This is a genomic window from Trinickia sp. (genome assembly GCF_051953405.1).
Lineage (GTDB): Bacteria > Pseudomonadota > Gammaproteobacteria > Burkholderiales > Burkholderiaceae > Trinickia.
Window position 1 is genome coordinate 57,672 of record NZ_JBQCIV010000082.1, and the last position, 104,618, is coordinate 162,289.

The following is a 104,618-nucleotide window of genomic DNA, read 5'->3' on the forward strand; positions in this document are numbered from 1 at the left end:
CCGGGCATCGCCGGTGTATCGGCGCGCCAGCGAGACCTCGTGAGTGCAGGCAGAGGTGACGAGCCCCGAGCCTGGGGTGCGGTGGCCCCGAAGCGTTGTAGCCCGGGGCTTCGCCCAAATCGTAGGGGGAGGGCAACATCGAGGCGGTTACAGCCCCTCGTATTTGCCTTCCTCGTCGACATAAAGGACGCTGACGATGAACCACCGGCCATTCGCTTTCTTCAGGTGGTATTCGTAATCGTCGGTTAATGACAGTGTGCCGACCTTCTTCGTGTGGCGTGTCTTCACGACGGATGTATCGCCCGTGGAGTCTACGCTTACGATGACTTCGTTCTCGCTGGTGTGCGTCGACTTGTTGCCGAAGGCAATGGGCTGATGTCGATGGCCCGGGATGCAAAATTTCCCCGTCAGCGTTGCGTACGCCGATTCCGCGGCGGCCATGCCGTTCCCGGAACGCGGATCTCGGTTATGCGCCTCGTTGGCATAACGATTCCACGCTTCATAGTCTGCGATAAAAGCAAGGACCAATGCTTTCGGTTCAAGCGTGTCGGCGAATTCGTCCAGCCGGAAAGGCGGCAATTCCGGCGCCGGCGCCGGCCCCTGCGGTTGCGCGGCGGCCTTTTGCTGTATCGCTCGACCCCAAATGGCTACAGTGCCTTCGAAATGGCCTGGATTCGTCGCCGAAATGCGTATTTGCGACGGGATTACGCTGTTTCCCTCGTACTCGGGGGTCGCGCTGTATTGCGTGGCTTGCCCGTTGCGCGCCATGGGGGCAACGGTGTTCGAATCGATGCGCTGTTTAAGCGCCGCGGCGAACGGCGGAACGTAGACGACGTTCGGTGGAATATCCTCGCCACCGAATTCGGACGGCAACAGCAATAGCTTCTGCAATTCGCCGCGCTTGGAAAGGGCTTCCGCTTTTGCGCGCGAGTCGACGTGCCGATAGTCGGGACCCGAGGCGGGAGCCTCTTTTCGCTTGAACCACCCGAACATGGACTGAACCCCCGAGACATTGCATTGGAGAGGATGCCGGCAGGCAATCCAATTTATCGAGAAGAAGCGGGAATGTAGCCGCCCCGCCGATTCTCACGATTCCAGTGCCAACAACGCAAACGTGGCGAGCCAATGCTCGCCCATATAATCGCCGGCCACATGCGCGAGCGCGGTCTTCAAATGCGCCTCGGCCGCGTTCTCGAGCAGCGCCTTGCGCGGGTCGCCGTCCGGCAAGGCGCCGGCCAACGAGCGCTGGCACCAAGCCCGGCTCAAGTTCAAGCCGTCGAGGTGGGCGATCTTGCCGTCGGTGCGATCCGTGACGGTAACCGGCGTAAATAGCGTGGCCGGTTCGCGCTGCGCGAGCCGGGGAAAGAAGCGGCCGAACCACAGGCTGAACGCATCGAGCGGCAGCGCGCGCCGCATCAATTCCGCCTCCATCAGCGAGGACGACAAAAAATCGTCGCCGCCAGGCTCCCATGCCTGGCAATCGGCATCGCTCTTATACCAGCGCCATGCGGTTTCTTCGATCAAGGTCGCGAACGCCGTCCGCCCCGTTGCATGCGCGAATTCCAGCGCCAACGCCAGTGCGAACGCCGTGTTGAAATGCGTCCCCACGCGCACCGGATAGCTCGCCTTCGGCAAGAATTCCGTGAATCGGTCGATGAACGCGTTGGTCAGCGGAGCGAGTGTCGCGGCCCAGCGAATGGCCTCCGGCGAACGCATCGCGTCGAGCTGGCCGGCGAGGGCGAGCAGCCACGCCCATCCATAGGGGCGTTCGAATCCCCGATTGTGAGGAAGGCTCAAATAAGCGAGTTCGCCTGCGACATTGGCGGGCGTGAAGTGCGCGTCGACGACAGTGCGGATCTCGGCCGCTTGCGGCAACTCGGGGTATCGATCGAGCAATCGCAGCACGAGCCAATATCCATGCACGCACGAATGCCAGTCGTAGCTGCCGTAGAAGATCGGGTGCAACTCGCGCGGCGAACGGACGTCTTGCGGGCCGGCAAGCGAGTGCGTGATTTTGTTGGGGTACTCGCGTGTCAGATGAGCCAGCGCCAAGGTGGCGAACTTTGACGCGATCGCGGGCGTGAGACGAGTAGTCATCGAAGCGGGCAAAGGGGGAGGCGAAAACCCCTAACGATAGCCTTGCGTTTCGCCTTCGGCAAGCGCGCCGAGAAAGCGCGCCTCAGGTCGAACGGGCCGGGGACAATGCGTCGATGCGTCAATCGCCTGTCTGCAAGCGCCGCGTCTTGCGCCGGTTGCCGGCACTGGTATCGGCATTGGCCGAATCTGCCTCGTCCGTCGGTACCGCCGATTCGTACCGCCGCATCGCTTCGCTCACATCGTCCTTCAATTGCACCAGCGCGGCGATCGCCGGAGCCGGCGGTTGCAGTGCGGTCCATAGGATGTCGACGAGCCGATCGGCTGTCACGTCGATGTCGGGGCTCCGATGCGCGAGCGTCGCATCCCACAGGACATGCTCCATCGGCCCGAACACCATCGAGCGCATCAGCCGCAGCGGCAGATCGGCGCGGATCTGCCCGGCCTGCTGTGCCTGCGCGAGCACGCGCATGAGCGGGGCCGTATAGCGGCGTTGCAGGGCCGTCAGCTCCGCGCTCAGTTCATGATGCTTCGCGCGGCCTTCCGACAACACGAGCGAACACATCCCCGTTCCGTGCACGAGCATCAACCGCAAGTGCGTGCGGACGATGAAGGCGAATTGCTGGCGCGCGCTGCCGTCCCGTGGCAAGCCTGTTTCGATGGCGGCGATGATTTCGTCGTACCAATCGGCGATAACCCGGGCGCACAACTCGCGCTTGCCCCGGAAATAGCTGAACACGGTGGCTTCCGAGACGCCGAGTCGCTGCGCGATCTCCGCGGTCGTCGCGCGTTCGTAACCTTTTTCCGAGAAGACATCGCGCCCCGCCTGGAGGATGTCCTTCACGCGTTGCTGCGATTTGCGCCCGGCCGGCTGGCGCCGCGCGCCCGCCGTTTCGGCCTTCGATTCTTCCCCGGTCTGAGTCGTATTCAATTTTGTTGCACTCGCGTGGTTGCTGCGCCGGATCTTAGCACTGACAGCCCGCGCAAGTCCGTCGTATCGAAAAAATGAGCGTTCCTCAACAAAACTATTGACGCTTACGTAAATGTGGCGTGAAATGCGCGGTGTTCGAGCGCGAATGCCGCTCGCGAGGGCCCGATCCGGCCCGAATCCGAATACCCGAATTCGAGGAGACGTTCATGAGCAATGTGCCTGGTTTGCAGTTCGCGCTCGGCGAAGACATCGACATGCTGCGCGACGCGATCGCCCATTTCGCCGCGAAGGAAATTGCGCCGCGCGCGGGCGAGATCGACCGCAACGATCAATTCCCGATGGATTTGTGGCGCAAGTTCGGCGAACTCGGCGTGCTCGGCATGACCGTATCGGAGGAATACGGCGGCGCGAACATGGGCTACACCGCGCACATGGTGGCGATGGAGGAGATCTCGCGCGCGTCGGCGTCGGTCGGCTTGTCGTACGGCGCGCACTCGAATCTGTGCGTAAACCAGATTCACCGCAACGGCACGCCCGAACAAAAGAGCAAATACCTGCCCAAGCTCGTCTCCGGCGAACACGTCGGCGCACTGGCGATGAGCGAGCCGAACGCGGGTTCCGACGTCGTCAGCATGAAGTTGCGTGCCGATAAGCGCGGCAGCCGCTACGTGTTGAACGGCACCAAGATGTGGATCACGAACGGGCCGGATTGCGACACGCTCGTCGTCTATGCGAAGACGGACGTGGAAGCGGGCGCGCGCGGCATCACGGCCTTCATCGTCGAAAAGGGCATGAAAGGATTCTCGGTCGCGCAAAAGCTCGACAAGCTGGGCATGCGCGGCTCGCACACGGGCGAACTGGTATTCGAAGACGTCGAAGTGCCCGAGGAAAATATCCTCGGCCAACTGAACGGCGGCGTGAAGGTGCTCATGAGCGGGCTCGACTACGAGCGCGCGGTGCTCGCCGGCGGCCCGACGGGCATCATGCTCGCCTGCATGGATGCCGTCGTGCCGTATATCCACGATCGCAAGCAATTCGGCCAGCCCATCGGCGAGTTCCAGCTGATTCAAGGCAAGGTTGCCGATATGTACACGACGCTGCAAGCGTGCCGCGCGTATCTGTACGCGGTGGGCCGCCAGCTCGATACGCTCGGCAAGGACCACGTGCGCCAAGTGCGCAAGGATTGCGCGGGCGTCATTCTCTATACCGCCGAAAAAGCCACGTGGATGGCGGGCGAAGCGATCCAGATCCTCGGCGGCAACGGCTACATCAACGAGTATCCGGTCGGCCGTCTGTGGCGCGATGCGAAGCTCTATGAAATCGGCGCGGGCACGAGCGAAGTGCGCCGCATGCTGATCGGCCGCGAGCTGTTCGCCGAAACGCTTTGACGGACAGGGCGAGAGCGGTGTTCGGCACCGCCACCCGCCACCTTTGAGAACGAACGCCGCGAGATGGAGCATCGAGCCCTATGCCGATCATCGAAAGCAAGTTGAACCCGCGCTCGGACGAGTTCCGAGCGAATGCCGCCGCGCTCGAAGCGCTCGTCGCCGATCTGCGCGCGAAGGTCGCCCACCTCGCCCTCGGCGGCGGACAAGCCGCGCGCGATAAGCACGTTTCCCGCGGCAAGCTGCTGCCGCGCGATCGCATTGCCCAACTGCTCGATCCGGGCACACCGTTCCTCGAGTTCTCGCAGCTCGCGGCGTTCGGGATGTACCACGATGCCGCGCCCGGTGCCGGCGTGATCACGGGTATTGGCCGTATCGCCGGGCAGGAATGCGTGATCGTCTGTAACGACGCGACGGTCAAGGGCGGCACGTACTACCCGATGACGGTCAAGAAGCACGTGCGCGCGCAAGAGATCGCGGCGGAGAACCGGCTGCCTTGCGTATATCTCGTCGATTCGGGTGGCGCCAACCTGCCGAACCAAGACGACGTGTTCCCCGATCGCGATCACTTCGGCCGTATCTTCTACAACCAAGCGAACCTGTCGGCCGCGGGCATCGCTCAGATCGCCGTCGTCATGGGCTCGTGCACGGCCGGCGGCGCTTATGTACCCGCGATGAGCGACGAATCGATTATCGTCAAGAATCAAGGCACGATCTTCTTGGGCGGCCCGCCGCTCGTGAAGGCCGCAACGGGCGAGGAAGTAAGCGCCGAAGATCTCGGCGGCGGCGACGTCCATACGCGGCTGTCCGGCGTGGCCGATCACCTGGCGCAAAACGATCCGCATGCGTTGGCGTTGGCGCGCGGTATCGTCGGCAAACTCAATCGCACGAAGCAAGTGCCGGTGGCCATGCGCGAGGTCAAACCGCCGCGTTACGATGCGCAAAGCGTGTATGGCGTCATTCCCGTCGATACGCGCAAGCCGTTCGATGTGCGCGAAGTGATTGCGCGTATCGTCGACGATTCCGAATTCGACGAATTCAAGGCGCGTTTCGGCACCACGCTCGTGACCGGCTTCGCCCATATTTGGGGACACCCGGTCGGCATCATCGCCAACAACGGCATCTTGTTCTCGGAATCGGCCGTGAAGGGCGCGCATTTCATCGAGCTGTGCTGCCAACGCAAGATTCCGCTCGTGTTTCTGCAGAACATTACGGGCTTCATGGTGGGCCGCAAGTACGAAAACGAAGGCATCGCGCGCAACGGCGCGAAGATGGTGACGGCCGTGGCCACGGCGAAGGTGCCGAAGTTCACCGTCATCATCGGCGGCTCGTTCGGTGCCGGCAATTACGGCATGTGCGGCCGTGCCTATTCGCCGCGTTTCCTCTGGATGTGGCCGAATGCGCGTATTTCGGTGATGGGCGGCGAACAGGCCGCATCGGTCATGGCCACCGTCAAGCGCGACGGGATCGAAGCGAAGGGCGGCACCTGGAGCGCCGAAGAGGAAGAGGCGTTCAAGAAGCCGATTCGCGATCAATACGAACATCAAGGCCACCCGTACTACGCGAGTGCGCGGCTGTGGGATGACGGCGTGATCGATCCGGCGCAAACGCGCGACGTGCTGGGCCTGGGGCTCTCGGCTGCGATGAATGCGCCCATCGAGGACACGCGCTTCGGCGTGTTCCGGATGTAAGGCATCGTGCTTTCAAGGGAGCCGATCACAATGTCTATGCAATACAGCATGCTGGAACTCTCGTTTGCCGGTCACGTGGCCACCGTGACGCTTAATCGGCCCGATGTGCGCAATGCGTTCAACGAGACGACGATCGCCGAGTTGACCGACGCGTTTCGCCAGTTGGAAACGCGCGACGATGTCCGCGCAATCGTGCTGGCCGCCAACGGTCCCGCGTTTTGCGCCGGCGCGGATCTGAATTGGATGAAGAAGATGGCGACGTTCTCCGACGAGGAGAACCGCGTCGACGCTCGGCGCCTGGCCGATATGCTGTCGGCCATCTATCGTTCGACGAAGCCTGTCGTCGCGCGCGTGTCGGGCGACGCTTATGCGGGCGGCGTGGGCTTGGTGGCCGCGAGCGATATCGTCGTTGCCGTGGAGAGTGCGCGCTTTTGTCTGTCGGAAGCCCGCCTCGGCCTCATCGCGGCGACGATCGCGCCGTACGTGGTGCGTGCACTCGGCGAACGGGCATCGCGCCGCTACTTCGTCACGGCCGAGCCGTTCGATTGCGCGACGGCGCAACGCGTTGGGCTCGTGCACGAAAGGGTGGCACCCGACGCGCTCGACGAGACAGTCAAAAGGATCACGGCCGCCTTGTGCGCCAACGGCCCGCACGCCGTGCGCGAATCGAAGCGTCTCGTGCAGGATGTCGCGGGCGAGACGATCGACGAAGCGCTGATCGACGATACCGCGGGCCGCATCGCCCGTATTCGTGCGAGCGAAGAGGGGCGTGAAGGCGTGGCCTCGTTCCTCGAAAAACGTGCGCCGAATTGGCGCGACTGACCGCAACCGACTGCCGCTTCATTGCGAGACTTTCCATGTTCAACAAGATCTTGATTGCGAACCGCGGCGAAATCGCTTGCCGCGTGGCGGCGACGTGTAAGCGGCTCGGCATCGCGAGCGTCGGCGTGTATTCCGATGCCGACGCCAATGCCAAGCACGTCGCGGCCTGCGACGAAGCCGTGCATATCGGCGGCGCGGCGGCGAGCGAAAGCTACCTGAGGATCGAACGGATCATCGATGCCGCCGTGCGCACGGGTGCGCAGGCCGTTCATCCGGGCTACGGATTCCTGTCGGAAAACGAAGATTTCGCGCAGGCATGCGAGGCGGCGGGGCTCGTGTTCATCGGCCCGCCGGTGTCGGCCATTGCCGAGATGGGGTCTAAGGCCGCAGCCAAGGCGCTCATGCATGCGGCCGCGGTGCCGCTCGTGCCCGGCTACCACGGCGACGAACAAGACGCGGAACTGCTTCAGCGCGAAGCCGATGCGATCGGCTATCCCGTGTTGCTCAAGGCGAGCGCGGGCGGTGGCGGCAAGGGCATGCGCGTCGTGGAAAAGAGCGAAGACTTTGCACAAGCGCTCGCTTCGTGCAAGCGCGAAGCGGCGAGCAGCTTCGGCAACGATCGCGTGCTGATCGAAAAGTACCTGACGCGCCCGCGCCACGTCGAAGTGCAGGTATTCGCCGACCGGCATGGCGGCGCGGTGTATCTGTTCGATCGCGATTGCTCGGTGCAGCGTCGTCACCAGAAGGTGCTCGAAGAGGCGCCGGCACCGGGCTTGTCCGACGACGTGCGTCGCGCGATGGGCGAAGCGGCTGTCGCGGCTGCGCGTGCCGTCTCCTATGTCGGGGCCGGTACGGTCGAATTCATCATGACCGACACCGCGTTCTACTTCATGGAGATGAACACGCGGCTGCAAGTCGAGCATCCCGTGACCGAGATGATCACGGGGCAGGATCTCGTCGAGTGGCAATTGCGGGTGGCCTCGGGCGAGCCGCTGCCGTTGCGCCAGAACGAATTGCGTATCGACGGGCATGCGATCGAAGCGCGCGTCTACGCCGAAAACCCGGCGCGCGGATTCTTGCCGTCGACGGGGACGCTCAAATATCTGCGTATGCCGGAAGGCGTCGAGTTCTCGATCGGTTCGCCCTCGCGCGCGCCGGTGCGGATCGATAGCGGCGTACGCGAAGGCGACGCGATCACGCCGTTCTACGACCCGATGATTGCGAAGCTGATCGTGCACGGCGCCAATCGCGAAGAAGCCCTGGCGCGCATGAGCCGCGCATTGCAGGCGTGCGAGGCAGTCGGTCCGCAAACGAACGTGGCGTTCCTGAAGCGCATCGTGCAAAGCAAGCCGTTCGCCACGGCCGACTTGGATACGGGCCTGATCGAACGTCATCATGCGCAGTTGTTCGCGCCGGTCGAAAGACCGTTCAAGGAAGCGCTGGCGCTCGCGTGCGGCGCGTTGTTGACGCGCGAGGGCGGCGCGGCGCATGGCGCATCGCCCTGGGATGCGCTCTCGCATTGGCGTTTGAACGGCAGCTATCGGCAAACGATCGAATGGCGCGATACCGATAACGAGGCGACGTTCAAGGTCGTTTATGCCCGCGAAGGCGAGATGCGTACGCTCGAACACGAGGGGACGGCCGAGGGGTTCGACTGGTGGCGCGGGAGCGAGCCGCATACCTTCGGGGCGCGTCTGGGCGATGCGCGCGTGACGGGGCGTGTGTTCGTCGACGGGGACCTGTTCCACGTGTTTTGCCAAGGCTCGGCGCTCGCGTTCGAATGGCAGAACCTGCTGGCGCACGCGGCCGACGCCGAACATGGCGAAGGGCGCTTGACCGCGCCGATGCCGGGCAAGGTCATCGCGGTGCTCGTCGAACCGGGCGCGATCGTCGAGAAGGGGGCGCCCTTGATCGTGATGGAAGCGATGAAGATGGAACATACGATTGGCGCGCCCGCGGCGGGCAAGGTCGCGCAAGTGCTCTTCGGCGTGGGCGATCAGGTGACCGACGGCGCCCAATTGTTGGTCATGGAAGCGCAGTGAGTCGCACCCGGTAGAGCGTAGCGCCTAGCAACTCGTTCGTAAGCACTATGTAAGCGAGTGCCGGCCGAATTTCGCTGCGGTTTCATGGGGCGATATCGCCGCCGCATCGTATTGCCGTTTGGCCTGGCCTATCCTAGAAGCGATGCAATGGCATCAATGCTTCGAAGAGGAGGGCACGATGGCTCGGTGCGAGGGTTTCGTCGGTGCGATCGGCGGCACGCCGCTCATTCGTCTCGCTCGCCTGAGCGAAGAAACGGGGTGCGAGATATTCGGTAAGGCCGAATTCATGAACCCGGGCGGGTCGGTCAAGGACCGGGCCGCGCTCTACATCGTTCGCGACGCCGAGCGTCGGGGGGTACTTAAGCCTGGCGGCACGGTCGTGGAAGGGACGGCGGGCAATACGGGCATCGGTCTCGCTCATATCTGCGCCGCTCGCGGCTATCGCTGCGTGATCGTGATTCCCGAAACGCAATCGCAGGAAAAAATGGATCTACTGCGGGTGCTCGGTGCCGACGTTCGGCCCGTGCCAGCCAAGCCTTATAAAGATCCCGACAATTACCAGAAAATTGCCGGCAGGCTGGCGGAACAAACCGAAAACGCCATTTGGTCGAATCAGTTCGATAACGTCGCCAATCGCCAGGCGCACTACGAGAGCACCGGGCCGGAGATTTGGCGCGATACCGACGGCAAGATCGATGCATTCGTTTGTGCGACGGGCACGGGCGGAACGCTTGCGGGCGTTTCTCGATATCTGAAGGAGCGTAACCCGGCGATCAAGATCCTATTGGCCGATCCCCGCGGCAGCGGGCTTTATAGCTACGTCAAGACGGGCGAAATCAAGGTGGAGGGCAATTCGATCACGGAGGGCATCGGTTCCAGCCGCGTTACGGCCAATCTCGAAGGCACCGTGATCGACGATGCCGTTCGTATCGACGATCAAACCTGCGTGGCGACGGCCTATCGGCTCTTGCGCGAGGAGGGGCTCTACGTTGGGGGATCGACAGGCATCAACGTGGCGGCCGCTGAGCGCCTGGCCCGCGAGATGGGGCCGGGGCATACGATCGTCACGTTGCTTTGCGACCGGGGCAGCCTGTATTTCGCACGGCTATTCAATCGGGCATGGTTGGCCGAGCGCGGCCTCTCGCCGGATTAGCGCTTGCCCCCTATTGCAGCGTGCCCCAGCGCTCGACGGCCGGCTCGGCCGTCGCCCATTTCCACGCCGAGCCTTGCTGGCAGGCGCTTGCCGTGAACCAGTCGGTCTTCGAATCGGGCTTGTCGCCGTCCACGAACGAGAACGCGAACTCCTTGCAGCTCGCGAGCGCCGTATCGAACGCGCGGATGACGCGCACTTCGCCGTGGCCGTTTTCGATCGGCAAAGTATGCTTGACGCGCCAAGGCTCGGATGCACCGACCGGCAACGTGCCGACGAGCGTTGCGATCGCATTTTGCTGGTCCGCATGCATGCGCAGCATGTAGCGATTGACGGCTTCGTCGGTTGCCGCTTGCACGGCAATGCCCACACCGATGCCGACCGCTGGATTGGCCGTGACGGCACCTGTCGCGACGCCGGCCACGGCACCGCTGGCCGCACCGATCGACGCGCAGCCGCTGATGGCGGCACCCGCGCCGGCGCACAGGAGGGCGGCGAGTAGCGTGCGCGCGCTCATTGCAATGCGCCCCAACGTTGCGTCGCCGGCTCGGCAGAGGCCCACTTCCAAGTGTTGCCGTCGCGGCAGACGGAGGCGACGTAGAACGCGCTGGAAGGCGGCTGATCCTTCGTCGCATCGCGGTCGACGGAGAACACGATTTCCTTACAGTCGAGCGCGCCGGTGCTGATGGTCCGGCTGACGGTCACGCGGCCGTGTTCGTTTTCCTCGATCGGCACCGAGTGCTTGGCCTCCCAAGGGGCAACGGCGCCGACCGCCAGCGGTCCGGCGGCGCTCGCGATCGAATCTTGGGTTTGCCGGTGCACGACGCGTTCGGTGTACTGCACGCCCGCTTTCGCGGCGGCCACGGCGCCCAGACCGATACCCGTCGCGACAGCCGCGTTGCGCGTTACCTTGGCGGCGACCGCGGCACCGGCGATACCGGCCCCTGCCGTCGCGCTCTCGGTGTACAACGAAGCACAGCCGCTCAAGTTGATGATAGCCGCCGCTGCGAACGCGACGAGGGCAAACCGGTGCATGGTGAATTGCATGTTTCTGCCTTTGGCTCTTTCTTTTTGCCTATTACTTATCGCTTATTACTTATTGTCTTCTCGTCGCACAGCATAAAACGCGCCGTCGAGCGAGCGCGTTCGCACGGCCGCACGGCCATGCGGCTGGCCGCGTCGTGCGCGCGTTGCCGCGGCATTTTGCAGCATTGGATTGGGGAATGGCAGAGAAAAAGTGCAAAAAATTGCAAACACGCCTTTCGATGGCGGCAATGGCGCGTAGAAATCCGACCGCGTAGATGAGTGCGCCCGACCCGTTGCTATAGGGTGCCTGCCGCCTCGCATCGATGATCGAGCAATGTTTCCGCCGATCCCGTTCCGCCATCGGTATCGAGGCTGCTGTTCAGCACCAACCAGCCCGCGTCCTTGGCGGACGCGCCGGCGCCCGTCACGAAGATCGTCTGCTCCGCCATGACGTCCGGGCTTGTGCGAGGGCCGGCGACCAGATCGAACGGATTGAAATCGAACGAGGGCCCCGGGATATGCATGATGCGATACCGCGTGCCGTCGATCGTGTCCCAGGTCCACACGTGCGGAGGATCGTTCCGATGCCGCACCAGTGCCCCGGTGGCCTTGGCTTGCACGCAGTCGATGTGGATGTGCAATTGTTCTTGCGAACGGCGCATGGCCGAGTTGATCTCGAGCCCGATTCCATCGTCGGCGAGCGGCGCGCGTTGCGCCTGCTTCAGCGCGGCCTCGACGTAGCCGCGCGCGTTCCAGGCATCGGCCCAGTAGTTCGGTGCATCCGGTGTTAGCAGCACGGGGCTCTCGACGCCCGAGATGCGCTCGGTCGGAATCAAAAGATGCTGGGCGACACCGTTTCGGTCGCGCAGCAGCGCGTAGCGTCCGGGTAGATCGACGGTGGCGCAGACGCCCGTTTTACCTGTCGTGCGAGCAGCCGGTACGCAATCGAGACTGACGATTTGCCAAAGCGCGTTGGGATCGGCGGCGGCGAGTACCGAGCATCCGGCGGCGACGAGCGCGGCGCCGAGCGCGAGAACGAATGAGCGGCGGGGACGTCTAAGCATCATCGATCGAATGCGCGCCAGTGACGAGACGCGGCCATTCTGTCATGAAACGAAAACGAACGGCGTCGAAGGACTCGACGCCGTCCCGGTGCTGCCGTGGCCGACAACGATGCGGCTGTCTCCGAGCCGCGTTAGAACACCTTCGTGATCGTCGCGAAGAACGTCGTCTGCAGCGGATTCGATACGGCGATGTTGCCCGACGAATCGGGCGCGCCCGTCGTGTAACGGTCGTAGACGTTAGTGGCGCCCCACCCCTTCGTCACGGCGCCTGTCAGGGTCCAGCCGCCGTCGAACGTCTTGGACACGGCCACCTTCGCGTCCTGCCAGTTATAGGCCGAGAAGTTCTGCACGCGTTCCCAGCCGTAGTGCAGCAGCAGAGAGAAACCGTGCGTGAGGTCGATGTTCGTATTCAAGTCCAGGTAGCCCGAGCCGCGGCTGTTCTTGCCGCTGCCGATGCCGAGCGATTGGCTGTCGTAGCCGAAATAATTCGGCGTATAGGTCAGCCAATACTTCGCGGTGAACCACTTGTACGTGAGGGCCGTGACGAACTCCCCATAGTTGTAGCTCGTTGCGGCAGCCGACATGCGCGCGCCCGGGTAGACGTAGTAGTAGATCGTGCCGGTGTAAGACAAATCGCCGATCGAGCCGCCGTATCCCCCGTACAGATCCCATTCGACCGTGCCGCCTTCGATGAATTTGCTGCTCACGCTCGAGAGCCAGGTGCCGGCGAACAGCCCGCTCGGATGCGCGTAATCGATGCCGCCTTGAATGGCCGGTTTGCCCCAGCCCTGACGGAAGCCGCGCGAGACGTACTGCGACGCGAGCGTCACGTTGGCCGTGAACGGCGAGGCAGCCGGCGCCGCGCTAGGGGCGCTAGCGGTGGCAGCGGATGCGGAATCGGCGGGCGCCGCGGGCGCGGTGGCTGCCGGGGCGCTTGCGCTGGCGGCATCGGCGGCTTGCGCGAGGGCGGCCGGCGCATGCAGCGATCCGAACAAAAGCGCCGCGCCGCCGAAAGCGGCGGACGATAGGCGTGACAGGGTCTTGCGTGGACTCATGGTGTGCTCCGTCGTCGTTGTAATCGGTCTTTTCGCTTACCCGGATTCCATTCGGGTACGGATCCGGTTGGCTGAGTATTGCCAGCCGATATGCGCGGTGCGCACGCATTTTTGGACGCGAATCTGTCGTTTCGCGACATGCCGGCCGCATGAGAGGATTGCAATCGACGCGTCGGGCCTTATGCTACGGCGCTTGGCCGGCAAACGGCCCGGCACGGCAAGGGGGCCCGTGTCGCATTTTCGCAAGCGTGCGTCGGAATTCGTCGGCTGCGAGGGGATTTTTCTGGCAACCATGTAGGCAGACTGTGCAGGCGTCGGCCTGCCGCAAGGAGACGGAAGAGATGAGTTCACCGAAGGTGATGGTGCAGGGGCTGTGCAAGGTGTTCGGCACGAACCCCAAGCAAGCGCTCGACATGCTGGCTGGCGGCGCGACGAAGGACGAGATATTCGCACGCACGGGCCAAGTCGTCGGCGTGCACGACGTTTCGTTCGACGTTCAGGAAGGCGAAATATTCGTGCTGATGGGGCTGTCGGGCTCCGGTAAATCCACGTTGATTCGCCTGATCAATCGGCTCGTCGATCCGACGGCCGGCAAGGTGCTCATCGATGGGCGCGACATTGTTGCGGCGCGGCGCCGCGAGTTGACCGCCCTGCGTCGAAAAGACATGAGCATGGTGTTTCAGTCGTTCGCGCTCATGCCGCAGCGCACCGTGCTGTCGAATGCCGCCTTCGGTCTCGAAGTCGCCGGCGTCCGGCGCAAGGAGCGCGAGGCCCGCGCGCTGACGGTGCTCGAGCAGGTGGGGCTGGCGCCGTTCGCGCACAAGCTGCCGGCCGAACTATCGGGCGGCATGCAACAGCGGGTCGGTCTCGCTCGCGCGCTGACGGTGAATCCCTCGCTCATGATCATGGACGAAGCGTTCTCGGCGCTCGATCCGCTCAAGCGCAAGGAGATGCAGAACGTGTTGCTGCAACTGCAAAAGGAGCAGCGCCGCACGATCATGTTCGTCTCGCACGATCTCGAGGAAGCGCTGCGGATCGGCAACCGTATCGCGATCATGGAAGGCGGCTGTCTCGTGCAGGTCGGTACGCCACAGGAGATCATCAGCCGCCCGGCGAACGATTACGTGCGGGCCTTCTTCGACGGCGTGGATACGAGCCGCTATCTCACGGCCGGCGATCTCATGCAGATCGATGTCGTGCCGCTCGTTCGCCAGTTCGATGCAGCCGGCGTGGCCGCATCGCTGAACGGCAGCGCCGAGTACGCCTTCGTGCTCGATGCCGCTCGCAAGATCCGCGGCTTCGTGAGCCGCGACGCGCTCGGCAATGGCTCGCCGAGCCTCGCGCAAACCGAATGCATCGCGCGCAGCGCACCGCTCGAGCAAGTGGTCTCGAGCGTCATGGCGCATGCCCGCGCGCTACCTGTCGTGGACGACGACGGCTGCTATTGCGGCTCGGTCGATCGCGCCGTCGTTCTCAAAGCCATTACCCGTACGCGAGGCTCCCATGTCTGAACTCATTCCGCTCGGCACTTGGGTCGATCAATCGGTCCACTATCTGCTCGATCACGACAGCCATGCGTTCGACGTGATCGGTCGGGCCATCGATGGGCTCGCGGGCATGGTCGAACACGGCCTGCAGGCGATCCCGATGTGGGCGATGATGGCGCTATTCATCGCCGTGGGTCTATGGCGGCTCGGTTGGCGGTTCGCGCTGTTCACGACGCTGTCGTTGCTGCTGATCTATGCCACGGGCTTTTGGGATCAAACTGTGATCACGCTCGGCTTGACCCTCTCGTCGACGCTAATCAGTCTCGTCTTCGGCATTCCGCTGGGGATCTGGACCGCCAAGGATAAGCACGTCGCGCTCGTGGTGCGCCCCGTGCTCGACTTGATGCAAACGATGCCGGCCTTCGTCTATTTGATCCCGGCCGCGATGTTGTTCGGCCTCGGGCGCGTGCCGGGGATCTTGTCGACCGTTATTTTCGCGATGCCGCCCGCCGTGCGCTTGACGAGCCTCGGCATTCGCCACGTCAATCGCGAGATTGTCGAAGCGGGGCAGGCATTCGGATGCACGCCGTGGCAACTCCTCTACAAGGTGCAGTTTCCCAATGCGCTGCCCTCGATCATGCAGGGCGTGAACCAGACGATCATGATGGCGCTCTCGATGGTGATCATCGCGTCGATGGTCGGTGCGGGCGGCCTCGGCAACGACGTTCTCGCCAGCATTCAACGGCTCGATATCGGCCTGGGCTTCGAAAGCGGGTTGTCCGTCGTGTTGCTGGCGATCATCCTAGATCGCGTGACGGAAAGCTTTGGCCGGATGCCCGGCACGGCGCCCGCGCAGCGCTTCAAAGGGCTGCGCAGTGTCATGCGGCTGCGCGGCGGTGCGCAGCAACCGATGACGCAAAGCTGACTTTAGCGAGGCACGCATGCAGCCAGCCACTGTGATGCAGCCCGCCAGTGCGACGCAGCCAGTCACTGCGATGCAGCCTGAAATCGCGGCGTCGATGCCCGTGCACTTCGGGTTCTTGACGCTGCCCAACTTCTCGATGATCGCGTTCACGAGCGCGGTCGAAGTGCTGAGGATGACGAACTACGTCAGCCGAGCCACGCACTATCGGTGGTCGGTCGTCTCGGCCGACGGCATCCCGGTGCGGGCCAGCAATGGCGTGACGGTGACGCCGACGCGCACGCTCGAAGAGGTCGGCACGCCCGACGTCCTGGTCGTGTGCGGCGGCACGCAGATCCGCTCGGCGGTGGACTCGCGCGTCAAGACGCTGCTGGCCGATCTGGGCGCGCGTGGGGTGCCGCTCGGTGCGATCTGTACCGGCGCGTATGCCCTCATGAGCGCGGGCTTGCTCGACGACTATCGCTGCACGGTGCATTGGGAGGATATGTCGTCGCTGCACGCGGAATTTCCGCGCGTGAAGTTTCGTGACGAACTCTTCGTCATCGATCGCGATCGATTGACCTGCACGGGCGGGACAGCTCCGCTCGATTTGATGCTGCATCTGGTGGGCGAGCGGCTGGGCCGCAATCTGGCGGCGCAGGTCTCGGCGCAATTCATTCTCGAACGGATCCGTAGCGCGAACGATCATCAACCGATTCCCGTGGACGCGCGGATCGGCTTCTCGCGCGCCGAGCTGATCGAGGTCGTGCGGCTGATGGAAGCAAACATCGAGGAGCCGCTTTCGCTCGAAGAATTGGCCCGGCTCGTGAGGCTATCGCAGCGGCATCTGCAACGGATGTTCAAGGTGTATTTGGACGTATCGCCCACGCATTACTACCTCTCGTTGCGCTTGCGGCGCGCGCGCGATTTGTTGCGTACGACCGATGCGTCGATCGCGTGCGTGACCTCGGTGTGCGGCTTTCAATCGCCGTGTCATTTCAGCAAGGCGTATCGCGCGCAGTTCGGCTATGCGCCGAGCCGGGAACGCCGGCAAGCCAATTGAGCGGTTAGGGGCGCTTGGTTTCAGCGTTGTAGAAGATTGTTTAGGAGTCCTTGCAATACGTCGAAGTTCCCGAAACGGCGAAGAGCCGACATAATTGTGCGATTGAGGAGAGTCTAATGAACCGACGCTTGATGAAGGCCGGCTGGGTGGCGGCCGCCGCGGCTTTACTGACGACGAGCGCCTATGCGGCGGATCCGGCCGCATGTCGAAACGTTCGCTTTGCCGATGTCGGTTGGACGGACATCGCGGCCACGACCGGGCTCGCATCGGCCGTGTTCGAGGGTTTGGGCTACAACCCGACGAAGACGATCGCATCGGTGCCGATCACGTTCGCGGGCATCAAGAGCAAGCATATCGACGTCTTTCTCGGCTATTGGTCGCCCACGATGGATCCGATGATCGATCCGTTCGTCAAGGCGAAGCAAATCGAAGTGTTGGCGGCGCCGAATCTGACCGGCGCGAAATACACGTTGGCGGTGCCGGATTATGTTTACAACGGCGGCCTCAAATCGTTTGCGGATATCCAGAAGTACGCCGATAAGCTGGGCGGCCGCATCTATGGGATCGAGCCCGGCAACGACGGTAACGCGTTGATCAAGAAGATGATCGACGGCAATCAGTTCGGTCTCGGCAAGTTCAAGCTCGTGGAGTCGAGCGAAGCGGGCATGCTGGTGCAGGTGAACAAGGCGGTTCGCGAGAAGCAGTGGATCGTGTTCCTCGGATGGGAGCCGCATCCGATGAACGTGCAAATGAAGATCGACTACCTGAGCGGCGGCGACGACGTGTTCGGGCCGAACTATGGCGAGGCGAAGGTCTTCACGGCAACGCCGCCCGATTATGCCGCGCGTTGTCCGAATGCGGCGAAGCTCGTGTCCAACTTGCATTTCACGACGGATATCGAAAACCACGTGATGGTGCCGATTATGGACAAGCAAGACCCGAACAAGGCGGCTACCGCGTGGCTGAAGAAGAACCCGCAGGTGCTCGATAAGTGGCTGGCGGGTGTGACGACGCTCGACGGCAAGGATGGCTTGACGGCGGTGAAGTCGTATATCGCAACGCATTGAGGCGATTGTCCACCCCGGGAGGGGCGGACGATGGGCGCGGCGAGGCCACGGGGCGGTTGCACCGTATCCCCGCGCGGCCTACGGTGTTTCGTGAGCGGGCGCTTCGTCCGCCGCGGGCGAATTTGCGACCTGCGAGCCTAACTGCCTGATATCCGTCACGTTCTTGTAACCCGTCATCAGAATGAAGCCTCTCCCGTCGGCCGGGTTCTGTGCGCAACTGGCCGTGATCACGGCTGCGGGGCCCGCCGGCACGATTGCGACAACCGTGCTGTCGGTCACGGGGTTGCCGTTGTCGTAGTCGATGGTCGTCTGCTCGGCTGGGACGACGGCAAAGTAGCCGTGGCCGTCCCCGTTTTTTAGCAACTGCGTGCCGCCGATAGCCAGTTTGCCGTCGGCGAGTTCCGCTATGCACGCGAGCTTCGACTGCTTGCATAGTCGAATCGACGGCAGGTTTCCACGCCCGTCGATCTTGCATAACCATTGTCCTATCGCAATGACGAACTTTCCGTCCGCCTTTGTTTGAATTAAACCGCAACGTTTGATGGGGAGTTCGATTTCGGTGGCGTATAGTTTCGCCCACACCAATGAGCCATCTGAATTTAGACGCATGGCGGAGATTTTGGCGCGAGCGACGCCAACATTGGGATCGCCATAGCCCGCGCATATAAAGCCTCCATCTTCGGTGGGCACGATGGCGTACATTGTCCTGCCGGCGTAGGTTTTATTCCATTGAACAGCCCAACGTATCTTCGCGTCTTTAGCGAATTTCACGACTTGGGTTCCGCCACTTGCGCAAGACAGTCCTACAACCGCGAAACCTCCGTCGAGCGTGGCGGTCACGGCGCAACCCAGGTAGCCGGGAATCGACCGCTCCCATGTTATCTCCAATGTGTCTGCGCTGAGCTGGGCAACCCATATGTCCGGCTCCGTGCTCGTCAGTGCCGAGCGAGCCTGGCCGACGGCGATGAGATTTCCGTCCGCAAGCTCGGTTACCCCGACCAGTTCCCGGTCGTATCGAGCGGCATAAATTTTCGACAGGCATTGCCCGTCCTCGAAGAACTTGAGTGCCAGTGCACTCTCAGTGACGCCGGCACGCAGGTCCTGTATGTGCCCGACCACCACAAGAGTGCCGTCCTTCGCCTTCAGCCCATCGCATGCCACCGGAGAGAGTTGATCGGCAGGCATGATTTGCGAGCCGGCTTCGGGAAACGTACCGCTGCTGAAGATCTGCGCCATGTTCGGATTGCTTTTTAAAGGTGGGGCGTACATAGGGTGGCTAGCGTTCGGCCGTTTCAGCAGCGAGGGTGATTCGAAGATCGGCACCCGGGAGCTACCGCAAAGACCTCTTAGAAATCTTCGCGAAAACTATGCGGTCTAGGCGCACCGTAATCAAGCCGCACCGCCCATATGCTGGGTCATGGGTGGCCGAGCGAATCTGCCTCGCACGTCTGCTGGTCTGCGTGCTCCCCAACGCGCTCTAGACAACCGTAGAGAGGTTCAACGCTATGAGCAGCAAACGTAAGTTCGTCTATCCGACGGACGAGGAAGACGCAGCGATCCGGCGCGGTATCGCTGCAGATCCGGATACACGAGAGTTAAGCGACGAGGAGTTCAAGCGGTTGCGCCCATTCGAGGAAGTCATGGCCAAGCGCCGCGCGGGTCGTCCACCCTTAGAAAGCCCCAAAGAACAGGTCAGCATCCGCTATGACGCAGATATCTTGGAGGCGTTTCGCGCCACGGGCGATGGCTGGCAAACGCGTATGAATGCTGCGCTGAGGGTATACCTGTCGGAGCATCCTCTACGGAGAGCACCCCGATAGCCGCGAGGCGCTAACGGGGGGGAAAGCGCGTTGCTCGGGCACTGACGTTGTTCGACACGGTACCGCGTTGCGTCGGCAAGCCACGGCGGTGTGCTCGGTGGACTTCATTGCACACTACCCAACCTCAAGACATCGCCCCCGACGCCAAGAAATACGCCTCGCACGCCTGCTCGTCCGCCGCATTGCCCGCGCGCTGCTCGCGAAACGCCACGGGCGGCATCCCATACTGCTTGCGGAACTCGCGCCCCAAATGCGAGGCATCGGAAAAGCCGCAACTCGATGCGATATCGGCCACGGATCGGTCGGAACTCGTCAGCAGCCAAGCCGCCGTGCGCAGCCGCACGTGCTTGGCGAACGTCTGCGGCGATTTGCCCGTCTGCGCCTTGAAAAGCCGCTCCAATTGACGCGGCGATAAGTCGAGCTTACCGGCCAATTCTTCGAGCGTCAGCGCACGCCCCAGATGCTGCTCCATCAGCAAGATCGCGCGCTTGATCTTCGGATGCGTGGCGGGCTCCAGCCCCGGTGGGTGAGGCTGCGGGGCGTTGCCGCCCTGCATCTCTCCCACGAGCAGGATACGCAGCGCCTTTTGCACCGTCGCGTGATCGAAATGCCGCAGCAAAATCGCCGCGGCCACGTCGATCGAAGCGCGCCCGCCCGAACACGTAATGCGCCGACGATCGATTACGAACAGCCGATCGGCCACCAGCATCTGCGCGTCGGCGGCCGGGAAGCGCTCGATGAAATCCCAATAGTGAAACCAACTGACGCATACGCGGTGGCCCTCGAGCACCCCCGCCCGCATGAGCGTAAACACCCCCGTACAAATACCGACCACGGTCGCGCCGTTGCTCGCCGCGCGACGAATGAACGCGAGCGTCTCGTCGTCGGCCTGCGGGCCCGAATGCAGGAGCCCGCCTACCACCACCACGTAATCGAACGGCTCGGCCTCGTCGAACGTTTCCCAAGGCGTGACTTGGATGCCGCAACTGGCCCGGACCGGTGCGAGCGTCTTGCCCACGACGCTCCAAGCACAACGCACGGGCTTGCTGAAATCGCTGTCGTCGGCCGAGAGCCGCAACATGTCGACGAAACCCGAAAACGCCGTCAGCGTGAAATTGGGCAGCAGCAAAATCCCGAAGCGAATGCGCTCTCGGGAGGGGGTGGAAACGAGCGGTGACGGATCGACGGCGTTCATGCGAGTGAGGAATGGGGGACGCAGCGGCAGGCCCGCCCAGCGTCGCCGATTGCGCCGCTCGGCGTTTGTGGTTTTCCGTCATCGATCATCGTCGAAGCGCACGCACCGGCGTGCCGCAACGGCAATTGGCGATGGCATCCCACAGCGATGCCGTTTTTGTTCTATCGGTGGATTTTACGCTTTGGTGTACTTGCGTCCATAGCGCATTCCAACTTTCGAACTCAACGCGAGGCAGTCCCCATGAACGTCAGCGTCTTCGATCTGTTCAAGATCGGCATCGGTCCGTCGAGCTCGCATACGGTCGGGCCGATGATCGCCGCATGCCGTTTCGTTTCCCATGTCGAAGACGCCAATCTGCTCGCCTATGTGCGTCGCGTCAAAGTCGAACTCTATGGCTCGCTTGGCGCCACGGGCAAGGGCCACGGCACCGATAAAGCGGTTTTGCTCGGCCTCGAAGGCCATCTCCCCGATTCCATCGACCCCGATCTGATCGAGCCGCGCTTGGCGGCGATTCGATCCGACAAATGCCTGCGTTTGATGGGCAGCACCGACATCCGTTTCGACGAAAAGGACGATCTCTCGTTCTACCGCCGGATGATGAGCGGCACGAGCGTGGTCCACCCGAACGGCATGCGTTTTCAAGCTTTCGACGAAAACGGTCAACTGCTCGTCGAGAAAGAGTATTACTCGGTGGGCGGCGGCTTCGTCGTGAACCGCGACGGCGATCGCGTGAACGGCGTTCGCGCCGGTGCCGAGGTGCCATATCCGTTCCGCACGGGCGCCGATTTGCTGCGCGCGTGCGCGGACAGCGGCCTGTCGATCGCTCGCGTCGCTTTCGAAAACGAATGCGCATCGCGTTCCCCGGCCGAAGTGCGCGAAGGCTTGCTGGCGATCTGGCGAACGATGGCCGCGTGCGTCGAGCGCGGTTGCCGCACCGAGGGCGAGCTGCCGGGGCCGATGCGCGTCAAGCGCCGGGCAGCCGAACTTTCCAAGAACCTGCGTGCGCGCTCGGAAGAATCGCTGCGCGACCCGTTGTCGATGCTCGATTGGGTCAACCTTTACGCGATGGCCGTCAACGAAGAGAACGCCGCGGGCGGACGCGTGGTGACCGCGCCGACGAACGGCGCGGCCGGTGTCATTCCCGCCGTGCTGCATTACTACGTCAAGTTCGTGCCCGGCGCGAACGACGACGGCATCGTCGATTTTCTGCTGACGGCCGCCGCGATCGGCATCATCTACAAAGAAACCGCTTCGATCTCGGGCGCCGAAGTGGGCTGCCAGGGCGAGGTGGGCGTGGCGTGCTCGATGGCCGCCGCGGCGCTCGCAGCCGTCATGGGGGGCACGCCCCGGCAGGTGGAGAACGCCGCCGAGATCGGCATGGAGCACAACCTCGGCATGACGTGCGATCCCGTCGGCGGGCTCGTGCAAATTCCCTGCATCGAGCGCAACGCGATGGGTGCGATCAAGGCGCTGAACGCATCGCGCATGGCGCTCAAAGGCGACGGCCAACACTACGTTTCGCTCGATTCGGTCATCAAGACGATGCGCGAGACGGGCGCCGATATGAAGACCAAATACAAGGAGACGTCGCGCGGCGGGTTGGCCGTGAACGTCATCGAATGCTGAATCGAGCTAACCCAAAGTCAAGGCCAATCTTTCCTTCGAGACCACCGCTATGAGCCGCTTTTCGATATTCAGTCTGGTACGCAACGGATTGTCGTACCACGAGAACTGGGAGCGTCAATGGCGCAGCCCGGAACCCAAACGCGAGTACGACGTCGTCATCGTCGGCGGTGGGGGGCATGGCCTTGCCACAGCCTATTACTTGGCGAAGGAGCACGGCGTGCGCAACATCGCCGTGCTCGAGAAAGGATGGATCGGGGGCGGCAATACGGCGCGCAACACCACGATCATTCGCTCGAATTATCTGTGGGACGAATCGGCGGCGCTGTACGAAAAAGCGATGAAGCTGTGGGAAGGGCTCTCGCAAGACGTCAACTACAACGTCATGTTCAGCCAGCGCGGCGTGATGAATCTCGCCCACACGCTGCAAGACGTGCGCGATACGATGCGGCGCGTCAACGCGAACCGGCTCAACGGCGTCGATGCCGAATTCCTCACGCCCGAGCAGATCAAGGAAATCGAGCCGACGATCAACCTCAACGCCCGTTACCCCGTGCTCGGCGCGTCGTTCCAGCGGCGCGGCGGCGTGGCCCGCCACGATGCGGTGGCCTGGGGCTTTGCGCGCGGCGCGGACGCCCACGGCGTGGACATCATCCAAAACTGCCAGGTCACCGGCATTCGCCGCGAGGGCGGCGCCGTGGTTGGCGTCGACACGGTGAAGGGATTCATCAAAGCGAAGAAAGTCGCGGTCGTGGCCGCGGGCAATACGACCACCCTGGCCGATATGGCCGGCGTGCGTCTGCCGCTCGAAAGCCATCCGCTGCAGGCGCTCGTCTCCGAGCCGATCAAGCCCGTCGTGAATACCGTGGTGATGTCCAACGCGGTGCACGCCTATATCAGTCAGTCCGACAAGGGCGATTTGGTGATCGGCGCGGGTATCGATCAATACACGGGTTTCGGCCAACGCGGCAGCTTCCACGTGATCGAGGGCACGCTGCAGGCCATCGTCGAAATGTTCCCGGTGTTCTCGCGCGTACGGATGAACCGGCAGTGGGGCGGCATCGTCGACGTTTCGCCCGACGCCTGCCCGATCATCAGCAAAACCGACGTGAAGGGCTTGTACTTCAACTGCGGATGGGGCACGGGCGGATTCAAGGCGACGCCCGGCTCGGGCTGGGTGTTCGCGCACACGATCGCGAACGATGCACCGCATCCGCTCAATGCGCCTTTCTCGCTGGACCGCTTCTACACGGGCCATCTGATCGACGAGCACGGCGCCGCTGCCGTTGCGCACTAAAACACGCTGTGTGGCCTATTGGATACCGGAGACTGACATGCTGTTGATCGAATGCCCGTGGTGCGGGCCGCGCGCCGAAAGCGAATTTTCCTGTGGCGGGGAGGCCGACATCGCTCGCCCGCTCGAGCCCGAAAAACTGAGCGACCGAGAGTGGGGCGATTACCTCTTCATGCGTAAGAATCCGCGCGGCGTGCATCGCGAGCAGTGGTTGCATACGCAAGGATGCCGTCGCTGGTTCATGGCGACGCGCGATACGGTGTCGTACGCGATCCAAAGCTACGAAACGTTCGGAGGCGCCGCGGCGCCGGGTGCGGGCGATGCGAAGGCAGCCGACGCCCGCAAGAATACGCAAGGGGGCAAGTGAAATGAGCAATCAAAAAGATCGCCTGAGCGCGGGCGGGCGGATCAATCGGGCGATTCCGCTCACGTTCACGTTCAACGGCCGCACGTATCAAGGCTATCAAGGCGACACGCTCGCCTCGGCGCTGCTCGCCAATGGCGTGCGTTTCGTGGCGCGAAGCTGGAAGTATCACCGGCCGCGTGGCGTGATGACGGCCGGCGTCGAAGAGCCGAACGCAATCGTTCAGCTCGAAAGCGGCGCCTATACCGTGCCGAACGCGCGCGCGACCGAAATCGAGTTATATCAGGGGCTCGTCGCGAGGAGCGTGAATGCGGAGCCTTCGCTCGAGAACGATCGGCTCGCGATCAACCAAAAGATCGCTCGCTTCATCCCTGCCGGGTTCTACTACAAGACCTTCATGTGGCCGCGCAAATGGTGGCCGAAGTACGAGGAGAAAATTCGCGAGGCCGCCGGTCTCGGTAAAGCACCCGACACGCGCGATGCCGATCGCTACGATAAGTGCTTCGCGCATTGCGACGTGCTCGTGGTGGGCGGCGGCCCCGCCGGGCTCGCAGCGGCCCATGCGGCCGGCAGCGCCGGTGCACGCGTGATCCTCGTCGACGATCAGCGCGAATTGGGCGGCTCTCTGCTCTCGTGCCGCGCACAGATCGACGGCAAGAGCGCCATGCAATGGGTGGAGAAGATCGAGCATGCGCTGTCGCAGATGCCGGACGTCAAGATTTTGTCGCGTAGCACGGCGTTCGGCTATCAAGACCACAACCTCGTGACCGTCGTGCAGCGCTTGACCGATCATCTGCCGGTATCGATGCGAAAGGGCACGCGCGAACTGGTTTGGAAGGTACGGGCCAAGCGCGTGATCCTGGCTACCGGCGCGCACGAGCGGCCGCTCGTGTTCGGCAACAACGATCTGCCCGGGATCATGTTGGCCTCGGCCGTGTCGACCTATATCCAGCGTTACGGCGTGCTGCCGGGACGCGAAGCGGTCGTGTTCACGAACAACGACGACGGCTACCAAAGCGCGCTCGATCTGAAGGCCTGCGGCGCGAAGGTGACCGTCGTCGATCCGCGCGCGCAGAGCGAAGGATCGTTGCCCGCCGCCGCGCGACGCCATGGTGTCGTCGTGATGAACGGTGCCGTGATCAACGAGGCGCGGGGCAAGTGGCGCGTGTCGTCGGTCGAAGTCGCATCGTTTGCGGGCGGCACGGTCGGCTCGCACGTCGCCACGTTGCCCTGCGATCTGGTGTCGATGTCGGGCGGGTGGAGCCCGGTGCTGCACCTGTTCGCGCAATCGGGCGGCAAGGCGCATTGGCACGACGAGAAAGCGTGCTTCGTCCCGGGCAAGGGCATGCAGCCCGAGGTGAGCATAGGCGCCGCGGCCGGCGAGTTCAGCTTGGCGCGCGGGCTGCGTTTGGCACTCGACGCCGGCATAGAGGCCGCGCATTCGCTGGGGTTGAAGGCGGTATCGCGGCCCGCCTCGCCCCAGGTCGCCGACATCAAGGAATCGCCCATCTTGCCGCTGTGGCTGGTTGGGACGCGCGAAACCGCCGCTCGCGGGCCGAAGCAGTTCGTCGATTTCCAAAACGACGTGTCGGCGGCGGATATCTTGCTCGCCGCTCGCGAAGGCTTCGAATCGGTCGAGCACGTCAAGCGCTACACGGCGATGGGTTTCGGCACCGATCAAGGCAAGCTCGGCAACATCAACGGCATGGCGATTCTTGCGCAGGCGCTGGGCAAGAGCATCCCGGAGACGGGCACGACGACATTCCGTCCCAACTACACGCCGGTGACCTTCGGTGCGATCGCGGGCCGCGAGATCGGCGATTTCATCGATCCGATTCGCAAGACTTGCATCCACGAGTGGCATGTCCAGCATGGCGCGTTGTTCGAGGACGTGGGCAACTGGAAGCGTCCTTGGTACTTCCCGAAGCCGGGCGAGGACTTGCACGCGGCCGTTGCGCGCGAGTGTTTGGCGGTGCGTACGAGCGTCGGCATCATGGATGCCTCCACGCTCGGCAAGATCGACGTTCAAGGTCCCGATGCGGCCAAGCTGCTGAATTGGGTTTATACGAACCCGTGGTCGAAGCTCGAAGTCGGCAAGTGCCGCTATGGGCTCATGCTCGACGAGAACGGCATGGTGTTCGACGACGGCGTGACGGTGCGCCTCGGGGAGCAGCACTATTTGATGTCGACGACATCGGGTGGGGCGGCGCGCGTGCTGACTTGGCTCGAGCGTTGGGTGCAGACGGAATGGCCCGATATGAAGGTGCGGATGACGTCCGTGACCGATCATTTCGCGACGTTCGCCGTCGTGGGCCCGAATAGCCGCAAGGTGTTGCGCAAGGTTTGCCGCGACATCGATGTATCGAACGAGGCGTTCCCGTTCATGACGTTCCGGGAAGGGACCGTGGCCGGCGTACCCGCACGCGTGATGCGGATCAGCTTCTCGGGCGAATTGGCTTACGAAGTGAACGTGCCGGCCAATGCGGGACGCGCGGTTTGGGAAGCGCTGATGGCCGCCGGCGAGGAGTTCGACATCACGCCGTACGGCACCGAAACGATGCACGTGTTGCGGGCGGAAAAGGGCTACATCATTGTCGGCCAGGATACGGACGGTTCGATGACGCCCTTCGATCTCGGCATGGGCGGGCTCGTCGCGAAGACGAAGGATTGCTTGGGCAAACGTTCGCTGACGCGCTCGGATACGGCGAAGGAAGGACGCAAGCAATTGGTCGGGCTGCTGACCGACGACCCATCGTATGTCTTGCCCGAAGGCAGCCAGATTCTCGTGCATGGCGTAAGCGGTCCGGCTGCGAATCAAGTGGCCGATCGCCCGCTGCCCATGCTCGGTCATGTCACGTCGAGCTACTACAGTCCGATTTTGAAGCGGTCGATCGCGATGGCGGTGGTCAAAGGCGGGCTCGGCAAGATGGGCGAGAAGGTATCGGTGGATCTGAACGGCAAATCGATGGCGGCGACGATCGCCAGCCCCGTTTTCTACGACGTCGAAGGAGTGCGTCAGCATGTGGAATGAGAATAGAAGCAGTGCGGCAGTGGCCGGGACGGGTGTGCTCTTCGAATCGCCGCTCGTCGGCGCTCAAGCGTTGCTCGATGCGAGCCAGGCGCAGCAATCGAAGCTGTTTCGCCTGCGCGAACGGCCGTTCCTCGAACTCGTGAACGTACGCGGCGAAGCGGGCGACGGCGCATTCATCGCCGCTGTCGAGAGCGTGATCGGGGCACGCTTGCCTGCTCAGCCCAACACCGTCGTGCAAGGCAGCGAGCACAATGCACTGTGGCTCGGTCCCGACGAATGGCTCGTGCGGTCGAACGAGGCGCGCAAGCCGGAGCTCGAAGGCAAGTTGCGCACGGCATTGGGCGCGTTGTTCGCGTCGGTGGTCGACGTAGGCAGCGGCTATACGGTCCTCGAAGCGAGCGGCGAACGTGTGCGCGACGTCATCTCGCGCGGGTGCCCGCTCGATCTGCATCCGAAACTGCTGCGGCGCGGGCAGTGCGTGCAAAGCCACTACTTCAAGGCCTCGATCGTGCTGGTGCCGATGGCCGACGATGCCTTCGATATCATCGTGCGGCGCAGCTTCGCCGATTATTTCTGCCGCATCATGCTCGACGCTGCCGCGCCGATCGTATCGTGAAGCCCGCCGAACCGTTTGCCGTCCGCGACGCGTTATGGCGTCCGACTGCGCTGCCATCCGGGCGCAGCGGGCGCGGGTGGTCGGTGTTCGTCGATGGGCTCGAAGCGCTTACGCGCGTGGGCATCCACGCGCATGAGCAGGCGGCGCCGCAGCCCGTGGTGATCGATGCCCGCCTCGTCTATCGAACGACACCCGCCGAAACGGGCGAGCATCAATGGATCGACTACGAGCAATATTGCGAGCGGTTGACGCAGTTTTTGGAAACGAAGCCGCATACGCGGCTGCTCGAGACGCTGGCGGTCGAACTGGCGGTGCTGTCGTTCGAGCAATGGGGGGCGCTCGATACCGTTACGCTCGTGCTGCACAAGCCGAAGATTCGACCGGGGACCCAGCGGATCGGCATCGAACTCGAATGGGGCCGGGGGGATTACGAGGCGTATAGCGCTCGCCAGCCTCAATAGAGCACCACTACCTGATGCCGCTCATATCCACGCCCAAATAGGGGCCCGCTTCCATCCATTCATCGTGTGCGTGCTTCGTGGTGCCGCGGGCATACCCGGATGCTTGTCTTGCCGCGCGCGGAATAGTTTCGAGCGCGCGGCACGACACATTGCTTCCCGTCTAGCACGCTAGATGCCGAGACATTCGTTTCACTTCGCCTTCGGTTTGGTCGTCGCCTTCAGCTGGCCTTGGTAGAACGGCATCCGCCGCGCGAACGATGGCCTTGGCGCACGCTCGGTGAGCATCATTCGAGCCGCTACGCTAGGCGTAACGGAGAGCGAATCGATGCTCTGCGCGCGGGACGGATCGGCCAGGCCCGCGTTCACCAGGAGGTGCGCTTCCAGCTTCAGGTTCGTCAGCCTCGGCGGGTCCTGAAGCGCGCCGCTTTGCGTGAACAACTGGCTCCACGCGTTGTCGCCGTAGTTCACGACGTAATAGTCCTGTCCGCTCGGATCGGCGAGCACGGCCCCGCAGCCGTCGAGCCGCACTTGCATCGACGTGTCCGACATCGCGATTGTCTTCCGGCTATCGAAGTTAAAGCCATAGGCGAGCGTGAGCGGGATCGTCCATTGCGTACCGGGATACGCGTTCTGATTCGGGAAGGGCTGCTGCTTGAGCGACACGACGGTTTGATCGGTTGTCAGATCGCATTGCGTCTCCATGGAGACGAGCGGGACGCCCGTTTGCCGCACGAAACTGTCGCCGATCGCATTCATCGGCTGACCGCTCGCACGCGCAAGTTCGTCCCAAAGCCGCTTAGGCGTTCCGTTGCCGAGCGCGTAGTCGGTCAAATACTGCTGAAGAGCCTTGCGCATGACCTCTTCGCCCAGGTAGCCCTCGATCATCTTCAGCACCTGGCCGCCTTTGTCGTAGACGAACGACGCCGCGTTGATGACGAAATCGTTCGACGCCCACGCGTTGAAGTTCGGTTCGACCGGGTATGAGGACGACGAAACGTCGCCCGCGATGACCTGATACTTGTTTCTGACCTGGCCTGCCCAACTGAAGCGATCCGGGAAGAACGCGATCTTCGTCTTGTTCTCGAAGAACGTCGCGAACGATTCGTTGAGCCAAACATCGTCCCACCAATCGAGCGTCACGAGATCGCCGAACCACTGGTGCGCCGCTTCGTGCGTGAGCACCGTGACGCCATAGTCCGACATCGTCGTACCGGGCGGCGGCAGGATGTCGTCGGCGAATTCGAGAATGGAACCCCAGTTCTCCATTCCGCCGAAGTTCAGGTCCTTCTCGGCTTTGAACGCGTCGTTGGCCGCTACCGTATCGAACTTCTTGAGGGGCAGGGGAATGCCCGTATAGCGATAGTAGAAATCGAGCGCCTGCTTGGTTTCCTGCATCGCCGGCTGCGCCCAGTCTTTCATGCCGGGTGGCGTGAAGATCCGTAGATGCAGCCCCTCGCCATCGGGCAACGGGCTCGAGAAATCGTCCTCGAACGTGTCGAACTGGCCGCCGCCGAAGAAGAGCAGATACGAGGGCATCGGCGGCGTCTTTTCGAAGCTCACGCGCTTGTAGCCCTGATCGACGTTGACTTCATCTTTCTCGGCAGCATTCGAGACGACCCGCCAGCTTTGCGGTACGTCGGCGCTCACCTCGTAAGTGGGCCGGAATGCCGGCTCGTCCCAACCCGGGAACCATTGCCGAGCGAGATCGGATTCGCCTTGCGTCAGGATGGCGCCGCTCGTCTGGCCGGTGGGGGATTTCAAGTCGACGCGGAACACGCCTTCGGCGGCGGAACAGCCTGGGTAGTTATCGTTGCCGCAACTGCCGCCTGTCTTCGCGACCGGATCGTCATAGGTCTTGAAATTGATGATGCCTTTCCACTCCATATGCAGCGAGTAGGTTCCCGGTGCGATCTGGCCGCTTTGGGGACGAAGCTGGTAGTAATCGCCTTCGTCTTGCGGTGTGGCGATGAGCGAAATGTTCCCGGGCTGAAGCAGCAGTGTGCCGTTGACGAAAGACAGCCGGTGCGCCGCCACCACGATCGAGTTGACGGGCTCCAGAACCTTGATCTCGACATCGGCACGGCCGTCGAATGCATTGAGCGCCGGGTTCGGCCTGAACCACAGTTGGTAGTTCACCGGCACGACGGTATCGGGCATTTCGACGGGCGGCACGGTCTTGTCGATCCCGGGGGTAGCGGCCATCGGCGCGGCAGGCGGGGTGACGGCGGGCGAGGATGACGACGACGGCGACGCGGCGGCGCCTGCGCGACCGGCTGCATTCGACGATCCACCGTCGCCGCCGCCGCAGCCGGCCAGGACAATAGCGGCTGCCAGGGAAATACCGGTCAATTTCGTATTGAATGGGAGACGCATTTTCAACCCTCGAATGGGAAGTGTTTCGTTCGGATTAAGACGAATTTCTTTTCCAGCTATCTCGAAGAAAGACAAAACGACGCCGTGCGAGCAAATGGATGCACGCGAGTGAATGGCATACGCGGTCGTGGCTCGGCAAACGCCGAATCCGCGATCTGACTGCTAGTTAGGACTACTAATCAACGTGACGAAACCGCCGGAAAACATCGAGCGAGAAAAGCCGCGATGCTAAGACATGCTCGCACCGGTCTAGGGCGATGGAAGAGAGATTAGGCGTGCGAGATATTATGTGTCAACTTGCTTTCGATATTTTATTTTTTTGTTATGGATTGTAAGTTTGATGCTACGCAAATTGGTAGGTTGGTTTTTATTTTTTTAGGTAATTGATGCCGCTAAAATCGAAATAGAGAAAGAATAACGGGATTACAGACGATTCTGTTCATCGATCGAGCACGATACAAAAAGCGTGGGCTGGGCAGTCCAACGCCTCGCTTGTCTGTGCGGGGGGCGGAAGCGCTTGAGGGCGAAGGCTACTGAACGCCCTCGAGTGCATCGTGCCGAGCGAGTGTCGGCGCGCGCGCATGGGCGTGGCGCGTCGCGCGCTTATTCGCATACATTGCGTGATCGGCCGTGTCCACCAAATCGGCGATCGACGGGTCCTTCTTGGCGTCGAACGCCGCACAGCCGACGCTGAACTTCAAATCGTAGCCGCGCTCCCCGGTGGCGTTGTAACGCGCGATGCCGTCCCGCACGCGCTCGATAATGTGCCCCTCGGCGCCATCTTGCGCGTCGACGACGAGCGCGACGAACTCATCGCCCCCTAGCCGGGCCAACACGTCGGTTTCGCGCAGCGATTCGCGCAGTACGTTGGCAAAGCCGACGATCGCGCGATCGCCTTCGGCGTGGCCGTACCCATCGTTGATTTGCTTGAAGTCGTTCAGATCGAACAAGAGTACCGAGGCGCGTGTGGGGCCCCGCTTGCAGAGTTGAAGCACGTGGCGGCCGAGCGCTTCGAAACCGCGCCGGTTCGACAGTCCAGTCAAATCGTCTGTTACGGCCAACTGCAATACTTCAAGTTCGCGCTCGGCGATGCGGCCGAGGTCGCGCAGCAAGTCGCATTCCGAGGCGTCCAGCTGGCGCGGCTTCGTATCCACGATGGAAAGCGCGCCGACGCGCCCGCCGCCTGGGAGCTGCAGCGGGCACCCGGCATAAAAGCGTATGCCGAGATCGCCCGTCACCAAGGGACTATCGAAGAATCTCGGGTCGGCTTGCGCATCCTCCACCACAAACAAATCGTCGCCGAGGATCGCATGTCCGCAAAACGACGTGTCGCGCGGCGTTTCGTCTAGCGAGAGACCGTTACACGATTTGAACCATTGCCGATCGTAATCGACGAGCGAGACTGTGGAGATCGGTACGTCGAAAAGGCGCTTAGCGAGGCGCGTCAATCGATCGAATCGCGCATCCGGCGGCGTATCGAGAATGTTCAGCGAGCGCAGCAGTGCGATACGGGAGGCTTCGTTCGACGGATGGGCTGGCTTTTGCATATCGTTCCATATCTGCTCAAGGCGCGCCCGGCTCCTCGGCGCGCCATTTTTTGTTCTTGCAGGATACGGCGCACCCGCGCGGTTCGATTGGGCGAATAGCGCGAACATCGGGCGTCGATTCGCGGCATTGCAGGGGGCGTCGGGCCGCGCGGGTACGAACGTTGCACCGTTCGAGAGTTTTCGTCGAAGGAGCAAGCAATGAAAGCAATGATCGTCTGCACGAGCGCCCTCGCACTCGCTGTTTTCGCGGGCGGGGCACAAGCGAAGGGATGCATGAAAGGCGCCGTGGTCGGCGGAGCCGTGGGCCATGTCGCCGGCAAGCATGGCGTGGCCGGCGCGGCGGCCGGCTGCGCAATCGGCCATCACGAAGCAGCGAAGAAGCAGCGGGCCGCGAGCCAAGCGGCGGCCCAGCAGTCCGGCGCATCGAGTCCGTCGGCGTCTTCCGGTTCGAAGTAACGATCGACCCACGCGGCGAATCGTCAGACTTGGAAAGCCGCTGGCGGCCTCGCGCTACGTCTGCTCGGAAGAAGGTTTATCCTTTCGCCTTTGCCGCTCGCCGAGCGGCATGCTTCGGGAGAGTGCGATGCAATACCGTAAGTTCGGCGCAACCGGGCTCAGCGTCTCGCGCGTATGCCTTGGGACGATGACGTTCGGCTTCCAAACCGACGAGGCGACATCCGCCCGCATCATGGATACGGCCGCCGATGCCGGCGTCACCTTCTTCGATACCGCGGATGTCTATCCGCTCGGCGGCGGCGAGTCGCGTGTCGGACACACCGAAGAAATCGTCGGGCGTTGGCTCAAGGGCAAACGGCATCGGTTCGTGCTCGCGACGAAGGCCGTCGGCAAAATGGGCCCGTCGCCTTGGGATCAGGGGGCTTCCCGCAAGCACTTGCTCGATGCCATCGACGCGTCGCTGCATCGGCTCGGCACCGATTACGTCGATCTGTATCAGTTGCATTCCGATGATCGCGAGACCCCGCTCGACGAAACCCTCGAAGCGCTCGACACGATCGTTCGCACGGGACGCGCGCGCTATATCGGTGTATCGAATTATCTGGCCTATCGGCTGGCCAGGGCGCTGGGCCGAGCGGATGTGCTGCGCACGGCGCGCTTCGTTTCGGTCCAACCGCGCTACAACTTGCTCTTTCGTCAGATCGAACGCGAATTGCTACCGCTCGCCGAGGAAGAGGGCCTGGCCGTCCTACCCTATAACCCGCTTGCGGGCGGCCTGCTGACCGGCAAGCATCGCCGCGAGGCGCCGCCGCCCGAGGGCCGTTTCACGGTCGGGACCGCCGGGGAAATGTACCAAGCCCGCTATTGGCACGAACGCGAGTTCGACACGATCGAAGCATTGAAGAAGCTAGCGGCCGATGCCGGCTTGGCGCTTTCGACGGCCGCTGTCGCTTGGGTCTTGGCCAATAGCACGATCGCGTCCGCCATCCTCGGGGCGAGCCGCCCCGAGCAACTGACCGATACGCTGGCCGCCGTCGATCTGGTGCTCGATCCGCAGTTTAAAGCGAGCCTCGACGAACTCACGTATGAGTATCGTTTCGGGGATGCAACCCGGTAACGTTGGCTATCTATCGTGCAGGCCACGGCTTCAATTCGCGGTGACGAACCGCGCGGTGCCGCGCTTTGGGCTTTGCGCGCCGCCGCTCGCTGCGCCGACGGGGTCGCCGCGCATGCGCTTGACGTCGTCGACGGGGCTCACCCCGAACAGCCGCTTGAATTCGCGGCTGAATTGGGAGGCGCTTTCGTACCCCACGCGGGTCGCGGCCGCACTGACGTTCAGGCCGTCGTGCACCATCAGCAGCCGCGCCTGATGCAGCCGCGTCGTCTTCACGTATTGCATCGGCGACGTTTCGGTCACGGCTTTGAACTGGGCATGAAATACGGCCAAACTCATGCCTGCTTCGCGCGCGAGCATCGGCACATCCAGTTCGCAGGCGAAATCGGTGTGAATGCGGCGCAAGGCTTTCGAAATACGGCCGAAATGATCTTGATGGGTTAGGGCGGCACGGATCAAGTCGCCTTGGGATCCGGTGAGCACACGGTAGCAAATCTCCCGAACGATCGCAGGTCCCAAGATCCGTGCGTCGTGCGGGGAGGCCAGCGATTCGAGCAGGCGCAGCACCGCATCGCTCAGTGTCGGATCGAGCGGCGTGGCGTAGACGGCGCGCGGCTCGCTTTCGTTCGGCCCGCGCGTATCGTTGAGCATCATCAAGAGTTCGGCGATCACGCCAAGATCGACGCGAATGGAAATGGCCAGCATGGGCTCTTCGGGTGTCGCCTCAGTCTCGCACTCGAACGGCAGCGGCACGGCCAGGACCAGATAGTGCTGGGCGTCGTAGATGAACGCCTGACTGCCCAGGAAGCCGCGCTTTCGGCCTTGCGCCACGATAACGATCGACGGCTCGTACATGACCGGCACGCGCGGGGTCGAGACGTTCGTCCGCATGAACTTCACGCCGTCGAGCACCGAGTACGTGAAGCCTTCGCCCGGCGCGAGCGTTGCCAGCAACTCGACCATGCGCGCTTGCGCTGGACTGACGAAACGAGAAGGCGAAGGGGAATTAGACATAGCCGACGAACGCGCAAAGTGGGAGAATCGGGCTCGAAATATAGCGCCAATTCCGCTTTTTCGCTGCTAGTTGAGAGAAAAAGGCAAACGTTCGATAGATTCAGGCATTCCGTCGTACCGTATCGCTCCCTACCATGTGGACCTGCGAAGCTCCATGTCGGAGCACGCGCATTTTGCAGGAGTGCTCATCCATGTACACGACTCACGGATACGCAGCGAAGGACGCCAGTTCCAAGCTCGCCCCGTTCGACATTCAACGCCGCGACTTGCGCGAGCACGATGTGCAAATCGAGGTGCTGTTTTGCGGCGTTTGCCACTCCGATTTGCATCAAGCGCGCAACGAGTGGCGCAATACGACTTACCCCGTGGTGCCGGGACACGAAATCGTTGGCCGTGTGACGAATGTCGGCCCCGGTGTTTCGCGTTATAAGAGCGGCGATCTGGTGGGCGTCGGCTGTCTCGTCGATTCTTGCCGTACGTGCGCGAGCTGTGCCGAAGGCCTTGAGCAATATTGCGAAAACGGCTTCGTGGGGACCTACAACGGGACCGACCGTGTGAGCGGCGAGACGACTTACGGCGGGTATTCGACCAGTGTTGTCGTAGACGAAGCGTTCGTCTTGAGCGTCCCGGAGAACCTGGATGCGGCCGGTGCCGCGCCGTTGCTGTGCGCGGGCATCACGACGTATTCGCCGCTGCGCCAGTGGGGTGCGGGGCCCGGCAAGAAAGTCGGGATCGTCGGTCTCGGCGGGCTCGGTCATATGGGCGTCAAGCTCGCACGCGCAATGGGCGCGCATGTGGTGTTGTTCACGACGTCGCCCTCGAAAGTGGAAGATGCGAAGCGTCTGGGCGCGCATGAAGTTGTGATTTCGAAAGACGCGGCGCAAATGCAAGCGCACGCGAATAGTTTCGATTTCATCCTCAATACGGTGGCCGCGCAGCACGATCTCAATCCGTTCATTGCGCTGCTCAAGCGCGATGCGACGATGACGCTGGTGGGGGCGCCCGAGCACGACCATCCGTCGCCGCAGGTGTTCAACCTGATCTTCAAGCGCCGCCGTCTCGCTGGCTCGCTAATCGGCGGTATTGCCGAAACGCAAGAGATGCTCGATTTTTGCGGCCAGCATGGCATTACGTCGGATATTGAAATCATTCCGATGCAAGAGATCAACGGGGCGTACGAGAGGATGTTGAAGAGCGATGTGAAGTATCGCTTTGTAATCGATCTCAATTCGCTTCGGCAATAGATAGCTGGGGGGGCTGAAAACGACGCGAGGTTCCAAGCAATCGATCTGTGCTTGACGGTCGTTATCTAATTAGAGAGCATTCGTATTTTTATTACAGAAGCAATGCGATGCTCACGCTCTATAAGATCGCGCTTGGCCCAGTGTTGCTGGTTCAGGCGCGTTGGCTCCGTGCTACGGCGCTCCGTTTACCCGAAGCGGTGGGGCCCCGCAGCGGCTCGGAGGGGGGCGGCGGTGCGTCTGCCGTCCCTTTACGCATTTTAGTGGTGGGCGATTCCTCCGCGGCCGGCGTGGGCGTGGATGAGCAAGCACATGCCTTGGCTCAGCCTCTTGCTCGCTTGTTGTCCGCGGTCACCGGGCGTCGCGTCGCTTGGCAGCTGATCGCCAAGTCCGGCGTCAACACCAATGAGGCGTTGGCGTTGTTGGCGGGCAGTCCCATCGAGCCGGCGGACTACGTCGTGACGGCGTTGGGTACGAACGACGTCACTTCGCAACGTAAGCCGGCTGTGTTTTTGCGCGATTACCAGGCGTTAGCCGACTATCTTTGCGAGCGCACAGGCGCAGTGGGAATGGTGGTGACTGGACTGCCGCCATTGCGCATATTGCCTGCGGCGCCGCATCCGCTGCGATGGTATTTGGGCCGTTATGCGCTTCGGCTCGATCGAGCGTTGAAACGCTGGGTCGAACGCCATTCGGCGCGCCGCTATGTTTCTCTCGACTGGGCGGCGAATCCCGTCGAGATGGCGGTGGACCGGTACCACCCAGGGCCGAAGCAGTACCGTCGATGGGCGGAGAGGGTGTGCGAGGAAATCCTTTCGTTGATTCGCGCCGCGAACGGCGGTGGGGCGGTATCGGGGTGATCGCCCGATTCATCGATCCGGTTGTTGGGGCGCTGTTGGCAGTCCTCTAGCAAGTCTGAGCCCATCTTGGGCGAAACCGTGCTGTTCATAAAAGCGATGGGCATCGCGTCGGTGTTTGCCGCTCGTCACTTCCAGCTTGACGCATCCAACCGAGACAAACCAGCGCTCGGCGTCGGCCATTAGCAAGTGGCCGACACCGCGCCCGCGATAACGTTCGTCGACCACGAGACTGGTGATGCGTCCGAGGAACCCTTCCGTGTGGAAGAGCGCAAGTGCGTGAAGGCTGATGCTGCCGATTACTTCACGCTCTAGGGCTGCGACGAGCAAGCAGTCTACGGGGCTGGGGAGTAAGACTCGAATCTTTCCTTGGATTAGCGCAGGCGTTGCTTCGTAGCCGAGCTGAACGAGCAACGACGCGATCGCGATGTGATCCGTCGGTTGCGCTCGGCGGATAGTTGCATTGAGTTGAGTCATAGGCGGAGGGCTTATTTGTCGACCGCTAGCGCAAATGCTTCGCGGCATGTTCGATGACGACTCGCTTCAATTGCGCCAACGCGGGTGGCGCATCGCGATGCCCGGTGTGCAAACATAATTCGACAGTAGGTAGCGGCGGCAGGCCGTCCTTTTCACCCAATTGCGTTAAAGACAACGGTATGCCCGCTGCTGTTCTAAGGGTGATGCCGAGGCCTGCCGCCACGCCCGACCAAAGGCTCTGGAGACTGGCCGTCGTGTATGCGAGCCGCCAAGGAATATGGGCTTTGTCGAGGGCGTCGATCCCGGCCCGGCGGAAAAAGCAGGGCGAGTTGTATAGCGCCACGTCCAACGGGCGGCCGCCGCCGATTTCGACGTCGATTCCCGCGGGTCCGATCCACGTCATCGGCAACGTCGCAAGGTGTTCCGCGTCGGGACGGCTTTCGTATCCCATGACCAGGACGAGATCGAGTTCTCCTCGGTCCAATCGCTCGAGCAGTACGCCGTTGCGTTCAACGGCAACCTCTACCCGCACGTAGGGATGTGTCTTCTTGAAGATCCCCAGTGCGACCGGAAGCCAACTCTCCGCGAAATCGCCCGGAAGGCCGAACCGCACGGCACCCTCGACTCCCGCACCACGTACCGCGCGCACGGCTTCGTCGTTTAGATCGAGAATGCGGCGCGCGTAAGAATGAATGAGCTGGCCGAATTCCGTCAGGGCGAGACCGCGCCCCTGCCGACAAAACAGGGGCTGGCCGACTTGCTCCTCCAGCTTACGCATCTGCTGGCTCACGGCTGACTGGGAACGACCGATCCGCTCGGCTGCGCGATTCAAATTCCCTAGCCGCTGCGTGATGACGAGCGTACGTAACGCAGCCATATCGAGATTCGGCAAAGACATGATTCAGATTTTCTGAAGCGAAGGTGCGGAATTATCGCATTCTTTACAGATTGGCCCGGCTATGATCTTCGGCACGCAACTCAATGACGGAAACGATATGATCGGCCAGCGAATGAAAAGCACCCTCCTCGGGGGATTGGTTTTGGCTTATGCGTTGTCGCCGAGCGTGGGCCGCGCCGATTCCTCCGCTGCACAATCGGCACTGGTTGGAACGTGGAGCTTGGTGGCTGCGGACGTCCAGCACCCGGACGGCACGCGAGCACGCGATTATGGCGCGGCGCCCCGGGGGCTGCTGCTCATCGATGCGCATGGACACTACTCTTTGCAGATTTTTAAGGCGGAGCGTCCAAAATTCGTTTCGGGCGATAAGGGAGCGGGTACACCGGACGAATATAGGGCGGCGGTTATGGGCTCCAGCACTCACTTCGGCACGATCGGCGTCGATTCGGATGGCAAGACGTTGATCTTTCATATCGAGCATGCGTCCTTTCCCAACTGGGAGGGCCAGGAGCAGAAGCGAAGCTACGAACTGAACGGTGGCGAATTGAGTTACCGCGTGGCGCCCCGGCCGAACGGCGATGTGCCGATTTCCGTCTGGCGGCGTATCGACTAGCTATCCGCTCCAGCTTCAGCCGTCCAATCCCTCGTGCGCCAACACGCGTTGGACGTGTGGCCGGGCGCGAATTGCGCCGTACCATACGCGCAGGTTGTCGAGCGAGGTCAGGTCGATGTCGGCGTGGTAGACCGACTTGATCCACCCGGCCTGTCCCCAACCGGTCAGCGCGAACAGATAAGCATCGGCCACGGTGAACGTCTCGCCCATGAGATAGCGTTTGCCGCTCAGTTGGCGATCGATCCATTCGAATCGGCTCTTAAGCTTTGGTCGTACCGTATCGACATACTTTCCGGCAGCCACGGCATACAGCAGCGGAATAAACCCTTTATGAATCTCGGAGGACAGGAAGTTCAGCCACTCCTGCAGCCGATAGCGGGCCATTGTGCCGTTGGCGGGTGCGAGACCGCTGGCCGGCCGTTGATCGGCCAAGTATTGTGCGATGACGGGCCCTTCATACATGAGCGAGCCGTCATCGAGTTCCAACAGCGGGACATAGCCGAGCGCGGCGACGTCATAAAAATCGCGACCGTCTTCGATCAAGTGCTTCCGTGGATCGACGCGGATCAATTCGGCGTCGAGTTCGGCTTCGCGCAATACGATATGGACTGCCTGAGAACAACTGCCCGGTGCGTAATAAAGCTTCATGCCCATCCTCTGCTTTTTCAATGTGGGACGCGATGTGCGTACTCGCAGCGCGTGCGACGGGCGTCGACTATCGCGCACCCGAGTTAAAAAGGGAAGAAGGCATTATTTTGTGATATAGGTACAAAATTTATACCACTGACGAAACGATTCGATGAAAAGCAATGTAAGCGGATGTTCGGTGGAAGAAGCGATGCGCCTACTGGGCGGCCGATGGCGCTTGTTGCTGGTCTCGTATCTTCTCGAAGGTCCGAAGCGCTTCAGCGAGCTGCGCCGCGACGTACCCGGCATCTCTCAGCGCATGTTGACGCTCGATCTTCGGGCGCTCGAGGAGGCGGGGCTCGTTAAACGAACCGTTTTCCCGGAGGTGCCCGTGAAGGTCGAATATCGGCTCACCGGCGATGGCCAGCGGCTCGTGCCTGTCGTGGCGGCGATGAAGGAGTTCGGGCTGTGGCTAAAGGCCCGCATGCGCGACACGGGGACGAAGGAATGCTCGCAGCGGTTGAGCGATGAGCGACCGGCAGGCCGGTAGAGTTCGCCTCGCTTGACGCACCCAGAGTCGACCGCGGGTGAAAGTGGGCGGGTGGCGTAGCTATCCGCGGTATGCCTCGATGACGAGTTACTGTGTCGCGGTATCATCTATTGCAAAATTCTGCGGGCAGGGCGTTTCGTCCGCCCGAAGCGTATGGCGCTATCATTGCCGTACCGCCCGTAGCCGGTCGTACTGCTCCGCAACAAAGATTCGGAGGATGCTGTGAACCCTCACGTCGATGCTGAAACCGCACACGCGGCGGGCGCGTTCCTGCAGCGCGTTGCTGGCCATTACGCGGTGAGTCGTGCCATTTTGTTCGGTAGCCGTGCACGTGACACGCACCGCCCGGAGAGCGACGCGGACATTGCTGTCATCTTGCCCGGCGAGCACGGCAAGCGGATACCGGTCGCGCTTGCCATGGCGGGCATCGCTTTCGATGTACTTCTCGAAACGGGCGTGTTGATTGAGGCGTTGCCGCTGTGGGAAGACGAGATGCAGCATCCCGAGTTATTCAGCAATCCCGCGTTGATCGAAAATATTCGTCGAGAGGGTATCCCACTATGAGCATGACGGTGGGCGACTACATGGGCAAGGCGGGCCGCGCGCTGGAAGAAGCACGTGTCCTACTGACCGCGGGGGGATTCGAAGGCGCGTGCAATCGCGCGTACTACGCGATGTTCGACGCCGCTCATGCTGCGCTGCTCGCGGCCAGCGTCACAGTACCTGAAGCGTCCCCTAAGACGCATCGCAGCTTAATCGCGTTGTTCGGCTTGCATCTAGTAAAGGCTGGCGCGATCGAGCCAGACCTGGGAAGCGCACTCAACAAAGTCGAGAGGCTACGGAAGCTTGCCGATTACACGGGCGAGATCGTGGCCGAAGAGGATGCCCGTTGGGCGGTTAGCCAAGCCGGCGAGTTCGTTGACAAAATACGCCAGTGGGTGCCGGCGGCATAGCTCGACATAAATGGCACACGGTCTAGCACGACACGCGGCATTTTGAAACAAGCTGTCACCCAGGTCACTTCGCCTCATCGAACGCAGCAACATATTCGCGCGCGGCGCCGCTACCTTCGCCGTCTCGCCCCAACGCCTCGAGCGCCAGGCCCTTCGTCTCGATGCCCATCGCGGCCACCGCGACGGCCGCCAGCGCGAACGAGCACGCTCCGAGCGTGAACACGCCGCCCTGCCCGAACGTGGGCAGCACCACGCCCACCACATAAGGTCCGATTAGCGAGCCGATTCGTCCGATTGCCGAGGCGAAACCCGATCCCGTCGCCCGCGCCCCCGTGCCGTACAGCTCCGGCGTGTAGGTGTAAAGCGCGGCCCACATTCCGAACAGGAAGAACTGCATGGCAAGCCCAGCGCAAATGACGAGCGCCACACTGCCGCCATGCAACGCGGTTTGCCCGTAGACATACGCCATGACTGCTCCTCCCACGAGCGAGGTGACGCAAGTCGGCTTACGTCCCCAGCGCTCGACCAACCAGGCTGCACAGAGAAAGCCAGGGATTCCCGCCAGCGAGATCCACACGGTGTAGAGGACCGACTTGGCGACCGCGAGGCCCGACTGCTGCATCAACGCCCCAAGCCAAGAGGTCAGCCCGTAAAAGCCGAGCAGTGCAAAGAACCACAGGATCCACACCATGATCGTGCGGGTGCGATAAACGCCGCTCCAAATCTCGCCGAACGCACTGCGCGTGCTCGGCGGCACGGCTGGCGGATCGAACGCAATCGCCGGCGCCGGCAAAGCCGAGATCCCGCAAGCGCGCATGACTTTCGCCTCGATTACCGTGAGCACCGCTTGCGCTTCGCTCAGGCGACCGCGGTGCTCGAGCCACCGTGGCGATTCGGGCACGACGCGCCGCACGATCAGCACGAATACCGCCGGTATCGCAAGCAAAGCGAACACGGTGCGCCAACCGAAACTCGGTAGGACGAAGTACGACACGACACCGGCCGTGATGAATCCGAGCGGCCAGAAGCCGTCCATCAATGCGATCAGGCGGCCGCGCGAGGCAGTCGGCACAAATTCCGACAGCAACGCTTGCGCAACGGGAAACTCCATGCCCATCCCGATACCGAGAATGACGCGATAGACGATCAAAGCCTCCACGCTATGCGCTGTCGAGCACAGATACGAGGCCACGCCCCACAACACCATGCTCCACTGAAACACGGGGCGCCGCCCAAATCGATCGGCGAGCAAGCCGGCGACCGCGGCGCCCCCCACCATGCCGAAGAAGCTTGCACTCGCCACGAGCCCAGCCGTTGCCGTCGTCAAGCCGAATTCGCTCTTGATCGACCCGAGCACGAACGTCATCGTGCCCAGATCGACCGAGTCGAAAAAAAACGCTAGGGCAATGACGACGAACAACCAGCGGTGATACGAGGAGAACGGCAAGCGCTCGAGGCGCGCAGCGGCGCTGGCGCGAAACGGCGTCGAAGAAGCGGCTTTCGGCATGGCGGTGGCTCGTCGATAAGCTTAGCTGTTGATCGGCGCCGCCGCTGACGGCGAGCGCATAGCAGGCGCGCCGCCCGGCGCGACTGCCTGCGGTCCCAGCCGCGCCGGCGCGCCGTTCGCCACGTAATACGGCACGTCCACGCGCGGCAACGGCGCGCGCCCTCGGATGCGGTCGGCGATCTTCTCTGCCAGCATGATCGTTGGCGCGTTCAGATTGCCCGTGGTGATGCGCGGCATGATCGACGCATCCACGACGCGCAAGCCCTCGATACCGTGCACGCGGCCTTCGGTATCGACCACCGACATCTCGTCGTATCCCATCGCACACGAGCACGATGGGTGATAAGCCGTCTCCGCGCGCGCGCGAACAAACGCGTCGAGTTCGGCATCGGTTTTGAGTTCGGCGCCGGGACTGAGCTCGCGGCCGCGGTATCGGTCGAGCGCACGTTGCGCGATGATCTCCCGCGTGATGCGAATCCCGTCGCGAAATTCGCGCCAATCGAGCGGATCGGCCATGTAGTTGAACAAGATGCTCGGATGGGCGCGCGGATCGCGCGAGCGCAGCTTGATTCGGCCGCGGCTCGGCGAGCGCATCGAGCCCATATGCGCCTGGAAACCGTGCATCTCGATCGCGTTCGATCCGTTGTAGTTGATCGCGATCGGCAAGAAATGGTATTGAATGTTCGGCCAGGGATCGTCGTCGCGAGTACGAATGAAGCCGCCCGCTTCGAATTGATTGCTCGCGCCTATCCCCGTGCCGTTCACGAGCCACTCCAATCCGATCGCCGGCTGGTTGTACCACTTCAGCGCGGGATAGAGCGAAACCGGCTCCTTGCACTCGTACTGCATGTACATCTCGAGATGGTCTTGCAAGTTGCGGCCCACGCCTGGTAGATCGAGCACGATAGGGACATCGAGTTCATGCAGCCATTCGCCGGGACCGACACCGGAACGCTGCAGCAGTTGGGGCGAGGCGATCGCCCCCGAACAGACGAGCACTTCGCGCCGGGCATGAGCCGAGATCGGCGCGTTGCGGTGAAGATAGGCGACGCCCGTCGCACGCTTACCCGAGAACAGAATGCGATCGGTCTGCGCGTGCGTGACGATCGTCAGGTTCGGCCGCTGCCGCGCTTGATCGAGATAGCCGCGAGCCGTGCTCGCACGCCGGCCCTGCGCCGTGACGGTGCGGTCCATCGGGCCGAAGCCTTCTTGCCGATAACCGTTCAAATCGTCCGTGCGCGGATAGCCCGCCTGCACCCCGGCTTCTACCATCGCGCCGAATAGCGGATTGTTGCCCGGCTTACTGGTCGTGACGTGCACGGGGCCATCGCCGCCGTGATAGGCATTCGGACCGATGTCGCGTGTTTCGGCCTTCTTGAAGTAGGGCAGACAGTCGAGGTAGCTCCAATTCTCGAGCCCCTTGTTGCCGGCCCAACCGTCGTAATCGAGCGCGTTGCCCCGGATGTAGCACATCCCGTTGATCAGCGACGATCCGCCCAACCCCTTGCCGCGACCGCATTCCATGCGCCGGTTGTTCATGTAAGGCTCCGGCTCGGTTTCGTACGCCCAGTTGTAGCGCCGGCCTTGGAGCGGATAGGCGAGGGCGGCCGGCATCTGCGTGCGGAAGTCGAACCGATAGTCCGGGCCGCCGGCTTCGAGCAGCAGCACGGTAACATCCGAATCTTCGGTCAACCGCGTGGCCAATACGTTGCCCGCGGACCCCGCACCGACGATGATGTAGTCGTATTCCTTGGCACTCACGAACGCTCTCCTTCGTCCTTCAGAACACGGGCCGGTAGGGGCCGAGTTCGACCTGAACCGATTTGATCTGCGTGTAATGCTCGAGCGTGGCAATGCCGTTTTCACGGCCGACGCCCGATTGCTTGTATCCGCCCACAGGCATTTCCGCCGGCGATTCGCCCCAGGTATTGATCCAGCAAATGCCTGCCTCCAACCGATGGATCGTGCGATGCGCGCGGGAGAGATTCTCCGTGACGACGCCCGCGGCCAATCCGTAGTGGGTTGCATTGGCCCTGGCGATGACTTCGTCCTCGTCGTCGAACGCGAGCAGACTCATCACCGGCCCAAAAATTTCCTCGCGAACGATCCGCATGTCGTCGCGACAATCGGCGAACACCGTGGGCGCCACATATTGGCCGAGCGCGAAGGCGCCATCGGCGATGCGCGTACCGCCCGCGACGAGCCGCGCCCCTTCGCGCTTGCCGCTTTCGATGTAGCCGAGCACCTTATCGAGTTGGGCCGCGCTGGCCAGAGGGCCGAAGTTCGTGTTCGGATCGGACGGCGGGCCCACGCGAATCCGTGCCACGCGCAAGGCGACGAGCGCCTCGAAGCGCTGCATGACGGAGCGATGGACGAAGACTCGCGTGCCGTTCGTGCAGACTTGGCCCGCGCTGAAGAAGTTGGCGGTGACGGCGATGTCGGCCGCGCGTTCGAGATCGGCATCGTCGAATACGATCAGCGGCGACTTGCCGCCCAGCTCCATCGTCACTTCCTTGAGCGACGAGGCGCCCGCCATCGACATGACTTTCTTGCCTGTCTCCACGCCACCGGTGAACGAGACCTTGGCGACCCCGGGATGCTCCGCGAGCATGGCGCCTACCAAGCCGTTTCCTTGAACGACGTTGAATACGCCCGGCGGGACGCCGGCTTCGGTGTAGATCTCCGCCAGTTTCAGCGCGGAGAGCGGTGTGATTTCGCTCGGCTTGAAGATCATCGCGTTGCCGGCTGCGAGCGCGGGCGCCGATTTCCAGCATGCGATCTGAATCGGGTAGTTCCACGCGCCGATCCCCACGCACACGCCCAACGGCTCGCGGCGCGTATAGACGAACGAATCGTCGCGCAGGGGGATTTGCCGCCCTTCGATCGTCGGGGCGAGGCCCGCGTAATATTCGATGACGTCCGCACCCGTCACGATGTCCACCGCGCGCGTTTCGGCAATCGGCTTGCCGGTGTCGCGCATTTCGAGTTCGGCCAATTCGTCGTTGCGTGCGCGCAGCAATTCGACGGCACGGCGCAAGATGCGCGAGCGCGTCATCGCTGTGCACGCCGCCCACTCGCGCTGCCCCTCGCGAGCCGACGCCACGGCGCGCTCGACATCGTCGCGGCTCGCCTGTCCAAGCGTCGCTAAACACTCGCCCGTCGCGGGATCGAAGCTGGCGAAGGTTTCGCCCGAGGTCGCCTCGACGTAGGTTCCCCCGATGTAAAGACGCTGCGGACCGTAGACGCAGGACTGGCTCATCGGCACTCTCCAGGAAGCTTGTCAGTCAATCGAAGGCTCCAACGATAGGCGTTTTGCGCCCGCCCATCAATCGATTAGGGGGGGATCGCCCCTGTCGTGTCGGGTTCTAGCAAGCGCGTGTCGCGTTTTGTACGATCGCGGCAGCCCGTTGCGGACTACGCTGCAAGCGGCGGCGGAAGGAGTGCGCGTGTCGCGTCGCGCGTTCCCCGCAACAGGGATCGCCACTCGGCGATCGAGACGAAAGGAGACGCATACGATGAGCAGCAACCGAGGTGTCGTGTATCAAGGCACGGGCAAGGTGGGGGTGGAGTCGATCGACTATCCGAAGATGGTCGATCCGAGCGGCCGCTCGATCCAGCACGGCGTGATTCTGAAAGTCGTCAGCACGAATATTTGCGGCTCCGATCAGCACATGGTGCGCGGCCGCACGACGGCACCCGAAGGGCTCGTGCTGGGCCATGAAATCACGGGCGAAGTGATCGAAATCGGCCGCGACGTCGAAACGCTCAATATCGGCGATCTCGTATCCGTGCCGTTCAATGTCGCATGCGGCCGGTGTCCGATGTGCAAGGAACAACATACGGGCGTGTGCCTGAATGTCAACGGCTCGCGTGCAGGCGGCGCGTACGGCTACGTCGATATGGGCGGATGGATCGGCGGGCAAGCGGAATACGTGCTCGTGCCTTACGCCGATTTCAATTTGCTGAAGTTTCCGGACCGCGATCAGGCGCTCGCGAAGATCCGCGATCTGACCTGTTTGTCGGACATTTTGCCGACGGGCTATCACGGCGCGGTCACCGCGGGCGTGAAGCCGGGCGCAACCGTCTACATCGCGGGCGCAGGCCCCGTCGGGATGGCGGCCGCGGCCTCGGCGCGCTTGCTCGGTGCGGCCGTGACGATCGTCGGCGACATGAACGAGGAGCGCCTCGCCCATGCGAAGGCGATGGGCTTCGAGACGGTCAACTTGTCGCTCGATGCGTCGCTCGGCGAGCAGATCGCGCAGATTCTCGGTAAGCCGGAGATCGATTGCGCCGTCGATTGCGTGGGCTTCGAAGCGCACGGGCACGGCAATGCCCACACTCAAGAGGCGCCCGCTACGGTGTTGAACTCGTTGATGGAAATTACTCGGCCGGCCGGTGCGATCGGTATCCCGGGGCTTTATGTGACCGACGATCCGGGTTCGTCCGATGCGGCTGCGCGGCGCGGCAGTCTCAGCCTGCGGTTGGGCCTAGGCTGGGCCAAGTCGCATTCGTTCCATACGGGTCAAACGCCGGTGATGAAGTACAACCGCAACTTGATGCAGGCCATCTTGTGGGACCGCTTGCCGATCGCCAAGATCGTGAACGTGACCGTCATTTCGCTCGATCAGGCGCCAGAAGGGTATCGCGCGTTCGACGGCGGCGCCCCGCGCAAGTTCGTCATCGATCCGCACGGTATGCTCAAGGCCGCTTAACGGCAGCGGGGGGCAGTCCGTCTAACGATGGATGTTCCCCGAATAGCGGGCCCGCCGCGAAACGTCTCGCGTTCGCGACGGGCGATCGAGCAGCCAAACGCTGGCCAGGTTGACTAGCAAACCGAGCACGGCGATCGGAATCGCTTGGTTGAAGCGAATCGGCACCGGAGAGAGGAATCCGAGCGAGTGTTGGGCATTCGGATGGCCGACCGCGTGTCTAGGCGCGTGGCGTCGTTGGCTGGAGCGACGTCGTACGCGCGAAGCGGACCGCCGGTTAAGTCCGATTCATCGCACGCGCCAACTGTTCGATCGAGGCATCGATCTCGGCTTCATCGATACATCCGAATCCGAAGGCAATACCGGTTGCTGCCGCCGTTTCCGGTTCGATCAGGAAGTCGCTTAGCGGTTGCGCGCCGGGCGCGTAGCGTTCGACGAGCGAGGCGATACGTTTCGCTTGGCGGCGATCGCGATATCGCACCGATAAATGGATTCCGGCGCTCGGCGCGCTCGCCGCCAGCCATTCGCTCAGATCGCGTTCGATCGCCGTCAACAGCGTGTCGCGGCGCCGTTCATAGCGCTTTCGCATCCGGCGGGTGTATCGCGCAAGATGGCCGTCCAGGATGAAGCGAGCGAGCGCCTCCTGCACGGCGACGTTACCCCCGTTGTCGGCGCTTTGTTTCGCGGCTGCCAGCGCGCCCGCGAGCCACGGCGGCGCCACCACGTAACCGAGCCTCAGTGCCGGAAACAAGCTTTTCGAAAACGTGCCGACGTAGATGACTTTCGCTTCGCGATCGAGCATTTGCAACGCGTCGAGCGGCTGGGTCCCGTACCGGAACTCGCCGTCGTAGTCGTCTTCGATCACCACGGCGCCGTGTCGTTGCGCGAAATCGAGCAAGGCTCGCCGACGCGCTAGCGACATCGCCACGCCCGTCGGAAATTGATGCGAAGGGGTCACGCAGACGATCCGCACGTCGGTGGGTAACTGTTCGACGATGAGCCCTTCGTCATCTACCGCAATCGGCACCAGTTGCGCACCGGCCGACGCCATGGCGGCACGCAGCGGCGGATAGCCTGGGTTCTCGATGGCGACTTTCGTGTGTCCTCGCGCAACGAGCACGCGCGCGAGCAAGTCGAACGCCTGCTGCGCGCCCGATGTCACGATCACGTCTTGCTCGCCGCAGACGACGGCACGCGCGTAGGACACGTGCTGGGCAATCGCCGCGCGCAGCAACGGCTGCCCCTCGGCGGGCGGATAGCCGAAGGCGTCGGGAAGCGAGGTGTTGCTCGCGCGCAGCAGCAGCCTGCGCCACACATCCGAAGGAAACCAGCGGTGATCGGGCACGCCCAACGCGAAGCCGCGCGTGGCCGAGGGCCGTGCAGGCACCGTGCTCGGTGCGGCCTTGCGTACGGGAACCATTGGCGGCGGGCTCGAAAGCCGCGGCGTACGTTTGCGTCCGCCCGCGCTCCCTGGCCCGCCTAAATCGGCGACTTCGGCCGCCGCACCAGGCCGCGTCACGATGAAACCCTCCGCCATCAACAAATCGTAGGCGGCGATGACGCTGTTGCGCGCGATGCCATACGCCTGCGCGACGCGCCTTGTCGACGGCAGTCGTGCCCCGGCGGCCAATCGTCGCTCGATGATGGCCGCGCGCAATTGCTGATGGAGCCGTTGCACGCGGCGCTCGGGGCCGCGCTTGCCGAGATCGATCGGGAACGCGAAAACTGGTTCCATAAATTGGCATAGCACTGGCTCAAAATAGGCGCCAGTGTAACGCTAAAGTTCGGTTCGAACGGCCCCATCGTCGCCGTGTACCGGAGCCACCAGCCATGAGTCAAGTCGAGTCGCAGTTGCCCACATCGCCGATCCCCTATCTTCCGGCGCGCATCGCCCGTGCGCAGGACATGCCTTGGATTCCCGAGTCGCCCGTCAAATGGTGGAAGCCCTTGCGATTCTTCTCCGACGGTAGCGGCTTCGTCGAGTTGATGCGGATGAGTCCGGGCGCGATCATGCCGTTGCATCGGCACACCGGCGCGATCCATGCGTTCAACCTCGAAGGCGAGCGCGTGTTGTGCACAGGCGAGCGCATCGGCCCTGGACAGTACGTCTACGAGCCGCCGAGCAATACCGATTGGTGGAAGGTGGTGGGCGACGTACCGTTGGTGGTCATGGTTGTCGTCCATGGGGAAGTCGAATTCATCGGTGCCGACGGGAGTGTGCGCAATCGAGTGGGCGCCTCGACTCAACTCGCCGCCTATCGCGAATATTGCGAAGCGAACGGCTTACCGGTGCTCGATTTGATCGACTAGCGGAGAACGGCCTGCGGCGCGCAGACGATTCGCGCCGCGGCATCCGATTGCCTATGCGCCTGCTTAGGCGCGCGCACGTGCCTGCTCGGCGCGGTAAAGCGCGAATTCCTCCTCGAATGCCCTCGCTGCGGCCGGGCGCGCCGATACCCGCTTCAGCAAACCGAGGACGGCCGGCCATGGCGAAAGATCGGTATCGCAATAGCGCGCCCAATTGAGCACGACGGCCAAGTAAATATCGGCGACGCTGAAGTGCTCGAGCAGCCACTCGCGTGGAGACAAATGCTGTTGCAGCGCTTGCATGCGCAGCGCAACGTGCTCGCGTGCATACCGCTTCACTTCGTCGCCGGCGTTTCGGTCCAGTAGCGGCACGAAGGTACCTTTGTGCAGTTCGGTGCCGATGAATCCCAGCCACTGGTGCAGGCGCGCACGCTCGAGCCCGTCGACGGGCGCAAGTTTGGCGGCGGGAAATCGATCTGCGACATAGGGCAAGATCGCGCCGTTTTCGTAAAGCAGCGCGCCCTCGTCGGTGCGTAACACCGGCACTTGCCCGAGCGGATTGATGCCGAAAAAGTCGCTGCCGTCCGACAACCGCTTGTTCTGGGTGTCCACCTGCACGTACCGCGCGTCGTAGCCGGCTTCGTAGAACGCGATGCGCGTGGCCAGCGAGCAGGCCATCGGCGAAAAGTACAGTTCCATCTATTCGTCCCCTCGTTGATTGGTTTTTGTACTATAGTGAACAAAAATTCGAGCGGTCAAGCATTTTTATTCGACATGGTACAAAAAAAGACGGAAAGCGAACGGGCCGAGCCCAAGCGCGGACGCGGACGTCCGCGTGCCTACGATGCGGCGGATGCGCTCGCGCGGGCGCGCGATACGTTCTGGCAAGGCGGCTACAGCGCGACGACGCTCGACGATTTGAGTGCGGCGATGGGGATGAATCGGCCGAGCTTGTATGGCGCGTTCGGCGATAAGCATGCGCTGTATCTGGCGACGCTCGAGCGTTACATCGAAGTCAGTCGAGCCGCGATGGATGACGCGTTAAGCGGGCCGCTGCCGCTTGCGCAGGCACTGCTGCGCATCTATGAGCTTGCGTTGGCGCTCTACTATCGGCCTGGCGGGCCGGCCACGGGCTGCTTCTTGACGGGCACCGCGGTGGTCGAGGCGCTGAGCGACGAAGCGGTCCGGCAAATCCTCGCGGATGGGCTGCGGGTTTTCGATCGTTCGTTCGAGGCCAGGCTCGTTCGCGCGCAGCGCAGCGGCGAACTGGCCGCCGACGCCGATCCCGCATCGCTGGCGCGCATCGCGTCGGCCATCTTGCATTCCTTAGCCATCCGTTCGCGCGCGGGCGACGCGCGCTCGTCGCTACGCGCGACAGCCGAGGCGGGGGTCGCATTGATCTGCGGCCACCGAGCCGCCGCGGCTAAGCCATGAGCGGGCAGGGCTAGAACGCCCGGACCGCTGCGGCGCCGGCTTCGGCCACCAGCGCGTCTTCGTGGGACTGCATGCCCGAGACGCCGATCGCGCCGATCACCTTGCCGTCTGCGATGAGGGGCAGCCCGCCGTCGAGCGGCGTGAGGTTCGTCATGCCGAGCAGGCGCAGATGCAATCCGCCTTGAGCGAGCGCATCCTCGAAGCGTTTGGTGGGCCGCCGGAAACGCACGGCGGTTTCGGCCTTTTGACGCGCAACTTCAATGCTGCCGAGTTGCGCCTGATCGAGCCGATGCTGCAAGACGAGGTGGCCGGCGCTATCGACGATGGCGATGACCATGGGCCAGTCGTATCGCTGCGCCTCGTCCTGCGCGGCCTGCGCGACGCGTTGCGCTTGTTCGAAGGTAATGGGGGCGCCGTAGCGCGGTGCGGTGGGAGCGGCTGCGTTGTCGTTCATGCGGTTCTCGCGAAAGAGTCGAAATCGGCGGCTTGCCGTGGATAGAATGTACCGTCGGTGCCGGGCGCCGAGTAGCCGTCCGAGCCGGTAGGCATTCTTCCGGTTAGCGAGAGAATCTTGGAATCTTGGATGAAGATCAATGAAGACTACGAGGTGCTGTTAGCCGTTGCCGATCACGGCAGCCTGACGGCGGCGGCGGCGAGCTTGGGGCGATCGCTGCAATCGGTCAGCCGAGCGCTGGCGTCGATGGAGCGGCACCTGAACGTGACGCTGTTCAACAGAACGACGCGGCGTGTCTACCCGACGGCTGCCTGTGTGGCATTCGTCGACCGTATTCGTCCGGCGGTGCGCGAGATCGCCGCGGCCAGGGAAACGCTTGCCGATCAAGGGCAGCAATTGCGCGGCGCGATACGCTTGGCTGCGCCCACTGCGTTCGGCACGCGATACGCGGTGCCGGCCGTGGCGGAATTCTTGCGCTTGCATCGTGGCGTGAGCGTGGAACTCGTGCTGTCGGAGCGGCATGTCGACTTAGCCGGGGATGCGATCGACCTGTCGCTTCGGCTTGGTACGCTCGCGCCGTCGGACCTGAAAGCGAAGCGCGTCGGTACGCTGCGGCGGGTCGTTTTCGGCGCGCCGAGTTACTTTGCTGCGCACGGCTATCCCCGTGCGCCGTCCGATCTCGCGAGCCACGAATGCCTGCTGCGCAAGAGTGCGCAGGAAGAGCTCTGGTCGTTCGGCCCCGACGGGGAGGCGGTGACCGTCGGGGGGCGGTTTCGCTCGAGCCATGCCGAGGCTTGCAACATGGCGGCAGTGGCGGGGCTCGGCATCGCGCGCGCACCGCTGTGGCAAGTGCGGGAGGATGTCGACGCGGGCAGCGTCGAAGTCGTATTGACCGAATTCGAGCCGGAGCCCGCGCCGATTCACCTCGTATGGACGAGCGGCCGCACACTGCCGAAGCGCGTCCGTGCCCTCGTCGATTTTCTCGCGGCCCGACTCGGCGACGAGCTGGGTTGAAAGGGGGGCGGCTCGGCTATCTCGTCGTACCCGATGGGCTCGTGCGACGGTTCGCGAACGCCGTTCACGCGTCGATTGCGCAATGCGCGGCTGCTTGCGGGACTGTGAAGCGATCGTGAAGCGGCGAACCGGTCGGATCAAATGTGCAACGCGGGGGCCGAGGGAACGGTGGACGCGGAGCGTGCGAGCGGCGCGACCTGCTTGCGGCGTTCGCGGGTCGGCGCGGTGCCGAATGCGTCGCGATAACTCTTGCTGAAGTGGCACGCCGACTGAAAACCGCACGCCATCGTGATGTGCATGATGGACATATCCGTTTGCAGCAGCAGCTCGCGCGCGCGGCGCAACCGCAACGTGAGGTAGTAATGCGTGGGCGTCATGCCGAGGTGTTCGCGGAATAGCCGCTGGAGCTGTCTTTGCGACATATTCGCGAGCCGGGCAAGCTCCTCGCGCGAGAGCGGCTCTTCGATATTGTTCTCCATCAACGCAATCACTTCGAACAGCGATTTGTTCGCCGAGCCAAGGCGGGCGACGAGCGGCATGCGCTGCTGCGCGCTCGTATCGCGAACATGCTCGACGATGAATTGCTCGGCGATTTGCGTCACGCGCGGTGTACCGATTCGCGGTGCGATCAGATGCAGCATCATGTCGAGCGGTGCGACGCCGCCCGTGCAGGTGATGCGGTCGCGATCGACCACGAACAGCTCTTTCAAGAAGCGCGTGCCGGGGAACTCTTCCTTGAGCGCCGACATGTTCTCCCAGTGGATGGCGCAGGCGTAACCGTCGAGCAAGCCCGCGCGCGCGAGCGCATAGGTGCCCGTGCAGAGACTGCCGAGCGCGACGCCGGAGCGCGCGAAGCGGCGCAATTCCGACAGATGCGCATGGGTGGTGCAATGCTGCACGTCCACGCCGCCGCATACGAACATGACGTCGGGCATTTGCTCGAGCGACGAGACGGGAGCGGTTTCGACGGCCAAGCCGTTGCTGGCCATGACGGCGCCGCCGTCGGGGCTCACGACCGACCAACGGTACAGCGTCTGGCCGCTCAGATAGTTCGCCATCCTAAGCACTTCGACTGCGTTCGAAAACGCGATCATCGTGAAGTTCGGCAACATCATGAACGCGAAGTTCGATAGCGATGCAGTCCGGTCGGGCGACATGGGATGTTCCTTCGAATCCGATCTAGTGCGGGGCCGGCTTTTCGCCGAGCCCGGCCTGTTCATTGTGGATTCCAGGGCAACAAGCATGCCATACGGCTTAACCCTATAGCGGGCGGGGATGGTAATTTGTATTGCACTGCACTCGTGCGGGTACGCCCATTCGTTGAGCTTTTCAGCGTCATTTAGGTGCTCGTATGGTGCGGTGCAATATGTGCTTGCGGACGGCGGTGCCGGGGCTGTCTGCCGCCCGAGCAGGTCGCGCGCGGTCGCATCGCCGCCGTTCATCCGACTTGTCCAAAACGGACGCGCGTGTCGGAAAAGGTAAAGAACGCGTCTGAATTCGTCAATCCGCAAAAAGGGCGAACGACAAGAATAGAGCCGTCGCCTACGAACGCCGGCGGCGCAAAGGCAAAGCACTGCGCCGCGCCCTTACTACGGATACGCCATGTCGAATACAGAGCCGTTTTTCACGCAGACGCTTGCCGATCGCGACGCCCCCGTGCGCGCCGCGGTGCTTCGAGAACTCGAGCGGCAGCAGTCGCAGGTGGAATTGATCGCATCGGAAAACATCGTCTCGCGCGCCGTGCTCGAGGCGCAGGGTTCGGTGCTGACCAATAAGTATGCGGAAGGCTACCCGGGCAAGCGGTATTACGGCGGATGCGAGTTCGTCGACGAAGTCGAAGCACTCGCCATCGAACGCGTGAAGCGGCTCTTCGGCGCACAATTCGCCAACGTCCAACCGCATTCGGGCGCGCAGGCCAACGGTTCGGTCATGCTCGCCCTCGCCAAGCCCGGCGATACGGTGCTCGGGATGTCGCTCGATGCGGGCGGGCACCTGACGCACGGCGCGAAGCCGGCCCTGTCGGGTAAGTGGTTCAACGCCGTCCAATACGGCGTGAACCGCGAGACGATGCTCATCGATTACGACCGGATCGAAGCGCTCGCGCAAGAGCATCGCCCGAGCCTCATCATCGCCGGCTTCTCGGCCTATCCGCGCGCCCTCGATTTCGCGCGCTTCCGTGCCATCGCCGATAGCGTCGGCGCGAAGCTGATGGTGGACATGGCGCACATCGCCGGGATTATCGCCGCGGGCCGTCACGCCAACCCGATCGAACACGCGCATGTCGTCACCTCCACCACGCACAAGACGCTGCGCGGTCCGCGCGGCGGCTTTGTGCTGACGAATGACGAAGAGATCGCGAAGAAGATCAACTCGGCCGTGTTCCCCGGCCTTCAAGGCGGCCCGCTCATGCACGTGATCGCGGGCAAGGCGGTGGCGTTCGGCGAAGCCCTGGAAGACGGCTTCAAGCGCTATATCGATCGCGTGCTCGCCAACGCTCAGGCACTCGGCACCGTGCTGCGCGAGGGCGGCGTCGATCTCGTGACGGGCGGCACCGACAATCATCTGTTGCTCGTGGATCTGCGCCCGAAGGGCCTGAAGGGCACGCAGGTGGAAACGGCGCTCGAACGGGCCGGCATCACCTGCAACAAGAACGGCATCCCGTTCGACACGGAAAAGCCGACGGTCACGTCGGGGATCCGGTTGGGTACGCCGGCGGGGACGACCCGCGGTTTCGGCGTCGAACAATTCGAGCAGATCGGCCGCCTGATCCTCGAGGTGTTCGATGCGTTGACGCGTCATCCCGAAGGCGATGCGCAAACCGAGCAGCGTGTGCGCCGCGAGATCTTCGCGCTGTGCGAACGCTTTCCGATTTACTGATCGGACCGCCCGATTCGCGTGGCCGCCCCTTGAACCGTCATTCATTCGACCAGCCCTAGTCCGGAGCACTCGATGTCCACACTTCACAACGACAGCATCATCATCGACGGTCTGAACATTTCCAAGTTCGAGCGCTCGGTGTTCGAAGACATGCGCAAGGGCGGCATCACGGCCGCCAATTGCACCGTCTCCGTGTGGGAAAGCTTTCCGAAGACCGTCGACAACATCGCGTCGATGAAGCAGCAAATCCGCGAGCATGACGAAATCCTCACGCTCGTGCGTACCACCGACGACATCTTTCGCGCCAAGCGCGAGAACAAGACGGGCGTGATCCTCGGTTTTCAAAACGCGCATGCGTTCGAAGACAACCTCGGCTATATCGAGGCCTTCCACGACATGGGCGTGCGGGTCGTGCAGCTTTGCTACAACACGCAAAACCTGGTCGGCACTGGATGCTACGAGCGCGACGGCGGGCTGTCCGACTTCGGCCGGGAAGTGATTTCGGAAATGAACCGGGTCGGCATCATGGTCGATCTGTCGCACGTCGGCGGCAATACATCGTCGGAGGCGATCGCGTTTTCGAAGAAGCCGGTGTGCTATTCGCATTGCCTGCCGTCGGGGCTCAAGGAACACCCGCGCAACAAGAGCGATGCGCAGCTCAAGGAGATCGCCGATGCCGGCGGCTTCGTCGGCGTCACCATGTTCGCGCCGTTCCTGAAGCGCGGGATCGACGCCACCGTCGAAGACTACATCGAGGCGATCGATTACGTCGTCAATCTGATCGGCGAGGACACGGTTGGGATCGGTACGGATTTCACGCAAGGCTACAGCGTCGACTTTTTCGATTGGCTCACGCACGACAAGGGGCGCTACCGTCGTTTGACGAATTTCGGGAAGGTCGTCAACCCCGAAGGGATTCGCACGATCGGCGAGTTTCCGAATTTGACCGCTGCGATGGAACGCGCGGGATGGAGCGAGACCCGCATTCGCAAGATCATGGGCGAGAACTGGGTGCGCGTATTCCGCGACGTCTGGGGCGCGTGAGCGCCGCACCGTATTTGATTTCGAACGAGGAACCCTTCGATGCAACCGCAACTTCCGATCGACGTCGATCCCGCCACCGGCGTATGGACCACCGACGCACTGGCGATGCTCTATGTGCCGCGCCATTTCTTTACGAACAACCACGTCGCCGTCGAGGAAGCGCTCGGGCGCGAAGCCTACGCCGAGATTCTGTATCGCGCCGGCTACAAATCGGCCTATCACTGGTGCGATAAGGAGGCGAAACAGCACGGGCTCGTCGGCATGGCGGTGTTCGAGCATTACTTGAAGCGCTTGTCGCAGCGCGGCTGGGGGCTGTTCGCGATCGCCGAGGCCGATCCCGCGCGTGCGCAGGCGCGCATCGAACTGCGCCACTCCTCGTTCGTGCTCGCTCAGCCCGACAAGCACGGCAAGCTTTGCTACATGTTCGCGGGCTGGTTCGCGGGCGCGATGGATTGGGTCAACGATACCGATACGAGCGGCCGCGCCGGCCCTCGCTCGCAATCGAAGGAAACGCAATGCGCGGGCGAAGGCCATGCGCACTGCGTGTTCGAAGTCTCGCCGCTCGTCACCTGACGCGCGGCGCGAGGCACACGGCAATACCGCTATACGGTTCGTCAAAGAATACGCTCGAGGTCGATCGACATGCGCTACCCCCATCTGTTTAAACCGATGACGCTGAACAAGCTCACGCTGCGTAACCGCATCGTCAGCACGGCGCATGCGGAAGTCTATGCGGAGCCGGGCGGATTGCCCGGTGACCGTTATATCCGCTACTACGAGGAAAAAGCGAAGGGCGGCGTTGGCTTGGCGGTGTGCGGCGGATCGAGCCCGGTATCGATCGATAGCCCCCAAGGCTGGTGGAAATCGGTGAATTTGTCGACCGATCGCGTGATCGATCCGCTGAGCCGGCTGGCCGAAGCGATGCATCGCCACGGCGCGAAGATCATGATTCAGGCGACGCACATGGGTCGCCGTTCGGCCTTTCACGGCGAGCATTGGCCGCATCTGATGACGCCCTCGGGCGTGCGCGAACCGGTTCACCGCGGGAATGCGAAGATCATCGAAGTCGAGGAGATCCGCCGCATCATCGGCGATTTCGCTGCCGCGGCCAAACGCGTTCAGCAAGCGGGCATGGACGGCATCGAAATCTCGGCCGCTCACCAGCATCTGATCGACCAGTTCTGGAGCCCGCGCACCAATTTCCGGACCGACGAATGGGGCGGCTCGCTGGCCAATCGTCTGCGTTTCGGCGTCGAAGTGTTGACGGCGGTGCGCGAAGCCGTGGGTCCCGATTTCGTGGTCGGACTGCGGATGTGCGGCGACGAGTTCCACGAGGACGGGCTCGATCACGAGCAGTTGAAGGAGATCGCGCAGGCGATGTCGGAGACAGGGCTCATCGACTACCTCGGCGTGATCGGCTCTGGTGCCGATACGCACAACACGCTGGCCAACTGCATGCCGCCGATGGCGCTGCCGCCGGAGCCGTTCGTCCATTTGGCGGCCGGCATCAAGTCGGTCGTGAAGCTTCCCGTCATGCATGCGCAGAGCATCCGCGATGCGGGGCAGGCCGAGCGCTTGCTGGCCTCGGGAATGATCGATCTCGTCGGCATGACGCGTGCCCAGATCGCCGATCCGCACATGGTCATCAAGATCCGCGACGGGCGCGAGGACGAAATCAAGCAATGCGTTGGGGCGAACTACTGTATCGATCGTCAATACAACGGCCTGGACGTGCTGTGCGTGCAGAACGCGGCCACCTCGCGCGAAGCGACGATGCCGCACGTGATCGAAAAATCGCGCGGGCCGAAACGCAAGGTGGTGGTGGTCGGTGCGGGGCCCGCGGGGCTCGAGGCGGCGCGCGTCGCGCGATCGCGCGGTCACGACGTCGTCCTGTTCGAAAAGAACACGGAAGTCGGCGGCCAGATCCTCCTCGCTTCGAAGGCGCCGCAACGCGAGCAGATGGCGGGCATCGTGCGCTGGTTCGATATGGAAACCAAGCGGCTGGGCGTCGATCGGCGTCTCGGCGTGCAAGCCGATGCGAAAACGATCATGGCCGAGAAGCCGGACATCATCGTGCTGGCGACGGGCGGGCGCGCCTTCTCGGATCAGGTGCCCGGATGGGGCGTCGCCGAAGGGCTGGCCGTCAGCTCGTGGGACATTCTCTCCGGCCGGGTCGAGCCGAAGCGCAACGTGCTCGTCTATGACGGCGTCAGTACGCACGCCGGCGCGGGCGTGGCCGATTTCATCTCGAGCCGCGGCTCGAACGTCGAGATCGTGACGCCCGACGTCAAAGTGGCCGACGATTGCGGCGGAACGACGTTCCCGATTTTCTATCGGCGCCTGTATGCGCAAGGTGTCGTCCACACGCCGAATTACTGGCTAGACCGCGTGTACGAGGAAGACGGCAAGACGATTGCCGTGCTGCGCAACGAATACACGGAGGAGCAGGAAGAGCGCGCCGTCGATCAAGTCGTGATCGAAAACGGGAGTACGCCTAACGATTCGCTGTATTGGTCGCTCAAACCGGAATCGGTCAATCGCGGACAAATCGACGTGCACAAACTGTTCGCGGCCGAGCCGCAGCCGTGCTTGTCGGAAGAGTTGGGCAACGGCAGATTCCTTCTGTTCCGCGTCGGGGATTGCATTTCGATGCACAACATCCACGGCGCGATCTACGACTCGTTGCGGCTTTGCAAGGACTTCTAATCATGAGCCCGGCATTTCTCATCACGGTGCTGCTGTGGCTGTCGGTTGCGGGGCTGGCGTTCGCCGTGCTCAAGCGCGCCGCGTATTGGCGATTGGGGCGCGCCACGGCGCCGGGCGCATTCGGCATCGGCCACCTGTTCGCCATCCCTAAGCGCTATTTCGTCGACCTGCACCACGTCGTCGCGCGCGACCCCTATATCGCCAAGACGCACGTTGCGACCGCGGGCGGGGCCATCGCCGCGCTCGCACTCGTCTTCGTCAACTACGGCCTTGCACTCTACTCGCCGTGGCTCGACAAGCTGATCTTTCTCGCGGCGCTCGCGATGCTGATCGGCGCCGTCTTCGTCTGGCGGCGTCGCCACGCGAAGAACGTGCCAGCACGGCTCTCGCGTGGTCCTTGGAATGCCCTGCCGTGGTTGTTGGGGTCGTTTGCGCTGGGCCTGGTGCTATTCACGCTCGTGCCGGCCGCGGCCATGTCGCGCGCGTTTGCCGTGATCTGCGCGGTGCTGATCGGCATCGGCGCGTTCGCGATGACGATGGGGGCGGCGAAGGGCGGGCCGATGAAGCACGCCATCGCCGGGCTGCTGCATCTGGCGTTCCACCCGCGGCAGGAACGCTTTGCCGCCACGCGCGACGCTTACACGGGCAGCGGCGACGGCGTTCCTCCCACCGCGCTCAAGGTGCCGGACCTCGCGCAAGCCGACTACGGCGTCGCGAAGCCGGTCGAGTTCCGCTGGAACCAGTTGCTGAGCTTCGATGCCTGCGTGCAATGCGGCAAATGCGAAGCGGCGTGTCCCGCCTTCGCGGCCGGGCAGCCGCTCAATCCGAAGAAGCTGATCCAGGATCTCGTCGTCGGCATGGTGGGCGGCACCGATGCGGCCTATGCGGGGAGCCCGACGCCGGGCATCGTCGTCGGGCGGCACGGCGGCGGCCCGAACGGACCGATCGTTTCGGGATTGATCGAGTCGGACACGATCTGGTCGTGCACGACGTGCCGTGCCTGCGTTCAGGAGTGTCCGATGTTGATCGAGCATGTCGATGCGATTGTCGACATGCGGCGCAATCGAACGCTGACGGAAGGCGACCTGCCGGGCAAGGCGCCCGAAGTGCTCGCCAACCTGCGCGAAACCGGTAGTGCGGGCGGCTACGACATCGGGGCTCGCTACGACTGGGCCGTCGATTTGAACGCTCGCGTGGCGCAGCCGGGCGTCCCGGTCGATGTGCTGCTCGTCGCGGGAGAGGGCGCGTTCGACATGCGCTACCAACGCACGCTGCGGGCGCTCGTCAAGGTGTTGAATCGAGCGGGCGTGGACTTCGCCGTACTCGGCGGCGAGGAAGCCGACACGGGAGACGTCGCTCGCCGCCTCGGCGACGAAGCGACCTTCCAACGCATGGCGAAGCGCATGATCGCGACGCTCGGTGCATTGAGCTTCAAGCGGATCGTGACGGCGGATCCTCACGTCATGCATAGCTTGCGCAACGAATATCGTGCGTTCGGCGCGCGTTACGAGGTTCAGCATCACACGAGCCTCGTCGCCGAACTCGTCGACAGCGGCCGGCTTTCGCCGAAGGCTTCGGCCGCGTTGGCCGACAAACGCATCACCTATCACGATCCGTGCTACCTCGGCCGGTATAACGGCGAAACCGAGGCGCCGCGGCGCGTGCTGAAATCGATCGGCATCAAGGTGGTGGAGATGGAGCGCCATGGTATGCGCGGACGGTGCTGCGGGGGCGGCGGCGGGGCGCCGCTGACCGATATCCCCGGCAAAGCACGGATTCCCGACATTCGCATGGGCGACGCGCGTGCCATCGGCGCGGACGTGGTCGCGGTCGGATGCCCGAACTGCACGGCCATGCTCGAAGGGGTGGTCGGGCCTCGGCCGGAGGTGCTGGATGTTGCCGAACTCGTCGCCGCCGCGCTGGAGTGATAAGCCATGAACACCGTCAAACGAATCGATCCGCGCCGGCCGTTCGTCATCGCCGCATCGGGCCTGCGACGCATCACGCTCGGCGAAGCGCGCACGGCCGATGCAAGCGACGCGCTGAGCATCGGAGCGCCGCGGGCGGCGCATGCCCCGGCGCCTAAACCGAAGCGCGTGTGCGAGGCGGGCAAGCGCCGCTTGCTGGTTGTGGCCCATAGCGACCGTGGGGCGCTCGACGAGCACGCGCGGCAAGCAGTGGCCGCCGCCGCGATCGTCGCCGACACGCAAACGGAAGTCGTGTTGCTGGTATTGGGCGAATTGACCGACGATGCGGCCGCGCTCGGCGCCGACAAGGTCGTCGAATGGCCGGCCCTTGCCAGGCCCGCATTCGCCCCCGATCGAGCGGTTGCGGCAATCGGCGATTGCGTCGCGGCCTTTGCGCCCGCGCACATCTTGATGCCCGACAACGCGACCGGCGATGGAGACTTGGGCCGCCGCTATGCCGCGCAAGCGAAGGCGAGCATCGCCACGCACGTCGTCGAAATCGACGCGCAGCACGTCGGTTGCTACGCGAATGGGGGCCGCTCGTTCGCCACCCGCACGTGGCCCGACGTGATCTTGCTCGATCCCGAGGCCGTCTCCGCGAAGCTGCCGTTCGTCGGCGCTGGCGAGCGTCTCGCGCCGCCCGCCAGCGGTACGGTAACCGAATTCGCGCAATCGGGCCGCTATGCCGACCGCGGCACGAATCAACTCGACGCGGCGCAGGTTGCGCTCGAGGAGGCCGACTTCATTATCTCGGCCGGCAACGGCGTGACCGACATCGCCGGCTTCGAGACCTTGGCCCGGGCGTTGGGGGCCGCGGTCGGCGCCAGCCGCGTCGCCGTCGACAACGGTCACTTCACGCGCGACAAGCAAGTGGGCGCGACCGGAAAAACCGTCAACGCCAGCGTCTATATCGCGTTCGGGATCTCGGGTGCCGTGCAGCATTTGCAGGGCATCAAAGACTGCCGGCACGTGATTGCGGTCAATCTGGATGCGGCGGCGCCGATTGCCAAGCGCGCGAACTTGACGCTGATCGCCGACGCGCAGGCGACGATGGCCGCGTTGACGCAGGCCGTCGAGCAAGCGAAGCAAGTGCGCGCCGCACCGATCGTCGCGGGCGCGGGAACCAACCTTCGTGAGGGCGTGGCAGCATGAAAGCACAAGTAAAGCTGGATCGAATCGCCGTACTCGTGTCGGTCGGGCGCCATCGCGTGAGCGGCGTCTCGTGCTACAGCCGCAACGACGCCTCGGCGCTCGAAATCGCGCGGGCGCTCGCACGGGCGCACGGCGCGCAACTCGAGGTGCTGCACGCGGGCGACCCCGCGAATCTCGCCCTGACGGATTACTTGGCGCTCGGTGCGCCGCGGGTCGACGTCTTGGCATGCGGCGATGGCGACGATGCGGCGGCGCTGCTCGCCGAACGTCTGCGCGGCATACCGCTCGTGCTGACGGGCACGCGCGCCGAGGGCGCGTACGACACCGGCATGCTGCCGTACCGGCTGGCCGATGCGCTCGGCTACACGCTGGTCGATTCCGCGCTGGATCTGACGCTGGAAGGCGACCGGCTCGCGGTGACGCAGTTCTTGCCGAAGGGATTTCGCCGCAGCGTCGATGCGGCTTTGCCGACGGTGGTGGCCATCCATCCGCAAGCGGCCGCCATCCCGCGCTATGCCTATGCGCGCGCGTGCGCCGGCACCGTCGAACCGCACCGGGTCGAATCGGCTCGCGAGCCCAGCGCCGATGCATGGCAAATCGCGGCCGTGGAGCGTAAGCCGATCAAGCTCGCAGCCGCCGAGAAGCGCTCCGGGCATGCCCGGATGCTGACGGCGACGACCACCGAAAGCCGTGGCGGAAACGTCGTAATTGAAGGGACTTCAGTCGAAAAAGCACAAGCCATCCTAGGGTATTTGCGCGAGCATCGACTCATCGATTACTGAATGGCAAGCGTTGCAGCCGCCCCCGGCGGGCGATGCGAGCAATAAGCACTCGACTCGTATAGCACCTAAGCACGTCAAGCACGTAAAAGTACCTGAAAGTACGCTAAGCATTCGGAGCAGACATGACCGTATCCGCAGACATTCGCGCGCTCATCGAACGGCGCAAAGAGGGCTACAGCCTGGAGGCGCCGTTTTACCACAGCGAGGACATCTTCGCGCTCGATATGGAAGCGATTTTCCGCAAGCACTGGATTCACGTTGCGGTCGAGCCCGATATTCCCGAACCGGGCGATTACGTCACCGTCGAGCTGGCGGGCGAATCGGTTTTGATCGTCCGCGACGACGACATGTCGGTTCGCGCATTCCACAACGTATGCCGCCACCGGGGCGCTCGGCTGTGCAACGAAGCGCGCGGCACCGTCGGTAATATCGTCTGTCCCTATCACAGCTGGACCTACAACCTGAGCGGCGCGTTGATGTTCGCCGAACATATGGGCGAAAAGTTCGATCGCTGCAAGCACAGCCTGAAGAGCGTGCACGTCGAAAGCCTGGGGGGATTGATTTTCATCTGCCTGGCCGAGGAGCCGCCGGTCGACTTTGCGACGATGCGCGCGGCGATGGAGCCGTATGTCCTGCCGCACGATCTGCCCAGCTGCAAGATCGCGGCGCAGGTGGACATCATCGAAGAAGGCAATTGGAAGCTGACGATGGAGAACAATCGCGAGTGCTATCACTGCGTCGCGAACCATCCCGAGCTGACGATTTCGCTCTACGAATACGGCTTCGGCTATCAGCCGTCGCCTGCCAATGCCGAAGGGATGGCCGCTTTCGAACGCACGTGCGTCGAACGCGCGGCGCAATGGGAGGCGCTGAGCCTGCCGTCGGTCGAAATCGACCGGCTGAGCGACGTCACGGGCTTCCGAACCCAGCGCCTGCCGCTCGATCGCGACGGCGAATCGCAGACGCTCGACGCAAAGGTGGCGTCGAAGAAGCTGCTTGGCGAATTCCAACGTGCCGATCTCGGCGGGCTCTCGTTTTGGACCCAACCGAATTCGTGGCATCACTTCATGAGCGATCACATCGTGACGTTCTCGGTGATCCCGCTCTCCGCCGGCAAGACGCTCGTCCGCACGAAATGGCTTGTGCACAAAGATGCCGTGGAAGGCGTCGATTACGACGTGGAAAACTTGACGGCCGTGTGGAACGCCACGAATGCGCAAGATCGCGCGCTCGTCGAATTCTCGCAGCGCGGCTCGGGCAGCAGCGCCTACGAACCGGGGCCGTATTCGCCCTTTACGGAAGGGCTCGTGGAGAAGTTCTGCGATTGGTACATTCGGCGTCTGGGCGCGCACGTCCAAGCCTAGCCGATAGACGAGGCACAACATGATGCGAGACGCGCAAACATTCGAGCCGCAAGACGCACGCCTTACGCGACCCGCATTCTGGCGGGCGCTGGGCGCGCCGTGGACGAGCGACGTCGAGGAAACGCTGGTTTGCTGCCAGGTTCGGCAGGAAACGCACGACGTGAAGAGCTTCTTCTTCATGTCGAAGGAAGGGCGGACGTTCTCGTTCGAGCCAGGGCAATTCATTACGCTCGAACTCGAGATCGACGGCGAGACGATCAATCGCTGCTATACGATCTCGTCGGCGCCGACTCGGCCCCATACGATCTCGATTACGGTCAAGCGCGTGCCGGGAGGCAAGGTATCGAATTGGCTGCACGACACGCTGCGTGCGGGCGATTCGGTGCGCGTGCTCGGGCCGGCAGGCGAATTCACGTGTGCGCGGCATGCGGCCGGAAAGTATCTATTTTTATCCGCGGGCTCGGGCATTACGCCGCTGATGTCGATGAGCCGGTCGCACCACGAATTGGGCGAGGACCGCGACATCGTTTTCGTGCATAGCGCCCGCACGCCCGACGACATCATCTTCGCGCGCGAACTCGATCTCATTGCGTCGAATCAGCAGCACTTTCGCACCTCGTTCGTTTGCGAGCGGCAAGGCAGCCGGACGAATTGGCCGGGGATCACCGGCTTTCTGACGCTGCCGCTGCTGCGATTGATCGCGCCGGATTTCATGGAACGCGAGATCTTTACTTGCGGTCCTGCACCGTATATGAAAGCAGTACGGGCGATGCTCGACGAAGCGGGTTTCGATCGAACGCATTATCACGAGGAGAGCTTCTCGTTCGATGCGCTGCCGGCGGCCGAGCAAGCCGCGGCTTCGGAGGGCGCCGCCGCGCCGGTACAAGATGCGCCGGCGCAGGGCGAGACGAAGTTCTCGGTCACCTTTACGAAGATGCGTCGCGATATCGAATGCGGCGGGCACGAGCATGTGCTCGATGCGGCCAAACGTGCGGGCGTCCGTCTGCCGTCGTCATGCACGCAGGGCATGTGCGGTACATGTAAGGTCAAGCTGGTTTCGGGGCAGGTTCAGATGAGCCACAATGGCGGCATCCGTCAGCGCGAAATCGATCAAGGGATGGTGTTGCTTTGCTGCAGCAAGCCGCTCAGCGATCTAGTGGTTGAAAAATAACGGTGGACGCTCGTCGTTCGTGGACAAGCGCATGTCGGAAAGCGCACTCCAAGACGATTTTTGGCTACCGAATCTAAAGTTTGTAACACCCGCGCCGCGGATGGACGACCAGGAGATGTGACCATGAAGCTTTTTAAACAGTTAATGCTGACAGCCGCGTTGGGCGCGGCGCTTGCTGCCACCGTTCCGGCGCTTGCCGACGGCAAGCCGACGATCAAAATCGGCTATGTCGAAGGCTGGGACGACAGTGTGGCGACCTCGAACGTCGCGGCACAAGTGATCGAAACGAAGCTGGGCTATCCCGTCAAACTCGTGCCGGTGGCCGCCGGCGTGATGTGGGGCGGCGTGGCGCGCGGCGATCTGGACGCGACGCTCTCGGCCTGGCTCCCGGCGACGCATGGCGCGTACTGGGCACAGTACAAATCGAAGGTCGAGGACGTCGGCGCCAACTTCAACGATGCGAAGATCGGGCTCGTGGTGCCGAGCGACGCCAAGGTGACGTCGATTGCCGATCTCGAAGCGCAGAAGGCCGCTTTCGACGGACGGATCGTGGGGATCGATGCGGGCGCGGGCGTGATGAAGAAGGCCGACGATGCGATCAAGGCGTACAACCTCAGCTACCAGTTGATGCCGAGTTCGGGCAGTGCGATGACGGCCGAACTCGCGCGCGATATTCATGCGAACAAGCCGATCGTGGTCACGGGTTGGGCGCCGCATTGGATGTTCGCGAAATGGAAACTCAAGTTCTTGGACGACCCGAAGCAGGTGTTCGGCGGGGCCGAGCATGTCGACAACGTGATCAACCCGGAACTCGAGAAAAAGGCGCCGCAAGTGGTCGCGTTCTTGAAGAAGTTCCAGTGGAAGCCGGGTGAAATCGATAGCGTGATGCTCGCCGCCGAGAACGGCACGAAGCCCGAGGCAGCCGCGAAGGAGTGGGTGTCGGCGCATCCGAATCGGGTTTCGGAGTGGACGGTCGACGCGAAGTAATGCATCGCGGGCATTGCCCGCATTGAGTGTCCCATCCGGGGCGCGCGGCCGAGACGGCCGTTGCGCCCCGTCTTTTTTTTCTACTGCAGCACGACCGTGCGCTCGCCGTTGATGAACACTCGGCGTTCGATGAACGCCTTCACGGCTCGCGCGAGCGTGATGCATTCGACATCGCGTCCGACGGCCAGCAGCCGTTCGGGGCTATGCGAGTGATCCACGCGCTCGACGGTTTGCTCGATGATGGGCCCTTCGTCGAGGTCGTCGGTCACGAAATGCGCCGTAGCGCCAATCAGTTTCACGCCGCGCGCGTGGGCTTGATGATACGGTTTCGCCCCTTTGAACCCGGGCAGGAAGGAGTGGTGAATGTTGATCGCACGTCCTGCGAGCTTGCGGCTCGTTTCTTCCGAAAGAATTTGCATGTAGCGCGCGAGCACCATCAATTGGGCGCCGGTCGTCTCGAACAAGTCGAGTAGGCGTGCCTCCTGGCGGGCTTTCGTGTCCGGCGTGAGCGGCAGGTAATGGAACGGCAGGCCGTGCTGCACGGCCATCGGCTCGAGCGTCGTGTGGTTCGATGCGATGCCGACGATGTCCATCTTCATTTCGCCCATGCGCCAGCGAAACAACAAGTCGGCGAGGCAATGCTCCAGCTTCGATACCATGAGCAGCACCTTCGGCCGCACGTTGGCATCGTGAATGGCCCACGTCATGTCGAAACCGGCGGCGATCGGGGCGAATTCCGATTTGAGGCCGTCGAGATCGAGCGAGGCGGCGTGGCCGTGTAGCGAATCGTGCGCTTGGGTCCCATGGAAAACGCAGCGCATGAAAAAGCGTTCGCTCAGATCGTCGTCGAAAACGGTAAGTTCGTCGATATATCCGCCATGCTTGTCGAGCAGGGCGACGACGGCCGCGACTTGCCCCGCGGCGCTAGGACAGGCCAGCGTGAGGACGAATTGGTGAGAACGATCGGGAGTCGACATAGCAGTAAGTCCTGGTCTCCAATAAAACGCGCATGGCTCGTACGAATACCCCATGACGCGGCATACCCAAGTAGACCAAACCACATTGCCGGCCGATAGAACCGAATCGCCTTGCCGATGGTATCCGCCCGTCAGAGCGCGTCGGGCGGGAGCCGGAATCGCGCGACGGCTTGATCGAGGCGGCGGCTCTGGTCTTCGAGCGAAGCGGCCGCCGCCGAGGCTTCTTCGGCCAAAGCGGCATTGCGTTGCATCGCTTGCTCCATGTGCGCGACCGACGCGTTCACTTGCTCTATGCCGATCGATTGCTGCTCGGAGGCGAGACTGATCTCGGCGATGATCGTGCGAACGCGGGCCACCGCATCCGCCAATTCGGCCATCGTCGCGCCGGCTTCGCCCACCAGCGCGCTGCCGCCGTCGACGCGTTGCGTGGAGTCGCCGATCAGCGTTTTGATTTCCTTCGCCGCGGACGCCGAGCGCTGCGCGAGATTGCGCACCTCGGCGGCCACCACGGCGAACCCGCGGCCGTTCTCTCCGGCGCGCGCCGCTTCCACGGCGGCGTGCAGCGCAAGGATGTTGGTCTGGAACGCGATGCCTTCGATGACGCCGACAATGCCGGCAATATGCGTCGAACTCGTCGAGATGGCGCTCATCGTATCGACGACGCGCGCCATTGCCGCGCCGCCTTTGAGCGCGATGTCCGCGGCGTTCGATGCATAGGTGCGGGCATTGCGCGCGTTATCGCTCGTTTGGCGCACGGTGGCGGTCAACTGCTCGATGCTGGCGGCCGCCTCTTGCAACGACGCGGCTTGCTGCTCGGTGCGATCGGACAATTCCATATTTCCATGCGCGATCGTGCGAGCGTCGCCGACGATCGATTCCGTGCTCGTGCGAACTTGGCTGACCGTACTGGCCAGTCCGCTTTGCATCTGATTGAGCCGGTTCAATAAATGGCCCATTTCATTCGCCCGCGCAACCGTGGCACTGTGCGTCAAGTCCCCTTGCGCAATGCGATTGAAATGGTCGACGGCCGCATTGACCGGAGCGACGATTGCACGAGACAGCGTACGTTGCGTCACGAAGCCGATGACGAGCGCGAATGCCCCGGCGGCGCCGAGTATCCAGAGCGCACGGTGAAAACGTGTGTCGGCTGCGTCGAAACGCGCCTTTTCCCGGTCCACCTGCAGGTTTTCGAGGGCAGCGATCGCGTCTTGATAGGCGGAGAACAGGGCGGGCGGCGCTTCGCGCTGGGTCGAGAGGAAATCGACCTGATCGTCGTCGTCCAATTGCGAGAGGGCCTTTTGTATCGTTTGCTTCAACAGCGTCTGCCGCGCGTCGATCAGCGTATCGAGCAGCTTCTTTTCGTCGGCGTCCGGTGTGTGCAATTGTCGATAGGCGGCCAATTCGTCATTGCTCTGAGCCAACAATTGGTGCAAGCGTACGATTTGCGCCTTTGCCGGTTGACCGGCGCTGATCAATTGCTCGACTTCGCTCAGTCCGCCTCGCAGGACGAGCAACCGTTCGGAACTCGTTTTCAGATGAAGCAGCGACGCCGTGTCGTCGCGGTACATGGCGCCGAGCGCGGCGTTGCCCGCCGATAGCATGGCGATCGCGCCGGCAATGACGAGCATGAGCAAGGCCGTGTAGCCGGCAATGGCGGCGGCGAGGCCGCCGCGAATCGAGAGCGAAGTTGGCATGGCGATATTCGCGTGCGGTGCACCCGATCGGCGGGCGGGCGTCGAAGGCTGTCCGACGGACAGCCTGCGGCGGCGGCGCGGCGCACAATGCCCACGCTCACCGCATGAATATCGGCAGCGCTAGGAGATCGCAGTTGCCAGAAGGCGACGCGCGCCTGAACAATTGCGACAACGGCGACGGACAGGGGCGTGCGTACTGCGCGCTGAATTAGACATGGAAGCGAATAATGTGCAACTACCGAGAATCGTAGGGATGCCGCGACAGCTAAATAGAGTTATTCCTCGACAGCTCGACGAAACGCATCCACGGAGATCATCGCTGCGGCATTGGCCGGCGCCGGACGTTCCGCGGGGCGAAATACCGCATCGCCTCGGCGAATTGCCCGGCGCGATACGATACAGGTCCCCGATGAATTCGCCGAGCGGCGGCGCCAGCGCTGTTCCCCATAATGGCAACGGCCCGGCTCTACCCAACGGATGATTAGCGTGGTGTCGGATTGTTCTAGAATTTCGATTTGGACGCGGCTAACGTCTATAGCGTGAGACTTTTTGGTCCTCATAGCAGCTCCTGGACTCGAGCTTTCTAAATGTATTCGGGTCCGGCCAGGATCGCTATCGTTATCTCCGTAGAAACACAATTCTCCAAATCGAAATAATCGAGTTGCGGTTACGTCAATTTGCACAAATCAGTACGCATTTTTGCACTAGGGTGTGGTAGCGGCGCAGCGCCGCGCCTTAAAAGCGTGCCGGCCGGTAGGGCGTCGGGTCCGTGAACGGCGTTTGCCCGGTCATCATTTCGGCTAACAGCCGGCCCGTGACGGGGCCGAGCGTGAGGCCGTGATGCGCATGGCCGAACGCGAACCACAGGCCGCGATGTTGCGACGCTTGGCCGATCACCGGCCGCATGTCGGGCGTGCAAGGGCGCAGCCCAAGCCAAGGCTGCGCATCGAGACGCTGACCCAAGCCGAAGGCGGCGCGCGCGTGGGCCTCGGCGCGGGCAAGCTGGATACCCGTTGGCGGCGCTCCGCGGGCGGCGAGTTCGACACCGGTGGTCAAACGCAAGCCGCGCTGCATGGGCGCGATGACATAGCCTTGCTCTCGATCGAGGATCGGGCACCCCAGCGTCGCCGCGCGCGTCGCCTCGTAGTGCATGTGATAGCCGCGTTTGGCGCGCAACGGGATGCGGTAGCCGAGCGGCGCGAAAACGGTGTCCGACCATGGGCCGAGCGCCACGACGAGTTCGCGTGCGCTGATCGTGCCGCCCTCCGTTCGGACGGTCCATGCGTCGCTTTCGGCGTGTGCCGTCGCGGCATCTCCGGTCAAAATCGTTCCACCGCCGGCTTCGAACAGGGCGGCATACGCTTTGGTCAACGCGCCGGGGTTCGTCACGCTTTTAGGGTCGCGCCAATGCAGGCCGCCGCAAAACGCCTCCGATAGCGAGGGCTCGCGTTGGTGCAGCGCCGCGCGATCGAGCGTGTCGAGGTGCAGATCGTGCGCGGCCGCTAACGCATTCGCCTGTTGGGCAGCCGCGGAAAACGCGCCCGGCGTCCGAAATGCTTCGATCCATCCGCTGCCGCGAACGAGCGTAGCGGCGTTCGCGCCTACGCGCGCCAGCAACGCATCGTGTTCGTCCACGCATCGTTGGATCAGCGGGAGCATGTCGCGCGCAGCCACGGCGAGACGGCTAGGCGACGATTCGTGCCAATAGCGCGCCAGCCAAGGCGCGAACGAGGGTAGCGCCTTGACGTCCCAGTACAGATCGGTCGACCGATTGCGGGCGTAACGCAGCAACGTGCCGAGGCTGCGCGGGAAGGCGTAGGGGACCACCGCCGATCGTTCGATGAGCCCGGCGTTGCCGAAGCTCGTTCCCTCTCCCGGCGCGCGCCTATCGACCAGTGCGACACGTCGCGACCGGTCTTGCAGGTGAATGGCACACGACACGCCGACAATGCCCGCCCCGAGCACGATGACATCGAAATCCATGGAATGCTCCAATTCCGCCGCGCCGCGCAACCTCAGACGAGCCGATCGGCCAGCAAGTGCCTTGCCCGTTCGTTGTCGCTCGTGGCCATCGTGACGATGCAGCTTTCGGCTTCGCGGCTGACCGTACGCATCATCCGAATATCGAGGTCCGCCGCGGCCAACTCGCTCGCGACACGCGCCAGCGCGCCGGGCATGTTCTCCACTTGCAACGTCAGGACCTCGTCCGACATGACTTGGCAGCCGGCGCGCGTCAGCACGGTCATGGCCGACGAGAGATCGTCGACGTCGATATGCAGGATCGCGTTCGTGCCGACGGCGCGGCCGTCCATTGCCGCCACGTTGATGCCGTGCGAGGCGAGTAGCCCGGAAAGTTCGGCGATCAAACCCGTGCGGTCCGTGGTGATCACGGTAAGAGAATTCATGCGCAGCCCTGCTTTTGAATTGAATGGGATGTCGTGGCCATACCGGGCTCGCCGGCGCTGGCGCGTTCGGCAATCATATCGTCCACTAGCGCATCGATTTGCGTGCGCGTGACGTTGGGCATCACGATCAGATGCGATTGTTCGCCCTGGGTGGCGAGCTGCCAGCGTGCCTTCAGTGCATCGCTAACCTTCGGAAAGACGACGGTGAGCGCCTGCGGATTGCGCCAAGCGGCGATGCCCGCGTCCGTCATGCGCTTGAGCGCGTAGGCGGCGAGTTCGAGCGCCGACCGTGCACGCTCGCGCAGTCCTTCGACCCCGAGCGACTTGATCCGATACCACAGCACGAGCGGCGTGAAGCCGTTGCGCGAGCCGGTGATCGTGGTGTCGAGCGAGCCGATGTAGCCGATCGAACGCGCGATCCGCTCGACGTGGCGCTTGCGCGCGATCACGACGCCGCAGGGAATCGGCGAGCCGAAGAATTTGTGTCCGCTGATCGAAACCGAGTCGGCCCCATCGGCGAAATCGAAGGCCGGCCGCGGATCGAGAAACGGCGCGAAGCCGCCGCACAGGGCGGCATCCGAATGGATGTAGTGCTCGCGAATCGCAAAGCGGTTGAGCAGCCCCTTGATGGTGCCGATGTCGTCGCGCGCCTCGGTCATCGTCGTGCCGATGTTGGCGAAGATGATGGCCGGCTTGTCGCGATTGATGCGCAGCGTCTCCGCAAGATCCTCGTAATCCATTTCGCCGTTGGCTTGGCTGCGGATCGTGATCGAGCGCAACCCGAGGAAATGAATGTTCTTCGCCACCGAGTAATGCGTGTCCTCGGAAAAGTAGACGATTCCGCGCGGCAACAGCTCGCGGGCCAAATACAGCCCGTAAAGATTGCCCTCGGTGCCGCCGTTGGTGACATAGCCCCAGACGTCGCCGGGCGGCGCGCGCAGAAGATCCGCGACGAAGCCGACGACTTCGCGTTCGAGTTCGCGCGTCCCCACCGCGAAGGTCGAATCGACGAACGGATCGCCAAGATTGTTCAGAGGAAAGCGCAGAAAGCGTTCGAGCGGCCCCGTCTCGAAATCTTTCGAGACCGGATAGCCGAGGAAGCGTTCCGTGGCCTGCTCGAGCGACTGGTAGAGCGCGTCGAGGCGACGGAGGTCATGTTCGGTAAGCATGATGCGGACACTTCGAGTCGTTGGAAAGGCACCGCATGCGGCATCGGTCTGTTGCCGATGCACCAGCATGGAGCGCGTGCATTCTAACGCCAAGCGGGGCCGGAAAAGAAATTTCAGGCTGCTGCTTAAGCCTCGGCCTCGGGCGCGGCGATGACCAGATCGGTATGGGCCACGGCCACGCAAGGCAAAATCCAGCCCTCGGCCTTTTCCTCCCGAGAAAGGCCCGGCCACTCGATCCGGTAGGATACGCTGCCGCTTACCAGACGGCACATGCACGTACGGCAAGTGCCGTTGCGGCAGGAGCGCGGGAGCTTGATGCGGGCGGCCGAGGCCGCCTCGAGCAACGAGAGCGACGAAGGCGATTCGAAAGTGTACCCCTGCGGCTCGATGCGGACGATGGGGGACGCGGGCCGTGAAGTCATTTTGTACGCAACGAAGAGGAGGGGATGTGCAATGCAGCATGTCCGAGCTTACCGCAAGCCTGCGATTTCTAGCGCCCGTGCCGTAACCCTCAGTCGTTAGGCGGGCGCGGTCGGCAATCGACGAACGGGCTTAAATACCGTTCGGACTCCTATTGATCGTCGTCTGCAAGAGCGGCCCATTTCATCATAGGGAAGAGGCCCGAACGCCGATCCGCAAGGAAAACTTGCTCGCCGCCGCAAACATCCTAAAGTAAATGCAATCGGCGAAGAGGCGTGCTTCTCGCCGGTCAGCCCCGCGCTTCCAGCAAGAAGGAAGCACTCCCATTCGGCGCGGTCCGCGGTGTGTTTTCGTCACGGCAAAGGCGAATCCCATGCAGATCAGTTTTCCCCACGAAGCGCCCGAGTATTCGGGGCGCGAGCTGAAAGTCGCCTTTCCCGCTCTCGTGAACGGCGAGCGGATCTGGTGCAGCATTACGGCGGAAGCGCTCGAGGATCACTTCGGCGCGGCGTCGCCGAGGCTCGAGGATATGGTCGGTGCGTTCGACGCGCATCGTCAGCGGATCGAAGCCGCCACGCGCAGGCTGCTGGCCGAGACGAGCGCTCAGTGCGTCACGCTGCGCAGCGGGTATGTGAGATTCTTCGAAGCGAACGCGCGCGCCTAGCGCGTTTGCCTCGGGGCATGCTGCCCGCGCAAATAAAAAGCCGCCGCATCGCGGCGGCGGCTCGATGGGCCGTGTCCGCTCGGACGCGGCGTCATGCGTCATCCCCCGCCTAGATAGAAGAAGCGGAACAGGAAGACCGCGGCGATGATCCAGACGATCGGCTTCACTTGCCGCGCCCGGCCCGTGAGGAGCTTCAGGCCCGCGTAGGTGATGAAGCCGAACGCCACGCCGTTGGCGATCGAATAGGTGAACGGCATCAAGAGGGCCGTCAACACGGCCGGCACGACTTCGGTCGCATCGTCCCACGGCAGGTCGGCCAGTTCCCGCAGCATCAAGCACGATACGTAGAGCAGCGCGGGCGCGGTGGCGTACGCCGGGACGACGCCGGCCAACGGCGCGACGAACAGGCACGCCAGAAACAGGACGGCGACGGTGATCGCCGTGACGCCCGTGCGGCCGCCGGCCTGCACCCCCGAAGCGCTCTCGATGTAAGCGGTGGTGGAAGACGTGCCGAGCAGCGAGCCCGCGACGATGGCCGTGCTGTCGGCGAGCAGCGCCTTATTCAAGCGGTTCATCTTCCCTTCGACGAGTAGCCCCGCCCGGTTGGCCACACCCATCAGCGTACCGGTGGCATCGAACAGCTCGACGAGAAAGAACACGAGAATGACGTTGAGTACGCCCGTGGAAAGCGCGGCCCGGATGTCGAGGTGAAAGAGCGTCGGCGCAATGGAAGGCGGTGCGGAGAAGATGCCGTGAAATTGGTTTCCGCCGAAAAAGAACGACAGGACGGTGACGCCGAGAATCCCGATCAGGATGGCGCCGCGCACGCGCAGCACATCGAGTGTCACGATGGCGAAGAAGCCGATGGCCGCGAGCGCGACGTCGGGCTTGCGCAGATCGCCGAGCGTGACGAGCGTGGCCGGGTTGCCGACGATGATGCCCGCGGTCTTCAGCGAGATGATCGCGAGAAAGAGCCCGATGCCGCCGGTAATGGCGGCGCGGATCGAGCGGGGTATCCCATTCACGATCAATCCGCGTATGCCGAGCAGCGTGACGACCATGAACAAACAGCCCGAGATGAAGACGGCGCCGAGCGCGGCTTCCCAGGTGAAGCCCATGCCTTTGACGACCGTATAGGCAAAATAGGCATTGAGCCCCATGCCGGGCGCGCATGCAATCGGGTAGTTCGCGTACAGGCCCATGATCAGCGTGGCAATGGCGGCCACGAGACACGTTGCCACGAACACGGCCGCCTTCGGCATGCCCGCGTCGCCGAGGATCGCGGGATTGACGAAGATGATGTAGGCCATCGTCAGAAACGTGGTGAGGCCGGCCAGTATTTCCGTGCGTAGGTTCGTCCCGGCTTCGCCGAAACCGAAATAGCGCTTGGCCGATTCCGAAAGCGGAAGGGCTTTGACTTGATTCATGAGGTGGCGTCTCCTATCGAACGCGGCGGCGGGCCGCGCTTCGCGAGCCTTTCCGCAGACAAGCCGCACAGTGTAATAGCGACCCCGCGCCTGCGCTAGCGCAGCGCAAGTTTCGGGCAGGTCGGGAAGCGGCGGGCGGCTCAGCGTCGATCGAGCAGCGTGCTCAGCAAGTCGATGGGGAGCGGGAACACGATCGTGGAATTCTTATCGGCGGCGATCGTCGTCAGCGTCTGCAGGTAGCGCAATTGCATCGCCTGCGGCTCCTGCGCGAGCGTCTGCGCGGCTTGCAGCAGCTTTTGCGAGGCTTGCAGTTCGCCGTCCGCGTGGATGACCTTGGCGCGCCGCTCCCGTTCGGCTTCCGCTTGCCGCGCAATGGCGCGGATCATCGTCTCGTTGATGTCGACGTGCTTGATCTCGACGTTCGACACCTTGATGCCCCATGCATCGGTTTGGGCGTCGAGCGTTTTTTGAATGTCGGCGTTCAGTTGTTCGCGCTCGGCCAGCAGGGCGTCGAGTTCGTGCTTGCCGAGCGCGGCGCGCAGCGTGGTTTGAGAAAGCTGGCTGGTCGCCTCCAGAAAACGGGCCACCTGGATGACGGCTTTTTCGGGATCGACGACGCGGAAGTAGACGACGGCGCTGACTTTGACCGAGACGTTATCGCGCGTGATGACGTCTTGCGGCGGCACGTCGAAGACGATCGTCCGCAGGTCCATCCGCACCGCTTGCTGCACGATCGGCATGATGAGCACGAGGCCGGGGCCTTTTACCTTCCAGAAACGCCCGAGCAGGAAGACGACGCCGCGTTCGTATTCCCGAAAGATGCGAATCGAGGAAGCGATGAAGACGATGACGATCAAAACCAAGATCGTGCCGAAGCTGAAGGTGAAGCCGATCATGGGGACACTCCTTTTTGTTGTGCTTGTTCCGCCGACACGACGTCGAGCGTCAGGCCGCGCCGGCCCGTGACGCGAATGCGCGTGCCGGCCGCCAACGGTGCGCTGGCGCACACGCGCCAGCGCTCGCCGTGCACGCGCGCCCAACCGGTGCTGGCTGCACCTTGCGCGTCGGCGGCGGTGGGGGCGAGCGCCGTATCGATAATCTCGCCGACGCTGCCGACGAGCGCTTCGCCGCCCGAGACGACGGGCCGGCGTCGCGCCCGGTAGGCGAAACTCGAGACGAAGAAGACGAAGACGGCGCCCACCGCGGAGATCGCGGCGATCGTCGTCAGCGGGATGCCGTAGCCCGGCTGGTCGGTATCGATCAGCATCAGCGCACCGGCGGCGAACGCGACGATGCCGCCGAACCCGAGCGTGCCGAACGTCGGCAGGAAGGCCTCGGCGATCAGAAAGGCGATGCCGAGAAAGATCAGTGCCAGGCCCGTATAGCTGATCGGCAGCAGTTGTAGCGCGAACAGACCGATCAGGAGACAAATCGCGCCGGCCACGCCGGGCAGCACGAAGCCGGGGTTGGCGAACTCGAAGAACAGGCCGTACATGCCGATCGTCAGCAAGATCAGGGCGACGTTCGGATCGGTCACCACGGCCAAGACATGGCTGCGCCAATCGGGTTCGAGTGTCACGATTCGGGCGCTCGCGGTTCTGAGCGGGTGTGCGCCGGTTGCCGTCTCGACGGTGCGGCCATCGAGCTGGGTCATCAAATCCGGCAAGTCCCGGGCGGTGAGATCGACGACGTGCTCTGCGAGCGCTTCGCTGGCCGAGAGGCTGACGGCCTCCCGTACGGCACGTTCGGCCCAGGCCGCGTTACGCCCTCGCAACTGAGCCAGGCCGCGGATGTACGCGGCTGCATCGTCGATTTGCTTGCGCGTTTCGGTCGATTGCGTATCGGTGGCCAGTGCCGGTGCGGAGGCCGGCTTATCGCGGTCGGTCGTCCGCTTGGCGGCGGGGGCGGGGGCCGGCTCGGGCGAGCCGATACCGGGCCCGCCGAGTTGAATCGGCGTGGCCGCGCCGAGATTGGTGCCGGGCGCCATGGCAGCGACATGGCAGGCATAGACGATATACGTGCCGGCACTCGCGGCGCGCGCGCCGCCGGGCGCGATGAAGGCGGCGACGGGCACGGGCGAGGCGAGGATCGCCTTGATAATCTGCCGCATCGACGTATCGAGCCCGCCGGGGGTGTCGAGTTCGATGACGGCCAGTTGCGCTTGCTCTTTTGCGGCGCGGGCGAGCGAGCGTGTAATGAAATCCGCGCTCGCCGGACCGATTGCGCCCACGACGGGAATGACGACGACCTCGCCGGTTGGTGCGGTCTCGGTCCCGGTGGGACGAGCCGCGAGCGGATGAAGCGTGAGGAACGCGGCCGCAAAGGCGCCAAGCCATAGGCGCAGCCACGCGGGCGGGCGCGCTTGGCGAATCGACGCAATTCGCGGCAACGGATGGATTTTCATCGTTTTCGACGCATGCAAGTGCGTCGCCGCCGGCGGAAAAGCCGCCCTGACACTCAAAGATTAGGACGATTTAGAGCGATTCGCTAAATGCAAGACGCACGATTCCGCGGGGGGCTACGACGTCTCGGGCGGCGAGGTGAGTCCGTGCCCTTGCTTTTCCTTTTGCCTTACCATAAAGTAAGGAATATTGGGGGGTATTACCATGACAGCAGCAACTATCACTTCGAAGGGCCAGGTCACCATTCCGGTAGACGTGCGCAGTCAGCTTGGTCTCAAGTCCGGCGACCGAATCGAATTCAGCTTCAACGAGGCGACGGGCCGGTATGAGCTCTATCCGGCCACGCGCTCGCTCGCGTCACTGAAAGGCATCGTGAAGAAGCCGGCGAAACCGGTGTCGATCGAAGACATGAACCGGGCCATCGCCGAGCAGGGGGCATCCGCGCGATGATCGGATTGGATACGAACGTGTTGGTCCGCTATTTCGCGCAGGACGACGCCGTGCAGTCGAAGAAGGCGACGGCGCTGATGGAATCGCTGTCGGCCGAACGGCCGGGGTACGTTTCGCAGGCCGCGCTGATCGAAGTCGTATGGGTGCTCGGTCGCTGTTACGGCGTTGAGCGCGAGCAGATGAAAGACATCATCGATTCGATGATCGGCACGAAGGAATTGGTTCTTGAAGCTGCCGACACGGTTCGAAAGGCGCTTCGTGTTTTCGTGGCGTCTGCGAAGTCCGATTTTGCGGACTGTCTGATCGAGCGGTCGGGGTATGTAGCCGAGTGCGAGTACACCGCAACGTTCGACGTGGCGGCGTCGAAGGTCGCAGGGATGCAGTTGATTAAGTAATCACGGCACAAGCCGATAAACAGGTACCGGGAGGTCGCGCAGCGTCATCCGGCGAAGGCGTTCTTCCTCCGAGCCGGAGACGAAAACCGAGCCGAGCACGTCGATCTCGACGGCGCCATGACGCCTCTCGATGCACGGCGGCTGGCCCGTGAGAACGGCTACGAGCCGACCCACTGGATGGACGCGGCAGAAGGGCGGCCGACGATGTTCCCGATAGGCAGGAAAACATAACGATGAAAAAGGAAGAAGCGGGGTTCTATGAAAGCTAATATTGTGGCGTTTGCAGTTGTTTGCATCGTTGCCGTCAGCGGCTGCACTGTAGACCGTCCTGTGACAGCGTCCAAACGACAGGCCGAGTCCGCCGCGATGAAGGACGAAGCGGCGGTGACCAGCGCTGAAGCCCTGTTGGAGCAAGCGATCGAAGAACAAAGGCTCAAACAACTTGGTGTGCAGCCCGGGACGAAAAAGGCGGAAATCCTACTCAAATGGGACCGCGCTATCCGCAATGCCCCCGATCTCAAGGCACGATTCGCACACGGCTTTCCCCCTCCCCAGAGTGCGGCTGGGCAGTATCTCTTCGCGGATGGTCTATCGAGGATTACGCCGGCCCAGAGAGCAGAGTTTTGGTCGTTGTACGCACGAGTTGCCGCGGCGCATCTGCCCGACAACTGCTACGGGGAGAGCAATCCCGCAGCGATCACCAGCCGCCTAATGACGTTCGCCAACTTCACGGATGACGACGCTGATGAGTACATGGGTCTATCCGCGGCAATATTGCACGCAAGCGTCCGTCATGATCCAGAGCACGTACCTACATCTTCGGAGTACCAAGCCGCGACGCTCGCCCTGGGCAGATTGATGGTAACGGATATTAAAGACAAGGCTGATGCCGGCCGCTTCGCTCGCATTATGGTTAGTCCTGGCTCCGCTTCAGTGGCGGATAAATGTTGGATTACCAGGGTATCCATCCGTGCTATCGAAAAACTGCCTGCGACCGAAAAAGAAATCGCGTTGGCCAATTCGTTTCATCGGGCGGCCATGGCTGCTGCAAGCAAACTGCCCCAGCCTGCTGCACCCGCGCCAACGGTCGCACCGGCTGTGGCCAAGCAACTGTGAGCGCGGGGGAGAACCCGGGCTCACCGCCGCAAGCTTCCATGTGGTTCTCCCGCACGCGCACCAGGAAATGACGCCCGTGGTCTGCGGTTTCGAACAGCAGGCAATCCGTCTTGTTCTTTGACAAGCGTGTGTGATGTCGGCCACCCGTGGTGGCTGCTTCACCGTCGGTCAGGACGGCTTTCCGTCCGGCCCAGGCGTGACAGCTGACGAGCAGCGCCGCGACGGCGATCGCGCGGCAGCGGTCCTCGTTCGACCGAGCCGCCACTGCCCGGCAGATGGTGCATGCGCGGCTGTCACAAGTTTTAAACACACAATCACATTTGTTGTAATACTATTTGGCCACTTCAAGAGGTGGCGCGCTAGCATCACGCGCGCTAGCGGCTTCGGCGCCAGTACCCCCAATCGTTGCCTCAACGCAGGCGCATCTGGGGTTCCCAGGTCGATCAACCGGCCACCAAGTGTCCCAATATGTGGACAATTGTTAAATATCGAAAACTTCTGGGTCGCCGTATTGTAAGACTCGTACAAAACACATAGATTGCGTGCGCATATAACGGGGAAAGTGCGATGAGACTGGTTCTTGAGCCTCGCCATCTGTTCGATGGCAGCGTGGCGGCTGTTGCGGCAAAAACAACCCACTCCGCAGTCGAGCAACGGCACGATCACGCGGCCGATGCACCAGGCTCCTCTGCCCACGACACGCACGATGCCGCAGCGCATCACGGTCCGGGCGACGCCACCCATTCGAGCGGGTCGCAGCCGGGCCCGCAATCGCAAGCCGACGCCTCGCACGCCAATCCCGAGGTGCCCGCATTGGCACCGAACCCGAAGGCGACGGAAATTCTCTTCGTCGATCCGCGTGTCGCCAATTGGCAAACGCTCGCGGCCAGCGTCGACAAGAACGTCCAAGTGGTCGTCATCGATCCGAGCCGCGACGGCATCAGTCAGGTGACGGAGGCGCTGCAAGGCCGATCGGACCTTAAGTCGATCCAATTTTTGACTTATGGATCGGCGGGGCAAATCGAGTTGGGCAACGCGCCCGTCACGGCCGATGCGCTCGCCGCAGCCAAGCAACAGGTCGCGTCGTGGAGCGATCATCTCGCGTCGAACGCCGATATCGAGTTCTGGGGCTGCGATGTCGGGCAGGGCGCCAGCGGGCAGCAATTCGTCGATACGGTTCATGCGCTGACAGGGGCGCAAGTCGGCGCGTCCACCGACGCAACGGGCGCCGAATCGCTCGGCGGCAATTGGACGCTGGAGCGCACGACGGGCACGCTCGTCGTCGGTTCGCCGTTCAGCGAGTCCGCCGTCGATGCCTATCATGGCGTGCTGGATACGCCTGTTCCGAGCGTCACGTTCGTCTCGGGCACGGTGCCGCACGACGTTTTGCTCGGTGGCACGTTCACCGAAACGGTCCAGTTCCAAAACACGGCTTCGAACGCCGCCGGGTACGGGCCGTTCATCGATCTGTACGTGCCGAGCGATTCCGCCGAAAACGTCACGCTCACGAGCGCCACGTATCTCGGCACCGCCGTCACCGTCGACAAGGTCACGCTCTCGACGACTATTCCGGGGCATGCCGGCACGCTCGGTGCGCTGCATCCGCTCGCGCTCGACAGCAGTGGCAATCCGCTGTTCGTCGCCGCACCGGCCGGGTACCAGGCGGGCGATTCGATGTACGTCCTGCAACTGCCGTTCGGCAGCTATACGCCCGGGGAGCCCGCCGCCCAGATCCAGTTGTCGTTCTCGGTGGCGAACACGACCGAGCTTTCGAGCATGCACGGCGGGCAAGCGCTGAACATTTCGGCGATCGGCGGCTTCCAGTACGGCGCCGACCCGCTTAACAATCCAACCACGGATCCGTCGATCCGCGGAACGACGGGCACCGCGAGCGTGACCAATGCGAGCGACGGCCTGGTGACGGCATCCACGCAGGTCTCGCTGATCGACGTTTCCGCTACGACGAATCTGCACGAAGGCGAAACCGCGACGGGTCCCGATTTCCCGTTCGACTATGTGATCACGCTCCAGCCGGCGTCCGTCACGCAAGCGGATCCGATGCAAAACGTGACGTTCACGTTCACGCTGCCCGATCAAGTCAAATACACGGGCGGCACGATTTCGTTCACCGAGCCCGGCGGCGTGCACGGCACGGCCACGTTCAACCCTAAAGCGGGCAGTGTCGGCGGCGCGGGCGGTACCGTGACTGTCACATTCACCTCGCTCGGCACCGATGCGTCGAATACGCCGACTGTCATCAACATTCCCGTCTTCGTGCCGCAGTTCGATGCGTCGGGCGCATCGGTGCTCGGTGCGGCAGGCCAGCCGCGCACCATCGATACGACCGCAATCTACAACTACACGGGCTCGTGGACGGCGGTCACCGGATCGCTCGATCACTCGGCGGGGGCGCAGACGATCTCGGGCGATAGCTCCACGAATTCCGAATCGACCTCGTTCGTCGCGAAATCGCTCGCCATCCAAGTGACCGATGACGCGCCGGGCGGCAACATCGTGCCGGGCCAGGTGCTCGGCTATTCGATCAACTTCCAGGTTTCCGACTACTACGCGCTCAACCAACTCAATATCGCCGATTTGATCGGGGACGGCATCACGCTGCTCAGGCAGTCCGATACCGGCTATGCCACGCCGGCCCTATCGCTGACGACAGCGGGCGCCACGCACACGTATTCGTTCGGCGACGCATCGAACAACGTCGAAAAAACGATCAACGGCCAGAGCGTGGCCGAAAGCGGCTCGAACGGCTCGAACTGGAGCTATTCGCGCGACGACACGGGCTCGACGTCGAACCCGGGGGCCACTGCGTTGACCTTCGATGTGGGCCAACTCGTCGAAGCGAACCTGGGCGGTGCCGCGTTCGCGGGCGTACTGCAAGGCGGCGCGGTGAACGGCAGCGGTGGGCCCACGCAAGGGACGATCACGTTCAAGGCCAAGGTGCTCGACAAGTACACGAACGCGAACAGCGGCAACAGCGTGCGCGAAAAGGATTCGATCGCCGATATCGTCACGACTCAGGGCACGAGTGCGGCGGTGGTGACGGTCGACAACGGTACGCAGACGATTACGGGAACGAACGGAACCGTCACCGACGATTCGTCGGTGACGAACGAAGTGGCGCCTGGTCAACTCGTGCTGCAGGTGGTCGCCGTCAACGGCCAAACTGCGGACCTCACGGATATCAAGCCGGGCGATACGGTCACCTACGCGATGACCTATAAGTTGAATACGGGTGACTACGGCAACCTCGATCTGACCGCTTACTTGCCGCTGCCCGTGTTTTCGACAACGGACCCGCTCTCGAACGGCGGCAACGTCTCGACGTATTCCCAGGACAGCACCGACGCATTCCCGACGGCCGGCACCTATAAGCTCGTCAACCCGCTCTCGGGCGAGAACACGCCGACGGTAACGACGAACGGCACGGCCAACAGCCTCTCGTTCAACTTCGGCGACCGCGACGATCCGACGAACGCGCCGAATCAGACCGTCATCGTCTATTTCAGCGCCGTGGTGTCGAACAAGCCGTTCGCGAACGGCCTGCAGCTGACCACACAGGGCGGCAGTACCTACACGAACGCGGAAGGGCAAACGCTCGCGGCCGCGGCGATCAAACAGGTGCCGCTGCAAGAGCCGGAGCTGGCGACGAAGACGGGCATCGTCTCGATCGTCGGCGACGGCGGTGCCACGAAGGGCACGTACTCGGCCGATTCGTCGAATGCATCGAGCGTGACTTGGACGTCGCAGACGAACCTCACGCCGAGCGGCGGTGGCAGCAGCCCATTCGCGCCGGCGGGCACGGCCGCGGGCGCCGATCCGTTCACGGGCAACGGCGACCCCTTGACTGCCGACAATCTCAACGTGAAGGGCGGCGACGGCGGCGATCTCGCGCGCGTTGTTTCGACGGTGGAGAACCAAGGGGGATCGGCGGCATACGACGTCACGATTGCCGGCACGCTGCCGTCGGGATTCTCGACGAGCGACGTGCAGAACTTCGCGATCTACAACGCCTCGGGCCAGCAGATCGACACCAGTGTCACTGCGGCGCAGTACTTTGCCGCGGGTGGGGTGCAGCTCGCCTCGTCGATCGCCGCGCACGACAACGTCTACGTCGTCTATGACTTGAAGTTGCCGACCGCGCAGGAAACGGGCGATACGCTCACGTTCGCTGGAAACGTCGTCAATTGGGCGAGCGTAGCTGGCGGCGTCGCGAGCGGCAACGGCTTCGTGTCGGGCTCGGGCGCGTCCGCTCAGCCGATCGGCGAGAACGCGGCGGCGCTGTCCGATACCGCCATCGTGAATCTGTCGGCGCCGACGGTCACGAAGACAGTCGTTGGTGCAAGCGATACCGGCGACATCCCGCTCACGGGCGCCAATAATGTGACGCTCGGCGAAACGGTCACGTATTCGATCACGGTCACGCTGCCGCAAGGGACGACGGCAAACGGCACTAGCGATGTCACGCTCACCGATTCGCTGCCGGCCGGGATGACGTTCGGCAGCCTGAACTCGGTCACCTTCGGCAGTGGCGTCAGCTCGCCCGGAGGCCCTGCCGCCGTGACGAGCGCCGTCTCGGGCAGTACGATCACGTTCGATCTCGGCAGTTCGCTCACGAACAATCAAGTCGATGCGAACGGCACGATTACGATCGTCTATACCGCGACGGTCACGTCGACCGATGTGCCGGCCGACGGCACGGCCCGCACGAACAGCGCCGCCGTCAACTACGATTCGACGCAAACGTCGCCCGCTTCCACGGCGACGATCCACGAGGTCGATCCGAACGTCGCCGAGACGATCACGGTCAAGGACACGAACAGCGGCGCGACGATCGGCAACAACGGCATCGTGTACAGCAACGAGAACCTGACCTACACGGTCACGTTGAAGAACAACGGCGATGCGCCGGCCCAGGACTTGGCCGATCTCATCAACTTGCCGTCGGGCCTCAATTACGTGCCGGGCACTTTGACTTATCAGAGCGGCGGAACGGGTGAGACGACCTCGGATACGTCGGGGTTGGCAGTCGGCCTCACGTCGCTCGGGGTTGGCCAGACGGCCACCTTCACGTTCAAGGCGACAGTGGCCCCGAACCAAGCGGCCGGCTCGTCGATCACCGTCAGCACGCCGAACGACGGGACCTCGGGCACGTATTACTCGCTGCCGGGCACGGCGCAAGGACACAAGTACACGGACAACGCGAGCACGACCGTCAAGATCGCGCAGATCACCCCCGTGCTGTCGATCACGGGCGAGTCGAACAACACCGACACGGTTCACACGCCGTCGCAGACGAACACGCAAACCTCGGTCGCGGCAACGGTCGGCGAGATCGTGACGTTTCACGGCTACGTGCAGGTTCCGGAAGGCGCCAATCCGACGACACTGGACTTCACTCTGCCGCCGGGGCTCCAATACTTGAACGACGGCAGCGCGAAGATCGCCTTCGTCAGCCCGAACGGCGACCTGACATCGAGCGACGGCACGCTATCGGGTGTCGCGCAGTTCCAGGACGGCAATTCGAGCGGTGCCAACTACGTGAATCCGGCCACCGGCACGACGACGGCGGGCGACGTCGCCACGTTCAAGCCCACGACGCAGTTGCCGTCCAACGTCGTCACGACCACCGGCGGCAACGTCAGCATCGATCTCTCGACACTGAGCAACAACGATGGCTCGCCGATCGGCAACTACGTCATCGTCGAGTTCAATGCCGTGGTGAGCAACGTCGCGGCCAACGCGCAAGGCGCTAGTGCGATGGCCGCAACGTTGGCGGTCGGCAGCGCGACGTCGAACACCGTCAACGTGTCGGTGGAAGAGCCGAACGTCACGGTCACGAAGACGGCGACGGCAGTCGACAATTCGACGGGTACCGTCACCTATCAAGTGACGGTGAAGAACACGGGCGGTTCGACGGCGTACAACGTCGTGCTCGACGATCCGGCCGCGACGAACGAGAGCAACGTCACGTTCGTGAGCGCGACCGGCGCGGGGGTTGGTGGTGCCGGGCGAGCCGGCACGACGGCGAGCGATCTCAACTATGCGATCGGGCAGTTGGGTGCGGGCGGCACGGAGGTCATCACTTACACGGTTCAGGTCGCGCCCGGGCAGACGGTGCAGAACGATACGGCCTCCGTCGTTTGGCAGAGCTTGTCGGGGCAGCAGACATTCAACGGCTCGACGGGCGGTGCGGTCGGCTCGACCACGGGTGCCCGCGATTTCGATTCGTCGGTCGGCGCGCCGGATTCGTACCGCGCGACGGCGACGACGCAGCTCGGCACGGCGTCGGGCCGCGTGTGGCAGGACGTCGGCAACGACCCGACGACGTATGCAACCACGGGCGGCTCGGCCGACACCGGGCTCGGCGGCATCACCGTCACGGCCAAGGTCACCGAAGGGGACGGGACGGTCGTCACCGAAACGACGACGACGGCGGCCGACGGCACGTACACGTTCGGGGCGCTGCCGCAAGGCACGGTCGTTATCTCGCTGCCCGGCGCGGGCAGCAGCGGGCTGCCGGCCAATGAGACGCTCGCCTACAACGACGGCAATGCCGTGACGGGCAGCCCCGCATCGGCATCGTTCACCGCGAACGGCGACGCGCACGCGAACGTCAATTTCTCCTACCAGGCACCCGATACGACACCTTCGATCGCCGGGTGGGGCGGCAATTCGGCTTCGTACGTCGAAGGCGGCGCCCCGATACGCCTGTCGGGACCCGGGGCATCGATCACGGACACGCAGATCGACGCGCTGGGCGGCGACTACAGCAGCACGACGCTGACGCTGCAGCGGTACAACGGCAGCACGCCGGCGCCGAACGCGAGCGACGTGTTCGCCGCCGTCGGACCGCTCGCGCTCGCCGGCGGCACCGTTACCTACAACGGCTCGGCAGTCGGCACGTACACCGAGGCTGCGGGCAAGCTCTCGATCACGTTTGGCGCGGGCGCCACGGCGACGACGGTTGGCGAGGTGCTCGACAATTTGGCTTACTCGAGCACGGACACGAGCACCGTCAGCACCGGCATTCGAATCGGCGCAACGCTCGACGACCACAACGTCGCGAACGCGCAAGGTACGGGCGGCAATATGACCAGCTCGCCCGTGATCGTCACCGTGAACGAAGTGCCGGGCGCGGGCTCGTCGTCGGCCACTTTCACGGAGCCGAACGATGCGCCGGCTTCGGGGGCGGCCGTCGCCGTCGATCCGACCGTCACGGTGACGAGCGCCGATACGTTCTCCGGCGCAACGGTGCAAATCAGCGGCCACTATCGGCCGGGCGAGGACGTGCTCGTTGTGACCGGCACGCTGCCCGCGGGCGTGACGGCCAACTTCGATTCCGCCACCGGCACGATGACGCTGACGGGTACGAATCTCTCGGCCGCGACCGTGCAGAGCGCGCTGCGCGCGATCAGCTACTACGACAACAGCGACACGCCGAGCACGACGACGCGCAACGTGACGATCTCGGTCACGGACGACGTCACGCATGCGACAACGACTGCAGCCGTGTCGACGCTCGACGTGGTGGCCACCAACGACTCGCCGGTGCTGAACAGCTTGCCGGTGACGGCGACTTCGATCGAAGACAACGGCGCGCCGGCAGGGCAGGTCGGGATGCTCGTCTCGCAACTGACGGGCAACGGCAATGTGACCGATACGGACGGCGCGAACGCGCACGACGGCCAAACGCCGGGCTCGACCGGCATCGCGATCACGGGTGCCGATACGACCGAAGGCACGTGGTGGTACTCGACCGACAACGGCGCGCATTGGACCGAGTTCACGGGCCAGGGCGTCGCAGCGATCTCGCAGAGCAACGCACTGCATCTCGTCGGCGACGGCAACACACGTATTTACTTCGAGCCCGCCAAGGCCGATTGGAACGGGACAGTCAGCAATGCGTTGACGTTCCGCGCGTGGGATCAGTTCGACGGTGTCGCGAACGGAACGATTTCGGCATTGCCGAGCACCGGAACGTTCGGGCAGGGCATGAATACGGCCGCATCGGCCTATTCGTCGGCGCAGGAGACGATCCCGCTGCAAGTCGTGGCCGTCAACGATGCGCCGATTGCGTCGGGCAGCGTGACGATGCCGACGATCCCCGAGGATACGACCGCACCCGCGCCGCAAACGGTGAGTTCGCTGTTCGGCGCGCATTTCGACGATAGTGCCGATCAGCAGCAGAGCGTGACGAACTCGACGGGCTCCGTGGCCAATACGCTGGCCGGCATCGCGATCACGGGCAACGCCGCCGATCCTAGCCAAGGCGCTTGGCAGTATTCGACCGACAACGGCGCGACGTGGCACACGGTCGCTAGCAATGGGCTGTCCGACTCCAACGCGCTCGTGCTGTCTTCGTCGGCGCAGTTGCGCTTCGTGCCGACGGCGGACTTCAACGGCGCGCCGGGGCAACTGACGACGCGCCTCATCGATTCGTCGAATACGGCCGTGACGAATGCGGTGACGGGCGCCCAACTGGCCGCGGGCGACATGGCTCTTGCGAGCGTCGACGTTTCCGGCTCGCACAACGGCGGGAGCACGTCCGTCAGCGCGCAGACGGTCGCGCTCGGCATCGACATCGCGCCGGTCAACGACGCGCCGATCGCCAGCGGATCGGCCACCCTCGGCACTGTCAATCAGAGCGACCGCAATCCTTCGGGTGCCACGGTGACGACGCTGTTCGGCGGCGACTTCGACGACAGCGCGGACCAACAGCGTACCTCGGCGAATCCGACCGGATCGACGGCAAATACGTTCGCGGGCATTGCGATCGTGGGCGACTCGGCCCGTGCGAGCCAGGGGGCATGGCAGTACTCGAGCGACGGCGGCAAGACGTGGACGAACATCCCGGCCGATGGCTTGGGCGATCACAACGCGCTGGTACTGGCCGCGACCGACAGCCTGCGCTTCCTGCCGTCCGGTACGTTCAGCGGCACGCCGGGCGCCCTGGCGGTCCGGCTCATCGACAGCTCGGGCCCGAAGCCGGTGACGGATGCCACCGGGGTCGACCTGGGCGCGGTCGGCGGCACCTCGCCATACAGCGCGGCGACGCTCGCGCTGACGGCTCAGATCAAGCCGACCAACCATATCGTCCATTCGGATCCGGGCCGACCGATCCCGGACTTCGACGCGCCCAACGACTACAACAAGTGGGGCCAGCGGGTGGACCCGAGCAATCCGTTCGCCCCGCCGGAACAGCATTTCCCCGACGACGGGGCGGTGCCGCCCGCCGAAGGCCGCGGCTATCGAACGAACCTTTACAGCGAACCGATCATTCCGCAGGTGGAACTCACGGGGTCGGTAGGGAGCCGCTTCATCATCGAGCAGCAGCAGTCGGTGATTGCCGTGCCGTCGAATCTGTTCAACGACACCTATCCGAATGCAGAACTGCAATATGACGCGCACCTGCCGGGAGGGGCGCCGCTGCCGGGTTGGCTGCTGTTCGATCCACGCAACCTGACGTTCACAGGCACGCCGCCGATCGGTTCGCACGGGACGCTGGAGATCGAGATTGTCGCGCGCGATCAGTTCGGCAACCAGGCGCAGGCGACGTTCCAAATCACCGTTGGCCGCGAATCGAAGGATCTCGACCAAATGCTCGCGCATATGCATGCGGCCGCGCTCGATTCGCATCACGCGCGGCCCGCACGGCCCGCGCATGATGGCGGCCCGCGGCACGGAAAGGACGATGCGCGGCATACGGCTGCGGCAGCGCCATCGCATGCTGCCCATGCGGGACGGCCGGCGTTTTCGGCGCAGTTGCGCGAAGCAGGACCGATCGGAAAGATTTTGCAGGCCCGCCGCATGGTGCACTCCGTCGTTGGAGCGGCCGTGATGCAAGGTTCGAAGACCACGAGCTAATCGACAACACCAACAAGCGAACGCCAGAATGAAAAGCAAATTCTTTAGCCGCCGCGACGCGCGGTTGCAGGGGGCGGTGTGTTCAGCGCGCACCGTACAAGGGGAAAACGGGGACCGTCAAAATCGATGCGCACGATCGGCACTGAGCGTACGGCTGACCGGCTTGACACTGCTGTCGGCCGCGGTGCTGTCGGCCTGCGCGATCAAGCCCGAACCGATCACGCAAGCGGAGCACTTCCAGCGCGCGCAGGACGACTACAAGACGCTCTACTCGACCTACGTCCCGCTCACGCGACCCTTGACGTTGTCCGATGCGATCTCGCGTGCGTTGAAATACAACTACAACGCTCGGCTTGCGAAGACGCAGGAGACGCTGCAGGATCGGCAACTCGATCTGGCCATCGCGCAAATGCTGCCGCGTCTCGCGGCCAATGCGGGCTACACGTGGCGCAACAACGACAACGCGGCCGAAAGCGTGTCGGAACTCACAAGGCAGCAGTCGCTCGAGTACTCGTTTTCGGAGCAGCCGTCGCACGCGACGGCTTCGCTCGAACTGTCGTGGAATCTGCTCGATCTCGGCGTGAGCTATTTTCAGGCGAAGCAACAGGGCTACCGTACCTATGCCGCCGTCGAGCGTCGCCGCAAAGTCATCGACGACATCGTGAAGAGCACGCAGGAAGCGTATTGGAAGGCGGTAGCCGCCGATCGCCTGCTGCCGCGCTTGAAGCCGCTGCTGGCCGAGGCCGACAAGATGCTCGAGAACTCGCGCGAGGCAAGCCGCCAAAAGCTCGTGCCGCAATTGCAAGGTCTCGATTATCAACAGAACATGCTGTCGGTAGTCGGTCAGTTGCGCCGCATGCAGACCGATCTGAACACGGCGCGCGTTCAGCTCGCCTCGCTGATCGATGTCCCCACCGACGTGCCCATCGATTTCGCGCCGATGGACCTCGACTATGCGACGGCGGCCGCCAAGGTCGATCCGCGCAAGCTGGAAGCACTCGGGCTGGCGATGCGGCCCGAACTGCGCGAAGAAGCCTATCAGGAAAAGATCGATCAGCAGGACGTCTACAAGGAGATCGTCAAGATGATGCCGGGCGTGGGCGTGCTCGGCAGTCTCAACTACGACAGCAACCGGTATCTGTATAACCCGAACTGGGCGCAGCTCGGTGTGAACGCTACGTTCAACCTCGTCAATCTGATCGAGGGACCGAAGGCGATCTCGGCCGCGAAGGCGTCCGTGGAGGTATCGCGCCAGCGCCGGCTAGCACTGAGCGTTGCCGTTCTGACTCAAGTCAACCTCAGCTATCAGGAATATCTGGCGGCGGTGGAAGACCTCGATATCGCCAAGCAGATCAACGATGTGGAGCAACAGATTCGAGTTGCCTCGGCGAACGAAGCGAAGGCGCAAGAAGAGTCGGAGGCGGACCGCGTTCGCCGCGACCTTGCTTCGATGGTCGCGGAGTTCAGCTACGACCGCACGATCGCGCAGGTGCATACGGCGCTCACTAACCTGTACACATCGGTTGGCGTCGATCTCGTGCCGCCGACCGCCGATACGGACGACCTCGACAAGCTCAGCGAGCGCGTGAAGATGGCGATCGCCGGTTGGGAAGCGGGACAATTGCCGACCGTCGCGGTGGCGTTGCCTGCCGCATCCACGTTCGCCGCACCGGCCGGCACCGCCGCGCCCGCGGCGGCCGAAGCCAAACCGAGCGCGGCGACGACACCCGCCGCGGGACCGGTGGCGGCGGCCTCGGGAACCATCGTCGCTGCGCAATGAGCGCGGTTCGTGACTAAGCCGGAACGTTTCGGTGGATCGGAAATTCTTATGAAAGTGCATCGACAGGACCCGTCCGTGGCCGGCAAGCGCATGGCGCGTGCCGCATTGGTTGCTCTCATCGCCGGGGCGGGCGCCATAGCGACGCTTGCGGCGCAGGCATCGTCAACGTCGACATCGACGCCGCCGAACTCCCCTGCCGTGGCGGCGCCGAAGGTGGCGTTCCCATTGCCGGCGACGGCGCAGCCCCATGCGCCGGCCATGCCCTCGGCGTCGTCGGCGCCCGATATCCGCGTGCAGCTCGTGGCCGATACCCTCGCCACGATGGGCGCGCCGATGTCCGGACGGCTCACTCAGTTTCCACTGCATGACGGCGATCGATTCAAGCAGGGGCAGGTGCTTGCACGGTTCGAATGCGGCGAAAAGGAAGCGGCGCTCGCGCATGCCCGTGCCGTGCTCGAAAGCCGAAAAGCCGTGAACGAAAGCAAGCAGCGCCTGCGCGCACTCGGTACCTCGAGCCAGGTCGAGTACGAAGTGGCGGCGGCGGACGAGAAGCAAGCGGCCGCCGACTTGCAGGCGGCGCAATCGCTCGTCGCGAACTGCGCCGTCGCCGCGCCGTTCAGCGGCCGGGTATCGGCCGTCTATGCCCACAATTACCAGTACTTGCAAACGGGTGCGCCGCTGCTCGAAGTGCTCAGCGACAAAAGTCTTGAACTCGAGATGATCGTGCCTTCGATGTGGTTGTCGTGGCTCAAGCCGGGTAGCCCGCTCAAGGTCGCCATCGACGAAACGGGCAAGACCTATCCGGCGACGCTCGATCGGCTCTCGGGGAAGGTCGATCCGGTCAGCCGCTCGGTCAAGGTCTACGCGCGTATCGACAATCCGTCGGAGGCGTTGTTGCCGGGCATGAGCGGCCACGCGACCTTCACGCCGCCCGCAGGCATCGCTTTGACTGCCCGGCAATGAATTCGCCGGCCGGTGCGCTCAACTATCAGCTGTTGCGGCTCGGAGCGGTGCTCGAGCTCGAACGGCGCGCTCGCGCGGCGGCGCGAGAGGAGTTAGGTTTCCTGATCGTCAACGAGACGGCCGGCGTGGTGCCGTATCAGCAGGCCGCTTTGTGGCGAACCGATCCGAGCGATGGCGAGCGGCTCGTGCTTTCCGGCGTGGCGTCGGCCGAGCGCGGCGGGCCCTACTACCTGTGGCTCGAACGCGTGTTCGCCGCAGTAATGGGCGAGGGCACGGCCGGTGCGCAAGCCGATCCGCTGCGCGCCATCGTCCCGGCCGATTTGCCCGAGCCGCTCGCCGCCGAGTGGCTCGAATGGTTTCCTGCCCAGGCCCTGCTGTGCCCGCTCGGGTGGCGCGATCGGGCGCCTGCCGGCTACTTGCTGCTCGGCCGTGCCGATGCCTGGACCGATAGCGATCGGCAGCTCCTCGAAGCGCTCGCGGGCACGTTCGCGCAGAGCCTGTTGCTGCATCGGCAGGTGCGCAAGCCGAGTGTCGTTGCGCAATTGGCCGTACGCAAACGCGCACTGGCGGTGGCCGCCGCCGTCTTGTTGGCGATTGCGCTCTTTCCCGTGCGCGAATCGGTACTCGCGCCGGCGGAAGTCGTGCCGGTCGATCCCGCGCCCGTGCGGGCACCGTTCGACGGCGTCGTCGGTGCGCTGCGTGTCGAGCCCAACCAAGTGGTGAGGGCGGGGCAGCCGCTCGTTTCGTTCGACCAGACCCAGCTTCAGACGCGTTATGAAGTGGCTAAGAAAGCGCTCGACATGGCGCGCGAAGAGTATGCCGACACGTCGCAGCAGGCGATGAGCGACGACCGCGCGAAAGCGCGGCTCGCCATGCTGTCGAGCAAGGTCGATCAAGATCAGGCGGAACTGGCCTATGACGAAGACATGCTTCAGCGGGCGCAGATTACATCGCCCGTCGACGGCGTCGCGATCTTCGACGATAGCAGCGAATGGATCGGCAAGCCCGTCGTGCTTGGCGAACGGATCATGGTCGTGGCCTCGCCCGCGCGTACGCAGTTGCAGATCGAAGTGCCCGCAAGCTCCGTCGTCTCGTTCGCACCGGGGGCGGAGGTTGTCTTCTTCAGCAATTTGCAGCCCGATCGGCCGGCCTATGGGAAGCTGACCTTCGCCAGCTATTCGAGCACGGCCGCGGCCGACGGCGTGATGTCGTACGCGTTTCGAGCTTCGCTCGCCCAGGCGTCGATGCTGCGGCTCGGACTGAAGGGGACCGCGAAGATCTACGGGCCGCGACGCTCGCTGGTGCTCTGGCTGCTGAGGCGGCCGCTGACGGTGGTACGCGAATGGCTGTCGATCTGACCGAGATGCCGCGCGAATGCGAGGCGGAAACGGTGCGTCCCGCACCGGGCGCGGACACGAGCCCGGCCGCACCCGCGGGCCACGCGGGCCCGAACCCGCCTGTCGCCTTACCCGGGTTGAGAGAGGACCTGAAGCTGATGCCTGGGCCGGCGGCCAGCGATGGTAGCCCGACCTGGACCTTGCACGACCCGGCGCGGCATCGCTACGTGCGCATCGGTTGGCTCGAATTCGAAGTGCTGGCGCGCTGGGCGCTCGGAAACGCCGAAGCCGTGGCGCGTTCCATTTCGACGGAGACGACGATACGCGCAACGACGCAAGACGTATCGGACGTGCTGAATTTTCTTTATCGCGCCGGGCTCATCGCGCCTGCCGATGCGCGCTCGACGGAGCGGTTCGCGGCAGAGCTGGCAGCGCAGCGATTGTCGCCCGCCCGCTGGCTCTTGAAGAACTACTTGTCGATCAAGATGCGTCTGTTGAACCCCGATCGCGTTTTGTCGGCTGTGGTGCCGCGCATAGGGTGGGTATTCACCCGCGGGGCCGCGATCGCGCTCGCGTTGCTCGCGGCGCTCGGTTTCTATCTGATCAGCCGTCAATGGGATGTCTATACGCACAGCCTGCTGCATCTGTTTTCCCTGCAAGGCGCCGCACTGGTCGGGCTCGCCCTCGCATCGGCGAAGGTCGTGCACGAGATCGGGCACGGTGTCGTGGCTAAGCGCATGGGCTGTCGGGTCCCGGCGATGGGCGTCGCGTTCCTCGTGCTGTGGCCCGTCTTGTGGACGGACACGACGGATGCATGGCGTTTGACCGATCGCCGTCAGCGGCTGGCGATCGACGCGGCGGGCATGGTCGCGGAAACGACGCTTGCCGTTTTCGCGTCGCTCGCGTGGTCGATCCTGCCCGACGGCGCGCTACGGACGGGCGCGTTTCTGCTCTCGAGTTCCACTTGGCTGCTGACGATCGCGATCAACGTCAACCCGTTGATGCGTTTCGACGGCTATTTCCTCTTGTCGGATTGGCTCGAGGTGCCGAACTTGCAAGAGCGCGGTTTCGCGATCGGGCGCTGGTGGCTGCGCGAGACGTTGTTCGGGCTCGGCGATCCGCCGCCCGAGCATTTTCCGCGCAACAAGCAACGGATCCTGATTGCCTATGCGCTGGCTTGCATGGTGTATCGGTTCTCGCTGTTTCTCGGTATCGCGCTCGTTGTCTATCACAAAGCGTTCAAGGCGCTCGGGATCTTCTTGATGTGCGTCGAGATCGGCTGGTTTCTCGTGCGTCCGATCGTCGGCGAGCTGCGCGTGTGGCAGTCGCGCTTGGGAAGCGATCGCCCGAACCGGCGCGCCACGGTGACGATCGCTTGCTGCGGCGCCGCGTTCTTGCTGCTGGTCGTTCCTTGGCGCAGCGAAGTCTCGGCGCCGGCGCTGATGCGCGCCGCGAAGCAGGCGACGCTCTATGTGGCCGAGCCGGGACAGCTCGTCAGGCAATCGGGCAATGGCGTTGCCGTAACCGCCGGCCAGCCGGTATTCGAACTCCGGTCGCCGACCGTCGAATACCATAAGGCGGTCGCGCTCGCGACGCTGGCGGGCGAGCAGAGCCGGATGAAGGGGCAAGCGTTCGATCCTGAGGAGGCGGCGATGATCGGCGTCGGCGAACAGGAGCTGCAAGGCGCCATCGCTGCAGTCGATCAGGTCGCCGCCCAAGAGGCGCTGCTGACCGTGCGTGCACCGTTTTCAGGTGTGGTCACCGATGTGCCGCCGATGCGCGAGGGCGAATGGCTGCCGCGTCGCGAGCCGCTTGCGGTACTGATCGACCCATCGTCGGCCGCAGTCGAAGCATTTGTCGGCGAGGCCGACTTGCCGCGTGTGCATCCGGGTGCGCGCGCGCGATTTTTCCCGGAGAACGGCGATCCGCCGATCGATCTCGTGGTGTCGGGCGTCGAGGCGAGTTCCGCGCGCGTGCTGGATGTGGCGGAACTCGCATCCGTCAACGGCGGAGGGGTAGCGGTGCGCAAGACGGCCGACAACAAGCTCGTTCCCGAAACAGCCGTGTATCGCGCCGTGCTCGTGCCGCGCGATCGCGGCGTGAAGGCATGGCGGCGTTTGCGCGGACAAGTGAACATCGACGGCGATAGGGCGAGCCTGATCGGGCAGATCTATCGGCGCGTCGTTGCAGTGGCGATCAGCGAGAGCCAAATGTAGGCGCGCCGTTAGCGTGGGGCGGCGGCGCCGGAATGGCGCGTTAGCGCGGTATACAGCGCGTCGGCCAACTGCAATCGAGCGAGACGGGCCGCTGCAACGGTGCCGCCCATGCTGATAAAGCCAATGCGCGAGGCCATGATATTAATCGCGCAGGAATACCGATGCCAGCTCGTGCGGATCGGGTCGCCCAGTTAAAGCGCGCATCGGTGCGGCTAAAAACTGGCGCCAAATTCCAGGGCCGGCGCGATTCGAGCGAAGCGGGTACGACTGCTTACTCGTCGAACAACGCCGTATAGCGGCGCTGCATCTCCTCGGGTGTCAGCGCTTCGATCGGCGAGCCGAGCATCCATTGATGGCCGAACGGATCGCGCACCGTGCCGCTGCGTTCGCCATAGAAGTGATTGGCGAGGGGCCGGACGGCCGACGCGCCGGCCTGGATCGCGCGTTCGAACAGCGCGTCGACATCGTCGCAATGGAGGTGCAGCAGCACGCTTGTCGTGCCATCGGCCGTCGGTCCGAGCATGCCGTACTCGGGGAACTCGTCGGAAAGCATGATCGTCGCCGGGCCGATCTTGACCTCGGCGTGGCCGATGCGGCCGTTGGGTTCGGCCAGACGGAACTGCTCGACGCCGCCAAAGGCTCGTGCATAAAAATCGATCGCCGCAACGGCGTTGCTGACGCGCAAATACGGAAAAACCTCGTGGATCTGGCTCATGGGTACCTCCGGTCGATATCCAAGCGATTATCCAAGGGGGCTGGCATCCCGAGTGCTGCTCCGACGGTGATACTACGGGTTTTGCGCGGCGAGGTCGTCCACGAATTCGTTGCAGGTGGATCTGGTAGGGCGCGCGAGGCGCGGCACAGCTTCAAAGGAGATTGCCGGTTGCCGGTTCGACCACCTGCCCGCCGCCCCCCTTCACTCGGCCTCGCTCCGCACGCGATTGCGCACGAAATCGATATGGGTGTGCATCGCCGTGCGCGCCTCCTCGGGGCGAGCGTTGCAGATCGCATCGCACAGCGTCCGGTGTTGAATCAGCAACTGATCGGACGCCTCCCGATCTTCCGAGCGCAAATCGGTGCCGTTGATCGTGATGTGCTCGCGCAGCAGGCCGATCACGCTGGTATGCAGATGCAGGAACATCGTATTGTGCGAGGCGAGTGCGATGGCGTCGTGCAACTGCGCGTCCGCGCGCGCTTCGCCCTGTTTGTCGTCGCGCGCCCGCGCCTGTTCCAGTTCTCGCAACAGCGAACGGATGCGCGCGATGTCCGTGGCGTTGGCGCGCAGCGCCGCGAAATGCGCTGTCGCCCCTTCCAGCACGCGCCGAAATTCGAGGATGTCGTCGCGCAGGGCCGGATGATCGGCAACCAACTGTCCCCATGGCGAGGCGATGCCCGCGCGCAGTCGATCCGTTGCGAACACGCCGGCACCGCGCCGGCTTTGCAGCAGGCCGCGCGCCGAGAGTCTTTGAATGGCCTCGCGCACCGTGTTGCGGGATACCCCATATTGCTCCGCCAAAACGCGCTCGGCGGGTAATCGCGTACCCGCGGGCCAGGTGCCGTCGAGCAAGGCCGTTTCCATGCGCCGCATCACCGCCTCGACCCTGCCTCGCCCGCTCGTGCCTGTGGTCATACCCCTGTCTCCGTTGCTTGCGTTGAGTGCAGCGATGTCGGCTGCACTGGTCCAACCAATTTGAATTGTCTCGCATGTTTGTCCATCATGCGCCAACGATTCAAACGAACCGCGCCGTGCCCTGATCGAGTCGACGGATGCTTCGCGCGGACGCATTCTGGAGCGAGACATGAAGGAAAGGCAATATCCAGCGGCCCCGCGCGACGTGTATCTCTTCGCGACGTGTCTGGTCGATTTGTTCGTGCCGGAGGCGGGGCTCGACGCGGTGAAGCTGCTCGAACGTGAAGGGCACGTTGTGCACTTTCCTCGGGCGCAAAGCTGTTGCGGCCAGCCGGCCTACAGCAGCGGCAACCCGGAGCAGGCGCGCAAGGTCGCCCGCGCGCAACTCGACCTGTTCTCGAATCCCTGGCCCGTGATCGTGCCGTCCGGCTCGTGCGCAGGCATGATGCGGCACCATTGGCCGCGCCTGTTCGCAGACGAACCCGCGATGGCCGAGCGAGCACGCGAACTCGGCGAACGCGTCTACGAGTTGAGCGAGTTCCTGCTTCGCGTGCTGCGCATTGAATGGCCGAATGCCACCGACGCCGCGCCCGAGCGTGTCGTGCTGCACACATCGTGCGCGGCGCGACGCGAAATGGGCACGCGCGTGCATGGCGTCGAACTCGTCGACGCGCTGCCCGGCGTGACGCGCGTGGAGCACGAACGCGAATCGGAATGTTGCGGCTTCGGCGGTACGTTTTCGCTCAAACACCCGGACATATCGGGCGCAATGGTGCGCGACAAGGTGGCGTCGGCCTGTGCAACAGGCTGCGAGCGGATCGTGTCGGCGGATTGCGGATGTCTGCTGAACATTGGTCATGCAGCAAAGCGTCAAGGCGCGCCGATTCAAGTCGAACACCTGGCGAGCTTCTTGTGGCGACGGACGCAACGCACGACTTCGGATGATGGGGGTGAAGCGTGAACGCACGTGAACGGATGCTTGCCCGCTTGCGTTGCGCGGCTCCCACAATGGTTTCGCCGGAAGAGATCGATCGGATCGACGAGCGCATCGATTCGCATTACGACGGCCGCCGCGACATGTTGCCCGCTGCCGCCCGGACGACGTCGGCGCTCGTCGATGCGATGCAGGCGGCGCTGACGGCGTCTCACGCCGAAGTCTTTCGCACGACGGCACAGGCATGGCCGACGTTGATTGCACAACGGCTCGAGCAAGCGAACGTCGAGCGTCTGTTAGTGGATCCATCCAGTAAAGAAGGCGCCGCCCTAAGGCGAGCGTTGCCATCGTCGATCGAACCGCGCGCCTACGATCAAACAATCGAAGCGTGGAAGTCCGAATTGTTCGAGACGATCGACGCGGGCTTCACCGTGGCGCGCTCGGGCATCGCTTCTACCGGCACGCTAGTGCTCGTGCCCGATGCGGGGTCGCCACGCACCGCATCGCTCGTTCCGCCGCTCCATGTCGCCGTGGTCTATGCGAATTCGCTCCACGCGGATTTACACGCTGCGATGCGTGCCGAACGATGGGCGTCGAACATGCCGACGAATCTGGTCCTCGTCTCGGGACCGTCCAAGACATCGGACATTCAACAAACGCTGGCCTATGGCGCGCATGGTCCGCGCGAACTATGGGTGGCGATCGTCGAAGGCGAGGGCGATGCCAAGCCGCTTGCGAATGGAGAACAGGCATGAACGCGCGGCCAATGCACTTCGTCCCGACACAAGACTTCAAAGCGCGCGCACGCGCAGCGCTAGAGGATACGAAACTGCGAACGAGTTTTCGCGGTGCGATGGACTTCCTTCAAACGAAGCGGCGCACGCAGTTCCCAGACGAGGAGGAATTGCAGCATCTTCGCGAGCTGGGCGAAGCAGTTCGTCGACACGCGCTGTCGCGCTTACCGGAACTGCTGGAGCAGCTCGAGCGGACGCTCACGGCGCATGGTGTCCAAGTCCATTGGGCGGAAACGGCTGCCGATGCCACCGCGATCGTTCACGACATCGTGCGTTCGCACGACGCCCGCCGTGTGATCAAGGGCAAATCGATGGCGAGCGAGGAAATCGAATTGAACGATTACCTCGAAGCGCGCGGCATCGACTGTATCGAATCCGATATGGGCGAGTACATCGTGCAGCTTGCGCACGAGAAGCCCTCGCATATCGTGATGCCGGCCATTCATAAGACGAAGGCCGATATCGCGGGCCTGTTCGAGCAGCACATTCCCGACGCGCGCTATACGGAAGACGTCGATGCACTGATCCAAACGGGGCGCCGTGCACTGCGGCGCGCCTTTGCCGATGCGGATATCGGCCTATCCGGCGTCAACTTCGCCGCGGCCGATACGGGCACGCTCTGGCTCGTCGAAAACGAAGGCAACGGCCGCCTCTCGACCACAGTACCGGACGTGCACATCGCGATCATGGGTATGGAGAAGGTGGTGGCGAAGCTGTCGCACATCGTGCCGCTGTCGAGTCTGCTGACGCGCTCGGCAACCGGGCAGGCGATCACCACGTATTTCAACTTGATTACCGGACCACGCCGAGAAGGCGAGCGCGACGGACCGCGCGAAATGCATGTGGTCCTGCTGGACAACGGACGCACGCAGGCCTATGCCGACGAACAGCTGCGCGCGACGCTGCAATGCATACGCTGCGGAGCGTGCATGAATCACTGCCCCGTTTATACGCGCATCGGCGGGCATGCGTATGGGACGACTTATCCGGGCCCGATCGGCAAGATCATTTCGCCCCACCTGCTCGGCCTCGAAGAAACCGCCGACCTTCCGACCGCATCGACCTTATGCGGCGCCTGCGCGCAAGTGTGCCCGGTGCGTATTCCGATTCCCGAATTGCTGATCAGGCTTCGCACCGAAGCGAACCGGGATCCGAATGAGGTGGTGGCGCATCCGCTGCGCGGGCAAGGCGCGAAATTCAGCCGGGAAGAACGATTCGTCTGGCGTTTTTGGAGCGGCGCGTTCGCGCACCCGCGCGCTTATCGAATGTTGCGCTGGGTCGCGACGCGCCTGCGCGGCTTTGCGCCGAAGAACCAGATGGGCTGGACCGACCACCGTGAACCGCTTCAGCCCGCCGCGCGCAGCCTGCATGACTTGATGGCCGAGCGCGGTCAACCCGAGTAGGCGAATGTAGGAAGGGCCGTCTGTGCCGCGAGAAGCAGCGAGCCGGCGGCCCCGGTCATCCGCGATGCTAGCCGTTCACACCTTCTTGACGAATTCGGACTTCAGGCTCATTGCGCCGAAGCCGTCGATCTTGCAATCGATATCGTGGTCGCTGTCCACGAGCCGGATGTTCTTTACCTTAGTGCCCATCTTGATTACGCCGCCCGAACCCTTGAGTTTCAGGTCCTTGATGACGGTCACGGTATCGCCGTCCGCCAACACGTTTCCCGCCGAATCGCGATAAACCTTAGCAGCCGTTTCGGTCGGAGCGGTGGCGCCGGCCGACCATTCGTGCGCACATTCCGGGCACACGTAGAGGCTCCCGTCTTCGTAGGTGAACTCGGAACCGCATTTCGGGCAGGGAGGCAATGTACTCATGAATTAATCCTTGGTGCCCGGCAAAGGCAATGAAAGCGAGGGAGTATACGGGGTCCCATCTTCGATCGACGCCACGGCGCCGCGTATACGCTCGGCAATGTGCTCGTCGAGCGGCGTGTACACGATCATGCTCAGATCGGGCCGGCCATCGACGGCGAACGCCGAGTACTCCATTTCGATGGACCCGAATTCAGGATGCCGCAATCGCTTGACGTTCTCGCCATCGCCGTGGCCGAACACCTGGTTTTCGCGCCACATGCGGTCGAACTCGGGGCTGGTGCGGCACAGCTCGTCCACCAGATCGGCCACTTCGGACGCCAGCCCTGCACGAGCGACGTCGGCGCGAAATGTGCCGACAACGAACCGCGCGACGCTTTCCCAATTGAACTGTCTCGAGCGAACGGATGGGTTGCCGAACAGAAAGCGCAAGATGTTTCGCTGGCCCGGGGGCAGTGCGCCGTAATCGGTGAGTACGACGGTTGCGGCGCGATTCCAAGCGACCACGTCCCAGGTCGCCGTCTTGATGATGGAGGGGCAGGTGCGAAGCGAATCGAGCACGCGCTGCAACCGCGGGTTCACGCCGGCGGGCGGCTGATAGCGTACTTCGGGCGGCCGCCCGAGGGCGAGCATGAAAAGATGTTCGCGCTCGATGCTGGTGAGCATCAGCGCCTCGCAGATGCGCTCGAGCACCGCGGCCGAAGGCGCGCCGCCCCGGCCTTGTTCGAGCCAGGTGTACCACGTCGCACTGATATTCGCGCGCTGAGCCACTTCTTCTCGGCGCAGGCCGGGCGTGCGCCTGCGGCCTGCAAAGCCAAAGCTGGCCGGATCGAGCCGCGTGCGGCGGCTGCGTAGAAAATCGCCAAGGGTTTCGGCAGCGTTCATGGCGAAGGTTAGCCTGTTAGCGGTTTTACCGGGATAAATTCACTACTTCAATAGCATATCGAATGATCGCATAGTGCGCGGGTGTCTATATGGGAGAGTTGACTATGCGGATTTTCGTAACGGGGGCAACGGGGTTTATCGGCTCGGCTCTGGTGCCTGAACTAATCGGCGCGGGACATCGCGTCATCGGCATGACGCGATCGGATGCGGGCGCACACGCGTTGACCGCTGCGGGCGCGGAGGTACACCGCGGCGTACTCGAAGACCCCGATAGCCTGCGCGCCGGAGCCGAAAAGGCGGACGCCGTCATTCATCTTGCATTCGACCACGATTTCTCGAACTTCGTGGCGAACTGCGAGAAGGACACGCGCGCGATCGCCGCGCTGGGATCGGCGCTGGCCGGTTCGGATCGCCCGCTCCTGATCACGTCGGGTACGGGAGCCGGCAGCCGCGGTAATGGCGAGCCGGCCACCGAGGACGTTTTCAATCTCGATCATCCGAACCCGCGTCTCGCATCCGAGATCGCTGGCCAGGCACTGCTGGAGGCGGGCGTGAATGTGTCGGTCGTGCGCTTGCCGCAAGTCCACAACCCGTTCAGGCAGGGTCTCATTACCCCTCTGATCCAAATCGTCCGCGAGAAGGGCGTGTCCGCCTATGTGGAAGACGGCGATAACCGCTGGCCTGCGGGGCATCTGTCGGATGTCGTGCGCTTGTACCGCCTGGCAATCGAAAAGGGCGAACGCGGCGCGCGTTATCACGCGGTGGGCGAAGAGGGCGTGAGCACGCGCGAGATTGCCGAGGCGCTGGGGCGCGGCCTGAAAGTGCCGGTGATGTCGATCACGCGCGAACAGGCGTCGGGGTACTTCGGATGGCTGGCGTTGTTCGCTGCGCTCGATATCCCCGCATCGAGTGCGCAGACGCGCGCGCGGTTGGCCTGGCAACCGACAGGCCCGACGCTGATCGCCGATCTGGACGAAGCGCGCTACTAGCGCACGGTCACCGTCATTGCGGGTTTGCGCTGGCCAGCAGCAGGGCCGAGCGCAAGCCCGGAATGCGACAAATGCTATATCGAAGGGGTGAGTTCGACTTACACGATGTACGCGCCCTTGACCCCGACGATGCACGGCAACGCCTACACCGTCGACGTGAAGACCGACGCTTTCTTGCCGGGGCGACGCGGTTGGAAGTTTTCAGGGCTGCTGGTCTACACGAACGGCCAGACATTGAAAGACAGGGGTTCGGTCGAATCGGCCGAACTGCTGGTGGCGGCCTTCGATGAAAAGAGCCTTCCGAATTGGGCCGGCATGATTCACGCGACGGGAAACCGCTTGGACGTCTCGTGCGAGACCGCGACGGATCCGATCGAACATCCGAACGATAAGGCCTATCTGGAATGTGTCGATACGGTCTCGAAACGCGTTGTGCGACTCACGCTTCGCGACAGCGATCTGCACAGCGTCGAACTCAACATTCATCGCGCGACTCGATCGAACTGAGGAACCGAGGCGCAGGCAACCTGCGCCTCGCCGTATCAAAAGATCGACCGCCCGGAATGCGTCGTCAACCATTCGAGCGCTAGCGTACCGGCAAGCGAGTTGCCGTTTGCATCGAGTCCCGGCGACCAGACGCACACGGCCATCTCTCCAGGCAGCACGGCCACGACCCCGCCGCCCACGCCGCTCTTCGCCGGCAAGCCCACGCGATAGACGAAGTCCCCCGCGGCATCGTAAGTGCCGCAGGTCAGCATCAACGCCGAAAGGCGCTTGGCCGAGCTGACGTCCAGAATGCGCTCGTTCGATACGGGCGCCACGCCGCCGTTGGCAAGAAACAGCGCGGCCGTTGCGAGTTCGACGCAATTCATTTCGATGGCGCATTGGCGGCAGTATGCCTCGATGACTGCATCAACCGGCATTTGCATATTGCCGAAGCTCGCCATGAAATGCGCCATCGCGCGGTTGCGCTCGGCGTGCTGGAGTTCCGATGTCGCGACGCGTTGGTTGTAGTCGAGGTCGGCGACGCCCGTGAGCCTACGCATGAATTGAACGAGGGCCGTCTCTGCGCCGACGAAGCGGCGGCACAATACGTCGGTCACGACCAGTGCGCCTGCATTGATGAACGGATTGCGGGGCTTGCCGCGCTCGCTTTCGAGTTGCACGAGCGAGTTGAACGCCGTGCCGGAGGGTTCTCGGCCGACGCGCTCCCACAATGCATCGCCGAGCAGCTGGAACGCCAGTGTGCAGGCAAAGAGTTTCGAAATGCTCTGGATCGAGAAGCGCTGTTTCGCATCGCCGACCGAGAATACTTGGCCGTCGAGCGTGACGACCGCCATCCCGAACCGCTCCGGCGGCACCTTCGCGAGTTCCGGAATATAGTCCGCTACGCGGCCGGCGGCGCGCCACGGCTCGATGTCGCGGTAGATCTGTTCGAGAATTGCGTGATAGTTCTGGTCGGTCATTGGCGATGCTTCTTAGTAGCCATGGAATCGGCCCGCGATCATACCGCACCGGCATGACCGTACCGCTCGCTGCGGCGAGGCCGTGCCTCCCCTGTATCGTTCGGCATTGCTGAAGTGCTTTGGAGAAGTCGTTCCAAATAACGCTTGCACTGCATCTGGAAGCCGCCTAGAATGCGCCCTCTCGTTCAGTCAGAGCGACTGAACGAAGGGAAGCGGGGCCTTGTGGAGTGCGGTTTTTCGCTAGGTCATCGTCGACGGTTCGATAGCTAGCAGAAGCCAAGCGACGCTAAAAAAACTGTTGACGCGATGCAAGAAGTTCTGCATAATCTCGTTTCTCTGCTGCTGACGCAGCAACGCAAGACGGGCGGTGCTAGAGGGGAAGTTGCTCTGGTGCTGCTGGCGGTTAAGCGACGCGATCTTTAAAAATTT

90 protein-coding genes and 1 pseudogene are annotated in these 104,618 nt (G+C 63.3%); 52 read left to right on the forward strand and 39 right to left on the reverse strand.

Features of this window, described 5'->3' with window-relative positions:
* Nucleotides 1–147: 147 nt before the first annotated feature.
* The 3 genes from ACTHN9_RS13910 to ACTHN9_RS13920 all read right to left on the reverse strand — a co-directional run bounded on the left by ACTHN9_RS13910 (nt 148) and on the right by ACTHN9_RS13920 (nt 3,025).
* Nucleotides 148–891: a hypothetical protein gene (locus tag ACTHN9_RS13910; protein WP_440537344.1), complete on the reverse strand. Its 744-nt coding sequence runs from the start codon at nt 889–891 to the stop codon at nt 148–150.
* A gap of 195 nt (nt 892–1,086) precedes the next feature.
* Nucleotides 1,087–2,097 carry a DUF2891 domain-containing protein gene (locus ACTHN9_RS13915; RefSeq protein ID WP_440537345.1) on the reverse strand — a complete coding sequence of 337 codons (1,011 nt, stop codon included), beginning with the start codon at nt 2,095–2,097 and terminating at the stop codon, nt 1,087–1,089.
* Between the two features lie 118 nt (nt 2,098–2,215).
* Complete coding sequence (locus ACTHN9_RS13920; protein ID WP_440537346.1) at nt 2,216–3,025, reverse strand: TetR/AcrR family transcriptional regulator; 810 nt, start codon at nt 3,023–3,025, stop codon at nt 2,216–2,218.
* 206 nt (nt 3,026–3,231) lie between these two features.
* On the opposite strand from ACTHN9_RS13920, the gene ACTHN9_RS13925 reads away from it, so the two are divergent.
* From ACTHN9_RS13925 to ACTHN9_RS13945, 5 genes are all read left to right on the forward strand, one after another.
* Entirely contained in the window at nt 3,232–4,413 is a 1,182-nt protein-coding gene (locus ACTHN9_RS13925) for an isovaleryl-CoA dehydrogenase (protein ID WP_440537347.1), read from the forward strand.
* Between the two features lie 80 nt (nt 4,414–4,493).
* Nucleotides 4,494–6,101 carry a carboxyl transferase domain-containing protein gene (locus ACTHN9_RS13930; protein ID WP_440537348.1) on the forward strand — a complete coding sequence of 536 codons (1,608 nt, stop codon included), beginning with the start codon at nt 4,494–4,496 and terminating at the stop codon, nt 6,099–6,101.
* Between the two features lie 36 nt (nt 6,102–6,137).
* Nucleotides 6,138–6,923 (forward strand): enoyl-CoA hydratase/isomerase family protein, encoded by a 786-nt coding sequence (locus ACTHN9_RS13935; RefSeq protein WP_440537433.1) that lies wholly within the window; start codon nt 6,138–6,140, stop codon nt 6,921–6,923.
* A 35-nt stretch (nt 6,924–6,958) separates the two neighbouring features.
* The gene (locus ACTHN9_RS13940; RefSeq protein WP_440537349.1) at nt 6,959–8,965 is read left to right on the forward strand and encodes an acetyl/propionyl/methylcrotonyl-CoA carboxylase subunit alpha; all 2,007 of its coding nucleotides are present in this window, start codon (nt 6,959–6,961) and stop codon (nt 8,963–8,965) included.
* Between the two features lie 178 nt (nt 8,966–9,143).
* Nucleotides 9,144–10,118, forward strand: a complete 975-nt coding sequence (locus ACTHN9_RS13945) for a cysteine synthase A (protein WP_440537350.1) — start codon at nt 9,144–9,146, stop codon at nt 10,116–10,118.
* A 10-nt stretch (nt 10,119–10,128) separates the two neighbouring features.
* Here the strand turns inward: ACTHN9_RS13945 and ACTHN9_RS13950 are convergent, their stop codons facing one another.
* The 4 genes from ACTHN9_RS13950 to ACTHN9_RS13965 form a co-directional block, all read right to left on the reverse strand.
* Nucleotides 10,129–10,632, reverse strand: a complete 504-nt coding sequence (locus ACTHN9_RS13950; RefSeq protein WP_440537351.1) for a hypothetical protein — start codon at nt 10,630–10,632, stop codon at nt 10,129–10,131.
* Nucleotides 10,629–11,162, reverse strand: a complete 534-nt coding sequence (locus ACTHN9_RS13955; protein ID WP_440537352.1) for a hypothetical protein — start codon at nt 11,160–11,162, stop codon at nt 10,629–10,631. The genes ACTHN9_RS13950 and ACTHN9_RS13955 overlap by 4 nt, the downstream gene beginning before the upstream one ends.
* Before the next feature lie 275 nt (nt 11,163–11,437).
* Nucleotides 11,438–12,205, reverse strand: coding sequence for a CDP-diacylglycerol diphosphatase (locus ACTHN9_RS13960; RefSeq protein ID WP_440537353.1), 768 nt, complete (start codon nt 12,203–12,205; stop codon nt 11,438–11,440).
* 131 nt (nt 12,206–12,336) lie between these two features.
* Entirely contained in the window at nt 12,337–13,260 is a 924-nt protein-coding gene (locus ACTHN9_RS13965) for a TorF family putative porin (RefSeq protein WP_440537354.1), read from the reverse strand.
* A gap of 230 nt (nt 13,261–13,490) precedes the next feature.
* Between ACTHN9_RS13965 and ACTHN9_RS13970 the strand changes: the two are divergent.
* The 4 genes and pseudogenes from ACTHN9_RS13970 to ACTHN9_RS13985 all read left to right on the forward strand — a co-directional run.
* Nucleotides 13,491–14,771 (forward strand): annotated as a pseudogene (locus tag ACTHN9_RS13970) (quaternary amine ABC transporter ATP-binding protein); the annotation flags it as partial.
* Nucleotides 14,764–15,672 (forward strand): choline ABC transporter permease subunit, encoded by a 909-nt coding sequence (gene choW, locus ACTHN9_RS13975; protein WP_440537355.1) that lies wholly within the window; start codon nt 14,764–14,766, stop codon nt 15,670–15,672. The pseudogene ACTHN9_RS13970 and the gene choW, both read left to right, overlap by 8 nt.
* 16 nt (nt 15,673–15,688) lie before the next feature.
* The gene (locus tag ACTHN9_RS13980) at nt 15,689–16,711 is read left to right on the forward strand and encodes a GlxA family transcriptional regulator (RefSeq protein ID WP_440537356.1); all 1,023 of its coding nucleotides are present in this window, start codon (nt 15,689–15,691) and stop codon (nt 16,709–16,711) included.
* A gap of 131 nt (nt 16,712–16,842) precedes the next feature.
* On the forward strand, nt 16,843–17,778 hold the full coding sequence (locus ACTHN9_RS13985; protein WP_440537434.1) for a choline ABC transporter substrate-binding protein: 936 nt from the start codon (nt 16,843–16,845) through the stop codon (nt 17,776–17,778).
* Nucleotides 17,779–17,856: 78 nt separating this feature from the next.
* On the opposite strand, the gene ACTHN9_RS13990 is transcribed toward ACTHN9_RS13985, so the two are convergent.
* A complete protein-coding gene (locus tag ACTHN9_RS13990; protein WP_440537357.1) occupies nt 17,857–19,047 on the reverse strand; it encodes a hypothetical protein in 1,191 nt (396 codons plus the stop codon).
* A 236-nt stretch (nt 19,048–19,283) separates the two neighbouring features.
* On the opposite strand from ACTHN9_RS13990, the gene ACTHN9_RS13995 reads away from it, so the two are divergent.
* Nucleotides 19,284–19,598 (forward strand): BrnA antitoxin family protein, encoded by a 315-nt coding sequence (locus tag ACTHN9_RS13995; protein WP_440537358.1) that lies wholly within the window; start codon nt 19,284–19,286, stop codon nt 19,596–19,598.
* Between the two features lie 124 nt (nt 19,599–19,722).
* Here ACTHN9_RS13995 and ACTHN9_RS14000 read toward each other — a convergent pair whose 3' ends face one another.
* Nucleotides 19,723–20,793, reverse strand: coding sequence for a GlxA family transcriptional regulator (locus tag ACTHN9_RS14000; protein WP_440537359.1), 1,071 nt, complete (start codon nt 20,791–20,793; stop codon nt 19,723–19,725).
* Between the two features lie 240 nt (nt 20,794–21,033).
* Here ACTHN9_RS14000 and ACTHN9_RS14005 point away from each other — a divergent pair, with 240 nt between their 5' ends.
* Genes ACTHN9_RS14005 through ACTHN9_RS14030 form a run of 6 tightly spaced genes read left to right on the forward strand, consistent with a single transcriptional unit; the run spans nt 21,034 to nt 28,182 of the window.
* On the forward strand, nt 21,034–22,419 hold the full coding sequence (locus ACTHN9_RS14005; RefSeq protein WP_440537360.1) for an L-serine ammonia-lyase: 1,386 nt from the start codon (nt 21,034–21,036) through the stop codon (nt 22,417–22,419).
* A gap of 49 nt (nt 22,420–22,468) precedes the next feature.
* Nucleotides 22,469–23,713 (forward strand): sarcosine oxidase subunit beta family protein, encoded by a 1,245-nt coding sequence (locus ACTHN9_RS14010; RefSeq protein ID WP_440537361.1) that lies wholly within the window; start codon nt 22,469–22,471, stop codon nt 23,711–23,713.
* Nucleotides 23,714–23,750: 37 nt separating this feature from the next.
* A complete protein-coding gene (locus ACTHN9_RS14015) occupies nt 23,751–24,077 on the forward strand; it encodes a sarcosine oxidase subunit delta (protein WP_440537362.1) in 327 nt (108 codons plus the stop codon).
* Nucleotide 24,078: 1 nt separating this feature from the next.
* On the forward strand, nt 24,079–27,105 hold the full coding sequence (locus tag ACTHN9_RS14020) for a sarcosine oxidase subunit alpha family protein (RefSeq protein WP_440537363.1): 3,027 nt from the start codon (nt 24,079–24,081) through the stop codon (nt 27,103–27,105).
* A complete protein-coding gene (locus tag ACTHN9_RS14025; RefSeq protein WP_440537364.1) occupies nt 27,095–27,721 on the forward strand; it encodes a sarcosine oxidase subunit gamma in 627 nt (208 codons plus the stop codon). The genes ACTHN9_RS14020 and ACTHN9_RS14025 overlap by 11 nt, the downstream gene beginning before the upstream one ends.
* Nucleotides 27,718–28,182: a dihydroneopterin aldolase gene (locus ACTHN9_RS14030; protein ID WP_440537365.1), complete on the forward strand. Its 465-nt coding sequence runs from the start codon at nt 27,718–27,720 to the stop codon at nt 28,180–28,182. Before ACTHN9_RS14025 ends, ACTHN9_RS14030 begins: the two co-directional genes overlap by 4 nt.
* Before the next feature lie 189 nt (nt 28,183–28,371).
* Here the strand turns inward: ACTHN9_RS14030 and ACTHN9_RS14035 are convergent, their stop codons facing one another.
* Nucleotides 28,372–30,555, reverse strand: a complete 2,184-nt coding sequence (locus tag ACTHN9_RS14035; protein ID WP_440537366.1) for a M1 family metallopeptidase — start codon at nt 30,553–30,555, stop codon at nt 28,372–28,374.
* A 530-nt stretch (nt 30,556–31,085) separates the two neighbouring features.
* Complete coding sequence (locus ACTHN9_RS14040) at nt 31,086–32,102, reverse strand: sensor domain-containing diguanylate cyclase (RefSeq protein ID WP_440537367.1); 1,017 nt, start codon at nt 32,100–32,102, stop codon at nt 31,086–31,088.
* 198 nt (nt 32,103–32,300) lie between these two features.
* Between ACTHN9_RS14040 and ACTHN9_RS14045 the strand changes: the two genes are divergently transcribed.
* Both ACTHN9_RS14045 and ACTHN9_RS14050 read left to right on the forward strand, forming a co-directional pair.
* Nucleotides 32,301–32,558, forward strand: a complete 258-nt coding sequence (locus tag ACTHN9_RS14045; protein ID WP_440537368.1) for a hypothetical protein — start codon at nt 32,301–32,303, stop codon at nt 32,556–32,558.
* 127 nt (nt 32,559–32,685) lie between these two features.
* A complete protein-coding gene (locus tag ACTHN9_RS14050) occupies nt 32,686–33,675 on the forward strand; it encodes an aldo/keto reductase (protein WP_440537369.1) in 990 nt (329 codons plus the stop codon).
* A 30-nt stretch (nt 33,676–33,705) separates the two neighbouring features.
* Here the strand turns inward: ACTHN9_RS14050 and ACTHN9_RS14055 are convergent, their stop codons facing one another.
* Nucleotides 33,706–34,686: an AraC family transcriptional regulator gene (locus ACTHN9_RS14055; protein ID WP_440537370.1), complete on the reverse strand. Its 981-nt coding sequence runs from the start codon at nt 34,684–34,686 to the stop codon at nt 33,706–33,708.
* Between the two features lie 191 nt (nt 34,687–34,877).
* On the opposite strand from ACTHN9_RS14055, the gene ACTHN9_RS14060 reads away from it, so the two are divergent.
* Both ACTHN9_RS14060 and ACTHN9_RS14065 read left to right on the forward strand, forming a co-directional pair.
* Nucleotides 34,878–35,930, forward strand: coding sequence for an NAD(P)-dependent alcohol dehydrogenase (locus ACTHN9_RS14060; RefSeq protein ID WP_440537371.1), 1,053 nt, complete (start codon nt 34,878–34,880; stop codon nt 35,928–35,930).
* A 263-nt stretch (nt 35,931–36,193) separates the two neighbouring features.
* Nucleotides 36,194–36,787, forward strand: a complete 594-nt coding sequence (locus ACTHN9_RS14065; RefSeq protein WP_440537372.1) for an SGNH/GDSL hydrolase family protein — start codon at nt 36,194–36,196, stop codon at nt 36,785–36,787.
* Nucleotides 36,788–36,796: 9 nt separating this feature from the next.
* Here ACTHN9_RS14065 and ACTHN9_RS14070 read toward each other — a convergent pair whose 3' ends face one another.
* Both ACTHN9_RS14070 and ACTHN9_RS14075 read right to left on the reverse strand, forming a co-directional pair.
* Nucleotides 36,797–37,261 (reverse strand): GNAT family N-acetyltransferase, encoded by a 465-nt coding sequence (locus tag ACTHN9_RS14070; RefSeq protein ID WP_440537373.1) that lies wholly within the window; start codon nt 37,259–37,261, stop codon nt 36,797–36,799.
* Nucleotides 37,262–37,286: 25 nt separating this feature from the next.
* On the reverse strand, nt 37,287–38,159 hold the full coding sequence (locus ACTHN9_RS14075; protein ID WP_440537374.1) for a LysR substrate-binding domain-containing protein: 873 nt from the start codon (nt 38,157–38,159) through the stop codon (nt 37,287–37,289).
* A 61-nt stretch (nt 38,160–38,220) separates the two neighbouring features.
* On the opposite strand from ACTHN9_RS14075, the gene ACTHN9_RS14080 reads away from it, so the two are divergent.
* Nucleotides 38,221–38,772, forward strand: coding sequence for a lipocalin-like domain-containing protein (locus ACTHN9_RS14080; RefSeq protein WP_440537375.1), 552 nt, complete (start codon nt 38,221–38,223; stop codon nt 38,770–38,772).
* 15 nt (nt 38,773–38,787) lie between these two features.
* Here ACTHN9_RS14080 and ACTHN9_RS14085 read toward each other — a convergent pair whose 3' ends face one another.
* The gene (locus ACTHN9_RS14085) at nt 38,788–39,420 is read right to left on the reverse strand and encodes a glutathione binding-like protein (protein ID WP_440537376.1); all 633 of its coding nucleotides are present in this window, start codon (nt 39,418–39,420) and stop codon (nt 38,788–38,790) included.
* Nucleotides 39,421–39,571: 151 nt separating this feature from the next.
* Between ACTHN9_RS14085 and ACTHN9_RS14090 the strand changes: the two genes are divergently transcribed.
* From ACTHN9_RS14090 to ACTHN9_RS14100, 3 genes are all read left to right on the forward strand, one after another.
* Entirely contained in the window at nt 39,572–39,949 is a 378-nt protein-coding gene (locus ACTHN9_RS14090) for a winged helix-turn-helix transcriptional regulator (RefSeq protein ID WP_440537377.1), read from the forward strand.
* 222 nt (nt 39,950–40,171) lie between these two features.
* The gene (locus ACTHN9_RS14095) at nt 40,172–40,513 is read left to right on the forward strand and encodes a nucleotidyltransferase domain-containing protein (RefSeq protein ID WP_440537378.1); all 342 of its coding nucleotides are present in this window, start codon (nt 40,172–40,174) and stop codon (nt 40,511–40,513) included.
* Complete coding sequence (locus tag ACTHN9_RS14100; protein WP_440537379.1) at nt 40,510–40,902, forward strand: HEPN domain-containing protein; 393 nt, start codon at nt 40,510–40,512, stop codon at nt 40,900–40,902. The genes ACTHN9_RS14095 and ACTHN9_RS14100 overlap by 4 nt, the downstream gene beginning before the upstream one ends.
* 64 nt (nt 40,903–40,966) lie before the next feature.
* On the opposite strand, the gene ACTHN9_RS14105 is transcribed toward ACTHN9_RS14100, so the two are convergent.
* Genes ACTHN9_RS14105 through betB form a run of 3 tightly spaced genes read right to left on the reverse strand, consistent with a single transcriptional unit; the run spans nt 40,967 to nt 45,668 of the window.
* On the reverse strand, nt 40,967–42,409 hold the full coding sequence (locus tag ACTHN9_RS14105) for an MFS transporter (protein ID WP_440537380.1): 1,443 nt from the start codon (nt 42,407–42,409) through the stop codon (nt 40,967–40,969).
* Between the two features lie 21 nt (nt 42,410–42,430).
* Nucleotides 42,431–44,170, reverse strand: coding sequence for a choline dehydrogenase (gene betA / locus ACTHN9_RS14110; protein ID WP_440537381.1), 1,740 nt, complete (start codon nt 44,168–44,170; stop codon nt 42,431–42,433).
* 19 nt (nt 44,171–44,189) lie between these two features.
* The gene (betB, locus tag ACTHN9_RS14115; protein ID WP_440537382.1) at nt 44,190–45,668 is read right to left on the reverse strand and encodes a betaine-aldehyde dehydrogenase; all 1,479 of its coding nucleotides are present in this window, start codon (nt 45,666–45,668) and stop codon (nt 44,190–44,192) included.
* Nucleotides 45,669–45,924: 256 nt separating this feature from the next.
* Between betB and fdhA the strand changes: the two genes are divergently transcribed.
* Nucleotides 45,925–47,121: a formaldehyde dehydrogenase, glutathione-independent gene (gene fdhA, locus ACTHN9_RS14120; protein ID WP_440537383.1), complete on the forward strand. Its 1,197-nt coding sequence runs from the start codon at nt 45,925–45,927 to the stop codon at nt 47,119–47,121.
* A gap of 274 nt (nt 47,122–47,395) precedes the next feature.
* Here the strand turns inward: fdhA and pdxR are convergent, their stop codons facing one another.
* Entirely contained in the window at nt 47,396–48,853 is a 1,458-nt protein-coding gene (gene pdxR / locus ACTHN9_RS14125) for a MocR-like pyridoxine biosynthesis transcription factor PdxR (protein ID WP_440537384.1), read from the reverse strand.
* 95 nt (nt 48,854–48,948) lie between these two features.
* Here pdxR and ACTHN9_RS14130 point away from each other — a divergent pair, with 95 nt between their 5' ends.
* A complete protein-coding gene (locus ACTHN9_RS14130; RefSeq protein ID WP_440537385.1) occupies nt 48,949–49,428 on the forward strand; it encodes a cupin domain-containing protein in 480 nt (159 codons plus the stop codon).
* A 63-nt stretch (nt 49,429–49,491) separates the two neighbouring features.
* Here the strand turns inward: ACTHN9_RS14130 and ACTHN9_RS14135 are convergent, their stop codons facing one another.
* Complete coding sequence (locus ACTHN9_RS14135; protein ID WP_440537386.1) at nt 49,492–50,124, reverse strand: glutathione S-transferase C-terminal domain-containing protein; 633 nt, start codon at nt 50,122–50,124, stop codon at nt 49,492–49,494.
* Between the two features lie 75 nt (nt 50,125–50,199).
* Between ACTHN9_RS14135 and ACTHN9_RS14140 the strand changes: the two genes are divergently transcribed.
* Entirely contained in the window at nt 50,200–50,859 is a 660-nt protein-coding gene (locus ACTHN9_RS14140) for a TetR/AcrR family transcriptional regulator (protein WP_440537387.1), read from the forward strand.
* 10 nt (nt 50,860–50,869) lie between these two features.
* Here ACTHN9_RS14140 and ACTHN9_RS14145 read toward each other — a convergent pair whose 3' ends face one another.
* Nucleotides 50,870–51,313 carry a GlcG/HbpS family heme-binding protein gene (locus tag ACTHN9_RS14145; RefSeq protein ID WP_440537388.1) on the reverse strand — a complete coding sequence of 148 codons (444 nt, stop codon included), beginning with the start codon at nt 51,311–51,313 and terminating at the stop codon, nt 50,870–50,872.
* Nucleotides 51,314–51,442: 129 nt separating this feature from the next.
* Between ACTHN9_RS14145 and ACTHN9_RS14150 the strand changes: the two genes are divergently transcribed.
* The gene (locus ACTHN9_RS14150) at nt 51,443–52,327 is read left to right on the forward strand and encodes a LysR family transcriptional regulator (protein ID WP_440537389.1); all 885 of its coding nucleotides are present in this window, start codon (nt 51,443–51,445) and stop codon (nt 52,325–52,327) included.
* 137 nt (nt 52,328–52,464) lie between these two features.
* Here ACTHN9_RS14150 and ACTHN9_RS14155 read toward each other — a convergent pair whose 3' ends face one another.
* Nucleotides 52,465–53,484 carry a GlxA family transcriptional regulator gene (locus ACTHN9_RS14155; protein ID WP_440537390.1) on the reverse strand — a complete coding sequence of 340 codons (1,020 nt, stop codon included), beginning with the start codon at nt 53,482–53,484 and terminating at the stop codon, nt 52,465–52,467.
* A 445-nt stretch (nt 53,485–53,929) separates the two neighbouring features.
* Here ACTHN9_RS14155 and ACTHN9_RS14160 point away from each other — a divergent pair, with 445 nt between their 5' ends.
* The 10 genes from ACTHN9_RS14160 (at nt 53,930) to ACTHN9_RS14205 (ending at nt 66,377) form a co-directional block, all read left to right on the forward strand.
* Nucleotides 53,930–55,204 carry a serine hydroxymethyltransferase gene (locus ACTHN9_RS14160; protein WP_440537391.1) on the forward strand — a complete coding sequence of 425 codons (1,275 nt, stop codon included), beginning with the start codon at nt 53,930–53,932 and terminating at the stop codon, nt 55,202–55,204.
* A gap of 72 nt (nt 55,205–55,276) precedes the next feature.
* The gene (locus ACTHN9_RS14165) at nt 55,277–56,248 is read left to right on the forward strand and encodes a dipeptidase (protein ID WP_440537392.1); all 972 of its coding nucleotides are present in this window, start codon (nt 55,277–55,279) and stop codon (nt 56,246–56,248) included.
* 39 nt (nt 56,249–56,287) lie between these two features.
* Nucleotides 56,288–56,821 (forward strand): DUF5943 domain-containing protein, encoded by a 534-nt coding sequence (locus ACTHN9_RS14170; protein WP_440537393.1) that lies wholly within the window; start codon nt 56,288–56,290, stop codon nt 56,819–56,821.
* Nucleotides 56,822–56,890: 69 nt separating this feature from the next.
* On the forward strand, nt 56,891–58,954 hold the full coding sequence (locus tag ACTHN9_RS14175) for an oxidoreductase (RefSeq protein WP_440537394.1): 2,064 nt from the start codon (nt 56,891–56,893) through the stop codon (nt 58,952–58,954).
* A 2-nt stretch (nt 58,955–58,956) separates the two neighbouring features.
* Nucleotides 58,957–60,882 (forward strand): (Fe-S)-binding protein, encoded by a 1,926-nt coding sequence (locus tag ACTHN9_RS14180; protein WP_440537395.1) that lies wholly within the window; start codon nt 58,957–58,959, stop codon nt 60,880–60,882.
* A 6-nt stretch (nt 60,883–60,888) separates the two neighbouring features.
* A complete protein-coding gene (locus tag ACTHN9_RS14185) occupies nt 60,889–62,073 on the forward strand; it encodes an electron transfer flavoprotein subunit alpha/FixB family protein (RefSeq protein ID WP_440537396.1) in 1,185 nt (394 codons plus the stop codon).
* The gene (locus ACTHN9_RS14190) at nt 62,070–62,855 is read left to right on the forward strand and encodes an electron transfer flavoprotein subunit beta/FixA family protein (protein WP_440537397.1); all 786 of its coding nucleotides are present in this window, start codon (nt 62,070–62,072) and stop codon (nt 62,853–62,855) included. The genes ACTHN9_RS14185 and ACTHN9_RS14190 overlap by 4 nt, the downstream gene beginning before the upstream one ends.
* 122 nt (nt 62,856–62,977) lie before the next feature.
* On the forward strand, nt 62,978–64,219 hold the full coding sequence (locus tag ACTHN9_RS14195; protein WP_440537398.1) for an aromatic ring-hydroxylating oxygenase subunit alpha: 1,242 nt from the start codon (nt 62,978–62,980) through the stop codon (nt 64,217–64,219).
* Between the two features lie 19 nt (nt 64,220–64,238).
* On the forward strand, nt 64,239–65,390 hold the full coding sequence (locus tag ACTHN9_RS14200; RefSeq protein ID WP_440537399.1) for an FAD-binding oxidoreductase: 1,152 nt from the start codon (nt 64,239–64,241) through the stop codon (nt 65,388–65,390).
* A gap of 123 nt (nt 65,391–65,513) precedes the next feature.
* A complete protein-coding gene (locus ACTHN9_RS14205) occupies nt 65,514–66,377 on the forward strand; it encodes a glycine betaine ABC transporter substrate-binding protein (RefSeq protein WP_440537400.1) in 864 nt (287 codons plus the stop codon).
* Nucleotides 66,378–66,457: 80 nt separating this feature from the next.
* Here ACTHN9_RS14205 and purU read toward each other — a convergent pair whose 3' ends face one another.
* The 7 genes from purU to ACTHN9_RS14240 form a co-directional block, all read right to left on the reverse strand.
* Nucleotides 66,458–67,354: a formyltetrahydrofolate deformylase gene (gene purU / locus ACTHN9_RS14210; protein WP_440537401.1), complete on the reverse strand. Its 897-nt coding sequence runs from the start codon at nt 67,352–67,354 to the stop codon at nt 66,458–66,460.
* A gap of 131 nt (nt 67,355–67,485) precedes the next feature.
* On the reverse strand, nt 67,486–69,048 hold the full coding sequence (locus ACTHN9_RS14215) for a methyl-accepting chemotaxis protein (RefSeq protein ID WP_440537402.1): 1,563 nt from the start codon (nt 69,046–69,048) through the stop codon (nt 67,486–67,488).
* 275 nt (nt 69,049–69,323) lie between these two features.
* A complete protein-coding gene (locus tag ACTHN9_RS14220) occupies nt 69,324–69,608 on the reverse strand; it encodes a DUF3331 domain-containing protein (protein WP_440537435.1) in 285 nt (94 codons plus the stop codon).
* A 175-nt stretch (nt 69,609–69,783) separates the two neighbouring features.
* Nucleotides 69,784–71,031: an NAD(P)/FAD-dependent oxidoreductase gene (locus tag ACTHN9_RS14225; RefSeq protein WP_440537403.1), complete on the reverse strand. Its 1,248-nt coding sequence runs from the start codon at nt 71,029–71,031 to the stop codon at nt 69,784–69,786.
* A 32-nt stretch (nt 71,032–71,063) separates the two neighbouring features.
* A complete protein-coding gene (locus tag ACTHN9_RS14230; protein ID WP_440537404.1) occupies nt 71,064–71,453 on the reverse strand; it encodes an ACT domain-containing protein in 390 nt (129 codons plus the stop codon).
* Complete coding sequence (locus ACTHN9_RS14235; protein ID WP_440537405.1) at nt 71,450–72,622, reverse strand: histidine decarboxylase; 1,173 nt, start codon at nt 72,620–72,622, stop codon at nt 71,450–71,452. The genes ACTHN9_RS14230 and ACTHN9_RS14235 overlap by 4 nt, the downstream gene beginning before the upstream one ends.
* 125 nt (nt 72,623–72,747) lie before the next feature.
* On the reverse strand, nt 72,748–73,044 hold the full coding sequence (locus tag ACTHN9_RS14240) for a 2Fe-2S iron-sulfur cluster-binding protein (protein ID WP_440537406.1): 297 nt from the start codon (nt 73,042–73,044) through the stop codon (nt 72,748–72,750).
* A 371-nt stretch (nt 73,045–73,415) separates the two neighbouring features.
* Here ACTHN9_RS14240 and ACTHN9_RS14245 point away from each other — a divergent pair, with 371 nt between their 5' ends.
* Nucleotides 73,416–73,706 (forward strand): DUF1488 domain-containing protein, encoded by a 291-nt coding sequence (locus tag ACTHN9_RS14245; protein ID WP_440537407.1) that lies wholly within the window; start codon nt 73,416–73,418, stop codon nt 73,704–73,706.
* Nucleotides 73,707–73,804: 98 nt separating this feature from the next.
* On the opposite strand, the gene ACTHN9_RS14250 is transcribed toward ACTHN9_RS14245, so the two are convergent.
* From ACTHN9_RS14250 to ACTHN9_RS14260, 3 genes are all read right to left on the reverse strand, one after another.
* Nucleotides 73,805–75,133, reverse strand: coding sequence for an NCS2 family permease (locus ACTHN9_RS14250; RefSeq protein WP_440537408.1), 1,329 nt, complete (start codon nt 75,131–75,133; stop codon nt 73,805–73,807).
* A gap of 140 nt (nt 75,134–75,273) precedes the next feature.
* Nucleotides 75,274–76,029, reverse strand: a complete 756-nt coding sequence (locus tag ACTHN9_RS14255; protein WP_440537409.1) for a slipin family protein — start codon at nt 76,027–76,029, stop codon at nt 75,274–75,276.
* Nucleotides 76,026–77,537, reverse strand: coding sequence for an NfeD family protein (locus ACTHN9_RS14260; RefSeq protein WP_440537410.1), 1,512 nt, complete (start codon nt 77,535–77,537; stop codon nt 76,026–76,028). Before ACTHN9_RS14260 ends, ACTHN9_RS14255 begins: the two co-directional genes overlap by 4 nt.
* A gap of 202 nt (nt 77,538–77,739) precedes the next feature.
* Between ACTHN9_RS14260 and ACTHN9_RS14265 the strand changes: the two genes are divergently transcribed.
* From ACTHN9_RS14265 to ACTHN9_RS14300, 8 genes are all read left to right on the forward strand, one after another.
* Nucleotides 77,740–77,985 carry an AbrB/MazE/SpoVT family DNA-binding domain-containing protein gene (locus ACTHN9_RS14265; protein WP_440537411.1) on the forward strand — a complete coding sequence of 82 codons (246 nt, stop codon included), beginning with the start codon at nt 77,740–77,742 and terminating at the stop codon, nt 77,983–77,985.
* On the forward strand, nt 77,982–78,380 hold the full coding sequence (locus ACTHN9_RS14270) for a PIN domain-containing protein (RefSeq protein WP_440537412.1): 399 nt from the start codon (nt 77,982–77,984) through the stop codon (nt 78,378–78,380). Before ACTHN9_RS14265 ends, ACTHN9_RS14270 begins: the two co-directional genes overlap by 4 nt.
* A 258-nt stretch (nt 78,381–78,638) precedes the next feature.
* Nucleotides 78,639–79,496, forward strand: a complete 858-nt coding sequence (locus ACTHN9_RS14275) for a hypothetical protein (RefSeq protein ID WP_440537413.1) — start codon at nt 78,639–78,641, stop codon at nt 79,494–79,496.
* Between the two features lie 567 nt (nt 79,497–80,063).
* Complete coding sequence (locus ACTHN9_RS14280) at nt 80,064–89,378, forward strand: DUF4347 domain-containing protein (RefSeq protein ID WP_440537414.1); 9,315 nt, start codon at nt 80,064–80,066, stop codon at nt 89,376–89,378.
* A gap of 163 nt (nt 89,379–89,541) precedes the next feature.
* Nucleotides 89,542–91,158: a TolC family protein gene (locus tag ACTHN9_RS14285; protein WP_440537415.1), complete on the forward strand. Its 1,617-nt coding sequence runs from the start codon at nt 89,542–89,544 to the stop codon at nt 91,156–91,158.
* A 48-nt stretch (nt 91,159–91,206) separates the two neighbouring features.
* Nucleotides 91,207–92,121 carry an efflux RND transporter periplasmic adaptor subunit gene (locus ACTHN9_RS14290; protein ID WP_440537416.1) on the forward strand — a complete coding sequence of 305 codons (915 nt, stop codon included), beginning with the start codon at nt 91,207–91,209 and terminating at the stop codon, nt 92,119–92,121.
* Nucleotides 92,118–93,479: an efflux RND transporter periplasmic adaptor subunit gene (locus tag ACTHN9_RS14295; protein ID WP_440537417.1), complete on the forward strand. Its 1,362-nt coding sequence runs from the start codon at nt 92,118–92,120 to the stop codon at nt 93,477–93,479. Before ACTHN9_RS14290 ends, ACTHN9_RS14295 begins: the two co-directional genes overlap by 4 nt.
* Nucleotides 93,464–95,674, forward strand: coding sequence for an HlyD family efflux transporter periplasmic adaptor subunit (locus ACTHN9_RS14300; RefSeq protein WP_440537418.1), 2,211 nt, complete (start codon nt 93,464–93,466; stop codon nt 95,672–95,674). The genes ACTHN9_RS14295 and ACTHN9_RS14300 overlap by 16 nt, the downstream gene beginning before the upstream one ends.
* 8 nt (nt 95,675–95,682) lie before the next feature.
* Here ACTHN9_RS14300 and ACTHN9_RS14305 read toward each other — a convergent pair whose 3' ends face one another.
* The 3 genes from ACTHN9_RS14305 to ACTHN9_RS14315 all read right to left on the reverse strand — a co-directional run bounded on the left by ACTHN9_RS14305 (nt 95,683) and on the right by ACTHN9_RS14315 (nt 97,304).
* The gene (locus ACTHN9_RS14305) at nt 95,683–95,811 is read right to left on the reverse strand and encodes a hypothetical protein (protein ID WP_440537419.1); all 129 of its coding nucleotides are present in this window, start codon (nt 95,809–95,811) and stop codon (nt 95,683–95,685) included.
* A gap of 134 nt (nt 95,812–95,945) precedes the next feature.
* Nucleotides 95,946–96,389: a VOC family protein gene (locus ACTHN9_RS14310; RefSeq protein WP_440537420.1), complete on the reverse strand. Its 444-nt coding sequence runs from the start codon at nt 96,387–96,389 to the stop codon at nt 95,946–95,948.
* A gap of 201 nt (nt 96,390–96,590) precedes the next feature.
* Complete coding sequence (locus ACTHN9_RS14315) at nt 96,591–97,304, reverse strand: FadR/GntR family transcriptional regulator (protein WP_440537421.1); 714 nt, start codon at nt 97,302–97,304, stop codon at nt 96,591–96,593.
* Nucleotides 97,305–97,473: 169 nt separating this feature from the next.
* Between ACTHN9_RS14315 and ACTHN9_RS14320 the strand changes: the two genes are divergently transcribed.
* The 3 genes from ACTHN9_RS14320 to ACTHN9_RS14330 are packed head-to-tail and all read left to right on the forward strand — an operon-like array spanning nt 97,474 to nt 100,435.
* On the forward strand, nt 97,474–98,265 hold the full coding sequence (locus ACTHN9_RS14320; RefSeq protein ID WP_440537422.1) for a (Fe-S)-binding protein: 792 nt from the start codon (nt 97,474–97,476) through the stop codon (nt 98,263–98,265).
* A complete protein-coding gene (locus tag ACTHN9_RS14325) occupies nt 98,262–98,993 on the forward strand; it encodes a LutC/YkgG family protein (protein WP_440537423.1) in 732 nt (243 codons plus the stop codon). Before ACTHN9_RS14320 ends, ACTHN9_RS14325 begins: the two co-directional genes overlap by 4 nt.
* Nucleotides 98,990–100,435 carry a LutB/LldF family L-lactate oxidation iron-sulfur protein gene (locus ACTHN9_RS14330; protein WP_440537424.1) on the forward strand — a complete coding sequence of 482 codons (1,446 nt, stop codon included), beginning with the start codon at nt 98,990–98,992 and terminating at the stop codon, nt 100,433–100,435. Before ACTHN9_RS14325 ends, ACTHN9_RS14330 begins: the two co-directional genes overlap by 4 nt.
* A 75-nt stretch (nt 100,436–100,510) precedes the next feature.
* Here the strand turns inward: ACTHN9_RS14330 and ACTHN9_RS14335 are convergent, their stop codons facing one another.
* Both ACTHN9_RS14335 and ACTHN9_RS14340 read right to left on the reverse strand, forming a co-directional pair.
* Nucleotides 100,511–100,852, reverse strand: coding sequence for a zinc ribbon domain-containing protein YjdM (locus ACTHN9_RS14335; RefSeq protein ID WP_440537425.1), 342 nt, complete (start codon nt 100,850–100,852; stop codon nt 100,511–100,513).
* Between the two features lie 3 nt (nt 100,853–100,855).
* Nucleotides 100,856–101,734 carry a helix-turn-helix transcriptional regulator gene (locus ACTHN9_RS14340; protein WP_440537426.1) on the reverse strand — a complete coding sequence of 293 codons (879 nt, stop codon included), beginning with the start codon at nt 101,732–101,734 and terminating at the stop codon, nt 100,856–100,858.
* 104 nt (nt 101,735–101,838) lie between these two features.
* On the opposite strand from ACTHN9_RS14340, the gene ACTHN9_RS14345 reads away from it, so the two are divergent.
* Nucleotides 101,839–102,723, forward strand: a complete 885-nt coding sequence (locus tag ACTHN9_RS14345) for an SDR family oxidoreductase (RefSeq protein WP_440537427.1) — start codon at nt 101,839–101,841, stop codon at nt 102,721–102,723.
* Nucleotides 102,724–102,828: 105 nt separating this feature from the next.
* On the forward strand, nt 102,829–103,230 hold the full coding sequence (locus ACTHN9_RS14350; RefSeq protein ID WP_440537428.1) for a hypothetical protein: 402 nt from the start codon (nt 102,829–102,831) through the stop codon (nt 103,228–103,230).
* 35 nt (nt 103,231–103,265) lie between these two features.
* On the opposite strand, the gene ACTHN9_RS14355 is transcribed toward ACTHN9_RS14350, so the two are convergent.
* Both ACTHN9_RS14355 and ACTHN9_RS14360 read right to left on the reverse strand, forming a co-directional pair.
* On the reverse strand, nt 103,266–104,189 hold the full coding sequence (locus ACTHN9_RS14355; protein ID WP_440537429.1) for a glutaminase: 924 nt from the start codon (nt 104,187–104,189) through the stop codon (nt 103,266–103,268).
* 240 nt (nt 104,190–104,429) lie between these two features.
* Nucleotides 104,430–104,618: hypothetical protein (locus ACTHN9_RS14360; RefSeq protein ID WP_440537430.1), on the reverse strand; the 189-nt coding region annotated here is incomplete at its 5' end.

Bases quoted from the DNA above. Each gene is read 5' to 3' on its own strand.
- ACTHN9_RS13965 (WP_440537354.1), bottom strand. From the start codon at position 13,260: ATGAGTCCACGCAAGACCCTGTCACGCCTATCGTCCGCCGCTTTCGGC.
- ACTHN9_RS14320 (WP_440537422.1), top strand. From the start codon at position 97,474: ATGAAGGAAAGGCAATATCCAGCGGCCCCGCGCGACGTGTATCTCTTC.
- ACTHN9_RS14180 (WP_440537395.1), top strand. From the start codon at position 58,957: ATGAGCCCGGCATTTCTCATCACGGTGCTGCTGTGGCTGTCGGTTGCG.
- ACTHN9_RS14220 (WP_440537435.1), bottom strand. From the start codon at position 69,608: ATGAGGACCAAAAAGTCTCACGCTATAGACGTTAGCCGCGTCCAAATC.
- ACTHN9_RS13915 (WP_440537345.1), bottom strand. From the start codon at position 2,097: ATGACTACTCGTCTCACGCCCGCGATCGCGTCAAAGTTCGCCACCTTG.
- ACTHN9_RS13995 (WP_440537358.1), top strand. From the start codon at position 19,284: ATGAGCAGCAAACGTAAGTTCGTCTATCCGACGGACGAGGAAGACGCA.
- ACTHN9_RS14025 (WP_440537364.1), top strand. From the start codon at position 27,095: ATGTGGAATGAGAATAGAAGCAGTGCGGCAGTGGCCGGGACGGGTGTG.
- ACTHN9_RS14195 (WP_440537398.1), top strand. From the start codon at position 62,978: ATGACCGTATCCGCAGACATTCGCGCGCTCATCGAACGGCGCAAAGAG.
- ACTHN9_RS13990 (WP_440537357.1), bottom strand. From the start codon at position 19,047: ATGTACGCCCCACCTTTAAAAAGCAATCCGAACATGGCGCAGATCTTC.
- ACTHN9_RS14070 (WP_440537373.1), bottom strand. From the start codon at position 37,261: ATGACTCAACTCAATGCAACTATCCGCCGAGCGCAACCGACGGATCAC.
- ACTHN9_RS14190 (WP_440537397.1), top strand. From the start codon at position 62,070: ATGAAAGCACAAGTAAAGCTGGATCGAATCGCCGTACTCGTGTCGGTC.
- ACTHN9_RS14010 (WP_440537361.1), top strand. From the start codon at position 22,469: ATGAGCCGCTTTTCGATATTCAGTCTGGTACGCAACGGATTGTCGTAC.
- ACTHN9_RS14355 (WP_440537429.1), bottom strand. From the start codon at position 104,189: ATGACCGACCAGAACTATCACGCAATTCTCGAACAGATCTACCGCGAC.
- ACTHN9_RS13945 (WP_440537350.1), top strand. From the start codon at position 9,144: ATGGCTCGGTGCGAGGGTTTCGTCGGTGCGATCGGCGGCACGCCGCTC.
- ACTHN9_RS14035 (WP_440537366.1), bottom strand. From the start codon at position 30,555: ATGCGTCTCCCATTCAATACGAAATTGACCGGTATTTCCCTGGCAGCC.
- ACTHN9_RS14155 (WP_440537390.1), bottom strand. From the start codon at position 53,484: ATGTCGCCCGACCGGACTGCATCGCTATCGAACTTCGCGTTCATGATG.
- ACTHN9_RS14215 (WP_440537402.1), bottom strand. From the start codon at position 69,048: ATGCCAACTTCGCTCTCGATTCGCGGCGGCCTCGCCGCCGCCATTGCC.
- ACTHN9_RS14005 (WP_440537360.1), top strand. From the start codon at position 21,034: ATGAACGTCAGCGTCTTCGATCTGTTCAAGATCGGCATCGGTCCGTCG.
- ACTHN9_RS14050 (WP_440537369.1), top strand. From the start codon at position 32,686: ATGCAATACCGTAAGTTCGGCGCAACCGGGCTCAGCGTCTCGCGCGTA.
- ACTHN9_RS14080 (WP_440537375.1), top strand. From the start codon at position 38,221: ATGATCTTCGGCACGCAACTCAATGACGGAAACGATATGATCGGCCAG.
- ACTHN9_RS13940 (WP_440537349.1), top strand. From the start codon at position 6,959: ATGTTCAACAAGATCTTGATTGCGAACCGCGGCGAAATCGCTTGCCGC.
- ACTHN9_RS14305 (WP_440537419.1), bottom strand. From the start codon at position 95,811: ATGGCCTCGCGCATTGGCTTTATCAGCATGGGCGGCACCGTTGCAGCG.
- purU (WP_440537401.1), bottom strand. From the start codon at position 67,354: ATGTCGACTCCCGATCGTTCTCACCAATTCGTCCTCACGCTGGCCTGT.
- ACTHN9_RS14060 (WP_440537371.1), top strand. From the start codon at position 34,878: ATGTACACGACTCACGGATACGCAGCGAAGGACGCCAGTTCCAAGCTC.
- betB (WP_440537382.1), bottom strand. From the start codon at position 45,668: ATGAGCCAGTCCTGCGTCTACGGTCCGCAGCGTCTTTACATCGGGGGA.
- ACTHN9_RS14255 (WP_440537409.1), bottom strand. From the start codon at position 76,029: ATGATCGGCTTCACCTTCAGCTTCGGCACGATCTTGGTTTTGATCGTC.
- ACTHN9_RS14330 (WP_440537424.1), top strand. From the start codon at position 98,990: ATGAACGCGCGGCCAATGCACTTCGTCCCGACACAAGACTTCAAAGCG.
- ACTHN9_RS13925 (WP_440537347.1), top strand. From the start codon at position 3,232: ATGAGCAATGTGCCTGGTTTGCAGTTCGCGCTCGGCGAAGACATCGAC.
- ACTHN9_RS14260 (WP_440537410.1), bottom strand. From the start codon at position 77,537: ATGAAAATCCATCCGTTGCCGCGAATTGCGTCGATTCGCCAAGCGCGC.
- ACTHN9_RS14350 (WP_440537428.1), top strand. From the start codon at position 102,829: ATGTACGCGCCCTTGACCCCGACGATGCACGGCAACGCCTACACCGTC.
- ACTHN9_RS14145 (WP_440537388.1), bottom strand. From the start codon at position 51,313: ATGAACGACAACGCAGCCGCTCCCACCGCACCGCGCTACGGCGCCCCC.
- ACTHN9_RS14245 (WP_440537407.1), top strand. From the start codon at position 73,416: ATGCAGATCAGTTTTCCCCACGAAGCGCCCGAGTATTCGGGGCGCGAG.
- ACTHN9_RS14240 (WP_440537406.1), bottom strand. From the start codon at position 73,044: ATGACTTCACGGCCCGCGTCCCCCATCGTCCGCATCGAGCCGCAGGGG.
- ACTHN9_RS14345 (WP_440537427.1), top strand. From the start codon at position 101,839: ATGCGGATTTTCGTAACGGGGGCAACGGGGTTTATCGGCTCGGCTCTG.
- choW (WP_440537355.1), top strand. From the start codon at position 14,764: ATGTCTGAACTCATTCCGCTCGGCACTTGGGTCGATCAATCGGTCCAC.
- ACTHN9_RS14045 (WP_440537368.1), top strand. From the start codon at position 32,301: ATGAAAGCAATGATCGTCTGCACGAGCGCCCTCGCACTCGCTGTTTTC.
- ACTHN9_RS14090 (WP_440537377.1), top strand. From the start codon at position 39,572: ATGAAAAGCAATGTAAGCGGATGTTCGGTGGAAGAAGCGATGCGCCTA.
- ACTHN9_RS14275 (WP_440537413.1), top strand. From the start codon at position 78,639: ATGAAAGCTAATATTGTGGCGTTTGCAGTTGTTTGCATCGTTGCCGTC.
- ACTHN9_RS14085 (WP_440537376.1), bottom strand. From the start codon at position 39,420: ATGAAGCTTTATTACGCACCGGGCAGTTGTTCTCAGGCAGTCCATATC.
- ACTHN9_RS14160 (WP_440537391.1), top strand. From the start codon at position 53,930: ATGTCGAATACAGAGCCGTTTTTCACGCAGACGCTTGCCGATCGCGAC.
- ACTHN9_RS13935 (WP_440537433.1), top strand. From the start codon at position 6,138: ATGCAATACAGCATGCTGGAACTCTCGTTTGCCGGTCACGTGGCCACC.
- ACTHN9_RS14170 (WP_440537393.1), top strand. From the start codon at position 56,288: ATGCAACCGCAACTTCCGATCGACGTCGATCCCGCCACCGGCGTATGG.
- ACTHN9_RS14175 (WP_440537394.1), top strand. From the start codon at position 56,891: ATGCGCTACCCCCATCTGTTTAAACCGATGACGCTGAACAAGCTCACG.
- ACTHN9_RS14105 (WP_440537380.1), bottom strand. From the start codon at position 42,409: ATGCCGAAAGCCGCTTCTTCGACGCCGTTTCGCGCCAGCGCCGCTGCG.
- ACTHN9_RS14200 (WP_440537399.1), top strand. From the start codon at position 64,239: ATGATGCGAGACGCGCAAACATTCGAGCCGCAAGACGCACGCCTTACG.
- pdxR (WP_440537384.1), bottom strand. From the start codon at position 48,853: ATGGAACCAGTTTTCGCGTTCCCGATCGATCTCGGCAAGCGCGGCCCC.
- ACTHN9_RS13960 (WP_440537353.1), bottom strand. From the start codon at position 12,205: ATGCTTAGACGTCCCCGCCGCTCATTCGTTCTCGCGCTCGGCGCCGCG.
- ACTHN9_RS14230 (WP_440537404.1), bottom strand. From the start codon at position 71,453: ATGAATTCTCTTACCGTGATCACCACGGACCGCACGGGTTTGATCGCC.
- ACTHN9_RS13980 (WP_440537356.1), top strand. From the start codon at position 15,689: ATGCAGCCAGCCACTGTGATGCAGCCCGCCAGTGCGACGCAGCCAGTC.
- ACTHN9_RS13955 (WP_440537352.1), bottom strand. From the start codon at position 11,162: ATGCAATTCACCATGCACCGGTTTGCCCTCGTCGCGTTCGCAGCGGCG.
- ACTHN9_RS13985 (WP_440537434.1), top strand. From the start codon at position 16,843: ATGAAGGCCGGCTGGGTGGCGGCCGCCGCGGCTTTACTGACGACGAGC.
- ACTHN9_RS14235 (WP_440537405.1), bottom strand. From the start codon at position 72,622: ATGCTTACCGAACATGACCTCCGTCGCCTCGACGCGCTCTACCAGTCG.
- fdhA (WP_440537383.1), top strand. From the start codon at position 45,925: ATGAGCAGCAACCGAGGTGTCGTGTATCAAGGCACGGGCAAGGTGGGG.
- ACTHN9_RS14165 (WP_440537392.1), top strand. From the start codon at position 55,277: ATGTCCACACTTCACAACGACAGCATCATCATCGACGGTCTGAACATT.
- ACTHN9_RS14265 (WP_440537411.1), top strand. From the start codon at position 77,740: ATGACAGCAGCAACTATCACTTCGAAGGGCCAGGTCACCATTCCGGTA.
- ACTHN9_RS14295 (WP_440537417.1), top strand. From the start codon at position 92,118: ATGAATTCGCCGGCCGGTGCGCTCAACTATCAGCTGTTGCGGCTCGGA.
- ACTHN9_RS14000 (WP_440537359.1), bottom strand. From the start codon at position 20,793: ATGAACGCCGTCGATCCGTCACCGCTCGTTTCCACCCCCTCCCGAGAG.
- ACTHN9_RS14040 (WP_440537367.1), bottom strand. From the start codon at position 32,102: ATGCAAAAGCCAGCCCATCCGTCGAACGAAGCCTCCCGTATCGCACTG.
- ACTHN9_RS14185 (WP_440537396.1), top strand. From the start codon at position 60,889: ATGAACACCGTCAAACGAATCGATCCGCGCCGGCCGTTCGTCATCGCC.
- ACTHN9_RS13950 (WP_440537351.1), bottom strand. From the start codon at position 10,632: ATGAGCGCGCGCACGCTACTCGCCGCCCTCCTGTGCGCCGGCGCGGGT.
- ACTHN9_RS14270 (WP_440537412.1), top strand. From the start codon at position 77,982: ATGATCGGATTGGATACGAACGTGTTGGTCCGCTATTTCGCGCAGGAC.
- ACTHN9_RS14020 (WP_440537363.1), top strand. From the start codon at position 24,079: ATGAGCAATCAAAAAGATCGCCTGAGCGCGGGCGGGCGGATCAATCGG.
- ACTHN9_RS14340 (WP_440537426.1), bottom strand. From the start codon at position 101,734: ATGAACGCTGCCGAAACCCTTGGCGATTTTCTACGCAGCCGCCGCACG.
- ACTHN9_RS14315 (WP_440537421.1), bottom strand. From the start codon at position 97,304: ATGACCACAGGCACGAGCGGGCGAGGCAGGGTCGAGGCGGTGATGCGG.
- ACTHN9_RS14140 (WP_440537387.1), top strand. From the start codon at position 50,200: ATGGTACAAAAAAAGACGGAAAGCGAACGGGCCGAGCCCAAGCGCGGA.
- ACTHN9_RS14075 (WP_440537374.1), bottom strand. From the start codon at position 38,159: ATGTCTTTGCCGAATCTCGATATGGCTGCGTTACGTACGCTCGTCATC.
- ACTHN9_RS14290 (WP_440537416.1), top strand. From the start codon at position 91,207: ATGAAAGTGCATCGACAGGACCCGTCCGTGGCCGGCAAGCGCATGGCG.
- ACTHN9_RS14280 (WP_440537414.1), top strand. From the start codon at position 80,064: ATGAGACTGGTTCTTGAGCCTCGCCATCTGTTCGATGGCAGCGTGGCG.
- ACTHN9_RS14150 (WP_440537389.1), top strand. From the start codon at position 51,443: ATGAAGATCAATGAAGACTACGAGGTGCTGTTAGCCGTTGCCGATCAC.
- ACTHN9_RS14015 (WP_440537362.1), top strand. From the start codon at position 23,751: ATGCTGTTGATCGAATGCCCGTGGTGCGGGCCGCGCGCCGAAAGCGAA.
- ACTHN9_RS14135 (WP_440537386.1), bottom strand. From the start codon at position 50,124: ATGGAACTGTACTTTTCGCCGATGGCCTGCTCGCTGGCCACGCGCATC.
- ACTHN9_RS14100 (WP_440537379.1), top strand. From the start codon at position 40,510: ATGAGCATGACGGTGGGCGACTACATGGGCAAGGCGGGCCGCGCGCTG.
- ACTHN9_RS14225 (WP_440537403.1), bottom strand. From the start codon at position 71,031: ATGGATTTCGATGTCATCGTGCTCGGGGCGGGCATTGTCGGCGTGTCG.
- ACTHN9_RS14130 (WP_440537385.1), top strand. From the start codon at position 48,949: ATGAGTCAAGTCGAGTCGCAGTTGCCCACATCGCCGATCCCCTATCTT.
- ACTHN9_RS13930 (WP_440537348.1), top strand. From the start codon at position 4,494: ATGCCGATCATCGAAAGCAAGTTGAACCCGCGCTCGGACGAGTTCCGA.
- ACTHN9_RS14205 (WP_440537400.1), top strand. From the start codon at position 65,514: ATGAAGCTTTTTAAACAGTTAATGCTGACAGCCGCGTTGGGCGCGGCG.
- ACTHN9_RS14250 (WP_440537408.1), bottom strand. From the start codon at position 75,133: ATGAATCAAGTCAAAGCCCTTCCGCTTTCGGAATCGGCCAAGCGCTAT.
- ACTHN9_RS14300 (WP_440537418.1), top strand. From the start codon at position 93,464: ATGGCTGTCGATCTGACCGAGATGCCGCGCGAATGCGAGGCGGAAACG.
- ACTHN9_RS14310 (WP_440537420.1), bottom strand. From the start codon at position 96,389: ATGAGCCAGATCCACGAGGTTTTTCCGTATTTGCGCGTCAGCAACGCC.
- ACTHN9_RS14335 (WP_440537425.1), bottom strand. From the start codon at position 100,852: ATGAGTACATTGCCTCCCTGCCCGAAATGCGGTTCCGAGTTCACCTAC.
- ACTHN9_RS14055 (WP_440537370.1), bottom strand. From the start codon at position 34,686: ATGTCTAATTCCCCTTCGCCTTCTCGTTTCGTCAGTCCAGCGCAAGCG.